The 115,343-nt window shown below is 46.7% G+C and carries 108 protein-coding genes and 2 riboswitches (2 of these 110 cut by a window edge); of the genes, 73 read left to right on the top strand and 35 right to left on the bottom strand.

Features of this window, described 5'->3' with window-relative positions:
* The 6 genes from BLT91_RS15470 to BLT91_RS15445 all read left to right on the top strand — a co-directional run.
* On the top strand, positions 1-28 hold the 3' portion of the coding sequence (locus BLT91_RS15470) for a glycosyltransferase family 2 protein (RefSeq protein ID WP_090822416.1). It extends 719 nt beyond the left edge of the window; 28 of the gene's 747 nt are visible here — the last part of the coding sequence; its start codon lies off the left edge, out of view; its stop codon occupies positions 26-28.
* Positions 25-1,557 carry a hypothetical protein gene (locus tag BLT91_RS15465; RefSeq protein WP_090822415.1) on the top strand — a complete coding sequence of 511 codons (1,533 nt, stop codon included), beginning with the start codon at positions 25-27 and terminating at the stop codon, positions 1,555-1,557. The genes BLT91_RS15470 and BLT91_RS15465 overlap by 4 nt, the downstream gene beginning before the upstream one ends.
* Before the next feature lie 112 nt (positions 1,558-1,669).
* Positions 1,670-2,701: a hypothetical protein gene (locus BLT91_RS15460; protein WP_090822412.1), complete on the top strand. Its 1,032-nt coding sequence runs from the start codon at positions 1,670-1,672 to the stop codon at positions 2,699-2,701.
* Positions 2,702-2,741: 40 nt separating this feature from the next.
* On the top strand, positions 2,742-4,223 hold the full coding sequence (locus BLT91_RS15455) for a copper amine oxidase N-terminal domain-containing protein (protein ID WP_090822410.1): 1,482 nt from the start codon (positions 2,742-2,744) through the stop codon (positions 4,221-4,223).
* A gap of 96 nt (positions 4,224-4,319) precedes the next feature.
* Entirely contained in the window at positions 4,320-5,243 is a 924-nt protein-coding gene (locus tag BLT91_RS15450) for an FTR1 family iron permease (RefSeq protein WP_090822409.1), read from the top strand.
* Between the two features lie 41 nt (positions 5,244-5,284).
* Positions 5,285-6,055: a Rossmann-fold NAD(P)-binding domain-containing protein gene (locus BLT91_RS15445; RefSeq protein ID WP_090822407.1), complete on the top strand. Its 771-nt coding sequence runs from the start codon at positions 5,285-5,287 to the stop codon at positions 6,053-6,055.
* 51 nt (positions 6,056-6,106) lie between these two features.
* Here the strand turns inward: BLT91_RS15445 and BLT91_RS15440 are convergent, their stop codons facing one another.
* Positions 6,107-7,165, bottom strand: coding sequence for a YncE family protein (locus BLT91_RS15440; RefSeq protein ID WP_175532316.1), 1,059 nt, complete (start codon positions 7,163-7,165; stop codon positions 6,107-6,109).
* Between the two features lie 221 nt (positions 7,166-7,386).
* Here BLT91_RS15440 and BLT91_RS15435 point away from each other — a divergent pair, with 221 nt between their 5' ends.
* The 9 genes from BLT91_RS15435 (at position 7,387) to BLT91_RS15395 (ending at position 18,121) form a co-directional block, all read left to right on the top strand.
* Positions 7,387-8,340, top strand: a complete 954-nt coding sequence (locus BLT91_RS15435; protein WP_090822403.1) for a carbohydrate ABC transporter permease — start codon at positions 7,387-7,389, stop codon at positions 8,338-8,340.
* The gene (locus BLT91_RS15430) at positions 8,340-9,185 is read left to right on the top strand and encodes a carbohydrate ABC transporter permease (protein ID WP_090822401.1); all 846 of its coding nucleotides are present in this window, start codon (positions 8,340-8,342) and stop codon (positions 9,183-9,185) included. The genes BLT91_RS15435 and BLT91_RS15430 overlap by 1 nt, the downstream gene beginning before the upstream one ends.
* A gap of 241 nt (positions 9,186-9,426) precedes the next feature.
* Entirely contained in the window at positions 9,427-11,034 is a 1,608-nt protein-coding gene (locus tag BLT91_RS15425) for a cache domain-containing sensor histidine kinase (RefSeq protein ID WP_090822399.1), read from the top strand.
* Positions 11,012-12,613 (top strand): response regulator transcription factor, encoded by a 1,602-nt coding sequence (locus BLT91_RS15420; RefSeq protein ID WP_090822397.1) that lies wholly within the window; start codon positions 11,012-11,014, stop codon positions 12,611-12,613. Before BLT91_RS15425 ends, BLT91_RS15420 begins: the two co-directional genes overlap by 23 nt.
* A gap of 99 nt (positions 12,614-12,712) precedes the next feature.
* The gene (locus tag BLT91_RS15415) at positions 12,713-14,026 is read left to right on the top strand and encodes an ABC transporter substrate-binding protein (protein WP_090822396.1); all 1,314 of its coding nucleotides are present in this window, start codon (positions 12,713-12,715) and stop codon (positions 14,024-14,026) included.
* 23 nt (positions 14,027-14,049) lie between these two features.
* Positions 14,050-14,877 carry a sugar phosphate isomerase/epimerase family protein gene (locus tag BLT91_RS15410; protein WP_090822394.1) on the top strand — a complete coding sequence of 276 codons (828 nt, stop codon included), beginning with the start codon at positions 14,050-14,052 and terminating at the stop codon, positions 14,875-14,877.
* A gap of 118 nt (positions 14,878-14,995) precedes the next feature.
* Complete coding sequence (locus BLT91_RS15405) at positions 14,996-16,294, top strand: ABC transporter substrate-binding protein (RefSeq protein WP_090822392.1); 1,299 nt, start codon at positions 14,996-14,998, stop codon at positions 16,292-16,294.
* Between the two features lie 96 nt (positions 16,295-16,390).
* The gene (locus BLT91_RS15400; RefSeq protein WP_254776968.1) at positions 16,391-17,281 is read left to right on the top strand and encodes a carbohydrate ABC transporter permease; all 891 of its coding nucleotides are present in this window, start codon (positions 16,391-16,393) and stop codon (positions 17,279-17,281) included.
* Positions 17,282-18,121: a carbohydrate ABC transporter permease gene (locus BLT91_RS15395; protein WP_090822388.1), complete on the top strand. Its 840-nt coding sequence runs from the start codon at positions 17,282-17,284 to the stop codon at positions 18,119-18,121.
* Positions 18,122-18,207: 86 nt separating this feature from the next.
* Here the strand turns inward: BLT91_RS15395 and BLT91_RS15390 are convergent, their stop codons facing one another.
* Entirely contained in the window at positions 18,208-19,542 is a 1,335-nt protein-coding gene (locus BLT91_RS15390; protein ID WP_090822385.1) for a 5'-deoxyadenosine deaminase, read from the bottom strand.
* Positions 19,543-19,614: 72 nt separating this feature from the next.
* Positions 19,615-19,714, bottom strand: a riboswitch (purine riboswitch).
* Between the two features lie 389 nt (positions 19,715-20,103).
* On the opposite strand from BLT91_RS15390, the gene BLT91_RS15385 reads away from it, so the two are divergent.
* The 5 genes from BLT91_RS15385 (at position 20,104) to BLT91_RS15365 (ending at position 25,221) form a co-directional block, all read left to right on the top strand.
* On the top strand, positions 20,104-20,304 hold the full coding sequence (locus tag BLT91_RS15385; protein WP_090822383.1) for a cold-shock protein: 201 nt from the start codon (positions 20,104-20,106) through the stop codon (positions 20,302-20,304).
* Positions 20,305-20,409: 105 nt separating this feature from the next.
* A complete protein-coding gene (locus BLT91_RS15380) occupies positions 20,410-20,637 on the top strand; it encodes a cold-shock protein (protein ID WP_079415429.1) in 228 nt (75 codons plus the stop codon).
* Between the two features lie 106 nt (positions 20,638-20,743).
* Positions 20,744-22,150, top strand: a complete 1,407-nt coding sequence (locus tag BLT91_RS15375; protein ID WP_254776967.1) for a M23 family metallopeptidase — start codon at positions 20,744-20,746, stop codon at positions 22,148-22,150.
* A gap of 220 nt (positions 22,151-22,370) precedes the next feature.
* Complete coding sequence (locus BLT91_RS15370) at positions 22,371-24,731, top strand: ATP-dependent DNA helicase (protein WP_090822379.1); 2,361 nt, start codon at positions 22,371-22,373, stop codon at positions 24,729-24,731.
* 115 nt (positions 24,732-24,846) lie between these two features.
* Positions 24,847-25,221: a VOC family protein gene (locus tag BLT91_RS15365; protein WP_090822377.1), complete on the top strand. Its 375-nt coding sequence runs from the start codon at positions 24,847-24,849 to the stop codon at positions 25,219-25,221.
* Between the two features lie 13 nt (positions 25,222-25,234).
* Here BLT91_RS15365 and BLT91_RS15360 read toward each other — a convergent pair whose 3' ends face one another.
* Both BLT91_RS15360 and BLT91_RS15355 read right to left on the bottom strand, forming a co-directional pair.
* Positions 25,235-25,606: a hypothetical protein gene (locus BLT91_RS15360; RefSeq protein ID WP_141224996.1), complete on the bottom strand. Its 372-nt coding sequence runs from the start codon at positions 25,604-25,606 to the stop codon at positions 25,235-25,237.
* Complete coding sequence (locus BLT91_RS15355) at positions 25,578-25,889, bottom strand: hypothetical protein (protein ID WP_090822373.1); 312 nt, start codon at positions 25,887-25,889, stop codon at positions 25,578-25,580. Before BLT91_RS15355 ends, BLT91_RS15360 begins: the two co-directional genes overlap by 29 nt.
* Positions 25,890-26,177: 288 nt before the next feature.
* Here BLT91_RS15355 and BLT91_RS15350 point away from each other — a divergent pair, with 288 nt between their 5' ends.
* The 5 genes from BLT91_RS15350 to BLT91_RS15330 all read left to right on the top strand — a co-directional run bounded on the left by BLT91_RS15350 (position 26,178) and on the right by BLT91_RS15330 (position 30,747).
* On the top strand, positions 26,178-27,077 hold the full coding sequence (locus BLT91_RS15350) for a branched-chain amino acid ABC transporter permease (protein WP_090822371.1): 900 nt from the start codon (positions 26,178-26,180) through the stop codon (positions 27,075-27,077).
* A 13-nt stretch (positions 27,078-27,090) separates the two neighbouring features.
* Positions 27,091-28,044: a branched-chain amino acid ABC transporter permease gene (locus BLT91_RS15345; protein WP_090822369.1), complete on the top strand. Its 954-nt coding sequence runs from the start codon at positions 27,091-27,093 to the stop codon at positions 28,042-28,044.
* Positions 28,031-28,807 carry an ABC transporter ATP-binding protein gene (locus tag BLT91_RS15340; RefSeq protein WP_090822367.1) on the top strand — a complete coding sequence of 259 codons (777 nt, stop codon included), beginning with the start codon at positions 28,031-28,033 and terminating at the stop codon, positions 28,805-28,807. The genes BLT91_RS15345 and BLT91_RS15340 overlap by 14 nt, the downstream gene beginning before the upstream one ends.
* A gap of 5 nt (positions 28,808-28,812) precedes the next feature.
* Positions 28,813-29,517 (top strand): ABC transporter ATP-binding protein, encoded by a 705-nt coding sequence (locus BLT91_RS15335; protein ID WP_090822365.1) that lies wholly within the window; start codon positions 28,813-28,815, stop codon positions 29,515-29,517.
* Positions 29,518-29,580: 63 nt separating this feature from the next.
* On the top strand, positions 29,581-30,747 hold the full coding sequence (locus BLT91_RS15330) for an ABC transporter substrate-binding protein (protein ID WP_090822363.1): 1,167 nt from the start codon (positions 29,581-29,583) through the stop codon (positions 30,745-30,747).
* A gap of 112 nt (positions 30,748-30,859) precedes the next feature.
* Here BLT91_RS15330 and BLT91_RS15325 read toward each other — a convergent pair whose 3' ends face one another.
* Positions 30,860-31,243: a VOC family protein gene (locus BLT91_RS15325; RefSeq protein ID WP_090822361.1), complete on the bottom strand. Its 384-nt coding sequence runs from the start codon at positions 31,241-31,243 to the stop codon at positions 30,860-30,862.
* 147 nt (positions 31,244-31,390) lie between these two features.
* Positions 31,391-32,554, bottom strand: a complete 1,164-nt coding sequence (locus BLT91_RS15320) for an iron-containing alcohol dehydrogenase (protein ID WP_090822359.1) — start codon at positions 32,552-32,554, stop codon at positions 31,391-31,393.
* 179 nt (positions 32,555-32,733) lie between these two features.
* On the opposite strand from BLT91_RS15320, the gene BLT91_RS15315 reads away from it, so the two are divergent.
* The 7 genes from BLT91_RS15315 to BLT91_RS15290 all read left to right on the top strand — a co-directional run bounded on the left by BLT91_RS15315 (position 32,734) and on the right by BLT91_RS15290 (position 39,582).
* The gene (locus BLT91_RS15315; protein ID WP_090822357.1) at positions 32,734-33,765 is read left to right on the top strand and encodes a GGDEF domain-containing protein; all 1,032 of its coding nucleotides are present in this window, start codon (positions 32,734-32,736) and stop codon (positions 33,763-33,765) included.
* A 77-nt stretch (positions 33,766-33,842) separates the two neighbouring features.
* Positions 33,843-34,070, top strand: a complete 228-nt coding sequence (locus tag BLT91_RS32890; RefSeq protein WP_254776966.1) for a hypothetical protein — start codon at positions 33,843-33,845, stop codon at positions 34,068-34,070.
* Positions 34,061-34,231 (top strand): VOC family protein, encoded by a 171-nt coding sequence (locus BLT91_RS32885; protein ID WP_254776965.1) that lies wholly within the window; start codon positions 34,061-34,063, stop codon positions 34,229-34,231. The genes BLT91_RS32890 and BLT91_RS32885 overlap by 10 nt, the downstream gene beginning before the upstream one ends.
* A gap of 214 nt (positions 34,232-34,445) precedes the next feature.
* Positions 34,446-36,248 (top strand): ABC transporter ATP-binding protein, encoded by a 1,803-nt coding sequence (locus tag BLT91_RS15305; protein ID WP_090822355.1) that lies wholly within the window; start codon positions 34,446-34,448, stop codon positions 36,246-36,248.
* Positions 36,249-36,654: 406 nt separating this feature from the next.
* Positions 36,655-37,707, top strand: coding sequence for an ABC transporter substrate-binding protein (locus tag BLT91_RS15300; RefSeq protein WP_175532315.1), 1,053 nt, complete (start codon positions 36,655-36,657; stop codon positions 37,705-37,707).
* A gap of 166 nt (positions 37,708-37,873) precedes the next feature.
* Complete coding sequence (locus tag BLT91_RS15295; RefSeq protein WP_090822354.1) at positions 37,874-38,788, top strand: ABC transporter permease; 915 nt, start codon at positions 37,874-37,876, stop codon at positions 38,786-38,788.
* On the top strand, positions 38,788-39,582 hold the full coding sequence (locus BLT91_RS15290; RefSeq protein ID WP_090822352.1) for an ABC transporter ATP-binding protein: 795 nt from the start codon (positions 38,788-38,790) through the stop codon (positions 39,580-39,582). The genes BLT91_RS15295 and BLT91_RS15290 overlap by 1 nt, the downstream gene beginning before the upstream one ends.
* Before the next feature lie 218 nt (positions 39,583-39,800).
* Here the strand turns inward: BLT91_RS15290 and BLT91_RS15285 are convergent, their stop codons facing one another.
* Positions 39,801-41,279, bottom strand: coding sequence for a DHA2 family efflux MFS transporter permease subunit (locus tag BLT91_RS15285; RefSeq protein ID WP_368086808.1), 1,479 nt, complete (start codon positions 41,277-41,279; stop codon positions 39,801-39,803).
* A gap of 117 nt (positions 41,280-41,396) precedes the next feature.
* Here BLT91_RS15285 and BLT91_RS15280 point away from each other — a divergent pair, with 117 nt between their 5' ends.
* Positions 41,397-41,936, top strand: coding sequence for a PadR family transcriptional regulator (locus BLT91_RS15280; RefSeq protein WP_090822351.1), 540 nt, complete (start codon positions 41,397-41,399; stop codon positions 41,934-41,936).
* Between the two features lie 99 nt (positions 41,937-42,035).
* On the top strand, positions 42,036-42,671 hold the full coding sequence (locus tag BLT91_RS15275; RefSeq protein WP_254776963.1) for a DUF2306 domain-containing protein: 636 nt from the start codon (positions 42,036-42,038) through the stop codon (positions 42,669-42,671).
* Between the two features lie 24 nt (positions 42,672-42,695).
* Here BLT91_RS15275 and BLT91_RS15270 read toward each other — a convergent pair whose 3' ends face one another.
* Genes BLT91_RS15270 through BLT91_RS15255 form a run of 4 tightly spaced genes read right to left on the bottom strand, consistent with a single transcriptional unit; the run spans position 42,696 to position 44,102 of the window.
* On the bottom strand, positions 42,696-42,878 hold the full coding sequence (locus BLT91_RS15270) for a hypothetical protein (protein ID WP_090822347.1): 183 nt from the start codon (positions 42,876-42,878) through the stop codon (positions 42,696-42,698).
* Positions 42,865-43,029 (bottom strand): AAA family ATPase, encoded by a 165-nt coding sequence (locus tag BLT91_RS15265; protein WP_217635230.1) that lies wholly within the window; start codon positions 43,027-43,029, stop codon positions 42,865-42,867. Before BLT91_RS15265 ends, BLT91_RS15270 begins: the two co-directional genes overlap by 14 nt.
* Entirely contained in the window at positions 43,013-43,591 is a 579-nt protein-coding gene (locus tag BLT91_RS15260; RefSeq protein WP_090822344.1) for an AAA family ATPase, read from the bottom strand. The genes BLT91_RS15265 and BLT91_RS15260 overlap by 17 nt, the downstream gene beginning before the upstream one ends.
* Positions 43,592-43,607: 16 nt before the next feature.
* Positions 43,608-44,102 carry a hypothetical protein gene (locus BLT91_RS15255; RefSeq protein WP_090822341.1) on the bottom strand — a complete coding sequence of 165 codons (495 nt, stop codon included), beginning with the start codon at positions 44,100-44,102 and terminating at the stop codon, positions 43,608-43,610.
* A gap of 250 nt (positions 44,103-44,352) precedes the next feature.
* Between BLT91_RS15255 and BLT91_RS15250 the strand changes: the two genes are divergently transcribed.
* Positions 44,353-45,030, top strand: a complete 678-nt coding sequence (locus BLT91_RS15250) for a response regulator transcription factor (RefSeq protein ID WP_090822340.1) — start codon at positions 44,353-44,355, stop codon at positions 45,028-45,030.
* Between the two features lie 2 nt (positions 45,031-45,032).
* On the top strand, positions 45,033-46,112 hold the full coding sequence (locus BLT91_RS15245; RefSeq protein ID WP_090822500.1) for a sensor histidine kinase: 1,080 nt from the start codon (positions 45,033-45,035) through the stop codon (positions 46,110-46,112).
* Between the two features lie 487 nt (positions 46,113-46,599).
* On the opposite strand, the gene BLT91_RS31630 is transcribed toward BLT91_RS15245, so the two are convergent.
* The 4 genes from BLT91_RS31630 to BLT91_RS15225 all read right to left on the bottom strand — a co-directional run bounded on the left by BLT91_RS31630 (position 46,600) and on the right by BLT91_RS15225 (position 48,894).
* Positions 46,600-46,797, bottom strand: coding sequence for an MmcQ/YjbR family DNA-binding protein (locus BLT91_RS31630; RefSeq protein WP_175532314.1), 198 nt, complete (start codon positions 46,795-46,797; stop codon positions 46,600-46,602).
* Positions 46,798-46,818: 21 nt separating this feature from the next.
* Positions 46,819-47,202, bottom strand: coding sequence for a DUF2500 domain-containing protein (locus BLT91_RS15235; protein WP_090822338.1), 384 nt, complete (start codon positions 47,200-47,202; stop codon positions 46,819-46,821).
* Between the two features lie 60 nt (positions 47,203-47,262).
* The gene (locus BLT91_RS15230; protein WP_090822336.1) at positions 47,263-47,700 is read right to left on the bottom strand and encodes a GNAT family N-acetyltransferase; all 438 of its coding nucleotides are present in this window, start codon (positions 47,698-47,700) and stop codon (positions 47,263-47,265) included.
* Between the two features lie 117 nt (positions 47,701-47,817).
* Complete coding sequence (locus tag BLT91_RS15225; protein ID WP_090822333.1) at positions 47,818-48,894, bottom strand: M42 family metallopeptidase; 1,077 nt, start codon at positions 48,892-48,894, stop codon at positions 47,818-47,820.
* Between the two features lie 165 nt (positions 48,895-49,059).
* Here BLT91_RS15225 and BLT91_RS15220 point away from each other — a divergent pair, with 165 nt between their 5' ends.
* Both BLT91_RS15220 and BLT91_RS15215 read left to right on the top strand, forming a co-directional pair.
* Positions 49,060-49,785, top strand: coding sequence for an MBL fold metallo-hydrolase (locus BLT91_RS15220; RefSeq protein ID WP_090822331.1), 726 nt, complete (start codon positions 49,060-49,062; stop codon positions 49,783-49,785).
* A gap of 15 nt (positions 49,786-49,800) precedes the next feature.
* Positions 49,801-50,370: a TetR/AcrR family transcriptional regulator gene (locus tag BLT91_RS15215; RefSeq protein ID WP_141224995.1), complete on the top strand. Its 570-nt coding sequence runs from the start codon at positions 49,801-49,803 to the stop codon at positions 50,368-50,370.
* A gap of 46 nt (positions 50,371-50,416) precedes the next feature.
* Here the strand turns inward: BLT91_RS15215 and BLT91_RS15210 are convergent, their stop codons facing one another.
* Positions 50,417-51,082, bottom strand: a complete 666-nt coding sequence (locus BLT91_RS15210; RefSeq protein WP_090822329.1) for a DNA-3-methyladenine glycosylase family protein — start codon at positions 51,080-51,082, stop codon at positions 50,417-50,419.
* 168 nt (positions 51,083-51,250) lie between these two features.
* Here BLT91_RS15210 and BLT91_RS15205 point away from each other — a divergent pair, with 168 nt between their 5' ends.
* The 5 genes from BLT91_RS15205 to BLT91_RS15185 all read left to right on the top strand — a co-directional run bounded on the left by BLT91_RS15205 (position 51,251) and on the right by BLT91_RS15185 (position 58,546).
* A complete protein-coding gene (locus BLT91_RS15205; RefSeq protein WP_090822327.1) occupies positions 51,251-53,260 on the top strand; it encodes a GTP-binding protein in 2,010 nt (669 codons plus the stop codon).
* Between the two features lie 608 nt (positions 53,261-53,868).
* Positions 53,869-54,423, top strand: coding sequence for a glycerol-3-phosphate responsive antiterminator (locus BLT91_RS15200; protein WP_090822494.1), 555 nt, complete (start codon positions 53,869-53,871; stop codon positions 54,421-54,423).
* Between the two features lie 27 nt (positions 54,424-54,450).
* Entirely contained in the window at positions 54,451-55,959 is a 1,509-nt protein-coding gene (gene glpK, locus BLT91_RS15195; RefSeq protein ID WP_090822324.1) for a glycerol kinase GlpK, read from the top strand.
* A gap of 206 nt (positions 55,960-56,165) precedes the next feature.
* Entirely contained in the window at positions 56,166-57,800 is a 1,635-nt protein-coding gene (locus tag BLT91_RS15190; protein ID WP_302847499.1) for a glycerol-3-phosphate dehydrogenase/oxidase, read from the top strand.
* 158 nt (positions 57,801-57,958) lie between these two features.
* Positions 57,959-58,546: a TVP38/TMEM64 family protein gene (locus tag BLT91_RS15185; protein WP_090822320.1), complete on the top strand. Its 588-nt coding sequence runs from the start codon at positions 57,959-57,961 to the stop codon at positions 58,544-58,546.
* A 107-nt stretch (positions 58,547-58,653) separates the two neighbouring features.
* Here BLT91_RS15185 and BLT91_RS15180 read toward each other — a convergent pair whose 3' ends face one another.
* From BLT91_RS15180 to BLT91_RS15160, 5 genes are all read right to left on the bottom strand, one after another.
* On the bottom strand, positions 58,654-59,439 hold the full coding sequence (locus tag BLT91_RS15180) for an ArsR/SmtB family transcription factor (RefSeq protein WP_368086807.1): 786 nt from the start codon (positions 59,437-59,439) through the stop codon (positions 58,654-58,656).
* Between the two features lie 140 nt (positions 59,440-59,579).
* Positions 59,580-60,314, bottom strand: coding sequence for a DUF421 domain-containing protein (locus tag BLT91_RS15175; protein WP_090822318.1), 735 nt, complete (start codon positions 60,312-60,314; stop codon positions 59,580-59,582).
* Between the two features lie 79 nt (positions 60,315-60,393).
* Entirely contained in the window at positions 60,394-61,251 is an 858-nt protein-coding gene (locus BLT91_RS15170; RefSeq protein WP_090822316.1) for an SDR family oxidoreductase, read from the bottom strand.
* A gap of 427 nt (positions 61,252-61,678) precedes the next feature.
* Positions 61,679-62,179 carry a DinB family protein gene (locus BLT91_RS15165; protein WP_090822314.1) on the bottom strand — a complete coding sequence of 167 codons (501 nt, stop codon included), beginning with the start codon at positions 62,177-62,179 and terminating at the stop codon, positions 61,679-61,681.
* Positions 62,180-62,333: 154 nt separating this feature from the next.
* Positions 62,334-63,278: a helix-turn-helix transcriptional regulator gene (locus tag BLT91_RS15160; protein WP_254776962.1), complete on the bottom strand. Its 945-nt coding sequence runs from the start codon at positions 63,276-63,278 to the stop codon at positions 62,334-62,336.
* 165 nt (positions 63,279-63,443) lie between these two features.
* On the opposite strand from BLT91_RS15160, the gene BLT91_RS15155 reads away from it, so the two are divergent.
* Both BLT91_RS15155 and BLT91_RS15150 read left to right on the top strand, forming a co-directional pair.
* Positions 63,444-64,886, top strand: coding sequence for an amidase family protein (locus tag BLT91_RS15155; protein WP_254776961.1), 1,443 nt, complete (start codon positions 63,444-63,446; stop codon positions 64,884-64,886).
* Between the two features lie 155 nt (positions 64,887-65,041).
* The gene (locus tag BLT91_RS15150) at positions 65,042-65,869 is read left to right on the top strand and encodes a hypothetical protein (protein WP_090822309.1); all 828 of its coding nucleotides are present in this window, start codon (positions 65,042-65,044) and stop codon (positions 65,867-65,869) included.
* 74 nt (positions 65,870-65,943) lie between these two features.
* On the opposite strand, the gene BLT91_RS15145 is transcribed toward BLT91_RS15150, so the two are convergent.
* A complete protein-coding gene (locus BLT91_RS15145; protein WP_090822308.1) occupies positions 65,944-67,173 on the bottom strand; it encodes an aminopeptidase in 1,230 nt (409 codons plus the stop codon).
* A gap of 88 nt (positions 67,174-67,261) precedes the next feature.
* Between BLT91_RS15145 and BLT91_RS15140 the strand changes: the two genes are divergently transcribed.
* The 6 genes from BLT91_RS15140 (at position 67,262) to BLT91_RS15115 (ending at position 73,649) form a co-directional block, all read left to right on the top strand.
* Complete coding sequence (locus tag BLT91_RS15140) at positions 67,262-68,923, top strand: glutamine--tRNA ligase/YqeY domain fusion protein (RefSeq protein ID WP_090822306.1); 1,662 nt, start codon at positions 67,262-67,264, stop codon at positions 68,921-68,923.
* Between the two features lie 196 nt (positions 68,924-69,119).
* Positions 69,120-69,824, top strand: coding sequence for a response regulator transcription factor (locus tag BLT91_RS15135; protein WP_090822304.1), 705 nt, complete (start codon positions 69,120-69,122; stop codon positions 69,822-69,824).
* 32 nt (positions 69,825-69,856) lie between these two features.
* Positions 69,857-71,236, top strand: coding sequence for a sensor histidine kinase (locus tag BLT91_RS15130; RefSeq protein WP_217635229.1), 1,380 nt, complete (start codon positions 69,857-69,859; stop codon positions 71,234-71,236).
* A gap of 62 nt (positions 71,237-71,298) precedes the next feature.
* Entirely contained in the window at positions 71,299-71,946 is a 648-nt protein-coding gene (locus BLT91_RS15125; protein ID WP_090822300.1) for a hypothetical protein, read from the top strand.
* A gap of 308 nt (positions 71,947-72,254) precedes the next feature.
* On the top strand, positions 72,255-72,749 hold the full coding sequence (locus BLT91_RS15120) for a CBO0543 family protein (RefSeq protein WP_090822298.1): 495 nt from the start codon (positions 72,255-72,257) through the stop codon (positions 72,747-72,749).
* 66 nt (positions 72,750-72,815) lie between these two features.
* On the top strand, positions 72,816-73,649 hold the full coding sequence (locus tag BLT91_RS15115) for a DUF72 domain-containing protein (protein ID WP_090822296.1): 834 nt from the start codon (positions 72,816-72,818) through the stop codon (positions 73,647-73,649).
* 113 nt (positions 73,650-73,762) lie between these two features.
* Here BLT91_RS15115 and dgoD read toward each other — a convergent pair whose 3' ends face one another.
* The 9 genes from dgoD to BLT91_RS15070 all read right to left on the bottom strand — a co-directional run bounded on the left by dgoD (position 73,763) and on the right by BLT91_RS15070 (position 84,581).
* The gene (gene dgoD / locus BLT91_RS15110) at positions 73,763-74,911 is read right to left on the bottom strand and encodes a galactonate dehydratase (protein WP_090822294.1); all 1,149 of its coding nucleotides are present in this window, start codon (positions 74,909-74,911) and stop codon (positions 73,763-73,765) included.
* A gap of 40 nt (positions 74,912-74,951) precedes the next feature.
* On the bottom strand, positions 74,952-75,581 hold the full coding sequence (locus tag BLT91_RS15105; RefSeq protein WP_090822292.1) for a bifunctional 4-hydroxy-2-oxoglutarate aldolase/2-dehydro-3-deoxy-phosphogluconate aldolase: 630 nt from the start codon (positions 75,579-75,581) through the stop codon (positions 74,952-74,954).
* A gap of 24 nt (positions 75,582-75,605) precedes the next feature.
* Complete coding sequence (locus BLT91_RS15100; RefSeq protein ID WP_090822291.1) at positions 75,606-77,222, bottom strand: response regulator; 1,617 nt, start codon at positions 77,220-77,222, stop codon at positions 75,606-75,608.
* Positions 77,219-78,973, bottom strand: a complete 1,755-nt coding sequence (locus BLT91_RS15095) for a sensor histidine kinase (protein WP_254776960.1) — start codon at positions 78,971-78,973, stop codon at positions 77,219-77,221. The genes BLT91_RS15100 and BLT91_RS15095 overlap by 4 nt, the downstream gene beginning before the upstream one ends.
* A gap of 105 nt (positions 78,974-79,078) precedes the next feature.
* Positions 79,079-79,894 (bottom strand): carbohydrate ABC transporter permease, encoded by an 816-nt coding sequence (locus BLT91_RS15090; protein WP_090822289.1) that lies wholly within the window; start codon positions 79,892-79,894, stop codon positions 79,079-79,081.
* Positions 79,891-80,775 (bottom strand): carbohydrate ABC transporter permease, encoded by an 885-nt coding sequence (locus BLT91_RS15085; RefSeq protein WP_090822287.1) that lies wholly within the window; start codon positions 80,773-80,775, stop codon positions 79,891-79,893. Before BLT91_RS15085 ends, BLT91_RS15090 begins: the two co-directional genes overlap by 4 nt.
* 90 nt (positions 80,776-80,865) lie before the next feature.
* The gene (locus tag BLT91_RS15080; protein WP_090822285.1) at positions 80,866-82,209 is read right to left on the bottom strand and encodes an ABC transporter substrate-binding protein; all 1,344 of its coding nucleotides are present in this window, start codon (positions 82,207-82,209) and stop codon (positions 80,866-80,868) included.
* Between the two features lie 232 nt (positions 82,210-82,441).
* Positions 82,442-84,118, bottom strand: coding sequence for a SulP family inorganic anion transporter (locus BLT91_RS15075; RefSeq protein WP_090822283.1), 1,677 nt, complete (start codon positions 84,116-84,118; stop codon positions 82,442-82,444).
* Positions 84,119-84,254: 136 nt separating this feature from the next.
* Positions 84,255-84,581 carry an ArsR/SmtB family transcription factor gene (locus BLT91_RS15070; protein WP_090822281.1) on the bottom strand — a complete coding sequence of 109 codons (327 nt, stop codon included), beginning with the start codon at positions 84,579-84,581 and terminating at the stop codon, positions 84,255-84,257.
* Between the two features lie 475 nt (positions 84,582-85,056).
* Between BLT91_RS15070 and BLT91_RS15065 the strand changes: the two genes are divergently transcribed.
* The 5 genes from BLT91_RS15065 to BLT91_RS15045 all read left to right on the top strand — a co-directional run bounded on the left by BLT91_RS15065 (position 85,057) and on the right by BLT91_RS15045 (position 91,869).
* A complete protein-coding gene (locus BLT91_RS15065; protein WP_090822279.1) occupies positions 85,057-85,416 on the top strand; it encodes a Na-translocating system protein MpsC family protein in 360 nt (119 codons plus the stop codon).
* Positions 85,417-85,663: 247 nt separating this feature from the next.
* A complete protein-coding gene (locus BLT91_RS15060) occupies positions 85,664-88,018 on the top strand; it encodes an FdhF/YdeP family oxidoreductase (protein ID WP_090822277.1) in 2,355 nt (784 codons plus the stop codon).
* Between the two features lie 5 nt (positions 88,019-88,023).
* Positions 88,024-88,851 carry a formate dehydrogenase accessory sulfurtransferase FdhD gene (fdhD, locus tag BLT91_RS15055; RefSeq protein WP_090822489.1) on the top strand — a complete coding sequence of 276 codons (828 nt, stop codon included), beginning with the start codon at positions 88,024-88,026 and terminating at the stop codon, positions 88,849-88,851.
* A gap of 95 nt (positions 88,852-88,946) precedes the next feature.
* Positions 88,947-91,460 carry a trypsin-like peptidase domain-containing protein gene (locus BLT91_RS15050; protein ID WP_090822275.1) on the top strand — a complete coding sequence of 838 codons (2,514 nt, stop codon included), beginning with the start codon at positions 88,947-88,949 and terminating at the stop codon, positions 91,458-91,460.
* A 154-nt stretch (positions 91,461-91,614) separates the two neighbouring features.
* Positions 91,615-91,869 (top strand): hypothetical protein, encoded by a 255-nt coding sequence (locus tag BLT91_RS15045; protein ID WP_090822273.1) that lies wholly within the window; start codon positions 91,615-91,617, stop codon positions 91,867-91,869.
* 53 nt (positions 91,870-91,922) lie between these two features.
* Here BLT91_RS15045 and BLT91_RS15040 read toward each other — a convergent pair whose 3' ends face one another.
* Complete coding sequence (locus tag BLT91_RS15040) at positions 91,923-92,174, bottom strand: hypothetical protein (RefSeq protein WP_217635228.1); 252 nt, start codon at positions 92,172-92,174, stop codon at positions 91,923-91,925.
* A gap of 31 nt (positions 92,175-92,205) precedes the next feature.
* Here BLT91_RS15040 and BLT91_RS15035 point away from each other — a divergent pair, with 31 nt between their 5' ends.
* From BLT91_RS15035 to BLT91_RS15025, 3 genes are all read left to right on the top strand, one after another.
* Entirely contained in the window at positions 92,206-92,622 is a 417-nt protein-coding gene (locus tag BLT91_RS15035; protein ID WP_090822270.1) for a BlaI/MecI/CopY family transcriptional regulator, read from the top strand.
* A gap of 2 nt (positions 92,623-92,624) precedes the next feature.
* The gene (locus BLT91_RS15030; protein ID WP_175532313.1) at positions 92,625-93,464 is read left to right on the top strand and encodes a M56 family metallopeptidase; all 840 of its coding nucleotides are present in this window, start codon (positions 92,625-92,627) and stop codon (positions 93,462-93,464) included.
* Between the two features lie 161 nt (positions 93,465-93,625).
* Positions 93,626-94,132, top strand: coding sequence for a DUF2231 domain-containing protein (locus BLT91_RS15025; RefSeq protein WP_090822266.1), 507 nt, complete (start codon positions 93,626-93,628; stop codon positions 94,130-94,132).
* A gap of 69 nt (positions 94,133-94,201) precedes the next feature.
* Here BLT91_RS15025 and BLT91_RS31625 read toward each other — a convergent pair whose 3' ends face one another.
* Positions 94,202-94,378 carry a hypothetical protein gene (locus BLT91_RS31625; protein WP_175532312.1) on the bottom strand — a complete coding sequence of 59 codons (177 nt, stop codon included), beginning with the start codon at positions 94,376-94,378 and terminating at the stop codon, positions 94,202-94,204.
* Between the two features lie 533 nt (positions 94,379-94,911).
* Between BLT91_RS31625 and BLT91_RS15020 the strand changes: the two genes are divergently transcribed.
* From BLT91_RS15020 to BLT91_RS15010, 3 genes are all read left to right on the top strand, one after another.
* A complete protein-coding gene (locus BLT91_RS15020) occupies positions 94,912-96,657 on the top strand; it encodes an ABC transporter ATP-binding protein (protein ID WP_090822264.1) in 1,746 nt (581 codons plus the stop codon).
* A 54-nt stretch (positions 96,658-96,711) separates the two neighbouring features.
* A complete protein-coding gene (locus BLT91_RS15015; protein ID WP_090822262.1) occupies positions 96,712-98,799 on the top strand; it encodes an ABC transporter ATP-binding protein in 2,088 nt (695 codons plus the stop codon).
* A 63-nt stretch (positions 98,800-98,862) separates the two neighbouring features.
* Positions 98,863-99,177 (top strand): hypothetical protein, encoded by a 315-nt coding sequence (locus tag BLT91_RS15010; protein WP_090822260.1) that lies wholly within the window; start codon positions 98,863-98,865, stop codon positions 99,175-99,177.
* Between the two features lie 74 nt (positions 99,178-99,251).
* Here the strand turns inward: BLT91_RS15010 and BLT91_RS15005 are convergent, their stop codons facing one another.
* Complete coding sequence (locus tag BLT91_RS15005) at positions 99,252-99,872, bottom strand: NAD(P)-dependent oxidoreductase (RefSeq protein WP_090822258.1); 621 nt, start codon at positions 99,870-99,872, stop codon at positions 99,252-99,254.
* 325 nt (positions 99,873-100,197) lie between these two features.
* Here BLT91_RS15005 and rluF point away from each other — a divergent pair, with 325 nt between their 5' ends.
* From rluF to BLT91_RS14965, 8 genes are all read left to right on the top strand, one after another.
* Positions 100,198-100,911, top strand: a complete 714-nt coding sequence (rluF, locus tag BLT91_RS15000) for a 23S rRNA pseudouridine(2604) synthase RluF (RefSeq protein ID WP_090822256.1) — start codon at positions 100,198-100,200, stop codon at positions 100,909-100,911.
* A gap of 217 nt (positions 100,912-101,128) precedes the next feature.
* The gene (locus tag BLT91_RS14995; RefSeq protein WP_175532311.1) at positions 101,129-103,492 is read left to right on the top strand and encodes a YcdB/YcdC domain-containing protein; all 2,364 of its coding nucleotides are present in this window, start codon (positions 101,129-101,131) and stop codon (positions 103,490-103,492) included.
* A 231-nt stretch (positions 103,493-103,723) separates the two neighbouring features.
* Positions 103,724-104,980 carry a threonine ammonia-lyase IlvA gene (gene ilvA, locus BLT91_RS14990; protein ID WP_090822252.1) on the top strand — a complete coding sequence of 419 codons (1,257 nt, stop codon included), beginning with the start codon at positions 103,724-103,726 and terminating at the stop codon, positions 104,978-104,980.
* Positions 104,981-105,042: 62 nt separating this feature from the next.
* A riboswitch (cyclic di-GMP riboswitch) is annotated at positions 105,043-105,131 on the top strand.
* Between the two features lie 85 nt (positions 105,132-105,216).
* Complete coding sequence (locus tag BLT91_RS14985) at positions 105,217-106,755, top strand: putative bifunctional diguanylate cyclase/phosphodiesterase (protein ID WP_090822250.1); 1,539 nt, start codon at positions 105,217-105,219, stop codon at positions 106,753-106,755.
* A gap of 255 nt (positions 106,756-107,010) precedes the next feature.
* Positions 107,011-108,078: a BMP family lipoprotein gene (locus tag BLT91_RS14980; RefSeq protein ID WP_090822248.1), complete on the top strand. Its 1,068-nt coding sequence runs from the start codon at positions 107,011-107,013 to the stop codon at positions 108,076-108,078.
* Positions 108,079-108,205: 127 nt separating this feature from the next.
* Entirely contained in the window at positions 108,206-109,747 is a 1,542-nt protein-coding gene (locus BLT91_RS14975) for an ABC transporter ATP-binding protein (protein ID WP_090822246.1), read from the top strand.
* Positions 109,740-110,819 carry an ABC transporter permease gene (locus tag BLT91_RS14970; protein ID WP_090822244.1) on the top strand — a complete coding sequence of 360 codons (1,080 nt, stop codon included), beginning with the start codon at positions 109,740-109,742 and terminating at the stop codon, positions 110,817-110,819. Before BLT91_RS14975 ends, BLT91_RS14970 begins: the two co-directional genes overlap by 8 nt.
* A gap of 1 nt (position 110,820) precedes the next feature.
* Positions 110,821-111,804, top strand: coding sequence for an ABC transporter permease (locus BLT91_RS14965; RefSeq protein WP_090822242.1), 984 nt, complete (start codon positions 110,821-110,823; stop codon positions 111,802-111,804).
* A 137-nt stretch (positions 111,805-111,941) separates the two neighbouring features.
* Here the strand turns inward: BLT91_RS14965 and BLT91_RS14960 are convergent, their stop codons facing one another.
* Positions 111,942-112,799, bottom strand: coding sequence for an AraC family transcriptional regulator (locus BLT91_RS14960; protein WP_090822240.1), 858 nt, complete (start codon positions 112,797-112,799; stop codon positions 111,942-111,944).
* Between the two features lie 197 nt (positions 112,800-112,996).
* On the opposite strand from BLT91_RS14960, the gene BLT91_RS14955 reads away from it, so the two are divergent.
* The 3 genes in view from BLT91_RS14955 to BLT91_RS14945 are tightly spaced (at most 25 nt apart) and all read left to right on the top strand, a layout consistent with a single transcriptional unit that may run on beyond the window.
* Positions 112,997-114,178, top strand: a complete 1,182-nt coding sequence (locus BLT91_RS14955) for a galactokinase (protein WP_090822238.1) — start codon at positions 112,997-112,999, stop codon at positions 114,176-114,178.
* Positions 114,179-115,165, top strand: a complete 987-nt coding sequence (galE, locus tag BLT91_RS14950) for a UDP-glucose 4-epimerase GalE (RefSeq protein ID WP_090822236.1) — start codon at positions 114,179-114,181, stop codon at positions 115,163-115,165.
* Positions 115,166-115,190: 25 nt separating this feature from the next.
* Positions 115,191-115,343 carry the 5' portion of a UDP-glucose--hexose-1-phosphate uridylyltransferase gene (locus tag BLT91_RS14945; RefSeq protein WP_090822234.1) on the top strand. The gene runs 1,425 nt beyond the window's last position, so the window shows 153 of its 1,578 coding nt (coding positions 1-153); it begins with the start codon at positions 115,191-115,193; its stop codon lies off the right edge, out of view.

Genomic DNA, 115,343 nt, shown 5'->3' with positions numbered 1-115,343 from the left:
GATGAAACGAAATGAAGCGGGCGTATGAGGCGTAACGCTTTCAGCCTGTTTTTGATGCTGTTCGCAGCTGCCGTTATTGCGAGGGTAACATGCCTTAGTTTGCTTTACGCCAGTCCCTACGTACGGACGTGGGACGAGGTCGACTTCACGCTGGCTTTGAATCGTTATGATCTACTCGCCATGCAGCCTCATTTTCCGGGTTATCCGTATTTCATTCTAGGAGGATGGTTTATTAACCAGTGGATGAATAATCCCGTAAAAGCTTTGTCCGTCTTCAATACCTTAGCGGCTTTAAGCTCCGCTCTGCCGATGTTTTTACTAGCACATCGCCTGACAGGCAGCGGCATGAGGAGTCTTTTGCTGCCAGCGCTCGTATTAACAAGCCCCTACATTTGGCTCATGTCCTCGCGTCCCATGTCGGAGTGCGCGGGTATGGCCTTGCTGTGGTGGTTTCTTTGGAGTATCCGTTATGCGATGGAGCGCCAGGGTTCTCTACTTCGCCATGGGCTAGCGCTGTTGATGTTCGGGTTTCTAATGGGCACACGATTATCTTTTTTCCCGTTCGGGCTTGCGCTGCTGTCACTCTGGTATGCGATATGGCAGCAGGGAGCAGGAGGATGGAGGAGATGGCTGAGACTGGGGTACTCCGCTTTGGCTGCGCTGCTGTTTCAGCTGCTTTGGGTAGCGGGTCTGGTACTTTCAGAAGGAACACTAACTGGTTTCTGGAAGCTATCATTAGCCTTCGTAGAAGGCCACTTCTCCGAATGGGGCGGTGGAGTTATCTCTACCCCAATGCCGCTTGGAGAACGAATCTACCAGCTCATAGGACATAATTTATTAGGATCAGCCCTGCTGGGAGGCTCCATTCTCATTGGCTTATGGCTTGCATTGATTGTTGCAGCAGCGTTGGTAGGTCGGAGATTCATGGCTCTTAGCGGGTATGGGAATGCGAATCGGCGTTATATCTTCTGGCTTAGTGGCTGTGCCGTTTTGTACATTCTATGGGCTTTATTTGGTCAAAATATTGAGAAACCGCGCCATATTGTTCCGATAGTCGCGCCGATATTGCTTCTTATGTTTGTTTTTATCATTCGCACGGCAGAAGGGATGAAGGCATCAGCGTATCGGTCGTGTCTGCTGAGAATAGCACCGAAGATCATATATGCCCTGCTTATTGGCCTCATATCCGTACAAGTCGTCTATGGGGCTGAGCTGTTGAAAAGGCAGGCCGTGGAAGAGCCGGCAGTTTATCAGCTACATGACTATGTAAGCCGTTTGCAAGAACCTCGCCTGCTGTTTACGTGGGAAGAAACGAGGGTCCTGCACTACTTGCAGGCCGACTACGATCATGAGCGCATCTATACGTACGGGTACTTTCAAGCGTTGGCTGGGGCGAACCCCGATCGGCGAGTGCTGCTCACCGATCATGTTGTTGAAGGGTTTGTGCAGCAGGGAAAACCGATTCAGGAGCATGTGAAGCAGATCGCCGAATTTAAGTCGGACACTCTTTTTGATCCCGCTTATGCTCACATCATTTTATATGAGTGGGTGCGTTAAGTCGGGGTTTATCTTTTCAACAGTGTAAAATAATGGTTGACACAAATACAGATAATGATTATCATTATCAATGAATTGCATGGTTCCAAACATTCGTAACTGAGGTGAAGAGATGAAACGATGGCTACTAGCCGGTTTGACTTTTATTCTAGTGGCATTGATGATCCTGCCGTCCTCCGCACTGGCCTACTCGTATGGTGACGCCAATACAGAAGCAGTCGCAGAAACCTTTAAGCTGATTCAAACCAGTGTTGGCGATGGAGCGAACAATTGGGGCGCTGCGGAAAGTGCTTACAAGGAGATAAGAGCAGAACTCGTATCGCACTTCGGCGAGGGTATAGCTGTCACACTTGATGCTAATTTCCAGGCCAAAGATAGTAAAGCGGTCATTGCTAATTTCAAAGCTGTCCTCGTGATGAACTTAGATCGAAGGTTCACCTATGCATCTAAAGGTCTTGATGATTATGCGGAGTCTAAACTCTTGCTAGCCAAGGCTAAGGCGACCTTTGAAACACTGGAGCCTTATGTGGGGGCGGGTTCAAGTGAAATTAATAAAGCTTTCGAAGCCGCGCTTGAAGCGTTAGGGAATCCTGGATTGTTCGGAGTAGGAAAAAAGGATGTACAGCCAGAGGTATTCAAGGAAAAGGTCAACTTTATTTATAGTAAAGTGAAACCACTATTCCCTTATAAGGCTTATGTCAAGCCAGCTTCTACCATTGAGCCGACGCCTACCCCTACTCCTAAACCGCAGGAACCGCCTAAGGCGGAAGTTCCCAAAAGTGAGCCTACCGCTAAGCCGGAACAACCTGCTGAAGGGAAAGACGCCAAGCCAGCCGAGACGAAAGCACCCGATGCTGCTGCAGCGGTGGAGACGAAATCCCCTGAGCCATCTCCAACGGCAAGCGCTAGTCCAGGACCAACCGCTGATGCAGCTAAGCCTACAGCGTCTGTAGACGCGCCTGCTAAAGCAGCAACTAGCTCAGAAGTGAAACAAGCTGAACCGGCGAAAGAAGCGTCATCAGTACATGCACCGATGCAGCGCACAGATAAAACGAATCCTATCGTCAGCGTAGCCGTTATCGGAGGAGTCATTGTCCTACTAGGCGGATCCATATGGTTCGCCCGCAAAAGAAAGTGGATTTAATCGTATATTAAACTAATACATACTTAAAGGAGAAATTACTATGCGTAAATTTTTAGCTGTTGCATTAAGCGTTTCATTGGCCTTATCTAGCGTTGTTACTGTTAGCTCTGTGGCTTTTGCAGAAAGTAAATTTCAAATCACAGAAGATCAAACAATCGCTGCCAGAATCCAATCTTACACGGATATTAAAGCTCTTTTTACAGATAAAACAGTTCTTACCGATGTAAAGAAATTATATGTAGATAAATTCCAAACCGATGTTAAGCGTCTTGATGTGAACATCAAAGCAGACGATCCTAAGATCGATACGAACATCATGCTTGTGTTGGACGGTGCCATTAAAGGCGATTTGAATGTCGGCCAAGCGGATGAAGCGATTGACAAAGGCTTACAATGGTATTTCTTCTTCGCACTTCGTGATCTGATGAGCAACCAAGTACGTCCTGCTTTGACCAAAGGTGATGTTGCCGGAGCAAAAGCTGCTTTTGACAAAGTTGTTCAAATCTATGAAGGTACGCTGCAACCTAACGTTGTTAAACGCGATGCCAAATATAACTTGAACATGGTTTCATTATTAAAAACAACCATCGAACTCATTCAAAAAGATATTAAGGATAATAATCTGAATGACTTTAACTTCCACCGTCAAATTCTTGACAAAACGTTAATCAAAAATTACGCGCTTGCGGCGTATACATATGCTGAAAAAGTGGGATTAGCAGCACCAGCTGATCAACCGAAAGCAATTACAGAAGGTTACTTCCTGTACATGCCTGTTTATACGTACCTGAGAGGCGGAAGTATCGCTGACGGTAATTTCGTTAAAGATGCTTTTGGATCAGGCGATGCAAGCAAAATTAAAAAAGATGAAATTGGTAACGCGCTCCAACGTACTATGATCGGTAAAGTATCCGAATACATTAACCAAGTTTTCATCAAGCTTGAAGCTGGAGACCTGCAAGGCGCTCGCGGTTATGTGGCCGAAGGTACGATGTTCCTAGCTAGCCAAGAAGTTTTCTTAGGTAAAGAGAAATATGCGGCTGCAAGTGTAGCGGCAACGAAATTCACAGAAGCCGTTAATAATTCCGATCTTGCTGCTACCAAAGAGTACGGTTTCCAAATTTTTAAGTTCCTCGTTGACAAAGATGGTTCCAGCTTGAAAATTGGCGACAAAGCGTATCAAGTAAACGGTGCTGCTTTCACAGCGGAGAATGCTCCTTTCATCAACGCAGAAAGCAGTCGCACATTGGTGCCGGTTCGTGTTATTGCACAAGCGATTAATGCTCAAGTCGAATGGGTAGACGCAACGAAAACAGTTGTCATCACAAAAGAGGGTAAGAAAACGGAAATTACATTAGGATCCGATCAAGTGGTAGAGAATGGTAAAGTGAATGAGAAAGTCAAACTGGATCAACCGGTCATTATCGAAAACGGCAGCTCCTTCATTCCATTGCGTGCTGTAGCAGAGTTGTTCGGCAAACGCGTATTTTTCCAAAATGGTGAAATCATCATTCTTCGTTAATCATTTTTCGTTCATAGCGAAGACACTTGCGTCTGAATGGCGCAAGTGTCTTTCAACGTTGATGCAGGAGCAAAGGAAGAGGACAGGGGGCAGATCATGGATTTACAGGCATTTCTCATTACGTTTCGTGAAGCGCTTGAGGCTATTCTCATCGTTGGTGTTATTGTTACGTACTTAACTCGTATAGATGCCGTTCACTGGCATAAATGGGTGTGGGTTGGTGTGATTTTGGCTTTAATCGTTAGTTACGGCCTGGCCCTAGCCTTCCAAGTCTTGTTGACCGGATTTGCCAGCATGGGCAGTCAGAATTACTTGAAAATCGGGATTATGCTCGTCTCATCCGGCCTGTTGACGCATATGCTCATGTTCATGGGCAAACAAAACAGCGAGCTTCAGGGGAAGGTTCAGAGTAAGGTTGCACATATTCTGACCATTGGCGGCGCCATTAATATGGTTGTCCACTCTTTCTTAGTCGTTGTGCGCGAAGGGGTGGAGACGGTCTTCTTCTTCGCCGCAATTACGGGAGGAAACATACAGAAAGCACTCGAAAGCTGGGGAGCACTAGGTGGACTTGTTCTGGCCATAGTGATCGGTCTTCTTTTTTTCAAAGGAACGAAGAAAATTCGGCTGGGCACGTTCTTCCGCATCACGAGTGTGTTTCTGATGATGATTTCGGCAGGTCTGTTTGTGCAAGCAATTGGCATTATGCAGGATTTGGGGATTATCGGCAGTTTGTATCGGACAGCAGGTCACCAAATTGGTGAAATTTACAATATTACGGCTATCATGCCGGAACACCCCATTGACGGTGTGCAATATCTCCGTGATACGGGCAATGCGCCGCTCATTAATGGGCAGGTCGGCATTTTCTTCAAAGCATTCCTCGGCTATACGCAGAATCCATCACTGGAGGAATTCGTCGGTTATTGGGGATACTACTTCTTGGTATTCATCCTGCTTTCCGTTCAGAGGAAGCGCCATGAACAAGAGCAGGATCAGGAAGAGAAAGTGGCTGCGTAACAGCCGCAGCACGGATTTCGAACAACAAGGAGCGAAGACTAATGATGAAAATAGGTATTGTTGGCTACGGACATGTTGGCAAGGCCATACATGCCTTATTTCCGAACGCTGCGGTGTATGACGCACCTATGCAGATAGGCAGCCAAGTTGAGGTAAACGTATGTGACGTGGTTTTCATCTGTGTTCCTACCCCCTCGCTCCCAGGCGGTAAATGCGATACGTCAATCGTAGAAGAAGTTATTTCGTGGCTGACGGCCAAAGTTATCGTGATTCGCTCGACGGTTCCTGTTGGGTTCACTGACGCTATGAAGGAACGAACGGGGAAAAGAATCGTTTTCCAGCCCGAATATTATGGGGAAACCGTTGATCACCCCTTTTCGGATTTACGTCATCGAACGTGGCTCACCTTTGGAGGGCTATCTGCAGATGTCAGCCCTGTGATCCGCGCTTATCAGCAGGTGTATAACGCTGAAGTGAGAATCCGGCAGACAGATGCCCGAACAGCAGAGATGGCGAAATACATGGAAAATTGCTTTCTGGCGCTTAAAGTGTCCTTTTGCAATGAATTTTATGATATTGCTGGAGCTCATGGGATTGATTACAATGAGCTGCGGGAAGTTTGGCTGGAAGACCCTAGAATCGGTCGCAGTCATACCTTCGTGTATGAGGAAAATCGCGGGTATGGGGGGAAATGCTTGCCGAAGGATGTCCATGCGCTCATTAGTATGGCGGATGATAAGGAAGTTAATGCCGATTTAATGAAATCTGTTCAACGTAAAAATAATGGCCTTCGAGCTTCCATCGAGGGATAGCATAGTGAAAGCCTCCATGGTCACGGATCGTTCGTGGATTTGGAGGCTTTTTCAAAAGTGGTCTTGAACAACCGTAATAGTCCCCATATTCCCCACATAAATTCGGTTCGTTCGTGTGTTCAGGGCCATATTTCCTGCGGATTTTCCCGTACGAAGCGTGATCAAGCGCGTATTTGTTCTTCCGCTGAACACAAACAAGTTTCTTCCATCAGAATCCCCGACAAAATAGTGGTTCGTGAGCGGATTGACGAGGATCGAGGAGAAAGTCGGGATCTGTAGGGTCTTCACGATTGTATTCGTTTGTCCGTTCAGGATGAAGAGCTTGCCGCTCCCTGCTTGCTGAGCACTAGTGATATAAATGCGATTCGTCAGAGGGTTCACAGCGACCTCGCTTTGTCTGCTTCCTAGCTGGAGGGGGATGCTTTTCCCGAGGGTACGGCCTAATATCAAAGAGGCGAAGCGGCTCAGGTTGTTGGCCACGAAGATGCGGTTGGTCACGCTATTAATGGCTGGCTTAATAATGGGATTTCGCCCTACCTTGATCGTCGACAGTATTTTAAGCGTCTTCCCATCAATGACATGAACTGAATTCGTGCTTACATTCGTAACATAAACTCGGTTCATCCGCTCATTAATGGATACAAACGCCGGCGAACCGCCAACCCTTAACGTTTGGATAATGCGGTTGGAACTGCCGTCGATGACACTAATCGTCCCGCTTAAGTTGGCGACATAGACACGGTTGCTTCCTTGGTGAATATTGATGCCAAAAGGGCGCTGTCCGACGGGTACGGCCGTCAGCATGCTGTTTGTTTTTCCACTAATCACGGAAACGGTTGCTTCCCGGAAGTTCGTGGTATAAATACGATTGATCCGGGGATTCACCGCGAGAAAAGTAGTGCCATCACCCACCTTCACATTTCGGATGACCCGATTGGTATTCCCATCAAGGACGCCTACTTGATTTTCACTATGAACAAAATAAACGCGGCCTGTCACGGAATTGGTTTGGATATCACCTACATCCCCAGCCGCCTTAACGATAGCAATGACTTTAGGCAGCGTTTGTGACACTTGGGCAAAGACGAGGGAATCTCGTTCTCGATCCATGGAAGTTCCCCTTTCGATGAACATATTAGTACTAATATATGAGCAATCGTCAGAGGGGGGAACCTTTCCCTCCCTGTCATTCATACATCTCTCCAAGGTAACTTCAAATGCACCCCAAAGTGTTCAATTGTGAAAAAGATGCGTTCAATCCTCTCATTTTATAGTAGAGTGCACTCTTTTATAATAAAGGTGCAAGTAATATTGAATGTGAGGTAATCATGATGAAAACAACATCGAGTTCACTTACAGAAAAATCCTATGTTTCACGACGTGTCCCATTCTTCAAAGGACGATGGGAATCACCTCTTGCAGGTTATTTGTTTGTATCCCCGTGGCTCTTAGGTTTTTTACTTTTAACTATGTGGCCAATGATTCAGTCATTTCATTACTCTTTTACCAAGTATACTTTGCTTGATGATCCGGAGTGGATTGGTTTAAGAAACTATGTGCGTATTTTCTCGGATGACGATGTATTCCGCCAATCTCTCAAGGTAACGATTCTCTTCGTTATTCTTTCTGTGCCGCTAAAACTGGTTAGCGCATTAATGGTAGCTATGCTGCTCAATAAGAAAATAAAAGGAATTTCGTTTTATAGGACTTTTATTTATTTGCCTTCTTTAATCGGAAGCAGTATTGCCGTAGCGATTTTGTGGAAAAATATTTTCGGTTCCGACGGTTTTATTAATAAAGTTTTGGGCATCTTTGGTATCGAGGGAATCAGTTGGATCAGCAATCCTAGTACTGCGCTCGGAACGTTAGTTTTGCTTGTTGCTTGGCAGTTTGGCTCATCAATGGTTATTTTCCTTGCCGGTTTGAAGCAAATTTCGCCTGAATTATATGAAGCTTCTTCTGTGGACGGCGCCTCGAAAATTAGACAGTTTTTCAGTATTACTTTACCTATGCTTTCTCCGGTAATTCTTTTTAACCTTGTGCTGCAGGTGATCGGTTCCTTTCAAATGTTTACGCAAGCCTTTATCATAACAAAAGGCGGTCCGGTTAATTCCACTTATATGTATGCTTTATATTTGTACGAGCGCGCATTTTCCCGATATGAGATGGGCTATGCTTCAGCGTTGGCCTGGATTCTGCTTGTGATTATCGGGTTGGTTACGGCATTAATCTTTGCCTCATCCAAGTACTGGGTATTCTACGAAGCTGAAGGGAGCAAAAAATAATGAATGCATCATTACGTCAATCACTTCGTTCTCATCTATTTTTATCCTTGTTCAGTCTTGTCATGATATATCCCATACTATGGTGGGTAGGGGCAGCGTTTAAATCCAACGCGGAAATGAGCTCGCCGGCTCTTTTTCCGAAACAGTGGTTATGGAGTAACTTTACTGAAGGGTGGGTTGCGCTTCCCAAATATTCATTCACCCACTTTTATATCAATTCGTTCGAGCTTATTCTTGGCGTATTAATCACTTCGGTGCTGTCCTGCAGTTTGGTCGCTTTTGGCTTCGCCCGACTGGATTTCCCGTTTAAGAAATTTTGGTTTTCCATTCTCATGATTACATTAATGCTTCCTAGCCAAGTTACACTTGTTCCGCAGTATATTATGTTTAATGCTTTTGGATGGGTGAATTCCTACCTGCCCTTCTATGTTCCGCATGCTTTGGCGGGGGGAATTGGCGGTCCGTTTTTTATCTTTCTGCTTGTTCAGTTTATTCGGGGAATTCCGAAGGAACTTGATGAATCGGCTAAAATAGACGGCTGCAGCTGGTTCGGCATTTATTGGAGGATCATTTTGCCACTGACCAAGCCGGCGTTAGTATCGGTCGCGATCTACTGTTTCTTATGGAATTGGGATGATTTCTTTGGACACTTGCTGTATATCAATTCCGTAGATAAATATACCGTTGGGCTTGCATTGAAATTGTTCGTTGACAGCACGTCAAAGCTGCCTTGGGGAGAATTGCTTGCCATGTCCTTGATATCTATTATTCCTTCTATGGTCATCTTTTTTATGGCTCAGCGCCATTTTGTGGATGGCATCTCATCGGGTGCGGTGAAAGGATAAATTATGATAAAATATAACTAGAATAATATAAACAAAGGAAAAGCTGCATACAGAAGCAGCTTTTTTCTATTAGAAAGAGGCGGTCCTAATTAACCTTTTTAAGCGATTAAGAATCGATCGGCTATTTTTTTGGAGTTTTGCCTCCTTCATTACCGTATTACTGCTTATTTTCACATGGGTCAGCTACAGCTTATCTTCTAGAGAACTTGCGGACATCACGTCATATTATCAGCAGGATGTATTGAATGAACTTAATAAGCAAATTGATATCCAATTGAAATCCATCGAGCAAATGTCGCTTACAGCGGCCATTAATGTGGACAGGATTGGCTTTGATCCTATGGAAAAAGACTCATTTGAACGTCTTCGCCGTAAAACCAATTTGGAAAAAATGCTATCCAGCTTTAGTTACAGTACGACGATGGTGCAGTCCGTTTATTTATATATGGATAATCCCATTTCGGCATCGTCGCAAGGTCCGGTTCAATTTATCGATATACAGCGGGCGAAGGTAGAGGGCTGGTATTCGGATATTCAAAATAATGATTTTGCATGGATTGGAGCGCATCAGATCCAAACGAATAAAGGCGCGATGAGTGTGAATAGCTTTGCAAGAAAATTATATAGCAATTCAGGAAAGTATTACGGACTGCTTTTGTTGAATGTGAAGGGAACCGAAATTGAGAATCTGATGCGCGGTGAAACAGAAGGCAGGAACAGGATACTCCTTGATGCGAGAGGCAAAACGGTTGCTTCCATTGGAGATCCGGCGTTAATTGAGTTCGCGAAGGGCAGAATCAAAAAAGACGAAAATAAAAAATTGGAAAGCGTTCCTGTGCCCTCAACCGGTGGCAAGGAAGCTATGCTGGTCTGGAGCAAACCCCATTCCGATTGGATGTTGGTTGAAGTAACTCCGTGGAAAAACATCGTTCACGGCAGTGTGCGATTGGCGCTAATTTTAGTATCTGTAGGTTTATCAGCTATTTTTATTGCGTCTATATTTACGCTGTTTTTGTCGAGACAATTCACAAAACCGATCAGGTTGTTGTTAACGAATATGGGCAGGATTCCTTCAAAAGGAGCAATTATCGATTTGCCAACGGATTACAAGAACGAGTTCGGCAATTTGTTTAATGGCTACCGCAAGCAAATGGAAAGAATTGAAGAACTGCTGCTTACTTTGAAAGATAAGCATAAGCGGCAGCGGGAAGCTGAAATTCAAGCGCTGCAGGCAATGATCAACCCACATTTTCTCTACAACACGTTGGATCAAATCAACTGGCTGGCCATTGAGTCAGGACAGGAGAAGATCAGTAAAATTCTTTCGCTCGTGGGCAAAATGTTTCGTATCGGTCTTTCAAACGGGGAAACGATCATATCGATTCCGGATGAAATGACTCATGTAGAAAGTTATTTGCAAATTCAACAAATACGTTGGGGAGATCGATTGTCATTTTCCATTTCAATGGATGAGAAATTAAAGGATCTTTACATTCCCAGACTAACCATACAGCCTTTTGTAGAAAACGCTATAATACATGGTTTTCATGGCAAAAAATCAGGGAAAATAACAATTGCAGCGATGATCCGAGACCAGGAAGTCGAATTTCAAATTTATGATAATGGCGTGGGGCTCAAGCAGAATTGGAATGAAAAAAAGGAGAGGAAAACAGGCGGTTATGGGATACGTAACGTAACGGAGCGAATAGAGGCTTTTTTTGGGGCTCCTTATGGGTTGGAACTGTGTAACGCGGAAGGTGGGGGGACTCTAGTTATCCTAAGATTACCGATAATAGAAAATAAATACGAGGCGGAGGAGAAGTTCCATGTGGAAAGTTCTCATTATTGATGACGATTTTCAAGTGCTTGAAGGTATGAAAAAGTCCATTGATTGGGCAGGACTCGATGCGGAGTGGGCGGGGGAGGCAATGGATGGGCAGGAAGGTTTGGAAAAGATACGAGAAATCCAACCAGATATTGTCATCACCGATATTTATATGCCTGTCATGAATGGTCTTGAAATGATTGAACAGCTGAGAGAAGAAAACTTTCCCGGCGAGATCATCATATTAAGCGGCTATTCCGATTTTCATTACGCGCGTCAAGCTTTACGGCTTCAAGTAAGTGATTACCTCAGTAAACCGTTGACCATGGAAGAGCTTAGAATTGTCTTGGAACGAACCATTAAAGAACTGGAAGCCAAAGAATTGAAAAAGCTTGAGCAAGAAGAAGTAAAGATCAGACTTATGAAGTACGAGCCTTTTGTCCAGAAGGAATGGATGAAGGCTGTCGTTACAGGCACTATCGATCAAACTTTGTTGAATGAAAACATTCCGCTATCCGAATATAATACCTGGACGCAAAAAGGCCACCTCGTTATGGGGATCGAGTTAGTACGTACAGATCGAATCTCCAATCTTTCACTGATGGATTGGAACTTATTTCGGTTTGCACTCGCAAACATTACCCTCGAAATTTTAGCCAAGGATTGGCCAGAATCAGAATTTATCGAACTGCACAGCCACCATGCGGCTATCATCTTCCATATAGAGATGCTTACCTCGAAGGAAGAAGCTCTGAACAGGGTGCGATTGATCGGAGAACGCATTACGGAATGTGTCTTCACCTATCTCCATTTAGTATTACGGATTGGTGTGGGTGACGTGAAAGACTTGCGGGAACTTTCGGATTCGACCGAAGAAGCTTTTCTTGATTTATTGCAGCAGACGATTGTTCCGGAGCAGACAGAGAAGCTCCTAGTTTCGGCAGAGAAAGAAATTACGATTCGTCCGATCAAATTTTACCAAGAACTGGCGGAAGCCATTGTCTACTCCAAAGAAGAGACCATCCATCAAATTATTGACGAATATATACTTCAGCTGCAGCAGTTGCCGACGATACTACCTGCATACCTACAGTATTTATGTACGGAGCTTTGGGCAATATTTGCCTATACGTTATATAATGTCGGCACTGTTTTGGAAGAGCTGTTTCCAGATCGTATATTAAGTCAGGAGATCGAAAAAATCCATACGCCGGAAGATCTGCAGCATTGGTTGAAGGATAAGACGCATGTCATTATCTCCAGCCGCGGATGGAGTGAAAATTCAAGACATAAAGAAGCAATCGATTTTATGATTGATTATGTGCATAATCATTACGCGGAAGAGATAACTTTGGAAAGTTTGTCCAAGCTTCTTTATTTATCCCGCAACTATTTAAATCAGATCTTTAAGAAAGCGACTGGAGAAACGTTTACAAATTACTTGATCCGAATACGGATGGAAAAGGCCAAAGCTCTCTTAATCGAAGGCAAATTTATGATTTATGAGATTGCGGAGAAGGTAGGATACAAGAATGTGCCTTATTTCAGCTCTATTTTCAAAAAATACAACGGCATTAGTCCAAGTGAAATAGGAAAGAAATAGATTTTGATCAATAATGAAAGAAATGTGTTCATTACTCTTATTTTTCTTGATTCCCACAATTCATATAATAAGATCATACAACTAGGGAGGGGAATAAAAGTGAAAAAGGAGATACAGATAAAAAAATGGTGTTTGCTTTTGATGACTGCGGTTTTAGCAACGAGTCTGACAGCCTGCGGTTCAGGTAATAAATCAGGCGGAACAAGCACTTCGGATACAGCTGCTAACTCTGCAAGTAATAAACCGATAAAGCTGCGTATCATGTGGTGGGGTTCGCAAGCCAGGCATGACGCTACATTAAAAGCGTTAAATGCATATACCCAAAAACATCCGAATATTACCTTTGAACCTGAATTTTCCGGCATTGACGGATATGCTGATAAATTAGCCACCCAAGCGTCGGCTAAAAATGCGCCCGATATTATCCAAATGGACGCCAAATGGTTAGCGGAATATGCAGGTAGAAATCAACTGGCAGATCTGTCCAAAGGCATTCGAACCGAAGATATCGATAAATCTCTAGTAGATTCAGGAAAGTATAAAGATAAACTGTACGCAATCCCTCTCGGAAATAACGCTAACGGCATGATTTATAACAAAAATACGGTAGATAAGCTAGGGGTCACGCCTCCGAACAATAATTGGACATGGGATCAGTACTTCCAGTTTGGGAAGGATGCTAAAGCTAAGCTTGATAAAGGCAAATATGCGTTGATGGATGCAACTGCAGATTATGACACCTATACTTCGTATCAAGTTAGCCAAGGTAAAGGCTATCCGGTTACTGCCGATGGAAAATTCAATATCGATAAAGAAACTTGGTTAGGTTTTATTAAAAAGTATGCAGAATTGAGAAAAGACGGCATCGTTCCTACTCCTGAAATAACAACGACTGATATCGAATATGATGCAAAAATGGATTTAATGAACAACGAAACGGTGCTGGTAAGACGGACATTAGCTGCAATATTCCCCGGCTATGAGAGTTTGAAACCCGGTGCTTACATGTTAGTGAAAACGCCTAAAGGCACACAAGCCGGCGGATGGTTAAAGCCTTCTATGTTTTGGTCGGTAAGTGCGGATTCTAAATATGCTGAAGAATCCAAGAAATTCATCGATTGGTTTGTAAATGAAAACGAAGCGTCGGATATTCTGACGACTACAAGGGGTATTCCAGTCTCTAATAAGATTCTTGCCTATATGGCACCTAAATTTACTGCCGCAGATAAACAGCAAGGCGAACTGATTAAGAGTGTAGCGCCTGATGCTCAACCTTTCAATCCGGGAGCCAAAGGATGGAGCAATTATACATCCAAAGACTACAAGGACGTCGGTGAAAAGGTATTATTCGGGAAATTAACCCCAGAAGCGGGTTACGACGAGCTTGTGAAAAAAGCAAAAGACTATCAATAAAGGATAGGAAAGGAGTGGAGTAAATGATTACATTAACGGGCTTTGCTGACGAAATTTCGCCCGATTTAGAAGTTCAATTGGATGTATTGGCTTCCGAGGGCATCTCTCATATCGAATTTAGAGGGGTATGGGACAAGAATGTGTTAAAACTGACGGACGACGAACTCGCTCGAGTTAAAGAGCGTCTTGATGCCCGCGGCTTCAAAGTATCTTCAATTGGATCCCCGATCGGGAAAATAAAAATTACGGATTCCTTTGAGCCACATATGGAAGATTTCAAGAGAGCCATCTATGTAGCCAAATATTTTAGCGCCCCGTTTATACGCATCTTCTCTTTTTTTATACCAGAGGGAGATGATCCCACTGTATACCGTGAAGAAGTCTTGAGCCGCATGAAGCAGCTAACGAGATTGGCGGAACAAGAAGGCGTTCAATTATTGCATGAAAATGAGAAAGATATATATGGAGATACCGGTGAGCGCTGTCAGGAAATCTTCCTTGCATGCGATTCATCGAATCTGCGTGGAGCATTTGATCCGGCTAACTACGTTCAATGTGGAGTAAGCCCCATGACGGAGGCTTATCCATTGGTTGCGCCTTATATTGCTTACTATCACATTAAGGATGCGCTGACTGAAAGCAGAAAGGTTGTTCCTGCCGGCGAGGGCGACGGGCAATTACAGCAGCTTGTTCAGGTATTGAGAGAACAAAATTTTAACGGCTTCCTATCTCTGGAGCCGCATTTATCAGCGGCAGGCCCCTTTCAAGGCTTCAGCGGACCCGAATTATTTGTTGTAGCTGTGAAAGCATTGAAGAAGCTTTTAGTGGAAGCTCATTTAGAATGGAATTAAAGATTGTATTTTCCGAAATAGTCACAGCGGCTCGCGCGAAATGAAGAAATGCGAAAAGCTGTGACTTTTCGCAAAATAAAAATGAAATCGCTTTCAGTAAGCGAGGGAGGAAAATCAAATGAAAAAAAATGCGATTATCAAGATTGGGGCTTTCCTGCTCACAGCAACATTATCGTTAGGGGCTGTCGGATGCAGCAGTTCAAAAGAAGCAGCGGTCAAAGAGGGTCCCCAAACACTCAAAATTGCTTGGTGGGGTGGACAAGACCGGCATGACCGAACCTTGAAAGTAATCAAAATGTTTGAAGAGCAGAATCCGAATATTAAGATCGAGACCGAATATGCAAGCTTTGGTGATTACTGGACCAAGATGGCAACCGAAGCGGCAGGGAAAAACTTACCCGATGTATTCCAGATGGACTACGGCTATCTCGGTGAGTATACGACGCGCAAGCTTCTGGAACCTCTTGACTCCTACGTTAAAACCGGAAAGCTTGATTTGAAAGATGTCAATGACTTGTTCATCAACGGCGGGAAAATGAATAATAACCTGTATGCAGTTAATCTGGGAGCAAATGCGCCTGCCATGCTGATTGATCCGGAAGTATTCCAAAAAACAGGTGTTTCTCCACCTAAAGAGGGTTACACTTTTGACGATATAACTCAAATTGCCAAAGATCTGAAGAAAAAGGTAGGCAAAGAGGACTTTTATCCGATCGATACGACATTTGACTTTGGGTACTATTTAAGAGATCGAGGTATGTCATTATACAATAAAGAAGGAAATGGGCTTGGATATGACAACGACCAATATTTAACTGACTTTTTCTCGATGGAAAGCAATTTGGTTAAAGACGGTTTAATGGCTCCTCCACAAATTCTCAATGCGATCAAGAGCGACCCGGATACTTTAATTGTGAAGGGGAATTCCGCTGTACGTCCTTTTACAAGCAACCTGGTTGTTGCCTTTACCAATTACGCTAAACATCCACTGAAATTGATTCCACTTCCGGGTATTGCCGGCGGCCAGGAAGGTAATTATTTGAAGCCTGCGTTATTTTTCTCGGTAGCGTCGGACTCCAAACATAAAGAAGCGGCTGTAAAATTTGTAGATTATTTCACGAATGACTTAAAAGCGAATGATGTTTTGTTCGGCGAACGCGGAGTTCCGATTTCCTCCAAAGTGCGTGAGTATTTGCTGCCGAAACTGGACGGCGGAGCGAAAGAACATTTCAATTATATTGATTATGTCCAAAAACACTCGCGCCAGATTGACCCGCCGGCTCCCAAAGGAGGAAGTAAGGTTTCAGATTTGTTAAAGCGCCTTCAAGACGAGGTGCTCTATGGAAAAACACCCCCTCAAGATGCGGCAAAGCAATTCCGGAGCGAGGCCGTTACCATACTAAGTGCAAATAAGTAAGTGATTCCTGTGAATCAAATAATCTGAACCAATGAATTTGTGGAACAAGCCATCTTCTACATCAGGATGGCTTGTATTCTTAAGGGAGTGATGGGATTGAATAGACAAATCAAAAGAGAAATAGTCGGACTTAGCTTTATTTCACCTTGGTTGTTGGGATTCTTGGTGTTCACACTTGGCCCTATCTTGGCTTCACTTTATTTGTCCTTCACGGATTATGATATGCTGTCAAGCCCAAATTGGGTTGGCTCGGATAATTACATTCACATGTTTACGAAAGATTCGCGCTTCTGGACTTCTGTTAAAGTAACTTTTTTATTCGTTTTTATATCCGTTCCTTTGAAATTGATATTTGCCCTTTTTGTAGCAACTCTGTTTACGAGGAATTACCGCGGTGTTAGATTTTATCGAACAGTCTACTATATTCCGTCGATTATTGGCGGCAGTGTGGCTGTTTCGGTGATGTGGAAGCAGTTGTTTGGCTTGCATGGAGCTCTAAATAGCGGACTCTCGCTGTTGGGCATAAAAGGCATAGATTGGATTACAGAGCCAAATACGGCATTATGGTCACTTATCCTGCTCGTGCTGTGGCAATTCGGTTCTCCGATGCTGATTTTTATGGCAGGCCTTAAACAAATCCCAAAAGAATTGTACGAAGCGGCAGCGGTCGATGGAGCGAGTAAAGCATCTAATTTCTTTAGAATTACGCTGCCCATGCTAACCCCAGTCATTTTCTTTAATTTAGTGATGCAAATGATCGGCGGGTTTATGTCCTTTACGCAAAGCTTTCTGATAACAGCAGGAGGACCGCTTGACCGAACTTTATTTTACGCCGTCTATTTATATCAAAACGCTTTCACCCACTTTCAAATGGGATATGCCTCGGCGATGGCTTGGGTACTGCTTTTGATCATCGGTTTATTGACTGCACTCGTCTTTAAATCTTCCTCGGCCTGGGTGTATTACGAGTCTGAAGGAGGCAAATAGATGACATTGTCTGTTCGACGCATATGCTTTCATACATTTGTAATCGGGTTTGGGCTTTTGATGATTTACCCGATATTATGGACACTAGCGAGTTCCTTGAAGCCGGAATCGGAGATATTTAAGTATGCGGGATCTTTAATTCCATCCACAATAGAATGGAAAAACTACATCAATGGCTGGAACGGCTTTGGGACGACAAGTTTTTCCACTTTCTTTCGAAACTCCACAACAATTACTTTGGCAGGTTTGATTGGAACCCTGTTTTCATCAAGTGTAGTTGCGTTCGGGTTCGCAAGATTGAAATTTCGAACACGTTCGTTTTTTTTCGCCTGTTTGATGATCACCATGATGCTTCCTGGTCAGGTTACAATGATTCCGCAGTATATTATGTTCCAAAAGTTAGGCTGGGTAAATACGTTTTTGCCCCTTATTGTTCCCCATTATATCGGCGGAACCCCATTCTTTATTTTTCTGATGATTCAATTTTTTCGTGGTATTCCTCGTGAGCTGGACGAGGCAGCGGTAATTGACGGATGCAATACGTACAATATTTTTTGGAGGGTTATTTTGCCTCTTGCGAAACCGGCTTTAATGACTGTCGCTATCTTTTCATTTATGTGGACATGGGACGATTTTTTGGGACCGTTAATTTACTTGAACGATCCGAAATTATTTACGGTTTCCATGGGATTGCGCATGTTTTCGGATCCGTCTTCTGTATCGAATTGGGGCTATATGTTCGCTATGTCCGTACTGTCGCTCATTCCGCAATTTTTGATATTCTTTATGTTCCAAAAGTATATCGTGGAAGGAATCGCAACGACAGGGCTGAAAGGCTAATAAAATGACTTGCATAAAAAAAAGCCCGCAGACCAATTAGCATTCATGCTAATTGGTCTGCGGGCTTTGGCGCGTTAGATGCTGCTTTAGCGTAGATTGGCGCGCTTCAACAGACGCTGAATGGAGCGGTTCGCTTCAGGCAGGACGATATCCTTGTCGATCGTCCGCATGATGCGGTTTTCCATGACAATACGACCGTTAATGATCGTCGTTTCCACATCAGCTCGTGTCGCCGAGTAAACGATGCGCGAGATCGGATCCACATCGAAGGACGGATACGTGTGGAAATTGTTCAGATCGAGAATCGCTAGGTCGGCCTTCTTGCCGACTTCGAGGCTGCCGATCTCCTTCTCCATGCCGACCGCACGGGCGCCCCCAATGGTTGCCATGCGGAAAACCGTATGTGCATCCATCGCCGTCGGACCATGTTTTGGCTTCTGGATAAGCGCAGCCAAACGCATCTCGTTAAACATATCGAGATTGTTGTTGCACGGCGCGCCATCGGCTCCCAGGCTGACGGAGATATCGAGCTTCAGCATGTCAGGTGTATCGGCGATGCCGGAAGCCAGCTTCAGGTTAGAGCCGGGACAATGGCTCACATGCACGCCGCGTTCATGGATGATGCGCTTCTCTTGATCGTCGAGCCAAATGCAGTGTGCCAGAATCAGGCGCTCATTCGCCAAGCCGAGATGATCGAGGTAGACGACATTACGCATGCCGGTCTCTGCCTGCACAATCTCGATCTCGCCGAGATTCTCGGAAGCGTGCGTGTGTACCTTCACTTGGTAGTGCTCCGACAAGCTGCGAACCTCACGAAGCAGCTCCTCCGTACACGAGATAACGAATCGTGGAGAGAATGCATATTGGATGCGTCCGCCGTCGTGGCCGTTCCATTTCTCCAGCAAATCGACGCTTTGTTGGAGTGATTCGGAGGTCTTCTCCTGTAAGGCGAAAGGCACCTCGTCCCCTTTGTCCATCATCACCTTGCCGGACAGGGCTCGGATTCCGCTTGCGGCAATGGCCTGAAAAGCAAAGTCGGTATGGTGAACCGTCTCCATATCGACGATGGTCGTCGTGCCGCTTTGAATCAACTCTCCGATGCCGAGCATAGCTGAATAATAGATCGAATCCTCATCATGCGAAGCTTCAAGCGGCCATATCCGATGTTTCAGCCAATCCATTAACTCCAGATCGTCACCCTTGCCGCGGAATAACGTTTGGCATAAATGAATGTGCGTTTGAACAAAGCCTGGAATGATCGTCCGATGTTTAGCGTCAATGATTGTATCCGCTTGTACGGGGTTCAAGTCCGGGCCAATCGCGGTTATTCGGTCATTTTCGATCAAAATATCCCCTGTTAGTATATCTCCGTCGCGGTTCATCGTCACAATTTCTGCGTGTTTAATTAGAATGTTCGCCATCGTTATTAACCTCCTACTTCTGCTTATTGTATGAAGCTATGAACACAAAAAAACTAGCCACGAAAAATATGCTAAAATGCGCACATTTTTCGTAGCTAGAAATTTACGGTTTCTAAGTAGAGACCCTTAATCCAATTATTAAGGTTATACGAAATGGGTAGTATTCAGTTCCTGCTTTCCTCTAGAGTAAACCGATAAGGATCAATTTGTCAAGTTAATGTCACATAATCTCACACAACCGTACTTCCCCCGCTCACTCCGGATGATTTTGAGTTCCGCTGACGGTCCAGGGACTAAGTGAATACCTAGACTTAAGTAGGGGTTAACCAACTTGTACGCTATAGCCCATTTCGTGAGGTAAGCGATTACATACTTGTAAATCAACTGGAAATAGTTTGCGTTTTCAAAAGGAATATGGTATGATGAAACCAATCGACAAAAAGAACCTGAATTCACATATTGTAAAGGGTTTTCATTTTTGTTAGTGAACCTTTTGCAATGTGTGAATTTTTTCTCTTTGAAGAATAAAAAACATGTTAATAATTTTTGGAGGTATTTCTCATGGCTACTGGTACAGTAAAATGGTTTAACGCAGAAAAAGGTTTCGGTTTCATCGAAGTTGAAGGCGGCAACGATGTATTCGTTCACTTCTCCGCAATCCAAGGCGAAGGTTTCAAAACTTTGGATGAAGGCCAACACGTTGAGTTCAGCGTTGTTCAAGGCAACCGCGGACCACAAGCAGAAAACGTTGTAAAACTGTAATATAATTAAAAAGACTGCCTTTACTTTGTAATGGCAGTCTTTTTCAATTTAACCCATGCTTATGAAGAAGGTTTTGCAAACGGCAAAACTCTAAGGAGGTTTATCATGTATTCCAGAAAAAAGTCGCTTGAAGAGATGCCTCTAGAAAATGTGACGATATGGTCTTGTGAAAAAGAAGGCTGTAAAGGCTGGATGCGAGATAATTTTGCATTCGATCACGTACCGACTTGTCATTTATGTCAGTCCACCATGGTTCGAAGTGTCAAGTTGCTTCCTTTAGTTAATAACACGAATAGTGATCAGAAAACGCTAAAAAAAGGCGTGCAAATTTAACATAACGAAACCCGAAGACACTGATGTCTTCGGGTTTTTTGTGTTATTATGGACGCATATGAACAGGAAGAGACAACCCATCGCAAGTGAGGGAGGTATAGTGTCTGTGAAATCAAAAAAACGTCGTCAATGGCCGCTATTAGCAGGAGCCTGCCTACTTGCGGCATGTGCCGTTATTGTTATTGGCAAATCGTCATTCAGCGCGTCCTCTTTATTGAGCCATAAAGCGGATATAACAGCAGCAGTAGCCACACCAATGCCGACGCCACAACCCCGAGAGGCTGTGGAATTTCGCATGCTCGACTTTGATCGAGGCTGGGTGAAATACGCAGATGGGATCGTGAGAACCGAGGATGGCGGGGCGCAGTGGCATGACGCAGTCAGAACTGACTTCACGACCGAGGAGGCAGCGAGCACCTTACCTACAGACGGAACGATAGCAGAGCTGCTTAGCATAGAGGCAGGTTCGCCGAGTCAGCAGGATATCCCTAAACCGCTTACTGTAGCGTTAGGTGCCAGCACTTTTCCGGTGAAGCAATCACAATTCCTGACGCCTCGCATTGGATGGGCGCTTCTCGCTAGTAGCAAGGATAGCAAAAATCCACTGCTCATCACAGCAGATGGGGGACAAACCTGGGTGGATGGAATGACGGAGGAGCTCAAAGCAGCCATTCTTAAAGAGAAGAAACATCTGCAGCAATTGAAGAAGGAATCAGCGCTCTATGCAACCAAGGATGCAGCCAAAGCGATTATGGGTTCAAAGTGGAAGCTCGTGCCGGAAAGCGCAGCCCCCGGCGATGTAGTGCTGGTGCGTCACGACGAACCTGGGAGTATAACTTGGTTGAATAAAACGTATAGTCTCCAACCTTATGGAGCGGGGTACTTCACTTACTTACCTATCACGATGAATGCAAAGCCGGGAAAATATCCAATTGGTGATCAGACACTCACGATTCGGCCGAAGAAGTTCGAAACACAGTATCTGAATGTAACAGCTCAGATGGAAAGCATGAAGCAAGATACGGGGCGCATTGCGGCCGACCAGAAGAAGATTGATCTGGCGCGAAGTCAATCCGAGCCGGAGTTTCTATTCAGCGGGCCGTTCGTACAGCCCGTCGAGGGGATTTTGACAACACCGTATGGGTACACCCGTTATGTGAACGGGAAATACGACAGCTCTCATCTGGCCATTGATCTGGCCGCGAAGGAAGGCACCCCGATCAAAGCTACCAACGATGGGGTCGTCGCGTTGGCCGACAGCCTGTACTTGACCGGCAATTCCATCTACATCGACCATGGAATGGGGCTTTTCTCGCAGTACGCCCATCTCTCAGAGCTGCGCGTGAAACCAGGCGAACGGGTCAAGCAGGGCGATATCATTGGACTGGTCGGCACGACCGGATTCTCAACCGGACCGCATCTGCACTTTACCTTTTGGGCGCATAATGTGCAGGTCAATCCGGATTTGTTTTTTAATACGACGCCGTTTCGTTGGGTTCAGCCCAAAGGGTAAATATGTTTGAAAAAGACACCGGCCCTCTGCAGCTGCAGAGAGTTTGGTGTCCTTTTTTTGATCTATTTGTGTGCAGCAGTTTAAGAAAGAACTTACTGAAAAAGAACATGTAGGAGGCCCTATCACGAGTCTATATGGTAAAAAATGACCGCATTAAGTAGCTATTACGTATTCGTACATGCTACAATAAAGAACAAATGTTCTAGGACGGAGAAAAAGGATGGCCGATATCGTCAACATTTCCGTGCGCTCTCTGGTGGAATATGTGTATCGCAGCGGGAGTATAGAGTCTGGTTTTCGGACAAGTCGTGCGCTGACGGAAGGGACCAAAGCGCATCAAAAATTGCAGAAGCAATACGGTGAGTCGGATCAGCATGAGGTGTATGTTTCGGCTGATATTGAGTATGAAGAGCTTTTATTTGTCATTGATGGACGTTGTGATGGTCTTTTACTTGATGCAGATGGCGTGACGGTTACGGTGGATGAAATTAAATCAACCTCATCCGACATTGGCCTAATTGAGGAGGATTCCTATCCGGTTCATTGGGCGCAAGCGAAGTGCTATGCCTATATGGTGGCCAAAGACCGAGGGCTGAGCCGTATACGTATTCAACTCACGTATATGCAGGTTGAAACAGAAAATACCCGGCGTTTTGTTGTGGAAGCATCAATGGACGAGCTTGAGCAGTTCGTGCACGACGTGGTGCAGGCGTATTTTCCTTATGCACAGGCGAGACATGATCATGAACAGCGCAGGAATCAGAGCATCAAGGAGCTGCTCTTTCCGTTCCCAAATTACCGTGAAGGACAGCGTAAGCTTGCCAGTGCGGTATACAAAACAATAAACGAAGGGCGTAAGCTGTTCGCCAAAGCCCCAACAGGCATCGGGAAGACGATGTCGACCCTTTTTCCATCCGTCAAAGCGATCGGGGAGGGGCTTTTGCAGCGGATTTTTTATCTGACGGCGAAGACGATTACCCGAACGGCCGCGGAGGAAGCCTATTTGCTTCTGCAGGCCAGTGGTCTTCAGCTGCACGTCGTCACGATTACGGCGAAGGAGAAGGTGTGTTTTAAGGAGGAAGTACGGTGCTCGAAGGAGCATTGTGAGTTTGCTGATGGCTACTATGACCGTATTAACGAGGCGGTACTCGATCTGCTGAGACAGGAGACCATCATAACACGCCCTGTTATCGAGTCGTATGCGCACAAGCATCGGGTGTGTCCATTTGAGTTTTCACTTGATGTCGCTTATGCAGCCGATGCTGTCATTTGCGATTACAATTATATTTTCGATCCTCGTGTGAACTTGAAAAGACTGTTCGAAGAACAGAAGCGGCAAACAGCCCTGCTTGTAGATGAGGCGCATAATCTCGTTGATCGTGCGAGGGAGATGTATTCTAGCGCTTTAATTAAATCCGATTTCCTTGCGCTGCAGCGTGAATTTAAAGGTGTTCGAGCTGATCTGCATGATGCGGCAAAGGCTATAAACAACTATTTTATTGCGCTTCGCAAACAGATAGGGGATCGTAAGATGTTGGTGGAGCCAGAACTGCCGGAACCACTGCTTGCACTGTTGGAGGTGTTTATTGCAGGAGCGGAAAAAGTGCTGGTCACAAATGACGGAAGCCCAGCAAGCCCGCTGCTGCTGGAGGCTTACTTTGGCGCGCAAAATTTTGTGCGCATAGCCAAGCTGTACGATGAGCGGTATGTGACGTTCACCGAGTGTGACAGGAATGAGGTCAACGTGAAGTTGTTCTGCCTTGATCCCTCTCATCTGCTCAGGCAGATGGGGAAAGGGTACCGGTCGCATGTGTTTTTCTCTGCGACGCTTTCGCCATTGTCCTACTTCATGGACGGGCTAGGGGCTGGGGAAGATGACTACTCTGTGACGGTGCCGTCTCCTTTTTCCAAAGAGCAGCTGGAGGTCTTCGTGCAGCCGTTGTCGACACGCTATCAGGATCGAGAGCGCAGCCGAGAGCCGATTGCCCGTTCGTTGTATAAGCTGGTAGCGGAGCACTCAGGTAATTATTTGGTATTTTTCCCTTCGTATGCGTATATGAGCAGTATTTATGAGGCTTTCACCGACCTCGTTGGTGAACAGGGTGAGAATGAAGGTGAGCGGCCAGAGGAAGCGGGAAGCAAGCTGCGAGTTCTCGTTCAACAGACTCAGATGTCTGAGGAGGAGCGTGAGCACTTTTTGGAGGAGTTTCAAGCAGGTACGGAGAAGACGCTTGTGGGCTTCGCTGTCATGGGAGGCATCTTCTCAGAGGGCATCGATTTGGTGGGAGACCGACTGACAGGTGTGGCTGTAATCGGTGTTGGCTTGCCGCAGCTGGGGCCGGAACGCAATCTGATCAAGGCGTACATGGATGGCGCCGGTAAAAACGGCTACGAATATGCCTACGTCTTCCCCGGCATGAACAAAGTACAGCAGGCCGGAGGCCGCTTGATCCGCTCCGAAACGGATCGCGGCGTGCTGCTGCTCATCGACGACCGCTACCTGCAGCCGCTGTATCAGCGATTGCTGCCGGAGGAGTGGCGTGGCTACACGGTGCTGCCAAACTGGCATACAAGTGGATAGAGACAAGGGTTTGTTGGTTATTAATACGCAAAAAATAGTGGAATTTATAGGATACAATTGATAAAATTAATGAAACTAAGTTTCACTATATGAAATTATGTTTGGAGGGTTATGTATGAATTTTTCATTTGTGGGGATTGACCATATTCAATTAGCGGCTCCTGAAAATTGTGAAGATGAGGCAAGAACATTTTTTTCAGAATTATTAGGCTGGACAGAAATCCCGAAACCTGAAAACTTAAGAAAACGCGGCGGTGTTTGGTTTAAATGCGGTACTCATCAGGTTCATATCGGTGTTCAAAAGGATTTTATTCCAGCTACAAAAGCACATCCAGCATTTCATGTACATCATTTAGATGAGTTGAGAAACTATTTGGAGAGTAATAACCTACCAGTCATTCATGATGATGCACGAGTCGAGGAAGGAGTAAAACGATTCTATTTGAATGATCCGTTCGGCAATCGCCTTGAATTTCTTGAATGGTGTTAACAAAAATATGTTCTTATTGCTCGTATTCTTGTTTCCATTTTTGTATGGCTAAAATGAATTCATTTCGTTGGTTGCCTGGAAAATGGCTTAAAACCTTAGGATTAGGGTTAACTGCTTCCATTATTGAAACAGGAACCACACGCAAAATTTCTACGATATCATTGGTAATCCTAAAAACAATCCGGATTCCGGCTTCGTTCAGGATAACTTCTTTACAATTCGCAAGTTTCGGATTTGAATGAAGGTTAAGCTCTTTACTGACCTCATCCGCCCGGTAACTCAATTCATCGATTGCTTTATTGACTTCATCTAATATGGAAATATCTAACTGCCCATACTCCTTAGCTGCATCTGCATCAAAATGAATATCCAATCGCTCCTTCATGTGGTTCTCTGCGGATTTCCTTCCAAATTAAAATGGTGTTCGGTTCTTGATTGATGCGATCGATACGTTCATTCAGAATGCGTTCCTCCTCTTTTTCCTCCAGCTCAGTCAGACGTTCAAACATTTGCTCGAAGTAAGGATACCCAACTAAAACCGTATCGACGGCACCATTCTCTGTTATAAACTGTGGGAGATCCTTGGCTTTCTTACGCAGCTCACCAAATTTTTTAGAAGCGATGGTGGAACTGACCAATTGATCGGCTGTAAAAGTTAGTTTTGTCATGGATATAGTATGATCCTCGCCGCTTTAAGTATTCAGAACGAATTACGCCAAGTGTGAAGACCTGTATTAATTTAGTGTGATATTCATTGTCAAATGTATGATAGGTTTTCTGACAAGATTTGCAACAATTTTTGCAAAAGGATATTACATAATTGACCGATGTATGATAATATACTGATTAATAGATTTGCAATCTTTTAAATAATCAAAGAAATTAGTGTTTTTGCGCTCAATACTTTAATAATTGAATGCGGTTACAATACAACGAGAAGAGGTGCGAAATTTTTTATGGATTACATCATCCAACAAGTCATTAATGGAATTTCCGTTGGAAGTATTTACGCGCTAATTGCGCTTGGGTATACAATGGTTTACGGAATTATTAAGCTTATTAACTTTGCACATGGCGATGTATTTATGGTCGGTTCCTTCATTGGATTGGGTACGGCCCATGTATTGATCGCTCAAGGTGTTTCTCCGATTTGGGTCTTCCTCCTCTCTTTATTCGTATCCATGCTGCTCAGCGCACTTCTTGGGGTTGCTATTGAACGATTAGCGTACAAGCCTTTACGAAATGTTTCTAGGATAGCTGTGTTGATTACAGCAGTAGGTGTGTCTTTTTTGCTTGAAAATGGCGGAATATTCTTTCTAGGGCCTCAAGCTAAAGCATTTCCTGAAATCCTTCCTAAGCAGCAGTATGACGTAATGGGCATTCAGATTGATTCCCATCAAATTATGATTCTGCTGATGACAATTATTTTAATGATAGTTTTACAATATATCGTTCACCGTACAAAGATCGGGAAAGCTATGCGTGCCGTATCGTATGATATGGACGCCGCACGTCTTATGGGGATTAATGTTAACACGACGATTTCTATTACGTTCGCCATCGGTTCCTCTTTAGCGGCTGCAGCTGGGGTAATATTTGGAATGACTTATAGTTCTATTGATCCGCTAATGGGGATTCTTCCAGGTTTAAAAGCATTCATCGCTGCTGTCTTTGGCGGAATTGGAAGCATTCCAGGTGCGCTTGTTGGCGGACTTCTGCTTGGAGTCATTGAGACAGGGGTTACATCCATTGGTTTTTCTTTATGGCGCGATGGTGTTGCCTTTGCTGTGCTTATTCTCATTCTGCTCTTCAAACCTTCAGGATTATTTGGCAAAAATAGCAGAGAGAAAGTGTAGGTGTTAATAAAATATGAGGTTTCAAAATAAAAATTTTTGGTATGGGATCGGGGTAAGCGTTGTCATTTATGGCCTGTTTCAGATACTGCTGACTAGAGGTATAATGAATGACGTTGCGGAATCTACGCTCATCCTGATCTGTATCAACATTGTTTTGGGCGTGTCTTTGAACTTGATTAACGGTTTTGCAGGTCAATTTTCATTAGGGCATGCTGGGTTTATGGCGGTAGGCGCCTATGTTTCAGCGATTCTCACGTTGGACTTTCAATTTCCGTTCCCGCTCGCTCTCCTTGTAGGAGGACTGATCGCAGCCGTATTCGGGCTTATGATCGGTATACCGACGCTGCGGCTAAAAGGCGACTACCTGGCTATAGCAACATTGGGTTTTGGTGAGATTATCCGTATCGTCTTGTTAAATACGGACTATGTTGGCGGTGCATCCGGTCTAAGTGGAATTCCTGCGTTAACGACTTGGACATGGACGTTTATTTTTACACTATTTACGGTTGTAGTGATCAATAACTTTATTAACTCCACCCATGGACGCGCTGTAATATCGATACGCGAGAACGAGATCGCGGCGGAAGCTATGGGAATCAATACGACGAAGTACAAAGTAATTGCGTTTGCAATCGGCGCTTTTTTTGCCGGTATAGCCGGGGGCATGATCGCTCATAAGTTTTATGTCATTAGTCCTAACAGCTTTAACTTCATGAAGTCATTCGAAATATTGGTCATCGTTGTACTCGGAGGTCTCGGAAGTACATCTGGTGCTATCGTAGGGGCTATCGTACTCACTTTGTTATTTACGTTCCTGCAGGATTTCCCTGAATTAAGAATGATGATCTATTCGATCATTTTGATTGGCATGATGATTTTCCGTCCAAAAGGACTCCTAGGAACGAAAGAGTTTTCATTCAACTTCTTGAATAAGAAGAAGGAGGGTGAGCAGCGTGGAACAAAATAATCTTCTGCTTAATGTTCAGAATGTTAGCCGTTCCTTCGGGGGTTTAAAGGCAGTTTCTGATGTGAACATACAGGTTGGGCAAGGTGAGCTTATTGGCTTGATAGGTCCTAACGGAGCGGGAAAAACGACTTTGTTCAACTTGCTGACAGGCGTATACGAGCCTTCGCAAGGCAAAATAATTTTGAATGACGAGTCAATTGGCGGATTGAAACCTTATCAGATTACTCAAAAAGGTGCCGCTAGAACGTTCCAGAACATCCGTCTCTTTAGCGAACTTTCGGTCATAGAAAATGTGAAAATTGCGTACCATCAGCACGCCAAGCATTCCATATTTTCATCTATATTGCGGTTGCCGAAGCATTTTGCTAGCGAGAAAGAGATGACTGAAAAAGCGTTGGAGTTTCTTTCGATATTCAAGCTGCAAGAAAAAAAAGATGAACTTGCCAAAAACTTGCCATACGGCGAACAGCGCCGACTCGAAATCGCAAGGGCGCTTGCCGCACGTCCGAAGCTGCTTTTGCTGGATGAGCCAGCTGCCGGTATGAACCCGCAAGAAACGCAAGATTTAATGAATTTGATCCATTGGATACGGCGTGAATTTGATCTTACGATTGTATTAATTGAGCACGATATGCCTTTGGTTATGGGCGTGTGTGAACGAATTTACGTATTGGATCGCGGAAAGCTAATTGCAGAGGGAGCACCAAGCGAGATTAAGAAAAACCCCAAAGTGATAGAAGCTTACTTGGGTCAGGAGGCGTAAAGCGAATGCTTAAAATAAATAACATCGATGTCTATTATGGAGCTATACACGCCCTGAAAGATGTAAGCATCACAGTAAATCAAGGTGAAATCGTTACATTGATCGGAAGCAACGGTGCAGGGAAGTCAACATTGTTGAAGACGCTGTCCGGTCTGCTAAAGCCGAAAAATGGGGAGATCGTGTTCTTAGGCAAGACGATCACAGGGATTTCCGCCCAGTCGATCGTATCGGAAGGTCTAATCCATTGTCCTGAAGGTAGACGTGTATTCGCGAATATGTCCGTCGAAGAGAACTTAGAACTCGGTGCATATATTCGAAAAGATAAAGAAATTAAAGCAGATATAGGCAAAGTGTATGAGCGATTTCCCCGACTTCTTGAACGACGGAATCAGCAATCGGGTACGTTATCCGGAGGCGAGCAGCAAATGCTTGCCATTGGCCGTGCCTTAATGGCGCGTCCCAAGCTCCTGCTTCTTGACGAACCTTCAATGGGCCTTGCTCCTTTGTTGGTACAGGAAATTTTCGCAATTATTGAAGAAATCAACTGCCTTGGCACAACGGTACTGCTTGTTGAACAGAATGCCAATCAGGCGTTGAAAATCGCCCATCGGGCATACGTGTTGGAAACAGGGAAAATTGCCCTTACTGGAGATGCAAAGGAACTGGCCGGATCTGAAGAAGTGAAAAAGAGTTATTTGGGCGGCCATTAATTGTGAAACTAAAGTATTTACACATATAAATCTTTAGTTAATTTGAGAAAAAGGGGAATTTCAATGAAAAAGAAATGGATTACAGCAACAGCCGTCATGACACTTGCTTTCAGTTCTATCGTAGGTTGCAGCAATGCCGGAAGTTCAAGCGGAACGATTAAAATCGGCGCAAACTTTGAGTTATCTGGAGGTGTAGCTGCTTTCGGAAACTCCTCTATGAAGGGGATTAATCTTGCAGTAAAAGAAATTAATGCTGCGGGCGGCGTTTTGGGTAAGAAAATTGAAATTGTTCAGGCAGATAATGCTTCGAAGCCGGAAGAATCTACACGCGTTGCACAGAAATTGATTTCTAATGATAAAGTAGTTGCTTTAGTCGGACCTGTAACGTCTACCAATGTCCTTGCAGCTGTACCTGTTGCCATGGAGAAGAAAATTCCGTTACTAACGGCCTCAGGCACGAATCCAAAAGTTACGGTCGACGAGAGAACCAACAAAGTAAATGATTGGGTTTTCCGTGCTTGCTTTATTGATCCTTTCCAAGGTAAAGTGATGGCCGATTTTGCTGCGAAAAGTTTGAGTGCGAAGACAGCAGTTGTGTACTCAGACGCTTCAAGCGACTATGCGAAAGGGCTGGCCAAGTTCTTTACTGAAACCTTCACTGCTAGTGGCGGGAAAGTTGTAGCAGCAGAGTCCTACCAACAAAAAGATGCAGACTTTAAAGCTGTACTTACACGTATTAAAGAAAAAAATCCCGATGTTGTGTTCATTCCAGGGTATTATGAAGAAGTAGGTAAAATTGTTAAGCAAGCTCGTGAACTTGGCATCAAGGTTCCTTTGTTGGGCGGCGATGGCTGGGATGCTCCGCAGCTTGCAGAAATTGCAGGTGCTGAAGCATTGAATAACACATTCATATCCAATCACTATTCAGCGGATGATACTTCACCGGAAGTACAGCAATTCGTAACAGCATTCAAAAAAGAATATAACAATGAAGTGCCTGATGCTATGGCAGTTTTGTACTATGACGGTTTGAAATTGATCGCAGACGGACTTAAGCGGGCAGGCAGCACAGATGCAGAAAAGCTGAAAAATGCTTTAGCTGCTACAAAAGACTTGAAGTTAACAACAGGGGTCATTACATTGGATAAAAACCACGATCCTGTCAAATCTGCTGCTGTTATCGAGTTTAAAGGTGGAAAACAAGTATTTAAGACAAAAGTAAATCCATAAATCATACACAAACCCGAGGAGCTATTGCACCTCGGGTTTCTTTACAATTTTCAACTTGCAACAGATTGGAAGGGAAGGAAGCCTTTTTGGAGCTCATTTTATTCCTACCCTTTTACTTACACACCATAAGCAAATTACCGTCCAGGTCTCTAAAAGCAAACCACTGTTCATTCTGAATTTCCGTAACAAGCTCCACGTTGTTATCTTTCATAAATTGATAAGAAGCTTGAATGTTTTCTGTCTGAAACATAAAAGCGGGTGTTTGATACGTAGGTGGACCACCGGGCTCGTTGCCGCCCCACATGGGCATTTGGTCGAGTACGAGGGATGTTCCTTCCATCGGTAGGACGTAGAGATGACCAAATAAGATATCGCCATCCGGTGCAATACCAAGTAACTTACAGTACCAATCTCGTGCGTTCTCAATGTTTCGAACGGGAACGAAGACGTTGCTAATTCGGTTCTTAATCGGACTTTGTACATGAAGCTCGCTCATATGTGCCAACCTCCATGAAAGGGATATATTCCCTTTAAGTATTTCATAGGAATTCGGTTCTGTAAATGATTTCTTCACCGTTTCATAATAGTGAAAAAGGAGTACTCCCGACGATTACGCGTCAGCGAGTACTCCTTTTATTAAATCCTATAGCGACATCCGGTAAATGTTCACCGCATCATCGCGAGTAAGCTTCTTAAAGTTGCCAAAATCGCCGTACACCATAGCTTTATCGGCCATCAGCTCAATAGTGGAGTCATCGATATTGTAATCGGCCAGCCGGCTTGGTGCGCCTATGGAGGTCAAGAATTGACGAAGGGCTGCGATGCCTTCTTCAGCAACTTGGCGGTCCGTCTTGCCTGCTGTATCAATGCCGAAGACACGCAGTGCGAACTGCTTGAACCGCGCTACATTGGCGTCGAGTGTGTAAGTCATCCAGTTCGGGAAGATGATCGCTAGGCCGCCGCCGTGCGGAATATCATGAACGGCAGAAACCGCGTGCTCGAGATTATGGGACGCCCAATCGCCGCGAACACCCATGCTCAGGACTCCGTTAAGTGCCATTGTACCGCTATAAAGAATCGTTGCGCGGTCTTCCAGATTGTTCAGATCTTGCAGTAAGCGAGGCGCTGTGTCAATCACTGTGCGAAGAATCGTTTCACAGAAACCATCTTGAACAGGTGTATTCGTGACATGATGGAAATATTGCTCAAACACATGAGACATGATATCCACGATGCCGTAAACGGTTTGATTTTCAGGCAAGGAAGTCGTATGTGCAGGATCTAAAACCGAAAATTTCGGGAATGAGTACAGACTTCCCCAACCGAGTTTTTCTTTGGTTTCCCAGTTCGTAATGACCGAACCTGAGTTCATTTCAGAGCCTGTTGCCGCGATCGTGAGAACAGTCCCTAACGGCAATGCACCTGTCGCTGCTGCTTTACGCGTAGCGATTTCCCAGAAATCGCCCTCGTACTTCGCCCCAACAGCAATAGCTTTGGCACAGTCGATAACGCTGCCACCACCGACAGCAAGGATGAGATCAATGTTCTGACTGCGGCACAATTCAACACCGCGATGAACGGTAGTCAATCTTGGGTTAGGCTCAACACCGCTAAGCTCAACAACATGAGCATCCACGCCTTTGAGCAGCTTCATGACATTCTCATAGATGCCGTTTTGCTTTATGCTCCCGCCACCATAGACGAGTAGGACGTTCTTGCCGTATTTAGGTACCTCAGCTGTTAATTTCTCCAGTTGCCCCTGACCGAAATGAAGCGTGGTGGGATTGTAAAATGTAAAAGTATTCATCTACTTACCTCCTAAACGGATCTGATCTGTTTGCGTACCTATTCATTGTATAGAAAGAGGGCTTCAAAAACAAAACCAGGCTATAAAGTTGTAAAAAACTTGAATGAGGCAGGAGTTCGTCATGAGATCATAGAATTTCTGATTAGGTATAATTCCATTTTCAGGGAAGTGAATGCAACATGTTTACGACTAGAAGATCCGACCATGTTTTGGAAATTGCTTATAGTTGTGTGCGATGGTTTTTTGTGCCGGCGTCTACCATTTTATTTTTGACATCTTATCATCAAACGACGTTGGATTTGATCATTTTTTTCACGCTATTCGTCTTTGCTGTTATTTATATGGGTATAACGGAATTTGCCTTACATCGCAGCCCTATTGATTCTGCCTTCTATCGCTGCATGACGAGAATTGGTGTGGTGATGGATTATGTGGCTTTCATTATGATTGTTTCGCTAACTGGAGGTACACAGAGTCCATTGTACCCGATCGCTTATCTCATTCTCTTACATGCGTCATTGTACTGGAGTTTCATTGGTGCGATGGTGGCTACCAACATGGTGATACTCGGATATGTCGGCATAGTCTTACTGGTGGATGGGGGTTTTTCTGTAGAAGATATGCCGCGTCATTTGTTTAACTTTGCTTTTTTGATCATGATCGGCGTGATTGGCGGCATCATCGTGGCACGGGAGCGGAAGCATTTTGTAGAGAAGGGCATTTTCGAGAACTTATCTAAAAAAGATTACCTCACGGGACTCTATAATCACCGCAGTTTTCAAGAGCAAATCAAGGAAATTATTGCGAAGAAGCATCCTTTTTCCCTCGTCATGGGAGATATTGATTATTTCAAACAAATTAACGATCAGTATGGTCATCAGATCGGGGATGCGGTTCTAAGAGCAATCGGGAATTTGTTGGATTCCATCATTCCTACTGCGCAAGGCAGTGCCTTCCGCTATGGCGGTGAGGAGTTCGCCATTATTTTTTATACAGAAGATAAGCATCTAGCAAATGATTTACTGCATCAATTCAGAGATAAGCTGCGCGCGCTTGAGTTCAGTTCGGGTGAGGACAAGTTCCATATCACGATGAGCTTCGGGGCAACGGTTCGTTCCAAGGAGCAGATGACGACGGAGCTGGTGGCTTCAACGGATGCGCTTTTGTATGAAGCTAAGGAACAAGGAAGAGACCGTTTAGTGTGGGGATAGCATGATCTTCACTAGGAAGAAATGGTATACTCAATCTGGATCTAACAAGGAACAAAACCAATTAGGAGGGAATCAGCATGGCAACACTAACGCCATATTTTTACAGCAGTGATGCAAGGAAACAAGCTGACTTTTACGTGAAGGCATTAGGTGGGGAAATTGTCAGCCTTCGTACGTTTGCGGATATGCCGGATGCAGATGAATCGCTCAAAAATCGCGTGATGCACTTCATGCTCTTGGCCTCCGATTCTTCATGGCTGATTCGGGTACGGAAACGGTCGATAGAGGCCGAGGTATGGATTTGACGCTGGAATTTAAGAGCGAAGAAGAAGGCCGTCGTATTTTCGAAGCGTTGTCGGAAGGCGGCATAGTGAAAATGCCTTTCGATCGCATGTTCTGGGGGACGATGTTTGGTCGACTGGAAGATCCGTTCGGTGTGGTCTGGCAGATATCGACAGAATCTTAAGTAACCAATGAAAGCTCCTTTATGAGAAACGGTGCAGCTGAAAGCCGTGCTCGTAAGAGAGCTTTTTTCTATTGACACTTGAGCCCCGCCTGAAGACCGATTGGATCCCGTTTATATTCCGTTTAAAATAGAAGTGTATGATTCTTAGGTAAAGATGAATAGATCATTCACTAGAGATGTATGAACATCCGATCGGGTAAAGGAGTAGGGATAAATGGCTGTTACAAGGAAAGAAGAGCCTAAGGGCAAGAGCAATTGGCGCGGCTTCACACGCTTGCTCGTTCAGGCGAATCCACCCAAGCTTGTACTTAGCATAGCATTAGGGTTAAGTATTATATCAACATTAGTGGGATTGGTGATTCCGCTATTTACGAAGAATGTCGTCGATAGCTTCTCCGTCAGTTCCCTGAACTGGACGCAGATTAGCGGCATGGCGATTGCTTTCGTGGCGTCAGCTATAGCCTCCGGGGTTTCGGTTTACTTGCTGAATTATGCGGGACAGCGCGTTGTGGCAGGCATTCGGGATCGCTTATGGAAGAAGCTGCTTGTGCTGCCGGTCAGTTATTATGATAACCACCAGACGGGGGATACGATCTCTCGGATGACGAACGATACGGGGGTCATTAAAGGACTTATTGCGGAACATATGGCGGGATTCGTCACGGGCTCTATATCGATTGTCGGCTCTATTGTGGTTCTTCTATATATGGATTGGAAAATGACGCTCATCATGTTCAGCGTATTCCCGCTTGCCTTCATCATCCTTTTTCCGCTGGGGCGGCAAATGTACAAAATATCCAAAGGCATGCAAGCCGAGACCGCAAGCTTCACTTCAGTGCTGAATCGGGTACTATCGGAAATCCGACTGGTGAAGGCGGCTAATGCGGAGCCGGTTGAGTATGTGGAAGGAACCACGGGGATTCAGAAGCTTTTCAAATTCGGGCTCAAAGAAGGTCGGGTTCAAGCGTTAATGACGCCATTAATCACTTTTGTCATGCTCATGCTGTTTGTCGTGCTCTTCGGCTATGGAGGCATGAGAGTTGCCTCTGGTGCGATATCTGCCGGTCAGCTGGTTGCCTTCATGCTGTATTTGTTCCAAATTGTAATGCCGATTACGCAAATCTCGCAGTTTTTTAATCAGGTGCAGAAAACAATGGGAGCGACCGACACGATCCTCAAGGTTCTGGATTATGAAGAGGAGCATCCGAACAACGGAGCGTCCGTCACGAACGCATCGCAATCGATTCACTTCGATCAGGTGACGTTCAGCTACAAAGAAGGAGAGCCTGTTCTGAAAAATGTCAGCTTCGCCATGGAAGCGGGTAAGGTAACGGCGATCGTAGGTCCTAGCGGCAGCGGAAAGACTACGTTGTTCTCGCTTTTGGAAAGGTTTTATGCGCAGCAAAATGGTTCAATCACGTTGGGTCCTGATGGAATTAGTCAATTCTCACTCGTCTCCTGGAGGAGCCAGATCGGTTATGTTTCACAGGAAAGTCCGCTTATTGCAGGTACAATTCGGGATAATATCTGCTATGGTCTGCAGCATGAAGTGACGATGGAGGAACTGAAGCGGGCTTCGCAGATGGCGTACGCTGACGCCTTTATTGAGGAGCTGCCGCAGAAGTATGATACCGAAGTGGGTGAACGCGGCATCAAGCTGTCCGGCGGACAACGGCAGCGGATCGCAATTGCGCGAGCTTTGCTGCGGGATCCGAAAATTTTGATGCTTGACGAAGCGACCTCAAGTCTGGACAGTAAGTCGGAGGTCGTTGTCCAGCAAGCACTGCAAAATTTGATGCGGGGACGCACAACGCTCGTCATTGCGCATCGACTATCAACGGTGGTTGATGCCGATCAAATTATTTTTCTGGATAAAGGCGTCGTGACGGGAAGTGGTACGCATCAGCAATTGCTGGAGTACCATGAGATGTACCGTGAATTTGCTGCTCAGCAGCTCCAGCTTCAAGATCAATTGTCTTCCGATCCATCGGAATCGCTGACAGAGGTTCATTCCTAGATGACCAACCTCATAAAAGATTAATGCAAAAGCGTTTCAACCTTGGATTCTCGGGGTCTTGAAACGCTTTTTATCATGTAAAGTCACAGAAGTCTTGCTTCGAATAAGTAAGCAGTACCGGACTGACTGCTGCCCGAACGAATCGGGTGATGGATGAGCTGCTTCGCGACTTTTATCGCCAGTAATAGCACACAGCATTCTTCTCCAATGTTTACAGAAATCACACAAATGCGGATAAAACAATTGACGGAAACTCGAGAGCCAATTAAACTATGGTTAATTAGTATCAAAGCTGAGGAACTTCGCAGCTCTTATCCTCATACTTTGACCCGCAAAAGCGTTAAAGTGGTGAGTGGGCGATAAGTCCAAGCCAACCAAAAAGGGATCGTAGAGAGGGGTAATTAAGTTGAAAAAGAAAGCACTCGTATCACTCGTATTATCAGCAGCTCTTATGGTTGTAGCAGGTTGTGGACAGAAGGCTGAAACGACTTCTGCGGCAGGCGGTTCTCCGTCAGCAACTCCAGCATCTACGGCAGCCCCGCAAAAAACTTACAAAGTAGCCATTTCACAAATTGTGGAACATCCTTCTCTGGATGCAACTCGTCAAGGCTTCCTAGCAGCGCTTAAAGATGCGGGTATCGTAGAAGGTACCAACCTGAAGGTTGATTTCAACAATGCGCAAGGCGATCCTGCAAACAATCTATCCATTGCACAAAAAATTGCTTCCGCTGACGCTGATTTGGTGCTCGGTATCGCAACACCATCCGCACTAGCTGTTGTACAGCAAGTGAAGAAAGCTCCAATTCTGTTCGCAGCAGTTACAGATCCGCTTGCAGCCAAAATCGTTAACAATGTGGATAAGCCGGGCGGTAATGTTTCCGGAGCTTCGGATACGAACCCTATGGCCGTTGCACAATTAATGGATTTCGTCGCAACCAACATGCCGAAAGTGAAAACAGTTGGTCTTGTCATCAACGAAGGGGAACCGAACGCTGTTATCATGGCTAAAAATGCGGAGCAATCCTTAACGAAGCATGGCATTAAACTCATTAAAGCGCCGGTAACGAATACATCTGAAGTAAAGCAAGCGGCACAATCCCTGGTTGGCCGTGCGGATGCTTTCTTGATCACGCTGGATAACACCGTCGTAAGTGGCGTAGACGGCATCATTCAAATCGCAAATGAAAAGCACATTCCGTTCTTCTCCAGTGACCGCGATACCGTGGAAAAAGGAGCTTTTGCAACGGTTGGCTTCAAATACTATGATCATGGCTATCAGGTTGGCCAAATGGCTGTCGACATTCTCAAGAACGGTAAAAAACCAGCAGACATGAAAGTAACTGTTCCTGAAAAGCTCGATCTGATCTTAAACCTGAAAGCAGCGAAAGCGCAAGGCATTGATGTAACAGACGCAATGAAAAACGGAGTGAAAGATAAAGAGAAAAACATAATTCAGTAAGGGCTAGGAACACAAAAGGGGTGAACGTCACTTTCGTTCACCTCTTTTTTTCAAGTTGATAATAAAGTATTAGCCATGTGCTTTTCTTGCTTCGCATCAACCTTGACAAACGCTCTCGTCCATAAGGACGGGATAGTCGTTTATCTTTGAGTAGGAGGTTGTCCAAATGATGGATTCAATGAGTGGTGCCGTCGAACTAGGTCTTCTCTATGCGCTGATGGCGCTTGGTGTTTATATCACATTTCGTATTCTCGATTTTCCCGATTTAACGGTGGATGGGAGTTTTACGACAGGTGGTGCTATCGCAGCAATCCTGATCTCTCACGGATATTCGCCACTGCTGGCGTGTGTGGCTGCTTTTGCAGGGGGACTCGCTGCAGGAGCTTGTACGGGATTGCTCCATACGAAGGGGAAAATAAATGGGCTTTTATCAGGAATTCTGATGATGATTGCCTTGTATTCCATCAATATGCGCATTATGGGTAAGCCGAACATTTCGCTTCTTGGAGCAGACACCTTGTTCGCTTCAATGTCGCCGATCGTGGTTGTGCTTACCATTGTTATTGTGTTCAAATTACTGCTAGATGCGTTTCTGCACACCGATCTGGGGCTATCCCTCCGGGCAACAGGGGACAATGCACGAATGATCCGCAGCTTCGGCGCGAACACGGACAAAACTACGATTCTAGGCGTGAGCTTGTCGAACGGGTTAGTGGCTCTATCCGGAGCGTTGATCGCACAGCAGTCGGGTTTTGCCGACATCTCGATGGGGATTGGGATGATCGTGATTGGACTGGCTTCTGTGATTATTGGGGAAGCGATCTTCGGAGCGAGAACGGTTTTTCAAGCGACACTGGCGGCTGTGCTCGGTTCCATCGTGTACCGCATTGTGGTAGCGCTGGCGCTGCGCGTCGAGTGGCTTAATGCTTCTGATTTGAAACTGATCACGGCCATTATCGTTATCATCGCACTCGTGCTGCCGTCTGTGCAGCGAGCCATTAAGCAAAAGGCAACAGCTAAACGGCGCTCGGCTGAACTGATCGCTCTCGCTGTGCAATTGAATAAGGGAGGTGATCGCTGATGCTTCAGCTCTCGAACGTTTCCAAGCTATTTAACCCCGGTTCAGCTGATGAGAAAATCGCGCTAATCGGCATTAACTTGACCCTGAAGCCCGGCGACTTTGTCACGGTCATAGGCAGCAACGGCGCCGGTAAATCAACGCTGATGAACATCATCTCCGGCGTCATGACGCCGGATGCCGGCGAAGTGGCTATCAGCGGCGAGGTCATCCACCACCTGCCGGAATATGAACGTAGCCGTTGGATCGGCCGCGTCTTTCAAGACCCCATGGCGGGGACCGCTCCTCGAATGACCATCGAGGAGAATCTCGCCATGGCTTATGCCCGCGGTAAGAAACGCGGGCTAAGCTTCGGCGTCACCGCGCGCAAGCGCGCGCTGTTCCTGGAACAGCTGCAGCGCCTAGGCATCGGCCTGGAGGGCCGTCTGCGCGCGAAGGTGGGTCTGCTCTCCGGCGGAGAGCGTCAAGCCCTCAGCTTGCTGATGGCGACGTTCACCAAGCCGCAGATTCTGCTGCTTGATGAGCACACTGCCGCGCTAGATCCCTCACGCGCGGAGCTCATCACACGATTGACCGAGGAGATCGTGCGCGAAATGAAGCTGACCACGCTCATGGTCACGCATAACATGGAGCAGGCGATTCGTCTAGGCAATCGCCTGATCATGATGGATAAGGGCCGCATCATCCTTGATGTGAGCGAGGAACGGAAGAAAGACCTTACCGTGGAGCAGCTGCTCGGTGAGTTCGAGCACATCAGCGGCAACAAGCTGTCGGATGACCGCGTGGTGCTGGGTTAAAACATAGAAAGCCTTCGGCATGGGGAAGTGTTCCTTTGCCGAAGGCTTTTTCTGAATTTTTTTTGGAATTCTTAAATAGGTCTAGCTGAGGATCTGCTGAGTGTATACGAGCAGTGGGAGAAGGAGGATGGAAACAAGAGAAAAAGTCCCTACCATGCTGCTGATGCGCAACCACAGTAAAGACTTTTATATGGAAAATTTCTAGTAAGCTTTATTTCTTAATACTTAGCTGCTTTTGGTCGAACGGCAGCTATCGCTGCTGGAGATTCTTTCTCTATCGACCGCTTGCCAACGAACAAGCTAAGCGGCAGCGCAGCTAGCACGATGAACGTGGCCAGCAAGTACACATCATTCACACTCATAGTAAATGACTGCATCCCAATCTGTACCTTGTCCTTCAAGCCACTGCTGACCAAATCCTTGGAATGTGCAGCAGTTTGAGACGACAGGACAGAGGTGAAAAGAGCAATTGCAAAGGAGCCGAACACATTGCGAACCCAGTTGCTGATCGACGTGGCATGACCGGACAACGTTCTCGGAATTTGCTCCATCCCTGCATTGCTCGATGGCATGGTGGCAAAGGCGATGCCGAGGTTCCGAACGATCATCCAGAACACGATATAACCACGCGATACATCGACACTTAACCAGCTAAGCGTTAAGGTCCCTATAGCAATTAAGGAAATACCGATGAATATAAGAACACGCGGACCAACAATGCTATATAGTTTGCCCACAATTGGCATGCTCAGTGCCATCACTAATGAGGCAGGAAGTAGGATCAAGCCCGTATCAAGCGGTGTGACGTGCTGAATATTTTGCAGAAAGATAGGTGTCAAAAAAGTTCCTGAATACAAACTAATCGTGACGATACTAGAAATAATTAGCGTTAATGTATAACGCGGATTAGATAATACACGAATATTCAGCAGCGGCGTTTCCACCCGCAGTTCTCTCCAGACGAAGAGCAGAAGAACGAGAATACCTAGTGCGAACAGCCCGACAACTCGACCTGATGTCCATCCCCAAGCATGACCTTGAGAGAAAGCGACGAGTAAAGAAAGACTGCTGGCTACAACCGTTAATAAGCCGAGAAGATCAAACTTTTTAGGTACAGAAAGTCGGTAGTAAGGAATCAATTTCAGTACCAGAAAAGTGGCAATGATACCAACAGGTACGTTCATGAGGAACAACCAATGCCAGCTCCAATTTTGTAAAAGCCATCCGCTCAAGGTAGGACCAATGGCAGGTGCCATCATCGCTGACAAGGACCACAGGGAGATCGCAATTGGCTGCTTATCCCTCGGTATCACTTGGTACACAATGGTCATGGTCGCGGGCATAATGAGTCCGCTAAAGGCCCCTTGCGCAATACGGAAGGCAATGAGTGATGAAGCGTCCCAAGCAATCGCACATAAAAGAGAAAAAACGGTAAAACCAATGAGTGCTAAAGCATATAGCCGTTTATAGCTGAATCGCTCACCAAAATAGCCCGTAATGGGAGCGATTGTACCGCTTGCGAGCATGAACCCTGTAATCGTCCATTGAATTTTGCTTAAATCGGTCTGGAAATGTTCACTTAAAATTGGTATAGCAATATTAATCGTGCTCATACTCAGGATCGCAACGAATGACCCGAAGAAGATCGCAATCATGATCGGCCAGAAACGCACTTGCTGTAACTCATCCTTACTCAAAATGGTGCCTCCACTCTATCCATTGATCTTATAAGTAGTATTCTCTATAATTTGAATGAAATCATCATACTACCCAAGCAAGATATATGTCAATTGTGACATAATAAAGGAGTTTTAATGAATACCCTTTCATATGGATTACTTAGCCTTTTAACTAGAAATTCTCGAACTGGCTATGAACTTATGCAGCACATTCAACCCTTTTGGCCAGCCAAGCATAGTCAAATCTACCCTCTCCTTGCTCAATTAGAACAGAAGGGGTACGTCGAATTTGTACATGTTCCACAGTCAGATAAACCGGATAAAAAGGTATATACGTTAACACATATTGGCAGGGAAGCACTAAGGCACTGGATTGCACAGCCTACGGATGAGCCGGTGACTCGAGATGAGTTGGCGCTGAAGGTATATTGCATAGGTCTTGTAGACAAAGAACAGGCGCGGAAAGTACTTCATGAGCGTGAGGTGTACTATCAGGAGAAGAAAGAGCGCTTCATGAAGTCCTATGAACGAATCGAACAGGAGAGTGTTAAGCCGCCCGAGGATTTGGAGATCGATGATCCGCTTTTCGGCATCTATGTACTGGTACAGAAAGCGACATTGAAAGTAGACGCGGACCTGTTTTGGTGCAAATGGATGAAGTCTAAGCTGAAGTGATTTTAGACACTTTAGATTTATTTAAGGAATTAGTAAGAAGGCTTTTAGATGAAGGAGTTAAAATAACAGAGGAGTGATGATCATAAACGGGGGTTGGATATGAGTAAAAAGCTAGGTATTTTCTTTGCAATAATCATTTTGGGCGTGGCGATTGCCGCGGTATTTCCCTATGTCACCTTAAATCCTGCCAATAGCCGAGTAACATTAAACACCGCCTTTTCTTTGCATTATACGGTTCTCGTTTTACATATTGGGTTCGCTCTGGTTGCTCTGGTCAGCGGCTTATTCCAATTTCATGAGCGCTTCCGTGCCAGTTATCCAGCATGGCATCGGGCTTTAGGGCGCATATATGTCATTAGCGTTATGCTGAGTGGGCTCTTAGGGCTTGTATTGACCTTTTACAGCGAAAGCTTTACGAAGGCCATGGCATTTCTAACGCTGAGTCTACTTTGGTTATTTACAAGCTGGAAAGGCTTTCGATTCGCTGTCAAAAGGCAATTTCATGAGCACCGCATATGGATGATTCGCAGCTATGCCATCACATTAGTCGCCACATCGGCAAGACTGATCGTCCCTGTCTGTATTTTGTTGTATTTGGGTATGCATGGGTTCCATCTTCCGGAAGGCGGTCGTGAGCAAATGATCGCTAACATTCTCGAAGTGAACATCTGGATCGGTTTACTTATTAATCTATTCATAGTGGAATGGTTCCTGTTAAAACCTCGGAAAGTTTAGTAGTTTAGCCTTATCTTTTACTTTTTAAGATGATGCAAGGATATTTTCTTGCTGAAATTGCCATCCCCCGGGCTCATCTCCACGTTTGGTTAAACGTCTATGCAGCGTTTCCGCTGAAGCTGTGAGGCAGAAATGAAAGACATCCTCATCCACACTTTTGAATTCATCATAGAAATAGTCGAAATTTTGACGTTTATAAATCGTCATGGGCGAAACGGTCTTCTACAGCCACTAGTTTTCTAAACATATAACCGATTTCTTCCGGATCAAAAATTATGCTGTTTGGCATGAGGGGCAGAAGCCTATTTGCGGCTGTCGTCTTTCCTGCTCCAAAAGCGCCATTAATGATTATTATCATGGTATCCCTCCTTCAACTTCTGCCGTAACCAGTCGAGAAGCATTTGACTCCCTTTTTCCGTCCTTTGAGAACCATTGATAATCAAATTCGCATGCCACCGAGTAGGTTCAACAAACTCATCGTGCCGGTGACGGACCAAATCTAGATATTCTGTGATGACTTCTTCTTGTGTGTATCGTTCTACGGAGAATTTATCTATTCGCCTGACAAGCCTGTCGTCCGATTGGCAATCAACAAATACCTTGTAGTCGATAAGCTCGTGTAATTCAGGAAAATGAAACAATAAAAATCCTTCAATAAGGACAAGGTCATACTCCTTACTATGTAAAGCTTGATTAAATTGATTGATGACCTGATCTATATCGATTGCAGTCGGGTGATTAAAATCTTCGTACTCCTTGCCTGAGAATGGTGCGATGGCAATGGGTCTTTTCTTCTTGTAATACTTGTCCATGTGTATAACTTTTATTTTATAGTTTGTAAGTGCGTGAGCTAAATAGTTGCTTATAGTGGTTTTACCACTGCCAGATCCTCCGGCAATACCTATCGAAATGGGCAGCATGACAGTTCTCCATGTATCATTTATTTAAATTGCCAATTTCCTGAATGACCGTTTGGATCTTCTGCAGTCGGATATACTCGGATTTTTCCAACTGGGGTCGGAAATAAGCGTATAGGTAGGCGGCGTCATGGAAATCCAGTCCGGGATAGCAAACAACTTCTTGTACGACTTGTGGGTTATCCATAATGACTTGCCATTCGCCTGTGCGATCCGAGTGCGAAATGGAAGATAAGACATGTTTCTTCGCTGCTACTGTAGCTTCGAGTTCTGACCAGATGCATGCCCACGAGGGGCTGAAATTGACCGGTTCAGGGAACAGGCGGCTTGCTTTGGCAATGCTGTGCTCAATGCCTGCGATGTCCGCATCCGCAGCGGTTTTGATCGCCTCTGTAATACCGTCCAGAAGGCGGCGGAACGCGGAGTAACCCTCGGATAGGACATCACTTTGAAACGCTGCTTCTGCTTCGGCGTTGGGAAGCATTTTAAAATCGGCATACGTGTTATTTACCATACAGTTATGTACCCCCAAACGGTTCCTTTCTCAAAATGTATCACAAATTATTTTCCAATAAAAGCCCTTACATGTTGCATTGCCCGCTTTGGTTTAAATTCAGTTTATAAATGTCGCTTATGCTAATTTCATTCCATGGCGATCGAATAAGGAATCGGTACTGCAGCAATCCGGATTCGTCTAAACAAGCTTGCTGTTGTATGCTAGAAAAAATAAAGTAGAAGATTTAAAAAAGCGAGGCTGGATGCAAATGGCTCCAATTCTGATCGTAGATGATGATCCTTATATACGTGAGCTGGTCCGTGTCTTCATGCTGAACGAAGGCTTTGATGTCATCGAAGCCTCGGATGGCGCGGAAGCGCTCAAACTGCTCGAAACCGTCCAAGTTGACATGGTAATCATGGATATTATGATGCCGAATATGGACGGGTGGGAGCTGTGCAAAGAGCTGCGGGAGCATTATGATATCCCGCTGCTCATGCTCACCGCCAAAGGCGAGACCTCGCAGAAGGTCAAAGGCTTCGAGCTGGGCACGGACGATTACCTCGTCAAGCCCTTCGAGCCTGTGGAGCTTGCGATGAGGGTGAAGGCGCTGCTGAAGCGTTACAAGATCGCTTCATCCCAAATCGTCCAGGTCGGAGACCTCAGCATGAATCGTAAAACTTATGAAGTAACTGTCGGTTCCGAGAGCGTCACCCTGCCTCTCAAAGAATTTGAACTGCTCTACAAGCTGGCTAGTTACCCGAGTAAAACCTTTTCGCGCGACCAGCTTATTGAACAGATTTGGGGCTTCGATTATGAAGGCAACGAGCGTACGGTGGATGTGCATATTAATCGGCTCCGGGAGCGGTTTCCGGAGGAGCGGCATACTTTTCGGATCGCGACAATTCGGGGGCTCGGCTATCGGATGGAGGTGATGCGGTCATGAGTATGAAGAAGCGAGTGAAGTTTGTGAAGAGTAAGATGACGCGAGCTCAGCGGGTGCGTGGCAGTTTATTTGCAATTAGCGTTTTTATACTTATTATTGTGTACTGGTTGGCAGCCTTCTACGGAACAGAGTGGCTGTACACGCATTTCAACAAGCGTCCCTCTGAGGTCATCGTCCAACTCATTAACTGTGTTAGCGGCATATTTCTTTGGGGGATGACGATGGCTTTTTTGGGCAGGTTTTTCCGCAGTCAGCAAATGAAATTTTTTCAAACGATGATTCATGCGATTCGAAGTATGTCCAGAGGGGATTTCAACGTGTCTGTCGATAATAACCCGCATAACGGTCCTTTCGTGGAACTGGTCGATTCGATCAACAACATGGCGGTTGAATTAGGGCAGTTAGAGAAAATGAGGCAGGAGTTCATCTCCAACGTATCCCACGAAATACAGTCGCCTCTAACCTCGATTAGCGGTTTCTCGCGTGCTCTGCAGAATGAGCAGATAACCCCTGAGGAACGTAAGCATTACTTAGAAATTATTGAAGCCGAGAGTACACGGCTATCCAAACTTAGTGACAATTTACTGAAACTGTCATCATTAGAATCGCAGCATCACCCTTTTGAGCCGAAAAGTTACCGGCTGGATAAGCAAATACGCAATCATATTCTAGCTTGTGAACCGCAGTGGGTTGAGAAAAACATCGAGATGGATATTGAGCTGGAGGCGGTTACGCTAACAGCTGACGAGGACCTGATGAGCCAGGTATGGACGAATTTGATTCATAACGCGATAAAATTTACGCCCAGTGGCGGTACGATTGGCGTCCATGTCACCAGCAGCGGGGAAGAAGTCGTCATTCGAATATCGAATAACGGAGCTTGCATATTGGAGGAAGATCTACCGCATATCTTCGAGCGGTTTTATAAAGCGGATAAATCCAGAAATCGGACGTCAGGCGGCAATGGACTTGGCCTGTCTATTGTGAAGAAGATCATCGATATGCATCAAGGTTTTATTTCCATAGACAGCGGACCTGATGAAAAGACAACGTTTACGGTTCGGTTTTCTTTACCAAAATAAGAACGTGAACGCAAATAGGGCCCCCGCTTATCTATGATAACCGGAGGTCCCTAAGGTTCACTTATGGTATTCAATTGTACCTATACACACTCCAATCAAACAACTGACGTTGCAAATTACGACTTTACCTACTTGCGGATCCTTTCCTCGAATAAACGCTATTCACATTTACCGCTGCTGGGTTCCCACATGCCCGATGAACGTAGACCGTTCCCGCACCTTTTCTTCTGTCGTTTGAAGTAAAAGTGGGCATGTTTCGCTAACATGGTCCATTGGACTATCCCCTTTCAGAATCTAGAATATCCTGCGCTCCTATTAGGGTGTCGTACCGTCTGTGCGACTTGTCCTTCAAGTGAGCCTGATCTCACTATAGCCCATTGTTATAATATTGTAAATATTCAGATTATTTGCTAAGAATCAATTTTTGCTGACTACTTCAGGGTATTCTTTGAATTCCTCGCGTATGCGTTGTTTTTGGATGATATTCTCATTTTGTTTTTGATTGCTGCTGGTTGAGCAGTTGACCATCCGTCTCTCCCATCATCACGAAGGGCTTATCCTTCACACGGAAAGTGGTATGACCGAAGCCATCCACCTTTTCTTCTACTTCCGGCAGCTCGCTGCAGAAAGTCCTAACTTTGGAGAGTAATTCTAATCCTTTGACGGTTACAAACTGATGTGTCATACGACGCACTCCTTACGAATTTTATGAAAGAGGACGGACGAATTCTTTGAACCTTGTGCCTTGATAAGTAAGTATTCCCTGATCGCTCTCTACGATATAACCAAACTGCTGCTGCCCCACCCGTAACTCCAACCGGCTCCGATCCTCGAATTCAAAGGTCGCATAATAACTCGTACTCGCACTGGAAGCGCCGGAGCCTCCGCTGACCTGCATTTTTTTGGCTACGACCTTGCATTTGCGGCTTTGGATAGGGGAGGCATTGTTGGATGACCACAACATAAATCCTTTGATAAGGATAAACAAAATAAAGCCGATTATAAGAACAGCGAAGATTGTAAAGAGAAGTAAAAAAAGATTACCGTGACTTTCAATAGGAAAAGGTCCTGTGCTAAGCCCAGTTGACATGGCATTCACTCCTTAGCGTTTTCGTAGACTGGCATCATAACGATATACCCTGTCAATTAACTATAGAAATCGCTTGACGAACCGATAACCCGTTTCATGAAAACCTAACGGTTCATTGGCGGCCCGTGTTTCGTCGTTCTTCTCTGACCCTGTGATCCACCACATACCGGAGCAATCGTGCTCACTGGTAAGCTGCTCAGCATAGCTTTTTAATTTATCGGCTGCTGCTTGGCGGCTCTTCGTTTCATCCACAGAAATGACGGAGATTTCACTGAATTTCAAAACGGTATCGGTGCTATGGCGAATGCGAAAGCCTAATGTACCAAGAATTTGATTCTTCTCCTCGTACACATAGAGCAATTCATCAGGGTTCTCACGCATAAAATGCAACCTATTTTCAATGTGTAAAGGGGAAATGGCCTTGCCGGTGCGCTGGGAAACAAAAGTACTGATTTCTTTAGTATCCTGGGAGGTAGCTTCACGAATGATATACGTCATAATCGTCCTTCTTTCTATTAATCCAATGAGTTCTGTTAATTATACCATATATTGGAACATCAGTTCTACATTTGTATGAGAAAAAGCCCGCCATGGAGGCGGGCTAAAGGGAAGTGATCACGCTTGCGAATGGATCGTATTCAGCGTAGAGCGATCGCTCGCTTGCACGAGCTTAATGAGCAGTTCCTTCGCGGCGGCATAGTCTTCCACGTGAAGAATCGAAGCGGATGTATGAATGTAGCGCGCGCAGACACCGATGACGGCAGAGGGAATGCCGGTGCCCTGTACATGCACCTGTCCGGCGTCTGTCCCGCCAGCCGAAATAAAATACTGATACGGGATCTTATGCGTCTCCGCCGTATCAAGAATGAATTCGACCATCCCACGGTGGGTGATCATCGTGGGATCGAAGACACGCAGCAGCGCGCCGCGCCCCAGCTGCCCAAAGGCATTGCGGTCGCCGGTCATATCACCGGCGGCGCTGGCATCCAGCGCGTAGAACAAGTCCGGCTGGATGAGATTCGCAGCCGTGCGTCCGCCGCGCACGCCAACCTCTTCCTGTACGGTAGCACCGGCGTACAGGACATTAGGGAGCTTCGGCCCACCGTGAAGCTCCTTCAAGAGCTCAATCGCCAGGCCGACGCCGTAGCGATTGTCCCAAGCCTTGGCCATAATCCGCTTCGGATTGGCCAGGGGAGTGAACGGGCAGATGGGGACAATCTGCTGCCCGAGACGAACGCCGATGCGCTGTGCATCGGCTTTATCTTCCGCGCCGATGTCGATGTACATCGTCTTGATGTCGGCAGGCTTGCTGCGTGACGCTTCGTCCAGCAAGTGCACAGGCACCGAGCCGATCACGCCGATGATCGGCCCTTGCTCTGTCATGATCTGCACACGCTGTGCGGGCAGTACTTGACTGAACCAGCCGCCGAGCGGCTGGAACTTGATCGTACCGTGATCGGTGATGCCGCTCACGATGAAGCCGACCTCGTCGAAATGGCCGGCCACCATAATTCGCGGGCCTGTCTCATCGCCACGCACGACGCCGAACAAGCTGCCGAGTCCATCCTGGACGAACTCACTCGTATACTTTTCCAACTCGCCGCGTACAAATTTGCGAATTTCTCGTTCAAAACCGGGTGCTGCTTGCAGTTCAGTCAGCGTCCGGAAAAGCTCCAACGTTTCGGTATTCATAAGTAGGATCCTCACCTTATCAAAAAATAGGTTCAAGCTATGGGCAGCATAAGATTTATTTTACCATAAGGAGATAAAAAATGATTGTTAGGCGGCTACCCTCTTTACAAAACTAATAATATTAGTTATTATACTAATATAATTAGTAAATGGGAGGCGTTTTTCATGAAGATTACGCGTATCGGTGCTTTGTATCAACTGGCTTTTATGCCGAGATTTTTTCCGGTGAATTGTTATTTGGTGGAGGAAGAGAAGGAATTAACGCTCATTGATGCGGCGCTGCCGTTCAGTGTCAAAGGCATTCTTCAAGCAGCTGAACAGATTGGAAAACCAATCACTCGCATCGTCCTTACGCATGCACACGGAGACCATATTGGAGCACTCGACGGTTTGAAAAAGGTGCTGCCAGATGTTACGGTCTACATTTCGAGAAGAGATGCCAAGCTGTTGGCGGGCAATAAGGAACTAGAAGCTGGCGAACCGAATTCACCGATTAAGGGAGACGTTCCGAAGTCTGTACAGACGAAGCCGGATGTGCTGCTGGAGGATGGTGACCGCGTAGGCTCGCTGCAAGCTGTAGCTGCTCCTGGACATACGCCAGGGATGATGGCCCTTCTGGATGTGCGTAGTCGGGCGTTGATTGCCGGAGATGCTTTTCAAGTTCGTGGCGGTGTTGCGGTTTCGGGTCTAATGAAGTTCTGGTTTCCGTTCCCGGCTATGGCGACGTGGAATAAAGAAGTGGCCCTGGAGAGTGCGCGTAAGCTGAGACAACTAGAGCCTAGTGTTCTCGCAGTAGGACATGGGCGGATGATTGAACAGCCGCTGACTATAATCGATCGCGCCCTGGAAGAAGCGGCGAAGAAATTTCACTTAGAAGCAGCAAATATTTAGAGACGAGGGACTCCCGTGGCATACCGACAAGGATTAGACGCAGAAACGGTACTTCAGGCGGCTATTGAAATGGCTGACGTACAGGGTGTTGAGCAGCTGACATTAGCGGCATTAGCAGCCAAATTGAACGTAAAAACACCGTCACTCTACAATCATATTAAAGGCTTGCCTGACCTCAGGAAGCAGCTTTCTCGGCGGGGACTAATGCTCATTAAAGAGGCAATGGTCGAGGCCGCTATTGGCAAAGCGGAAGATGAAGCGCTGCTAGCGGCAGGCTTCGCTTATGTCATTTTCGCTAGGAAGCAGCCGGGACTCTACGAGGCAATCTCCTCATTGCCCGACTACGAGGATCCCGAGTTGAAGGAAGCAGGCAGCCAAGTTGTACTCTTTTTACTGCGCATTTTAGCACCCTATGGACTCAGCGAGGAAGATGCGCTGCACGTGGTACGCGGCTTTCGGAGCATGGTGCATGGGTTTGCCTCCCTCGAACACAGAAACGGCTTCCGCATGGAGCTGGAACGAGATGAGAGCTTGCATCGAATGCTAAAGACGTATTTACGAGGATTGCGAACAGCAGCTGAATGAGAAAAAGCGCGAGAGGCCGACCCTGCTTCTTGCGCTTTTTTGTACCTCAAACGATGCCTGATTTCGTGCATGCTTCCACCTGTAGACCTGAATCCACATAGCCACTATCAATAGCACGCCATAAATACAATGAGGCAAAGCTGCGATAGGGTGTCCAGTTCGGGGCAATTTCGCCTAAATAGTTACCGTCCTTGCGATCAGCAAGGGTATGCAGCCACTTAGCTGCACGCTGAAGGCCGGCATCGCCAATTGACATGACATCGGGTCTGCCCAGTGTGAAAATGAGAAACATTTCGGCGGTCCAAGCTCCAATGCCTTTGACACTTGTGAGCTGTTTCAGCAGCTCTGCGTTATCTAATTCATGAAGATTATCGAGGATAACCTCGCCGTTCATCACCTTACTGCTGAGATCGCGGATGTAGCGGATTTTGGGATAGGAGACTCCGCATTGCCGAATGGCTTCTTCTTCTGCGGCGAGTACGAGCTCAGGTGAGATGATCGGCAAGATGACCTTCACTCTTGATTTGATTGTCGCAGCAGCTTTTGCGGAGAGCTGCTGGGAAATAATCGACATCACGAGTGACTCAAAGGGTACATGGCTAGGTGTAAGTGTAAGATCACCAATGAGTTCAATGAGACTAGCTAACTTGCTGTCTGATTGGGATAAGGCTGTGATCGCTGGATGGTGTTTATTCAGCAGAATCGTTTCCATAGTGTGGGATGCCTCCTTAGATTCAGTATATCCATCATAATGCTCATAACGCTATTCAGACTAGCAGAATTTGTAAAAAGACATTCTATGACAGACAAGCTTATCCTTTTTGTACGCACTTTTAGTATAATGACAGTAAGATAGTGATAGAAAGGGATCCGAGCTTTGATGAGGGATGAAAATCGAGCAATATCTAGAAGAAATGTGGGCATTTTTGCGCACGTGGATGCAGGTAAGACGACAACGACAGAGCATATTCTTTATCATAGCGGGCGAATTCGCGCGCTTGGTAGTGTAGATAACGGAACTGCGCAGACGGATTCCATGGATGTGGAAAGAGAGCGGGGGATTTCGGTTCGCAGCGCAACGACCTCTTTTTCATGGAAGGATACGTTGATTAATCTTGTAGATACGCCGGGGCACGTCGATTTCTTATCGGAGGTGGAGCGTTCGCTTCGGGTGATGGACGGGGCTATTCTCATTGTTTCTGCGGTAGAAGGTGTGCAGTCACAGACGGAAATGATCTGGCACACGCTGCAATCACTCCAGATACCAACCTTGCTATATATGAATAAAATGGACCGTGTCGGCGCGGATCCTGAGCGCGTGCTGCGTGATATTCACAAGCAGCTCACGGAGATGGCGGTGCCGATCTATGCACCGCTGGGCAGGGAAGACACGTTCCGCGGCGCGGTGAACGTGTTGGTGGATGGGGCGGCGGAGGCTGACTCCGCAGATGGTGTGCGCGGATTTGACTTCGCATCCGCGGTGGAGAAGCTATCGGAGCTCGACGAGCGGATGCTCACGAGCTACATTGAAGGCGCGCCAGTTGAAGCGCGCGAGGTGAAGGCAACCCTGCAGCGGTATGCGCGGCAGGGGGCGGCTTTTCCTTTGCTGGTGGGCGCCTCCAGCAAAGGGTTGGGTATCAAGGAGCTGATGGAAGCGATCCTTGATTATTTGCCTGGGCCGAGCGGCTCTGCGGAGCAGCCGCTTTCGGCCGTGGTGTTCAAGGTCGAGCGGGACAAGACCATGGGGAGAATGGCGTACGTCCGCCTCTACGAGGGGACAATTCGTAACCGGGACACCATTGTCAATGCCACGCAGGGCGTGGAAGAGAAGGTGACCCAGATCCGCAAAATCGACGGCCGCAGAGCCGAGGATATCGGTTTTGTTGCTGCGGGCGATATTGCTGCCGTTTGCGGCCTGACGCAGGTGCGGATCGGCGATGTGCTGGGCCGGGCGGATAGCGTGCCGCCAGCGCCGCGGATGGCGGTCCCGCTCTTGACCGTGCAGGTGCATGCCGAGAGCGAGGCGCAGTATCCGGCGCTTGTCGCAGCGCTGCAGGAGCTTACGGACGAAGATCCGCTGCTTGATCTGCAGTGGCTGCAGGAGGAGCGTGAGCTGCATGTGAAAGTCATGGGCGCGATTCAGCTTGAGATTCTCACGAGTCTCTTGCGTTCGCGTTTTAATCTCCAAGCAAGGTTCGATCAACCTTCCGTTATCTACAAAGAGACGCCTTCGCAAGTGGGAGAAGGCTACATTGCCTATACGATGCCCAAGCCGTGCTGGGCCATCTTACGTTTTCGCATCGAGCCTGGTGCGCTGGGCAGCGGGCTCGTGTATGAGTCGCTGGTACGAGGCGAGCATCTGCTCGTGCAGTACCAGAACGAGGTGGAGCGCCGCGTGCCGGAGGCGCTCCAGCAAGGGCTGCTCGGTTGGGAAGTCACCGATTTGAAGGTGACGCTCGTCGAGGGCGAACATCACGTGTGGCACACTCACCCGCTCGACTTCGCAGTTGCTACGCCGATGGGCATCATGAAAGGCCTTGCGCAGACGGGTACGACGCTGCTCGAACCGATGCTGCAGGTGCGCATCACCGTGCCAGAAGAGTTCGGCGGCAAGGTGCTCAGTGACCTTGTGCAGATGAGAGCGGCTTTTGATCCTCCGCACATTGCAGGAGGCAGATTCGTAGTTGAAGGGCGTCTCCCTGTCGCTACGTCACTGGAATATCCAGTGAAGCTGAGTGCGATGTCCGGCGGAAGAGGTGTGATTACCTCCTCTTTCGCAGGCTATCAGCCTAGTCCGCCGGACGTTCATGCGGAACGTAAGCGGCGCGGGGTCAATCCGCTCGATCAGTCAAAGTATATTTTGGCTGTGCGTAAGGCGTTGTCGACTTAAGTTAATTGGCTTTCATCATTGACAGGCTGTAAGCGCCTCAGTACAATGAAGGTAAGTTAATAATATGTGACGGAGAACAGGAGACTCACTTGGATTGCCCATTGAATATCATCGGCAATACTTGGTGAGTTTTTTTGTAATTTCCGCTCATTCTGGGGCAAGCAGGAGCAGAAAATAACAAGCAGGAACAGCGGTGGCAGTCAGCAGGATCAAACTTTGATGTAAAAAGTACAGCGAATTTCCCCAATATTGAGGTTTTTACGCGAAATCATGCAAAAAGTGCATCAAATTCGTGGAATACTCCCCGCTTTCGTTAAAAATGGGGATATTTGATGTAGAAAATACATCATTGCTGCTCAGAATCGAAAATACGTTCTGATTTGCCGTACTTTTTGCATGATGTTGTTGCAGCTGAAAGATCGTCCACTGTTAAGCGCATCTAGGCGTCTGTTTCGATTACTTGGAGTAGCTAACTCTGGGCCCGTGGACCACGGGAGTAGGGCCACCGGGAGGATTTTTTGAAGCCGTTGGACGAGTAGGCGGTGGCACGCAATAAATTTGCCTGGGGAGGCAACGGGTTCATTATCCAAGAAACGGAGGCGATGGTCATGGATTTGCAAGAGCAGCGTATTTTACCGGCCATTCGCAAAATGAGAGACTTAGAGAAATTATTTAAGTCTAATTATTCATATATTGTCCTGCTCGACAGTCACATTGGGCAGCTGAAAAGCATCGTGGATCTAGGCAGAGCTAACGGAAAAAAGCTGCTTCTGCACGCTGACTTGATTGAAGGGCTGAAAAACGACGAGTATGCGGCTGAATTTCTATGTCAGAGTATTCGTCCTGCCGGTATCATTTCGACCCGGGGAAATGTGATCACGAAGACGAAACAGAATGGTTTGATTGCCATTCAGCGGCTTTTTCTCCTAGATAGCAGTGCCTTGGATAAAAGCTACACCCTCTTGGAGAGGACGAAGCCCGATTTCATTGAGGTGCTTCCCGGTATCATTCCGCACATTATTACTGAAGTGAAGGAACGTTCGGGCATTCCTATTTTTGCGGGTGGACTCATTCGTTCTGTGGAGGATGTGGAGCTTGCGCTAGGAGCCGGGGCAATAGCGGTGACTACGTCAAATACTGAGCTGTGGCAGCACTATCATTAATGATCCTGAACATTTGGAGGCATAGCAATGGCAACTACGGGGACAAAACCTTCTTATATCCTTTCCCTCGATCAGGGAACAACAAGCTCGAGAGCTATTTTATTTAATCAAAAAGGGAGTATTGTGCATATAGCCCAGCAGGAGTTTAAACAGTATTTTCCGAAGCCGGGCTGGGTGGAGCATGATGCGAATGAAATTTGGCTGTCAATTCAGGGTGTCATGGCAACGGTTTTATCGGAATCTGGGGTACAGCCTGTGGAGATCGCGGGAATTGGCATCACAAACCAACGGGAAACAGCAGTTGTATGGGATCGGAACACGGGGATGCCCGTGTATCATGCGGTTGTTTGGCAGTCACGGCAGACAGCTGAGATTTGTGAGGCGTTGAAGGGGCAGGGGCTTAGCGACCTGTTTCGGGAGCGTACAGGGCTGCTGATTGACGCTTATTTCTCAGGAACCAAAATCAAATGGATTCTCGATCACGTGGAAGGTGCCAGAGTGAAGGCGGAGCGTGGAGATTTGCTTTTTGGGACGATGGATACGTGGCTGATCTGGAAGCTGACAGGCGGCAAGGCGCATGTGACGGACTATTCGAACGCCTCGCGTACGCTCATTTATAACATCCACGAGCTGAAGTGGGATGAAGATCTGCTAGGGTATTTGGACATTCCAGCTACTATGCTGCCGGAAGTTCGCTCCTCGTCTGAGGTGTATGGCTATACGCAGGAAAGCCTCTTTTTTGGTTCCGCAATCCCAATTGCGGGTGCGGCGGGGGATCAGCAGGCAGCTTTGTTCGGGCAAGCCTGTTTTGAAAAGGGGATGGCCAAAAACACGTATGGCACAGGCTGTTTCATGTTGATGAATACGGGCAATCACATCATTCCATCGCGCAGCGGATTGTTAACTACCATTGCTTGGGGATTGAACGGAAAAGTGGAGTACGCGCTCGAAGGCAGTATATTTGTGGCAGGATCAGCCATTCAGTGGCTGCGTGATGGGCTGAGGATGATTAAATCTGCTAAAGACAGTGAAGATTACGCGAAACGTGTTACTTCGACGGACGGTGTGTACGTGGTCCCGGCCTTTGTCGGGCTGGGTACTCCTTATTGGGACAGCGATGTTCGCGGCGCGATATTCGGGCTGACGCGGGGCACGTCGAAGGAGCATTTCATTCGGGCAACGCTCGAATCACTTGCTTATCAGACCAAGGATGTGCTTCAAGCGATGGAGGACGATTCCGGCATTCAGCTTACGAAGCTTCGGGTCGATGGGGGTGCTGTGATGAACAATTTCCTCATGCAGTTCCAAAGTGACATGCTGGGCGTAACGGTAGAGCGTCCGGTAATTAGTGAGACAACGGCACTTGGCGCGGCCTACTTGGCGGGTCTGGCTGTTGGTTTTTGGAAGGATCAAGCAGAAATTGCGGCGCAGTGGCAGGTGGATGAGGCTTTTGAACAGGCAATGGAAGCTGAGCTGCAAGCGAAGTTATATGGCGGCTGGAAAAAAGCAGTAAATGCCGCAATGGCTTTTAAATAAGCGTATGCAATGATATACTGATAACAAGTTAATATTTGGTTGGAGACTAGGAGAAGCCACAGCGGCCTATACGTGTAAACGTGTTAGGTATGTTGTGGTTTTTATTTTTTTATTTACGCGAGGAGAGATTAGGGATGACAGTGGAGCAAAAACATACCAATGAAACTGGGCAAATACAGGGGTTTAGTGGGCTGAAAAGAACGGAAATGCTGCTAGCCATGTCGAAACAAACGTTTGATTTAATCGTGATTGGCGGGGGAATTACGGGAGCAGGCATTGCTTTGGATGCACAAAGCAGAGGACTCCGTACGGCGCTGATTGATATGCAGGATTTCGCTGCGGGGACGTCGAGCCGTTCGACAAAACTGGTTCATGGAGGGCTGCGCTATCTGAAGCAGCTGGATGTGAAGGTCGTTGCTGAGGTCGGTAAAGAGCGTGCGATTGTGTATGAAAATGGGCCGCATGTGACGACGCCGGAGTGGATGCTGCTGCCTTTCTATAAAGGGGGCACGTTCGGGAAGCTATCCACCTCGCTGGGTCTGAGGGTTTATGATTTCTTGGCAGGTGTCAAAAAATCGGAGCGCCGCAAGATGTTTCGTCCAGAGGAAACCCTCGCCCAGGAGCCGCTGCTAAAGAAAAAGGATCTTAAAGGCGGCGGTTATTATGTGGAATACCGCACGGATGATGCGCGTTTAACCATTGAGGTTATGAAAAAGGCCGTTGAGCTGGGTGTTTTGGCGGTGAATTACGCTAAGGTTGAAGAGCTGCTGATGGAGAATGGCAAGCTGGTTGGTGTGCGGATTACCGATCAGATTGCTGGCGAAGAGACTTCTTATTCGCTCTACGCGAGTAAGATTGTTAATGCGGCAGGGCCTTGGGTCGATACGCTGCGCGAGATGGACCGCTCGAAGCACGGCAAGACGCTGCACCTGACCAAAGGGGTGCATCTGGTGTTTGATCAGGGCAAGTTTCCGCTGCGGCAGGCGATTTATTTTGATACGCCGGATGGGCGGATGTTGTTTGCCATCCCTCGGGACGGTAAAACCTACATCGGGACAACGGACACGAATTACAAAGGGGATATCGCGAATCCCCGTATTACAGAAGCGGATCGCGCCTATGTGCTGCGCGCCGCGAACGAGATGTTTCCGTCCCTCGGGTTGACGGAGGCTGACGTCGAATCGAGCTGGACCGGGCTGCGCCCTCTGATCCATCAAGAGGGCAAAGATCCTTCTGAGATTTCGCGGCGCGACGAAATCTTCGTGTCGGACTCCGGCCTCATTTCGATGGCCGGGGGCAAGCTGACCGGCTATCGCAAGATGGCGGAATCGGTCGTGGATAAGATCGCCGCCATGCTGCTGGCGGAGGGCAAGGTCTCGGCGGCGCTGCCGCCGAGCCGCACCCGGTCGCTGCCGATATCCGGCGGCGATGTGGGCGGCTCCGCGAAGCTGGCGCCGTTCTTGCAGGGCAAGGTCAGCCAAGGCCTGCGGCTGGGGCTGACCGAGGCAGAGGCTGCGCTGCTCGCTCGTAGATACGGCTCCAACGTGGACGCCGTATTCGAGCTGCTGGAGCAGCACCGGGCTGAAGCGGCGCAGCGGGGCATGCCCGCTGCCGTGCTCGCTGCGCTCGTGTACGCGTTCGAGCGCGAGATGGTCGTGAAGCCGGCGGATTTCTTCATCCGCCGCACGGGTGCCCTCTTCTTCGACATCGCGTGGGCAAAGCAGTGGAAGGCGCCGGCGATCGCCTTCATGGCTGAGCGCTTCGGCTGGGACGAAGCGCAAACCGCAGCCTACACCGCTGAGCTGGAGCAGCTGCTCCATGAAGCGGTGAACCCGCTGTAGTTTTTGCTTGATTTAGCCTCCACCACGTCCAAAGTGGTTTAGGAGGCTTTTTCACAATACGAGTTGTGTGCTCCAACCCTGAAAAGTATGCTATCATGCCTATAGATGGCGCTATTTTCCGCCTCTAACAATTGCTAGCGGAGTAGGTGTGCGCACGTATGGGAATTACAGAACTTTTGTCTTACCTCACCGAAGAAAATTTGGTGATGTTCTTGGACAAGTACCGTTCACTAGGCCCTTTACCCGGTCTTCTTCTACCTTTTATGAAATCGTTCGTTCCGCCGCTTCCAACGCTTGTCATTATCAGCGTAAATGCTGCTGTATATGGGCTGTGGCTCGGTTTTCTTTACTCATGGATCGGGATTGTATGCGGATGCTTAGTGACTTTTCTCATTGTGAAAAAAGTGGCCGGTCATCCCTATTTAGAGCGCTGGTCACAGAAGCCCAAGGTGCAGAAGAGTCTTGTCTGGGCACGCCGTCAAGCTTTTAACTATGTGTTTTTACTCAGCCTCTTTCCAGTAGGTCCGTTCGTTGTCATTAATATGGCTGCTGGGTTGGTAGGGATGAGATTTCGCTCGTTTCTGGTTGCAGTTGCCGCTGGTAAAGCGGCCATGGTACTGTCAGTTAGCTTTATCGGCCACGACCTCAAGGGGTTTATTGAGAATCCGTACCGGATTCTATATGTTGTTTTTTTCGTAGCTATTTCCATAGTGATTAGCAAAAGAATTGAGAAACGCTTCATGTAAATGAACGGGTGGATGGCTAACGAATGAGTTAATCACTTAACACGTGAAGGTGCAGGTTCGGATACAAAGCTGAAATTTCGGCAGCTTGCTTCTCTAATACGCTTAGATCAAATGCTTTGTTGAAAATTTCCCGATCCGGTAAGAACGTCACACTGGTTCCGGTTTCTTTGGTTATACCGACCGTTTGTAACTCGCTTTGCGGGATGCCATGCTTGTAATGTTGTTGAAAGACTCTGCCCTCTCTTCGAATCTCGACAGAAAGCTTGAGGGACAGCGCATTGACGATGGGCATGCAGATGCTCCAAAATGCTATTCTCGACGACGGCCCACAGCAGCAAATGGGGATCGTAATGTTCATCGGCAGCACCTAAGTAGGAACGCGCGTCATTTCTTACCTCGGACATATCCATGTAGTCACTGGTATCTATTAAATCTGCGGTAGCAGCTAGCAGTAAAAGTAATGGCAGCGCACGATGGCCTGGAATCGTGTATTTTTCGCCTCTTTCTTCCTGAACGAGCAGATCGGCTCCGGCCAATGCTTTCATGTGATGATAAAGCTGTCCCGTTGTTCCCATGTTCAAACGTCCAACGAGCTCTGGACCGGTATGCGGCTCCTGTAAGACAGATCGCAAAATATCTAGACGCTGTTTATGACCCAGGGCGGCAAGAATTTTGGCTGTTCTATCACCATCCAAGTCTAAAAGCTGACCTACAGCTCTCTCCTGGGGCTCCCATCGATAATGGGAAAGCTCATTCTGGTATTGTCCCGAGTAATAGACCCCGCCGCGCTCCATATCTGAGCGCTGTTTTTGTGCGTTCATTTTGTTCGGATTGTTCTGTATATGCACGAATTCTTGGATGAGTTGTTGAAGCTTGTTCACTTGAGCTTGCATCGCATCCAGTTCGGATCCATAATCATTTATACTGATGTTAGTAAATATTTCCCCAAAAAAGAAGCATATCCTAAGCCGCAGACGAACTGCGGGAGTAGATTCAACGCTTTCTCATCTAAACGAAAAAGACGAACATACGCTCAAGAAAGCGTTTGTTCGTCTTTTTCGTTAACGTCCAAATCGGTATAAACACGTACCTGATCTTGATCATCGATAGTAGCAAGCGCCACATCTTCCATATCCACATGTGCAGCGTGTATCTGGGCTTCTAGCCATGCGGGGTCTTTCCCCTGCTGAGCGAGTATTTTGTCATCAGCGTTACCTTGAACAATAATCGGTCTCACTAGAGAGAAGGACGAAGTGGGTATGTACATATCTTTAGCTGTCACGGTCTGGTGCTGAGGCTCAAGGAACACGGAAATCGTGCCACCGGGCTCCCATAGCGCAAGAGCGACTTTGTTGATATCCTCAATTCGCTGTTTGCGCAGCTCAGAGAATAGGTGGTCAACAGAAATTTTGGCTTTACGCAAACTTCTCATTTGAATCAGCCCATTTTTAATTAATTTAAGAGGTGGCGGGTCTAAGAAGTGCTTAAGAAATGTCCATTTGAGACTTAGCCAAGAGGTTATGAGATAAAGGAACACGATGACGATCGTTGTGACCATAGAGCCGGTCAAGGCTAAATGCTCATCCGAAAGCGGATGGGCGATAATGTTACCCAGAATAAGAGCGATGATGAAATCAAGAAACCTTAGCTGGGAAATGGAGCGTTGTCCGAGCAATTTAGCTGCGATCAGCAGAAAAAGGTAGCCTAAGGCCGCTCTCATCCCCCATTGGAGAATGGTAAGGGATTCCTGACTATGAAAGAAGTCCATTCAACGTCACACTCCCGTAATCAGAATAAAGAACCCCGTATAACCTTCCCTTATTTACTTTCTGTTATTTATAAAAGTTTTAGTTATCACGGTGCGCGCGTAACCCAACTTCACGTTCACTCCAAGCCCAGAATTGGCTTGCAATATCTTCATCCTTGGCTCTATCAGAGATTGGGGCTTCCTTCTTCCTGTAAAAATATTCTCCGCTAACCGTACTTACATCCGGACTGGATGCCAAATAAATGGCGGTCTCCGCGCCTTGCGCCGGCGTTAGGAAGAAGGGCCGCAGCACTCGGTGCATGGCTTTGCCGAAACCGGTGTCCCGATCGACACCGATGCTCGTGCCGACCGCTCCTGGATGCAGCGCGTTGGCCGTGGCTGTTGTGCCAGCTAGTCGCTTGGCCAGCTCACGCGTGAACCAAATGTTCGCAATCTTCGACTGAGCATAGCCTTTCCACATACTGAACCCTTGGGTCAGGTAGGGGTTGTCGAAGTCGAAGCGACCGATTTTGTGGGCGCCGGAGGAGACATTCACGATCCGCCCTTGTGGAGCGCGGACGATAGCTTCCAACAGCAGGTTCGTCAGCAGGAAGTGGCCGAGATGATTGACGCCAGTCATGGCCTCAAAGCCGTCGGCTGTGGTTTGCCGCTTCACGGTGAAGACGCCAGCGTTATTCACAAGCACGTCGAGCACATTGTGCTTGGCTAGGAACGTTGTTCCGAACGCGCGAATGCTCGCCAGTGACCCCAAGTCGCAAAGCATAAGCTCGATACGATCGGAGCCGCTCTGTTGGCGCGCTTCGGAGAGCGCTTGCTCGCCTCTTTGTTGGCTGCGGCACAGCATGATGACATGGGCGCCTTTACGGGCTAGTTCCACGGTTGTGGCCAATCCCATTCCGGAATTAGCGCCGGTTACGATAACGGTTTGACTCTGCATGTGACCACTCCTTGGGTTTTAATTCCATTATAGCTTAAGGATGGACGCAAGGCTTGCATTGTCTATTACTTGATAGCGAATATGAATACCTGCTGGCACTTTAAGCTACGGCAGAATGTGCTCATGGACGTCCATTAATCCGTTGCACTTCGTACAATGGATGACGCCGAAATGGAAGCTGAAGGAGTTTCCATTGTAATTTATACAGTAGAATCCACGATTTTAACTTCTAAACTGGTCTGTAGGGCAGATCCATTGTATGAAATGCAATAGAATGCTTACAGCGCAGCTTATGAGCCCATTCTGTTGTATGCAATGCAGTGCAACGCAAGAAGCAACCGTAATGCGGGGCATTCCGAAAGAGCCATATCTCCCGAAAATAAAAAGAAAAAGAGCACATTTCTGTGCTCTTTTTCTCTACAATTCCTTATACCAAAGGCACCATACCGCGTTCCAACCAGTCCTCGCGAGTCGGACCGTAGATATCCGGAACACGCAATCCGGCTTGACGCATCAAGACGATCATTTCCCCCCGATGGTGAATCTCATGCGAAATGAAGATGCGCAGCGTTGTGGCATTGAGCCACTGCTCCCCATACATGTCACTGCTTTCAGCAAGCTTGGCATCCGTCCACTGGGACTGGATAGCGCTAGTCAGTCCAGCAGCTGAGGTACGATAAGTGTCAGCGATCGTCTTCGCCGAAGAAGGCGCATGCTCCTCGCCCTCTGGTGCTGCAAACTCAAGGCCTGTTCGAGAAAGCATTTCGTGAACGGTCGTTGCGATGTGCCAGCCGAGCTGCCCGAGCGAGCGGAAGTCCGGTGCTATTCTTTGGTTGAGTGAAGCATCCGTAAGTGTATCGAGTACACGCTGCGTAGCTGTTGACTCCTTTTTCCATTCATCAACAAAAGCTTGAATGGTCGTAAACATAAGTAATTCCTCCCTAGAGTTTTTCGCCAGAAAAACTGGCGTCGTAAGCATAAGCTTGACCTTATCGTATTAAAGCTGGCATCCATAAACATGCATGTATGGGTTTAGCCTACTTATATCCTCATTATAAAGAAGCATAGCTGACAACATGATGTCAGTGTTCACTTGCGTAGAGCTGAACAATTTTTTTGGCTTTTTCTTTGATAATGGCTGCAAGATGGGCTGGCTCAAGAATACGCAGGCTGGGACCAAAGCTGAGCAGCATGCCATGAAGCCACGGTTCGTCCGGTTGCGTGGCGGTAATTATCATGGAGCCATCGGCCTGAAAGGCGATCTGCTTGGATTGGAAGTAATCCTCCACCTGAGCCTGAACGTTAGGCTGCGCATGCAGTACGAGTTGGATAAGGGAGGAGGGGTCTCTTTTGCCCCAACCGTGACCGAGCTTCTCTATGGATTCTGTTTTGCGTTCGAACGTTTGGGAAAGCACATCTATTTCTTTCATGCGGGACAATCGAAAGATGCGAAAATCCTCACGAAGCAGGCAGTAGCCGTACAGATACCAGCCAAAGCCCTTGGCTACGATGCTCAAAGGTTCCGCTGTTCGTACGGATTGCTCACTTTGTGAAGAAATATATTGAAAGGAAATTTGTTTCGATTCCCGAATCGCGTTGCGAAGGGTATTCAGCTTTTCTTTGTCCTCATTACCTCCGCGCCATGGATTCATATCAATGATGAGTTGATCGTTCAAATTGGCGATGGTGTTTTGCTCAGATTTGGCGACAAGCGCTCCGACTTTATCAAGTAAATTGCCGATTTCCTGATCGCCGACAGTGGAACGTATCCCTTTTAGGCCAACAATAATCGATTGAAGCTCTTCCAGTGATAGAAATTGGCGATCCAGCCGATATTGGTCCATAATCTCATAGCCACCGCTCATCCCTGCATAAGAAACGACAGGTATGCCAGCCTGGTTAATGGCCTCAACGTCACGATAAACCGTTCTCAAAGACACTTCAAAGCGTTCCGACAGCTCCTTTGCGCTAATTCTTTTGCGGTTTAGCAGCAGCATGGTAATGGCAAGCAGACGATCAATTTTCAAAAAAAAGCACCTCATCGATTCATTTTCATTCTAGAAACATTCGATTTAGGAGGAGGAATTCCTCTCTGGGGAAAATGATTATACAGGTAAAATCACCAAACAAGTAAAGGGAAAACGAGAGAAAAAGGGAATTAGATAGGGATAATGAATGGAGGCGATCAAACTTTGACAATCAAGCCAGATGAGTGGATTGTGGAAGCCGATATTAGCACCCTACAAAGGGCTATGGAAATGAGTGAAATCAGCGCAGTCGAGCTAGTTACCCTGTATGTGAAACGCATAGAGACTCATAACAGCCGTATCAATGCGGTACTTGAAATCAACCCAGACGTGTTAGAAATTGCGCAGCAGCTCGATGAGGAGCGTCGAGAGCGTGGAAGTCGCGGGCCACTGCATGGAATTCCAATCCTCCTTAAAGATAACATTGATACGGGCGACCGCATGCATACGAGTGCGGGATCTCTAGCTCTAGCGCAGTCTGTTGCCGCTGAGGATGCTTTCATAGCTGCCAAGCTGCGGGAGGCTGGGGCGGTGCTGATTGGGAAAGTGAATATGACGGAATGGGCTAACTTCATGGCCTTTTCGATGCCTTCGGGGTATAGCTCTAGAGGTGGACAGGTCTTGAATCCTTACGGGCCTGGCAAGTTTGAAGTTGGCGGATCCAGCTCAGGGTCCGGTGCAGCAGTTGCAGCCAGTTTCGCAGCTGCCGCTATAGGTACGGAAACGTCCGGTTCCATTGTTAACCCGGCACATCATAACAGCTTAGTTGGCTTGAAGCCGACAGTGGGATTACTCAGCCGTTCGGGCATCATTCCGATCTCCCACAGCCAGGATACACCGGGGCCGATGACACGGACAGTAACCGATGCAGCAGTGCTGCTGGGTATTCTGACAGGCGTTGATAAACGTGATCCACTGAGCTTAGTTAGTGAAGGGCAATACCACCGGGACTACACGCCATTTCTCGATGCGAAAGGACTCCAAGGTGCGAGAATCGGCATCCCTCGTTGGTTCTACAAGGACTTGAATGACGAGGCACGCATTATTGCGGAAAATGCTATAAACGTCCTCCGACAGCAGGGCGCGATTGTTATCGATCCTGTTTCGCTGCCCTGTGAGCAAGCGGAATGGAACTTCGATGTGCTGCGCTACGAGTTCAAAAAAGATCTGAACGATTACCTAGCGAAGCTGGATTCATCCGCGCCTGTGCATGCTTTACAGGAGGTCATCGCGTTCAATCTTGAGCACTCAGAAAAGGCGCTAGTCTATGGACAGGATACCTTGGTTTGGTCGGAGGAGACGAGCGGTACGCTGACCGAAGAAAGCTACCTCGAAAGTCTCCGCAAATACCGTGAGCTTACCCGTACTCAGGGCATCGACCATGTGCTCTTGGAGCATCAACTGGATGCACTTTTCTTCCCGGGCGATGAAGGATATGACATTGCAGCGAGAGCCGGCTATCCGCTGCTTATTGTTCCGGCTGGGTTTACAGCTCATGGCCCTATGGGAGTCATGTTCGCCGCAGGAGCATTCAGTGAACCAACGTTAATTAAGTTGGCGTACGCTTTTGAGCAGGCAACTCACTATCGTCGACCTCCTATTTTATAAGTAAAAGCGACCTTCCAATCCAACCAAAACTGGATGAAAGGTCGTTTTTTTATAAGCATAGGAAAATTTTAGTGAAATAAGATCTCCGCATACATCATGGAAGAATTTGAAATAATAAGCCGAATTCAAATATAAGAAAAGGGAGTCTGATTAACTTGTTTAAAAAAAGCGCCAAAATAGCCCTGCACACAGCGGCGATCAGTCTGTTTTTGGGCTGCCTTTCCTTATCGGGACCAGGCCTAACCAGAGCTGCAAATAATGAAGAAATGCCGCCACCGGCACAACAGCCGGCAGCACAGCAAAATCAACTTATACAAACTCGAGAAATTGATGTCACAGGCGATCGTAAACCTGATACTGTGTCGCTAGTCGGCATGAAGATGGATAATAATAGTCCGTACTATGACAAATTGTTTATCGTAGTTTCGGGTCCAGCGCAGACGCAAGTTGTAATCCCGCTGCAAGGTGGGTATAACCCTCAAATGCAGTTCTGCGATTTCATCAGTGACAAACTGCCTCAAATTTATGTATCCGCCGAAACAGGAGGCAGCGGGGGACTATCTAACTACTATATTTACTCGCTGAAAAATAATGTTCCGACTGCGATACCTCTGCCTGCTCCGCTTCACGTCAAAGCTACCTTTAAGAAGAATTATGTGGTAAAGATGAAAATCGAAGAGACAGGAAAATCCTTCAAAGTTGATATCAAAGATCGGAAGGATGATTATGAGAAATTTGGTGTGTACAAAAATGGTAAAGTTGCAAAACCCATCATTGTGAATGTCAATGATTACGGTCTCTTGAAGCCGATTGATGAGGACCGGGATGGGATCTGTGAGCTGATGGGTGCTCAGCGAATTAGCGGCATTTCGAATGCGGATACGCTCGGATACGCCACCTCCGTATGGAAATGGCAAAAAGGCAAATGGATATTAAAACATTCTTCTATCGTCAAAACGCTGCATCCTAGCCACTCTCATTAAAAAAAGACCGCCATGTCACGGAGTACACTGCTCCATGTCGTGGCGGTTTTCATTTTAGAAGCAGCTTGCCGTTCTTATACCCAGTTGCCTTCGCGGAACAAAGGCTCACGGGTTCCATCCTCAAATAGGCCATCGATCGCCATGTCGGCAGAGCCAATCATGAAGTCAACGTGGATTAAGCTTTTATTATAGCCATTTCGGGCTAGCTCCTCGGGATTCATCGTTGTTCCACCCTCAATCGTGAATGGATAGGAATTGCCGAGTGCTATGTGACAGGAAGCATTTTCGTCGAATAAAGTGTTGTAGTAGATGAGTCCTGACTGTGAAATGGGCGAATCATAAGGCACGAGTGCCACTTCACCCAAGTAACGAGCGCCCTCATCCATATCCAGCATTTTGTTCAGCACTTCTTGACCCACCTCAGCGGTCGCTTCGACGACTTGTCCATTATCGAATTTCAGCGTGAAGCCTTCGATCAGGGAACCTTGATAGCTTAGCGGCAAGGTGCTGCGAACGGTTCCGTTTGTACCCGTTTTGGAAGGCATTGTGAACACTTCTTCGGTTGGGATGTTTGGTATGAAGAAAATGCCTCGCTCTGATTCGCTCCCAGCGGCAACCCATTGATGCTTAGGTGCCAGCTCTATGTAAAGATCAGTACCCGGAGCTTTGAAATGCAGCTGCTTGTACTTTTTGTTGTTCAGTAAATTTTGTTTATCGGTCAACAAAGCGACATGTTGGTTCCAAGCTTCGACCGGATCTTCTTTATCCACGCGTGTTAGTTTGAAAATCTGTTCCCACAGCTTATCAACGCGCTCAGCTTCATTCAAATTCGGGAATACCTTAGCGGACCATTCGGCCGTCGGGAAGGAGACCATCAGCCAGTTCACCTGATTGCTGCGCAAATATTTTAGGAACCCTTCACGCGCGGCAGCTGTCGTTTTGCTGGAGATGGCGACACGTTCAGGGTCTACATCTTTGAGTAAATCAGAGTTAGGCGCGTAAATTTGTAGGAAGGCCGCGCCATCCCTGGCCATCTCTTCCATGCCGTTGGCTCGCCACAACGGGTACTCGCGGAGCGTGGACTCCGGTGCATGCTTTAAGCGCAGTGCCTTCACTTCATCGTCGTCCCAGTCGATTACAACATCCTTGGCACCTGCTTCATAAGCTTTTTTCGTTAGCTTACGTACGAAGTCAGCACAGGCAATCGGCGTCATGATGACAACCGTTTGATCCTTTTGTACATTTAGTCCTACGCGTATCGCAAGTTCTGCATATTTATCTAAATAATGTTCGAATGTCTCCATCTCACTCACAGGCTCCTTTATATTTTAGTAACAATTAGTGTATGATAGAAAATAAAACTTTAACCAGTGGGAGAAAGGCTGGCAGCATATGGAAACGAAGAGCCCAACAAGCACTCCATCTAATTTCATTAAGAACATTGTAATCGAAGATTTGAAAACAGGCAAAGTCAGCCAGGTCGTTACCCGATTTCCCCCCGAGCCGAACGGATACCTTCATATAGGTCATGCGAAGTCGATTTGTCTTAATTTCGAGTTGGCGGATGAGTTCAAAGGATTAACGAACCTTCGCTTCGATGATACGAATCCCGTTAAGGAAGATACAGAGTATGTGGAATCCATTAAAGCAGACGTGGCTTGGTTAGGATTCCAGTGGGATGGCTTGTTCTTTGCATCGGATTATTTCGAGGAAATGTACAACCGCGCTCTGGTCTTGATTCGCAAAGGCTTGGCATATGTGGATGACCAAACGGCGGATGAAATTCGTGAAACCCGTGGTACATTAACACAGCCCGGCACAAATAGCCCATACCGCGACCGCAGTGTGGATGAGAATCTAAGCTTGTTCGAGCGCATGCGCGCAGGGGAATTCAAAGACGGTGAACGCGTACTCCGCGCCAAGATCGATATGTCTTCGCCGAATATCAACTTCCGCGATCCGATTCTGTACCGTGTAGTTCACGCGCACCACCACAATACCGGCGATACATGGTGCATTTACCCGATGTATGCTTTCGCTCATCCGCTTGAGGATGCGATTGAAGGCGTCACGCATTCCATCTGTACGCTCGAGTTCGAAGATCAACGCCCATTCTATGATTGGGTGATCCGCGAGTGTGAGATGCCGAATGTGCCTAGACAGTATGAATTTGCACGCCTAAACCTAACGAATACAGTAATGAGCAAAAGAAAACTGAAACAGCTCGTCGACGAGAAAGCGGTAGACGGTTGGGACGATCCGCGGATGCCGACCATCTCTGGGCTGCGCCGTAGAGGCTTTACAGCGGAAGCGATTCGCAATTTCGCTCGTGAAATCGGCGTTGCACGCAGCAACAGCATAGTAGATGCGAAGATGCTGGATCATTTTATCCGCGAGGATTTGAAATTGAAGGCGCTGCGCACGATGGGTGTTCTCAATCCGCTCAAAGTGGTGATTACCAACTACCCTGAGAATCAAGTCGAGATGCTGGATATGGAGAACAACTCCGAGAATGCGGAAATGGGCATTCGCCAAATTCCATTCTCACGTGAGATTTATATCGAGCAAGACGATTTCATGGAAAATCCACCGAATAAATATTTCCGGTTATTTCCTGGAAACGAAGTGCGTCTGAAAAACGCCTATTTCATCAAGTGCAATGACTTCATCAAGGACGAGAATGGCAAAGTTGTTGAGCTTCACTGCACGTATGACGTGGAGACGAAGAGCGGCAGCGGCTTCACCGGCCGTAAAGTCAAAGGAACGATTCACTGGGTGGATGCGAAGAGCGCTGTACCTGCGGAGTTCCGTCTGTATGAGCCGTTAATTCTGGATGACGAAGAGGACGAGGGTGCTTCTTTCTTAGAAAACCTGAACCCGAATTCGCTGCAAATCGTGAAAGGTTTCGTGGAAGACAATATGAAACAAGCGAAGCCGCATGATAAATTCCAATTTTTCCGCCATGGTTATTTCAATGTAGACCCCAAACATACAACTAGCGACCAACTGGTGTTTAACCTGATTGTCTCGCTGAAAAGTTCGTTTGAGGTATAGGTTGGAATCACCGCCGAATCTATACAAAAAGCAGTCAGGAAATCCTAGTGAAAACTAGGGTTTTTTGTTGTGAGTCCGAAAAGGACGGCTCGACCGTTCTCTCAGCAGCATCTCGGCAGCTTTTTTAAAAAAATAAATTTTTTGTTCACAATTTTCCAGTAATATGAAAGTAACTATTTTTTAAGGAGAGTGCCGCTTGAAAACCGTTTTGGTGGTAGATGATGATCTTAATATTTGCCGGATTACGAAGCTATATTTGGAGAAGAGTGGCTATACAGTGGTGACCGCAAATGACGGTGAGCAGGCGCTCATGCAGTTCGAACAGCTGCACCCGGACTTCATTGTGCTGGATATTATGATGCCAAAGCGCGATGGCTGGTCAGTTTGCCAGAAAATTCGTGCGAAGAGCGATGTGCCGATCCTTATGCTGACCGCAAGAGGTCATGTGGATGAACGGATCGAAGGTTTGCAGATGGGCGCTGACGATTACTTGGTGAAGCCTTTTGACCCGAATGAACTGGTTGCTCGTGTGACGACGATTCTCCGCAGAACGCTCCTTCGGACAGAGGCAGCTGCACCCTCCCATATTTACGAAGTCGGCAGCTTGCGCGTAGATGTCCTGTCGCACGACGTGACCGTAGAAGGACAGTTGGTGTCTTTGCCCAAGAAAGAGTACGAGCTGCTGCTGTTTTTCGTGCGAAATCCGAATCAAGTTTTCACCCGTGAGGACCTCATCGCTAAGATTTGGGGCTGGGATTTTGATGGCGAGGACCGTGTCGTAGATCTGTATATTAAACGATTGAGACAAAAGCTATCCGCTTTGACGGAAAGGAAAGTGGATTGGAGCATCCGTACTGTCTGGGGTGTCGGGTATAAGTTTGAGGGACCTGATGCATGCTGAACTCCTTTTACCGAAAGCTATTATTTATCTATATGTCAATAACGGTTGTGTCGATTCTTGCGATTTCAGGAACGATTGGCTATTCAATGAAACAGAAGACTTATGACCGCAGTGAAAAGCTTTTGTTGGAAAAGGTGGAGCAAGTCGATGAATTAGCAAAGGATCTATTTGATGGCTCGACACAACTGAAGGATTTCCGTAAGCAAATAAGTGCTATGGAGAAAGCTTCAAATGTTCGTGTTTCCGTCATTAAGCATCCTAGAGCGAATCCGGATAAAATCCAGTCGGTTGGCGAGGCCCCAGCACGTAAGGAATGGGTTGATAAGGTGCTATCGGGCAATCAAGTGACAGTGCGAAGCAATTTTGCACAGAACAGTACAGTAGAGATGCTTATTGTCGGGCGTCCTGTGCTTCAGGAGAATCACGTGGTTGGCGGAATTTTCCTATATACGCCGATTATGAATATTCAAGGGACCATCAACGGGATTAATCGAGCGATCTTTGTATCGGCGATATCGGTTGCTTTGCTCGCGATGGCTGTTCTGTACTTTGTTTCTAGGCATTTTGTAAAGCCGATTCAACTCATGAGTAAGACGGCGGAGGCGTTGGCCTTAGGTGATTTTAGCGGAAGGGTGCCTGTCAGAGGCAAGGACGAGATCGCATCGCTATCGGGCTCTCTTAATCATATGGCGGGTAAACTGCAAAAGGTTGAAGAAGGTCGTAAGCGATTCCTCTCTGAAATTTCCCATGAGCTCCGGACACCTCTGACGACGATTCGAGCCTCACTGCAGGGGATAACGGATGGCGTCGTTGAACCGGAGGATGCAAAGGAATTCATTCAAGTTTCTCTGCAGGAGACACTTCGGCTGAGCAGTTTAGTTGATGACTTAATGGAGCTTTCGTCTTTTGAGGAAAAGCAGGTGAAGCTGGATTTCCAAAACTTTGATGTATCTGACGTCGTAGGGCTCGTAGTCACCCAACTCAAGATGAAAGCCAAAGCTAAGCAGATTGAACTGAGCTCGGAGGCAGAGGGACCGTACGTGGTCTATGCGGATGCTGATCGGCTAAGGCAGGTATTCATCAATTTGCTGGACAATGCCATCAACCATATTACGGAGTGTTCAGAAGCGGGTATTCGGGTAAAAGTGGTCAAAAATGAGCGGTGGATCGAAGTATGGGACAACGGTCCCGGTATTGCGCCTGAGAAACTGCCGCATCTATTCGATCGTTTCTATAAAGCGGATGAAAGCCGCAACCGCTCTGGTGCAGGTCTTGGTTTGACGATCTGTAAACATATTATTGAAGCACACGGTGGTTCGATTCGGGTAGAATCCAAGCTCCATGTGGGGACGGTCTTCAAAATTTATCTGCCGGTTACGAATGTTTCGTCTCATGACAAACTTATGACATAATTATTCGGTAATATAGGGATCGTGAGGTAAACATAACCATGAACGAATCGAGGAGGATACTTATGTTGAAAAAATTAACAGGACTAGCGTTATTAGGTGCGATTGCTTTATCCGTTCCGGTTGCGGCTTTTGCCGAGAATGCTCAGGGGAATACACCGGCTCCGGCGGCGAGTACCTTTCATCCACTTAAACAGCTGCTGCAAGATAAAGCGCAAGCTCTTGGTATCTCAACGACAGGTAAAACGAATGCACAAATCAAAGCGGAGATCAAAGCTGCGCTTTCAGCCAAACACACGGAGCAATTGAATAAAGCGGCGGCCAAACTGGGTATTAGTACAGATGGTAAAACAGCGGAGCAGCTGAAAGCTGAAATCAAAGCAGCTGTACAAGTGAAGTTGCAAGCAAAAGCAGCCAAGCTGGGTGTTAGTACGGATGGTAAAACGAACAAAGAGCTGAGAACAGAGATGCAAGCAGCAGCTTTGACAAAATTGAAAGAAAAAGCGACTAAAGCAGGAATTGCTACGGATGGCAAAACGGCTAAAGAGATTCGCACAGCTTTGAAGGCTGGGAAAGACGCAAAAAGAACAGCAGCAGTGAATAAAAGAGCAGCTAAATTGGGTATCTCTACGAAAGGTAAAACGACTGAACAGGTATTTGCTGAAGTTGAAAGTGCATTGAAAGCGAAATGGGAGAAAAAAGCAGCGAAATAGTATAGAAACAGATAAAGAAATAGGTATGGACAGGAACAAACCTCGAGGGTTCTCGGGGTTTGTTTTTTTGTATATAGTGAATGTCCCGTGTAACGGCCTCAGAATATGGCTTGAATAAGTTGACGGACCAACTACCGCGGACAACCCCATCGATAAGCTCAGCTATGGTGTATGCGGCCTGCCCGCTAGCGTCCTGATGCCGCGTGGAGGCACTTGGACAAGCGGTAGGCGACAGCGCACTGATTTATGTATAATATTGTAAATTATCTGTATAATATATGCAACACGATTAGGAGACAAGCCTTACTATGCACATATTTCTAGCTATTTTTGTTATTTGGGCGGCATATCGATGGGGGGATTGGCGAAATTGGCAGAAATACCACCCGACCATGATGTACTTTGCTTTAGGCAATTTACTGTATAACTTTCTTTGTGCCAACCATATGTTATGGACGCTGACTCCGGATATCTTATCAAATGCTGGCCTTACAGAAATGGTTTATACTTTTATTATATTCCCAGCTACTGCGCTATTGTTTCTGACCAATTATCCGCAAGGTAGGAAGAAAGTTTTCTTTCACTATGTCCAATGGGTGCTCATTTATGGCAGTGCCGAGTACATCTTCTACCTATTCGGCCGCATTTACTATCAATACGGCTGGTCATTAGCGTGGTCGATTGGTTTCAATATCATCATGTTTCCAATGCTCAAGTTATTTTCCGTCAAACCGTCCATCGCTTATATCCTGTCGGCGTGTTTTACTGTGTTTTGGATGAAAATGTTTCATGTTCCATTGTAGGACAAGTTGTTTCCATTGCCCGCAGCAAGCTACAATGTAATTAATGAGTAGCGCGAGGTGAGTACTATGATCAACATCGGCCTAGCCGGTTGGGGCGACCATGAATTAGGAGGAAGCAAAGGGAAGCTGCGGGAGTACGGGGCACACTTTCCTATTGTAGAGCTGGATGCTTCTTTTTACGCGATCCAACCAGAGCGTAATTATATGAAATGGAACCAAGAGACGCCGGAAGGCTTTGGTTTCATTATGAAGGCCTACCAAGGAATGACGGGTCACCTGCGAGGTGAGAATCCTTTTGCCGGTGGGGTGGAGCAAATGTACGAGGTTTTCCTGCAGTCTATCCAACCTGTTCAAGAAGCGGGAAAGCTTAGAGCCGTGCTGTTTCAATACCCGCCATGGTTTGATTGCAACAAGGCAAATGTGGATGTGCTCCGTGAGGCTAAAGCGAGAATGGGAGATGTCCCCATAGCGCTAGAATTCCGCCATCAAAGCTGGTTCACGGAGGAAATGCGTGAAAAGACGCTCTCTTTTATGGAGAGAGAGGGTTGGATACATAGCATTTGCGACGAGCCGCAGGCGGGGATTGGTTCTGTGCCGACGGTGCTGCAGGTGACACACCCGGATTTGACAATTGTTCGTTTTCACGGACGGAATGTCGGTGGCTGGGTGCAAAATAATGAGGCGAATTGGCGCGACGTAAGGTACTTGTACCATTACAATCAGCAAGAATTGCTGGAGTGGAAGGAGTGGCTGCTCCAACTGCAGGAACAGACGCGAGAAGTATGTGTGGTGTTCAACAATAACTCGGGAGGACATGCTGCTGGAAATGCCAAGGTATTAATGGGGCTGCTTGATTTGGACTACGAGGGACTGTCGCCGAGACAGCTGGATTTATTTTAGACAGGATTTTGTCCATTTTCTTGTGATGAGAACATCTTCGCAGGAACTACCTTATGCGCTCACCACAAGAAGTTATGGACAGCTTCCTTATAGATCGAAAATAAGTGCCTTGTTTACCACTCGGCTACAGTGCCATCCGCTTGACGCCAAATTGGATTTTTCCAATTGTGCCCAATAGCGGCCATCTCGCGGACCTTCTCTTCATTGATTTCGATCCCGAGACCTGGAGCGGTTAAATTCTTAACGAAACCTTCTTCATATTGGAACACAGAAGGATCCTTCAAATAGTCAAGCAAATCGCTGCCCTGATTGTAGTGAATACCCAGACTTTGCTCTTGGATGAACGCATTCGGGGAGCAAATATCAAGCTGTAAACAAGACGCCAGAGCGATAGGTCCTAGTGGACAATGCGGCGCAACAGCAATATCGTATGCTTCCGCCATCGCGGCGATCTTCCGAGTCTCTAAGATACCTCCTGCATGAGAAAGATCCGGTTGAATAATGTCCACGATCCCTTGGGCCAACAGTTCTTTAAAACCCCAACGCGTGTACATACGCTCTCCCGTAGCAATCGGACACGAGGTATAGCGTGCGATCTCTTTCAGCGCTTCATTATTTTCTGGCAATACAGGTTCTTCAATGAACATCGGCCGGTACGGCTCCAGTTCCTTAACCATGATTTTTGCCATCGACTTATGAACACGTCCGTGGAAATCGATGCCAATCCCGACTTCTTTACCAACAGCTTCACGTACAGCAGCGATCCGAGCAATCGCCTCATCCACTTTACTGATGGAATCGATATAATGCATCTCCTCGGTAGCGTTCATCTTCACCGCCGTGAAGCCGGCCTCTACTTGCTGCTTGGCAGCCTGCCCTACGTCACTCGGACGGTCGCCGCCAATCCAAGAATAAACCCGCGTGCGGTCACGGCATGCGCCACCTAATAAATCATAGACTGGGGCATTGTAAAACTTGCCCTTAATGTCCCACAGCGCCTGCTCAATGCCGGAGATCGCACTCGACAGGATCGGTCCTCCGCGATAAAATCCTCCGCGGTACAGCACCTGAAACATATCTTCGATTCGCATCGGATCCTTGCCGATAATATGATCGCTCATTTCCATCACGGCCGCTGCAACCGTATCTGCTTTGCCCTCTACGACAGGCTCTCCCCATCCAGTGATGCCTTCATCCGTCTCTATTTTCAAAAACAACCATCTCGGCGGCACTTTAAACAGTTCTAACTTCGTAATTTTCACGGTATTCTTCCTCTCCTATACCTTAGAATGGTTTACATGTTTACTGGTTTACAGCCGCCATGAGTTGTTCGGCGTATTTGGTAATCGAGGTATAATTCCCTTGTTGAATTTCGCTAAGCGAAACCAAACTTCCTCCTATGCCTATCGAAGAGGCGCCAGCTTCTAAATAAGAAGCAGCATTGTCCTTCGTCATACCTCCAACTGCGAGAATTTCGACTTCGCTTAATGGCCCTTTCAGCTCTTTCAAATACGAAGGACCAAAGCTGGAACAAGGAAATAGCTTGACGATAGGAGCTCCGAAGTTCATGGCCTGCACAATTTCAGTTGGCGTTAATGCGCCAGGAATCGGAAGTACCTGATGAGCTAATGCCGTTGCAATCATCCCTTGATCTACATTAGGGGAAATAAGAAACTGCGCACCTGCTCGTAATGCTTCATCTGCATGATTTGCGTTAAGCACTGTCCCTGCTCCGACCGCCATACGGCCTTCATATTTTCCACGCATCTCATGGATGATTTGAAGTGCATTTGGCGTATTAAGTGTCACTTCTGCCAGCTTGATTCCACCCTCGGCAAGCGCTTCGAAAAGAGGCTGCGCCTGAAGCGGTTCAATTCCCCGAATGATGGCAACGACTTTTGACTGTTTCAATCTGTGCAAGATGTCATGCATAGCGCTTCAAACCTCCATTTCTGATTACGAATATTGGTCACGATATTCCTGCGGGGTCATTCCATAATGCTTCTTGAAGGCATGGTTAAAAGAGTGCGGCCGCTGGTATCCGAGCTGTGTGGCGATTTCATAAATTTTATCGTGACCGTTCTTCAGCAAATACGCTGCTTTATCCATCCGTACACGATTGACGTAATCGCTTAAGTTTTCGCTGGTCTCCAGTTTATAAATTTTCGACACATAAACAGGGTGTAAATACACATGGTCCGCAATCGATTGCAAAGAGACATCACTGGCTAGATGCTGATCGATAAAGGATCGGATGTCATTAATAAGTGTGACCCTGCTGTCCATCCTCTCCTGATCCATGTCTTCTCTCATTCGATGTAAGGATCGAATTGACCATTCACGCAGTTGGTTTACTGTGCGAAAAGGAATCCCTTCGGTCATTCGGTCATAATCACTGCCAATGAGCTGATGAAGCTGCCTTCCATTTTTATGAGCAATATATGCAAAAGCAGATGCAACTGAGAAATAGACCTCCAGCAGATGTTCCTGTGACTCAGAGAACTTCGCTTCCATTTCGTCGAAGATCAGTGACAGCTTTTCCTCCGTATCTTCCCAGCGAGCAGCCTCCAATAGATGATTGAGCGTAGGTGGCTCATACAGTCTCTGCAAAGCCGAAAGCTCGGTTTGAACAGATTCATCACCAAGTCGCATGAACAACTCATGTTCGCTTCCAATCCTCTTGCGAAAGGCACTTAATGAGGAGTTGTAAAGGGTAGTGATATCACTGGGGAACTCTCCCCAACTGCTCAGCAGAATGGAGATCTTCCCTTTTAAGTAATTGTTTACGGCGGATTGAAGCACGGAAGCAGTCCGTTCAAGCCAAGCAGGGTCTTCGTTGTCAGAGATCAGTTGCTTCCGTTTCATAACAAATACCAAATAATCATGAGCATCCTTCGTATGCCAACTATCGAATTTCTCCGCGAATAATTCCTCGACCATATTGCTGATCGCATATTCCATTAAGGATAGATGGCTTATATCGTATTCCAGAAAATCGGATTCGAGTCGAATCATCATAAGTACACATGTCCGTTCATGGAAATCCGGGAGTTCAAGCATTTGCATTTTTTCTCGAAGTGATTGCTCGGTTAGTTTGCGCCCTTGAAGGAGGTCGTTCAGCAAGTTCCCCCGAAGCAGAGGGAGGTTTTCCTTGACCGTGTACGTAAGCCTCTGCTTAGAAAAGACTTCTTGCCATTCCTTCTGCAGCTTGTCCATCACCCGTTTGACTGTAGCTAACAAATCCTTCTCAGTGACGGGCTTTAGCAAATAATCTTCCGTACCCTGAAGGATCGCTTCTTTGGCATAGTTAAAGTCTGAGTAACCCGACAAAAGAATGCATTTGGTCTTCTGCCACCTGAGATTGATCTCCGCAATCAGCTGCAAGCCGGAAATTCCCGGCATTTGAATGTCCGTAATGACAATATCAATGGAGAATTGTTCAAGCAGATCCAGAGCTTCTTTACCCGAATAGGCCTTGAAAACCTGTTCAATTCCTAGGGAAGCCCAGTCAATCGTGGCATGAAATCGATCCACCACATGCGCTTCATCATCAACAATTAAGAGTTGAATCATAGCGTTCTCTCCTTAACAGCTGAAGGGCCATCCTGCAATTCGCGCTTCCAAGTCAACACAGCCTTCAAGCCTCCTTTATCACCGGCTTGGAAAGTAAGCCCCGATCCTTCCCCAAACTGATAATACAACCGATGATGAACATTCCATGTTCCACACCCAATGTCATCCGACATCGGTAGTTGCAGCTGCTTGAGCAGCTGCTCCAGTCCTACTTCATCTAGACCGCCGCCATTATCTTCGACAATGACGCGGTTCCAGCTGGCATCCTGCTCGCCTGTTATCGTAATTCGGTCACCTTCTGTACTTCGCTCGATTCCGTGGATTATCGCATTCTCCACTAAAGGCTGAAGGATAAGCCGGGGAACCCATTCGTCCAACATTTCATCCGGAACAGATATGTCATATTTCAGTCGATGAATACGCAGATGTTGAATGTTTAAGTAGTGGCCGACCAAATTAAGCTCTTCTTTCAGCCTTACCACCTGTTTCTCTACTCTCGTTGTATAACGGTAAAATTCGGCCAAATTTTGTGCCATCGCTACGACCGATTCTTTGTCTTCCATCTCTGCCGAATTGATAATGAAGAACAAGGAGTTATATAGAAAGTGCGGATGAATTTGCGACTGCAGCTGCTTTAAGGTTGCCTCACGAGAACGTATTTTCTCGGCATAGACATCCTCTACGAGCACTTGAATTTGCGCCGCCATTTCATTAAATCGCTGAATGAGGAAATCAAATTCATTCTTGGCTTTGTAGTCGATTCGCGCCGACAAGTCGCCTCTTTTCACTTTTTGCACACTTTGAATCATCTTGCCAATCGGTATTTGCACGTTTCGGTACAACAAGAAAGAAGCTAGCACACTCATCGCGAGCAGAAGACCAATCGATACGTAAAACAATTTACGGGTCATAGTGATGGGAGACAATATTTTCTGAACAGGCACATAGTCCACCAAATACCAACCCAACTGCGTTGATTTTACATAGCTGATCAAATATTGCTGTTGATTGATTTCGAATTGAACTTGACCGAAATTCGGCAAGTTTTGGCCAGCCAATTGCTCTCTAATGGCTTTGGTAATCGACGGATTAGACGAGCTGTTTACAATCGAGCCCTGTTGACCGTTTACTAAAAAAGGATCACTTCGTTTATCTTGCTTGTACACATCCAGCAGCTGAACCATATTCTGAACACTAAATCTGACTTGATAAAGCACATTAGCCTGATCCACGATCTGGGCACGAATCGGTTCACTAATTTCCCTTATGAACGAGCCCACACCTTTGTCGCCTTCACGTTCTTCATACGTCCAGGTTCGCTGAATAGGTCTATGCCAAGGCCATACATCGGTTCCATTCACGAAAATACTGGAGGACAATACCTGCTTCCCTTTCGGAATGGCCACCGTGAGTTCATTGACCCACCCGCTGGAGACGCTTTGCAGGCTTAGCTTTTGGATGATCCGCGATTGCTCTTTCAACACGTCATAATCCGGTGAATCGTTCCGATCGATAAACTCTCTCATATAGGGATCGCTTCCGAGTATAACGGGAGACATCGCTAATCGCTCAACATCCGAATCCAGTTGGTGCATAAAAAAAGACAGTTGGTTCAAATTCGACGATTGAATCTGATCCTGAACAACGTTATTCGTAATCCGATTCGTATAGCTGTAGAGCAGTACAATTGGGATAAGGAGTAAAACCAACATAATCAGGATTTTGCTAAAAATATTTAATTTATAGGGCACGCTAATTCACCTTCCACGTATCTGCAAGATCAACATAGAATTTACTATACGAAAGAAGTCATCCAATTGAAAGGAGACTTCTCTCATACTCGCAATTCTTGGTTGTTAACCTTTAACAGCACCTGCGGAAAGTCCGCTTACCACATAACGTTGAGAGACTAAAGCAATGAGCAGTACCGGAAGCGTAATGATGCAGGCAGCTGCCATCAAAGCACCCCAATTGATTTCGGAATAGGACATGAAGTTAAATACCGCAATCGGAAGTGTCTTTGTTTTGTCTCCGGCCAAAATAACCGAAAACATGAAGTTGTTCCACGAGAAGATGAAGGAAAGAAGGGATGCCGTAATGACGCCCGGTCCAGAGATAGGCAAAATAATACGCAAGAAAACTTGATGGTGTGTACAGCCATCGATTAGGCCGGACTCCTCAATTTCCGTAGGTAAAGCCTCAAAAAAGGAAATCATAATCCAGATAATAAAAGGCAGTCCGACAAGCATATGGCTTAATATTAGTGCTGTATACGTGTCCACCAAATGGATTTTGGAGAACAAGATAAACCAAGGAATCAAGAAGGTAATTCCCGGGATAATTCTCGCAACTAAGATGAGAAGACCCAATTTCTGGAGGTGATGCCTTGCAATCGCATAGGCCGCAGGAAGACCTAATATAAGGGACAATAGCGTCGAGCCAAAAGCAACGAGGAAACTATTCCAGATAAATTTCAGGAAATCATATTCCTTGAACACGCTGACATAGTTATGAAACGTCGGTTTGAAGATAAACAGTTGGCCGGTCGACAAGATCTGTGACTGCGTCTTAAAAGAAGCGAGCAGCATCCATACAAATGGAAAAGCAAACACGATAAGGACAATGAAGGTGAGTAGGGTTTGTAGAATTCTTGGACCTTTCTTTTTCTTCATGACGTGGCTCCCTCCAATCGTTTACGCATCCAAATCATGAATAAGGTTAGTCCCATTACAAGAGCGAAGAAAATAACAAGCAGCGATGAAGCCATACCCAGTTTAAAGTACTGGAAGCCAAGCACATAACCATATAGATTAAGCGTCTCAGAAGCGAAGTTCGGTCCACCTTGCGTAGTCGCATAGATGATGTCGAATGTCTTCAATACATCGATTAATCGCAGCATGGCTGCTACAATAATGGTAGGTCTTAACAGCGGAAGTGTAATCGAAGCAAACTTTCTCCAAGTACTTGCACCATCAACATCCGCAGCCTCATAGGGGTCTGAAGGGAGTGTTGCTAATCCTGCCATAATAATGAGCGCAATCATCGGCGTCCATTCCCAGACGTCTACGATGACTAACGATGGAATGACCTGATTAGGTGAGGCTAACCACAGCAGCGGCTGCAAGCCCATCGATTTGAGCATCATATTGGCGACTCCTATGGTCGGCTCATAGATCAGCATCCATACCAAGCCCATGGCTACTGGTGTTGCTACCATCGGAAGCAAGAATACCGTTTTCACCAGATTTTTTCCTCGGAACTCTCTGGAAAGCAGCAAGGCAATGGCGATGCCAAGGATAACTTCAAGGGCAAGAGCTAAGAATGTGAAATAAAAAGTAGAACCCGCAGCATGCCAGAAGCGAGGATCTTTGAATAAGGCTATATAATTAGACAATCCTACCCACAGGGGCGGCGTTGTCGCGGACATGCTCCACTCGTAGAAGCTGATCCGAACGGTGTAGATGATAGGAAACAGCATCATGAGCATTACGAAGATGACCGCTGGGAGTGTATAAATCCATTTTAAGTTGCGGTTAAACCAACTGTATTGCACGCTGCATTCACCCTTCCTGATGTAAGTAATTTCCCTTATGAAAGATGAAAAGGGCCATAAGATGACCCTTTTCACCCTTGCAACACTTATTTATCTCGTTTTATCTTTATCCATGATTGTTTGCAGCGCTTGGTTAGCTTTATCTGCCACTGGTTGGATATTGCTTTCGCCTGTCATCAACTTCTGAACAATTTCACCAACAGCATCACGAGCTTCGCCAACACTAATAACGGTTGGACGGTCGTGGTCAACGCCTGTTTTGGCACTTTCCTTGATGATCGGAACGAGCTCAGCAGGGAATCCTGTTATGCCTTCCGGTTTATCCCATACCGAAACACGGGCACCCGGATTACCTTTTTGCTGTGTTTTTAGAACTACATCTTTGCTTGTTGCCCATTGGATGAACGCCCAAGTCGCATCTTTATTGCCGGATTTGGCGTTCATAGCAAGACCCCAAGACGTAATGCTATAAGGTTTGGATCCTGATTTGCCCCCTGGGAATACAGCAAAACCAACTTGATCGGAGATTTTGGACTTAGCAGGGTCCGTCGCGTTCTGGTAGAGCGAGTTCGCATCTGTTAAGAAAGCGACCTTCCCTTGAGCGAAGATACCGAATGCTTGCGGCCAAGACATATTCAATACACCTGGAGGCGCATAATCTTTAAGTAGTGTACCGTAAGTGGTAAAAGCTTTTACTGCTTCCGGTGTATTGATGCTAGCTTTATCGTTAGTCGTGAAGTCCGCACCTTCGGAATACAAGAAGGAAGATACTTGCGTTACGAGAGGTGAGCGTTGGCCCCGAGCGACAAAGCCGTACATTTCATTCTTCGGATCGTGCAGTTTCTTAACAGCCGCTGCAAGCTCATCTAACGTTTTCGGTACAGAAATGCCTGCCTTTTGCAGCAAGTCTTTACGGTAGTACAAAATTTCTTGTTCTGTAATAATCGGGATACCCGCTAGTTTTGCATCAACCGTTGTTGAGCCGATTGAAGATTTTGAGAAATCGTTGAAGTCATAATCCTTCGCTTTTTGAGCGTAATCATCAAGAGGTTGAACCCAACCATTTTTGTAGAAAAGCTTCCCTTCTTGAAGGGGACGATACATGAAGACATCTGGTGTTGCGGAACCGGATGTGAATTGTACCGTCAGCTTTTGGGTTAGTTGATCCTCGAAAAAGCTTTCGACATTCACCTTGATACCCGTTTCTTTCTCGAAGTCAGGAAGCAAAGGCTTAATTGCATCTGCCCAAGGATGATTGGCTGTCACTAACGAGATCGTTTTTCCTGCGAATGGTTTCGCGTTAGCGGTTGCTGCAGCACTTGGCTGCGTTGTTTGTTGTGGTGTTGTGTTAGTTGTGCCGCATCCTGCAACCACAGTTGCAGCAATGACAACTGTCGAACCTGCACCGACCCATTGTTTGAATGATTTCTTCATCTGATATGTGACCTCCCAAGTACTTTGAAATGAATGTGTTTACATCTCTTAGAGTACCTGATTCCTATATTCTGTTGATATAACTAAGATTCAACATGCATAACTATGCATGAAGGTAATCGAAGTTGTTGGTATTATTCCCATGCCATTGTCCCTATTCATCGAAGGGGCAAGTCGTCTTCGTCACTTAAAGTATTTTATTGGAAAAAACCCCTTGTTCATCCAAAGAATGCTAGGGGGTTTGATAGGAAGAATGATTAAGTTTGGTTATAGCATAACGAACGGCTTCACCTGTTTTTTCAAAAAAATGCTCCTGGCCAATGAAGATATCTAATCTTGTGTTTTGAAGCATTTGGCGTGGTTGGTCTTGTATTTCCGAAATAAATACAGTGCCACCCTGCTTTTTAACGTGCTTGATGACACTTGATAAAAGGGATTCTCCTGTTATGTCCATATAGGGAACACTGCCCATTTTCAATATGAGTACCTTGGGTTCGTTTTGGATTTCGTCCATAATAGTTTTCTCAAACTTATTGGCAGCCCCGAAAAATAAAGCTCCTTGAACGGTGAAAATACTGATTTGAGAAGCGTTAAGCTGCTCATTAACCATAGGTGCGGAACCTTTCTCGTTTTTGTCGGAAGAAGGGTTAGTCAAAACCATTGCAGTTTTAAGAAGGCCGCTCATATTTTTCACAAATATGATACCAGACAAGACTAATCCAACTTCAACAGCCGTTGTTAAGTCTATGAAAACCGTAAGAACAAAGGTGACAAGTAAAACCAATGACTCCGCTGATTTGGTTTTTAATGTGTGAGCGAACTCTTTACGTTCACTCATATTCCAAGCCACAACCATTAAAATGGGGGCCAAACTTGCAAGAGGAATGTTGGAAGCATAAGGAGCAAAGAAGAACAGGACGAACAGAACGATAATGCCGTGAATAACGCCAGAGAAGGGAGACACCGCACCGCTTTTAATGTTTGTTGCTGTCCGGGCAATAGCCCCCGTTGCAGGAATACCTCCGAATAGCGGAGTTATCAGATTGGCAATACCTTGACCTATCAACTCGCGGTTGCTGTTATGTCGGGTTCCTGACATTCCGTCAGCTACTACGGCTGAAAGTAAGGATTCAATACCGCCTAACATGGCGATGATAAAAGCGGGTTTTATTAAATTGACAATGTGTTCAATTGAAAATGCAGGAAAATGTAGGCCAGGCAAGCTATTGGGAATTGCACCGTAGGTAGAACCAATGGTTGCAACATGGTTGGGATAGAAAAGGGATGCAACAACAGTAGAAACCAATAATCCCACTAGTGAACCGGGTATCTTAGGAAACAGCCTTGGTGATAGAACGATTAATACCAGACAAATCGTCGCAGTTAAAACGCTGTAAATCGCGGTTGTAGAAAGGTGAACACCTAATTCCTTCATATTGGAAAGAAAATCTGGATGCTTTTGAAGATCCCGCAATCCAAGGAAATTGGCAATTTGTCCTGTAAATATGGTAACGGCAATCCCTGTGGTAAAACCAATTGTGACAGGACGCGGAATAAATTTGATGACATCACCTAATTTAAATATCCCCAGTAATAACAAAATGACCCCAGCCATAAAACCGGCAATAAGCAAGTTCTCATATCCATATTGCATAACAATAGCAAATAGAATGGGTACGAACGCTCCAGTTGGACCACCGATTTGAAATTTGGACCCGCCAAATAAGGAGATGAGGATTCCAGCTACGATCGTTGTGTATAAGCCATATTCAGGCTTTACGCCAGATGCAATTGCAAAAGCCATTCCGAGTGGAATGGCAACAATCCCAACAATCAATCCTGATGTTAAGTCCTTCTGAAAAGACTTCTTGCTGTAGCCCTGAAATCTGCCGCTAAAAGAGAACTTCATATCCAACTTCACCGCCATAAATATTTGATTATTTGAATATATATAAAATCATAAATCCAATAATGTCAGGTGTCAATACAAACAAAAAGGAGTAAATCGAGAATAACAACCCGATTTACTCCTTTTTCGAAGTGAATTACTGATTTTTTATATTTTCTAACATGGAGATCGCATTAATCAGGTGATTGTCAAAAATTTGTTTGGTAACAACAAGCAAGTCCTTAATAAGAGGGTCAGTTAGAGAATAAACCACAGAGGTTCCATCCTTAATCCCGCGAACTACGTTTTTATTTCTCAATACGGCTAACTGCTGTGAAACGGCTGAACCTTCGCTGCCCAATATCGTTTGTATCTCATTTACGTTTTTGTTACCCTCAATTAAAATCTCAAGGATTCGTATCCGCAATGGGTGTGCTAACGCTTTGAAAAAATCGGCTTTAAAATGCTGTATTTCTTGAATCATAGCGTTCTCCCTTAAAGTTCGAATATTTGAATATATTGAATATAGTATCACAAATGGGGAAGCACCGATGCAAACATTAAAAGACCTTTGCGTGTGTAAATACTTTTAAGTTATAGTATAGTATAAACATTCAAAAAATCAAATATTTCGTTATTTACAAATAGAAGAATTTGAGTTCCGGCATATCAAAGAGGAGAGTGTCAGGTAATGGTTGGTGCAATCATCTTAGGGGTTATTGCCCTTGTCATCATATTGGGCTTAACATTTTGGGTAACGAGGAAAGCTTACTCCCGCAAATGGGATGAAGAGAATAATGATTGAGGACCGAAGGAGATGCGGATTTACAGCGTTTTAGGGAAGTGAGAGCGGACGGCTATGACTGCTCTTTTTTCATAAAGGAGCCCATCGTTTCGATTGTCAGGTATACGCTTTCTTGCTATGATTGAAGCAGTAAAAACATAAAGGTGGCTGGCCGATGAATCGAATGGAGGCCGAATTTAGTAACCTAGTGAAGGCTTATCGCAAAAAGCATATGGGCAAGGGGCCGGAGCGCGTAATGACGACCTTTTGTAAATGTTGGGCGATCTGTGAAATGTCAGGAAACTTATCTCCAGTGGAAAAGTTTATGGCGAAGACGGGCGATGGCAGACAAATGCTCCGTACGGCTCGTACGGAAATGGTCAAAGAAATTTATAAGGACCACCCCCCTGTCGAGATGGAGGAACTGCTTGGCGCGAAGTTCGTTCAGCTGTTCGTCGATATCGATATTGAGCAGGACGTGGGGATGTCGGTGTTTGTTTTTGATCAAGATTTGGAAAAGAAGTTTTGTAAGTAGGAGTTGTTAGCTTCGAAAGTTTCAGTCTAAAAACGGGATATTCGGTTTGGAATGAAAAATATGATCATATACATAGGTAAAGGTGCTTGGCACTTGGTAGCGAACCTGCCGGAGACTAACCACTGTAAAACATAACTTGAGGCGTCCTTTGATGTGAGGAGGTCTGGGGATTGTTTTGCGGTGGTTTTTTGTTTGCTGGGCAAGGGATAGAGATTGAAGAACATTGCCCATGAAGGAGCTGTTTAAGATGGGGAAAACGAAACATACTGGGCCAATCAAGCTGCCTTCTAAACCAGATCCGAAGCTGTGGGTCAGCAAGGTGCCGTTCGGGCTCGGGAAAATTAAGCCGAAACATATTCGGGAAACGGCGAAAATCGCCTGGCAGAATCGGGATAATCTGCCCTATGCGTATCGAATTCTGACACAAGGCGTGTGCGATGGCTGCGCGCTAGGGGTGTCAGGGCTCTATGATCAAACGCTGGCGGGGCCTCATCTCTGTACAACGCGGCTGAATGTGCTGAGATTAAACACGATGCCAGCAATTCGCGAGGAGCTGCTGCATGCGGACATTGACAAGCTGAGCCGCTTGAGCAGCACCGAACTAAGGCAGCTCGGGCGTATTCCGTATCCACTCATTCGCCGCAAAGGGGAGCGGAAATTTAGCAGAGCCACGTGGGACGAGGCGCTGGATTGGGTCGCCGCGAAGATGAAAGTGATCGATCCGAAGCAAATGGCTTTTTACTTGACGGCTCGGGGGATCACGAACGAGTCCTACTATGCGGCAGCAAAGGTAACGAGGTTGCTCGGTACGAATAACATCGACAACGCCTCGCGCATCTGCCACTCACCGTCGAAGACGGCACTCAAGCGCTCTGTTGGCGTGGGCGCTTCAACGTGCAATTACAAGGACTGGATCGGCACTGACGTCCTTGTGTTCTGGGGCAGTGTGGCCGCGAATAATCAGCCGGTCTCGACGAAGTATATGTACGCGGCCAAGCGCAAAGGGACGAAGATCATTGTCATTAATCCGTACTACGAGCCTTCGATGGAGCAGTACTGGATTCCTTCGATTCCCGAATCGGCGTTATTCGGGACGAAGCTGGCCGACGATGTGTACCAAGTGAACATCGGCGGGGACATTGCCTTCATGAACGGCGTCATGAAGGTTTGGTTCGAGATGGAGGAGCGCGAGCCTGGCTCCGCGATTGACCTTGCGTTCGTGCAGGCGCACACGAACGGGCTAGAGCAGCTGCGCGCCCACGTGGCGCAGCAGGAATGGACGACGCTGGAGCAGTCGTCCGGCCTCACCCGCGAACGCATGCGCGAGTTCGCGGAGCTGCTGGCGCGTGCCTCAAGCGCGGTCTTCGTGTGGAGCATGGGGCTCACACAACACCGCTTCGGCACGGACAACATCTCGCAGGTGGCGAATCTCGCCCTCCTGCGGGGCTTCCTCGGCCGCGAGCACTGTGGGCTGATGCCCATCCGCGGCCACAGCGGCGTGCAGGGATCCGGCGAAATGGGCGCCGATCCCTTCAGCCTGCCCGGCGGCGACATCAGCAGCGCCGCTGACCGCAACCGCATCGAGCAGCTCTGGGGCTTCGAGCTGCCGAGCTGGCAGGGTGACATCGTCGGTGTCACCCTCGAGAACGCGCTCCTGCCTGAGGAGCAGGAGCGAAAGCTCCGGCTGTTCTACACATCCGGCGGCAACTTCCTCGAGACGATGCCAGACCCGGCATTCGTGCGCGAAGCCCTTACAAGCATCGATGTCCGGGTTCACCAGGACATCATCCTGAATACCTCCACGCTGTTGGACGCGCGGGAGGCCGTGGTGGTGCTGCCCGCGATGACGCGCTACGAGCAGCCCGGTGGTGGCACGTCCACCTCGACGGAGCGGATGGTGTACTTCTCGCCCGAGATCGCCGGTCCTCGGATCGGCGAAGCCCGCGCGGAGTGGGCGATTTACGTCGATCTCGCCCGCCGCGTAAAGCCGGAAGCCGCTGAGCAGCTTGGCTGCGTCAGCGCTGAAGCCATTCGCGCGGAGATCGCTTTAGCCGCGCCAAGCTACAACGGCATTCAGCACCTGCGTGGGCGCGGTGATGTGTTTCAGTACGGCGGCGCGTGGCTGTGCGAGGACGGCGTCTGTCCGACGCCGGATGGCCGCGGAGCGCTGCTGCCGATCGAGCTTCCGGAGCTGCGGAAGCCGGAAGGGCATTTCGCGGTGACGACTCGCCGTGGCAAGCAATTCAATTCGATGATCTATAGCGACATCGATCCATTCAATAAAGCGGATCGCTATGATGTGCTTATCCATAACGACGACGCTGCCGCTCTCTCTTTGAAGGAAGGCGAGGCGATCGTCGTCTACAACAGCTGCGGCAGCATGCACGGCAGAGTGAAGCATGCCGATGTAAAACCCGGCAATATCGAGGTACATTGGCCCGAAGGCAATTCCCTTATTCCAAAGGGTGTTTATGAGCAGTATGCGGGTATCCCAGAGTATAACACGGCCGTCATTGTGGAGAAGGCAGAAACCTACCACGCTCATAAAGATACACGTTACGTGGAGAAACGTATCCAAGAGCTGGAGACAGAAGTGGAGTGAAGACGATGGATAACGAACAGGATAATCCTCACGCGGGGCCATCTCTTTCTTCAACCGCAACTTGGGCCATATACCGCTATAACGGAACGGAAGTACTCCCGCAAGAGGATACTATCGCCACAGAGGCACCTCTCACCATCAAGATTGATGGCGAGGAATTTGCAACGCTCGTCTACACGCCAACCGACACCATCGATCTGGTCACGGGCTTTCTCGCTTCCGAAGGCTTGATTCGTTTCGTGGATCAGATGGAGTCGCTGACAGTGGAAGAGGAGCGGGGCTTCGTTCATGTAAAGCTGCGCCATCTCCACCAGTTAAGCCAGAAGATGGTGTCCAAGCGGTTCATCGGTTCCTGCTGCGGGAAAAGCCGCCAGTTTTATTTTCACAACGACGCTCGTACAGCTAAAACCGTTCGCACAACGCTTCAGTTGTCGATCCAGCAGTGCTTTCATCTTATGAACCAGCTGCAGGAGCAATCAGAAGATTTTCGGGCTACCGGTGGACTGCATAATGCAGCGCTTTGTACGGCTAACGAACTTCTCTTGAGCAGGGCGGATATCGGCCGGCATAATGCACTCGATAAAATTTACGGCCACCTATTAAGGCAGCAAATTCCTGTCCGTGATAAGGTTATTGCCTTTAGCGGAAGAGTATCTTCCGAGGTCGCCCTTAAAGCCGCCAAAATCGGTGTGGGCATCCTTTTGTCGAAATCTGCCCCCACAGATCTGACGCTTCGGTTGGCTCATGATCTAGGGATTACGGTGGTTGGCTTCATCCGAAGGGACCAATTAACGGTGTACACGCACCCCGAACGTATAAGGGAATGTCGATAAAGCCTCCTTTTTGTGGAAAAATTTGTATTGTCTCTCTATCTTAAATATGCTAGATTCTAGCTACTGCCATATTTTGTTAAGAGGGGAAGACCACAATGGGGAATTGGAATGCTTTTACGAAAAAAGGGATCATAGCGCTGTTAGCAGCCTTCTTACTTGTCTCCTTGCAGGGACCTGCGCCATCTTATGCCTCTGAGTTGAGTATTGAGGTTCCGAAGGTCATTGAGAAGGCATCGCCTTCAGTTGTAGCTATTATTGGCAAGCCTTCATCCGATTCGGATAAAACCGTAGAGAAGAATCGCTTTAATCTCGCGCACGGCACGGGAGTGATTGTTGAATCGAATGGTGTCATCGTGACGAATGCGCACGTTGTCAAAAATATGAAGAATATCGTCGTCGTTACGTCGAACGGTACAACCTATAATGGACACGCAACGAATATTGACGAGGAGAGCGATTTGGCTTTGGTCAAAATCGAGGCATCAGGCTTATCGCCCGCGACATTCGCTACTTCTTCCGATATTAAAGTGGGTGAAACCGTAGCCGCAATCGGGACTCCGATTTCTTTTGCTTTAAGAAACTCCGTCACGGTTGGGATTGTCAGCGGGCTTGACCGCTCCGTGAACTCGCAATATCAGCTCATTCAAACGGATGCAGCGATTAACCCCGGCAACAGCGGGGGGGCTTTGATTAACATGAAAGGTGAAGTCATTGGTATTAATACGATGAAATATGCCGATTTTGGCGTCGAAAATCTCGGATTTGCCATACCCGTGGATACCGTCAAATATGTATTGAAGCATTTTCAGCTGTACGGTAAAGTAAAACGCCCTTATCTGGGTCTGGAACTGGAAGAAAGCTGGGAAGCGGTGGTTGGGTTACCAAGCTCAACGGGTTTAAGAGTCGCTTATGTTGATCCAGACTCACCGGCGGCCGGGGTGGGCATTCAGCAAGATGATTTGATCATATCCATCGGCACAAGTAAAGTGAAGACGTTGGTGGATTACAATGAGGCGATTAAGAAGTATTTGCCGAGCGAAACAGTTGATATCACCATTCAGTCAGGTAGTTCAACAATAACGAAGCCGGTTACACTCGGAGAAGTGCAGCATCAGGAAACGAAGTGGACGCAAGAGGCTGAGGGCACTTACCTAGATGCGGACCATGGCAAAACGAAGATTGGAGACAGCCACTACGGATGGTCCATGAAATATCCGGCAGGTCTAGTGAAGGGGCAGCAATCCGATGATGGCGACGCCGTTAGTTTCGTGGATGCGAAAGGGGAATTCTCCCTGTCCATAAAGGTAGAACGCAATCAAAGCGACGATTTATCTCCTTCAGCGCTTCTAAATAGATTGGCTAGCGATGAGGAGGGTGACTATAGTGATGGGTCCTCAGCAACTATTTTAGAACGTCAGTATGTGAAGCGCGAAGACAGTCCCTATGCCAAAATTGTCGGTCGTTCCGGGGATAGAGGCTATACCCAGACCCGTGGATTCCTTCACCAAGGCAGCTTGTATAAGGTGCAATTATTTGTATCGAAAGAGCATTATAACAATAATTTTAAACAAAATAGCTATAACGATCTGCTGGACAGCTTTAAGCTTTCCTTTAACGATAAGGATGAGTCACTGAAAGACATTTCGGTTTATTCCGGTGGGAATACAACCTATACGAATGAGTATGGTTTGTCCTTTGCCCTGCCCTCTAATTGGCAGACAGGCGGTTACACAGGGAGTTCCTCCTTCTTTAATAATGACTATTCACAAACGCTTCATGTGCGCGTAACCTCAGCCTCTTCCGGCGATACGCTCAAAGCGTGGGTGGATCGTCAACGGAAACAGTTTGAAGCTTTATATGCACCTAAGTACCGCAGCGTTGAACAACCCGAGGAGCTGACCTTAGCAGGCGTGCCAGCTTTGAAAGTAGCTTATGCAGTTACATTAGGCAGTAAGTGGAACGCGGGCTTATCCCTCTTTTTCATCAAGGATAAGTATAAATACGAGGTGGAATTGACCTATCCGCAAGAGGAGAAGGGAACTGAGCTTGAGGATCTCCTGAAAACATTAACCGCTACGATCAAAGTGGACAAAGACAGCATGGACCAAGAGCTTGGCTTCATTCAAGATCTGGATGAGCTCATGGATCCTAATCGTACAGTGACTTACAAAAATGAGAAATTCAAATACGCGCTGCAAATTCCTGAGGCTTGGACCAGCAGCAAATCATACAATAACAAAGATCAGGTGAATAAGACGTTCCTATTCACAGGCGGGTACTTAATCGTTGGCGCAGATACGAAAACATCGTATGAAGATAGGGTCAAAGACGAAGATGCTGCTCAGAAGAAGAGTCACGATAACGATAATGAATATGTATACACGGATGCGGAAGTCACGTTATTCGGCGATGTGAAAGCGAAAAAGTATGAAATCAGCTATGCAAACGCCAAGGTTCCTTACAAGGAAACGGTCTACATTTTCAACCAGAATCATATTTCCTACACGGCAACGCTCCGTATTGATGAAGCAGTCCGTACCGAAGCCAACGAGGCTCGGTTAAATAAAGCTTTTGAGTCCTTTACATTTTTGGATGGCGCGAAAAAATAGAGCTATTTAGTGCCTGCCAGCATTTCCTTTGTCTTATTCGGGCTTTTATACAAAGGTTAAAAGGAAGAAAATCAAATAGAGGGTATAAAATAGGGCAAATTGCCTCAACATAGCGGTTGTAACGAATTCAACCCTGAGGAGGTTTTCAACAACCATGACACAGCCTGATTCAAGTTTACAATCCCAAAACCCGATTTCATCCGCGCAAAACTCGGTAGATAATGTCCATTCAGCCGTTTCTCGTGCGATGTCTCATCCCACGTCTCAAACGATCGATGAGGCTCATAATTCAATAACACATGCGGAAAGAGCACTGGAACAGGCGACGGATCAATCTGATTCGCCAGCTGTGCAGCAAGCGGTTCAATCATTAAGCGATGAAAAGGCTAGGCTCCAGAGTACCGAATAAACACAAACAGCCCCGATCCTTTCCAAGGATTAGGGCTGTTTTGTTTCTTCAGCTTATTTCCGATAAAGCGCGTAGCCCGGATCTTTCGATACTTCAATTGAAATGATGCGCGGGCCTTGTTCGCTATCCGCTCTTAGGTGAAGAACATCACCTTCCTTAGCGGCTTGGACAAGCACGAAGTCCTTATGGGACAATGCTTGAAGCTCATTGCTGTCCGCCGCGGTTTCACTAAAGCCCTGCCCTCGAATTAACAAAGAGTATCGCTTGCCTAGTCGGCTAGAACTTGACTTCGTATCTACCCCCAACTACAATTTGTAGTGTAAGGAGTGTGCCTATATGAAAATGCAAAACTTTAAATATGAAGGAAGCGGACTTAACCGCTTTTTCGGTCCCTTAGAAGCAAAAATAATGGAGATTCTCTGGACCACCCCCCTTGAAATGACCATTAAAGATGTGCAGCAGAAGCTGGACAAAGCCAAAGTCATCAATTTTAATACGGTCATGACCGTTATGAACCGCTTGGTGGACAAAGGAATTCTTCAAAAAAAATTGGTTGTCAGATCATTTATGTACAAACCCGTTGTTACGAGAGATGAATTTATGGAAACCCAATCGAAAGAGCTTACGTTCGACCTCATCGAAGAATTCGGCTCTTTGGCGGTTACCCACATGGTTGATGCGCTAGATAAGGTAGACCCTGAACTGCTGGATAAGCTGGAGCAGCAAATTAAACAACTCAAAAAGGATAGATGACGATGAATGAATCCCGGCTCAAATGGTTGTACCATGCTACACTCGTCATGTCGGGGGTCCTTGTAGGGCAAATGCTTATTTACGGGATCCAACATCTATATAGGTTGAAGCCTATATTTAATGTTTTTGACTTGTGCGTGGTGTTATTCAAAGGTTTGCATGTGCCAGCACCGATTGCTTGGAATGTGGTGAATGCAATTATCCTGTATACGTTTGGCGCCTTAGTATGGATGGCCGCTGAACATGCGCTCAATTCCATTAAAGCAAAGAAGCTGGTCTCCTTGTTCGAAGATCCTCTATTAACGTTACAATACCGTGCGCACTATCAGCTTCGTGACCGTCAAATACATGTTATCTCCTATCCAGATCCCATTGCCATGACGATTGGTTTATGGAAGCCGCGGGTTATTTTATCGACTGGTTTGATTCGCATGTTGGAAGCAAACGAGCTTCATGCCGTCATCGAACATGAAAAGTGTCATTTGGAACATAGAGATCCACTAGCCATCTTCATGCTGTCAATGATCTCGAATGCGATGTGGTATATCCCCATATTCAATTGGGTGGCTGATAAATACCCTATTATGATTGAGATTAAGGCAGACAAGTATGCCATTACACAAATGGAACAATCCGTAGATTTAGGCAGCGCGCTCCTCAAATTACTCAAACAAGTACCAACGCCTCGTATAACCTTATCGCATGCTTCTTTTGCAGAGTCTTCAATGAATGTCCGAATCATGCATATTCTCGATCCACAGATGAAGCTTTCATTCAAATGGCCTCTCGCAAGGATAATCATTTCCCTGTTAACAATTATTCTACTCGTCGGACTTATCTGAGATGGGGGTACCCTCATTTGTAAAGGTATGAATGAAACAGACGGAGCCCTAACCATCTAGGTAGGGGCTTCGACATCATTTGCGAATATGGCTTGACATTTTTCGTCCTGAAAACTACACTGTGTAGTGTTAATTATTATGTTTTATTAGGGAGTGGTAAAATGGATTATATACTGCAGAATTTACACTTCATCGTCACGCATGTACCAATTGCACTTTTAATTTTCAGCTTCGTTTTTGATCTGGTTGCCATCGTCGTTAAGAAACGGGAATGGCACTCTGCTGGAATGCTTTGTCTCGTCGTAGGTGCTCTTGGAGCTATTGCGGCTGTCCTTACAGGTCCATCGCCAAGGCGTAATCCGTTAGTCGTACCGCATGAGTTTTATGCGAAATTAACGATGGTTTTGGCAATCATATTGGCCGTTGTACGAGTTGGCTTGCTTATTTGGAAAAAGAAAGAATTGGGTCGCAATCCCATCTATCTGCTTGGCTCCCTTGCGGCCGTCATTCTTGTAAGCTATACAGGGCATCTTGGAGGTCAAATGGTTCATAGACCTATGACTGGTGCCCCTGGAATGCAAGCTCCAGGTGGTGGAGCAGGCGCAAAGTCATCCGATGCATCAACTAAAGTAATCACACCTACGACAACAAAAGCGCCTGAGAAATAATCAAAAGGGTTATCCCAAGGCCGAAAGGCCTAAAGGATAGCCCTTTTTTGTGTGGAAATTCAAGATTAGTTAGGGGTGCTCGTCCAGCTCCAGCTCCTCAAGAGTGAAACGATGCTCCCACAAAAAAATCATATCGTACTTAGTCGAATCACGTCTTATGAAGCGCGCAATGAGTGCGATAACGCCTCCGATCACTACTCCGAATGCAGCAATCCAACCTAACAAAGCAAACACTTGATCGACCATGCACATCCACTCCCCCTATGCGCTATGAACCCATATGCTATGGATATGCCGGAATATTTTGAAACATGTGTGACAATTGAAAGGGTGCGAAAGGCGAGTAAATTCATTCGAAATGTCGAGGTAAGAGAGTTCGATTATAGTCTTTTTCTCCGATTGACACAGGCTTGCGAAGGGTGATAAGATCACCTCTGTAAGCACAAATATACAATTTTTTGGAAAAGAGGGGTTTCAAGATGATTGTTATGGTTATAGATCGAATTGCACATCACAGACGGGCAGATAACAACCATACAATTTCATATTTGGTAACCCGCTTGTTAGCTGGAGCGCATTAATTGTGTTTCTTCGGCTGCTGCCACCCCTTCACATACGCTAATTAAAGCGCGGGTTACGAAGAAGTTCGTAACGAGCGCTTTTCTATTTCATAGAAGAGGCATATCGCTGCGTGCGGTGTGCCTTTTTGTGCTTTTGGCCATGTAAGGCAGAGACAACAAACTTTGAACAGCACCATTTGAGAGGAGTGACATGATTGCATGTTTACTGTATTAAAGAAATTAGCCTGGTTTTTCCGAATGAACTGGAAACGATACACGATAGCTATTGGACTGCTCATTATCGTTGGGTTCATTGATGTAATTCCTCCGAAACTGATTGGCTACGCGATTGATGGCATACACATGGGAACTTTAACAGGCACTAAGCTGTTCCAATTGCTCGCATTCTGGGGGGCATTAATTGCAGTTGGCTATGGATTAACCTACATCTGGCTGTATCAGCTGTTTGGGGGAGCCTTCGCTCTAGAACGTGTTCTTCGTTCCCGATTAATGAAGCAGCTGCTGCGTATGACACCTACCTTTTATGAGCGTAATCGTACAGGTGACCTCATGGCTAGAGCGACGAACGACCTGCAGGCGGTGTCTACGACAGCGGGCTTTGGAATTCTAACCTTCGTAGACTCGACGCTATTCATGCTTACCATTCTGAGTATGATGGGTTTCTTCATAAGCTGGAAGCTGACGCTTGCTTCGATCCTTCCGCTGCCCATCATGGCTGTTGCGATTACGATCTATGGGGGGCGCATCCACGAGAGGTTCATACGCGCTCAGGATGCCTTCGGACAAATGAATGACCGAGTGCTGGAGACGATTGCCGGCGTTCGTGTCATACGTGCATTTGTACAAGAGAAAGCTAGTGAACAAAACTTCAAAACGATGACAGACGATGTATTTCGTAAAAATATCGCGGTTGCTGTGATCGATGCTCTTTTCGAACCAACGGTCAAAATTCTTGTAGGCATCTCCTATTTAATTGGATTATGCTACGGCGGTTATATGGTGTTCCGCAGTGAATTAACGCTCGGAGAGCTTGTGTCCTTCAATACATTCCTGGGGATGCTAATTTGGCCGATGTTTGCCATCGGCGAGCTCATGAACATCATGCAGCGCGGGAATGCTTCACTCGATCGCGTGAATGAGACGCTGGGTTACAAGCCGGATGTGAAAGAGGATCCGAATGCAGCGACGCTCTTGCTGCCGAATTCGATAAGCTTTAAAGGAGTAACCTTCCGTTATCCGTCATCTTCTATCGATAATTTGGTGAATGTTTCTTTCCACCTGCAGCGTGGACAGACGCTCGGGATTGTAGGCCGCACGGGAAGCGGAAAAACAACGCTGCTAAAGCAGCTTCTGAGGGAGTATCCGTTAGGTCAAGGTACGATTGCAATATCGAATACGCCGATTGAACAGTTGACCATTGGCACGGTTCATGGGTGGATTGGTTATGTGCCGCAGGAGCCGATTCTTTTCTCCAAAACGGTGAAAGAGAACATTATGTTCGGCCGGAGCCAAGGAACGAATGAAGAGCTGCTGCAAGCGCTTGAGCTTGCTGCGTTTCGTAAGGACGTTGAATACTTACCGGACGGCTTAGAGACTTTGGTCGGTGAGAAAGGTGTCGCCTTATCCGGCGGACAAAAGCAGCGGGTTTCCATTGCGCGTGCGCTTTATGTAGACCCAGAAATACTCATGCTGGATGATGCGCTCTCCGCGGTGGACGCTAAGACAGAGGCGGAGATCCTACGTGGAATTCGTTCGGAACGTGCCGGCAAAACGACACTCATCACGACGCACCGTCTTTCCGCTGTGCAGCATGCGGATTGGATTATCGTGCTGGATGAGGGTTATATCGTTGAAGAAGGCACACATGAGCAGCTAGTTGCGCTCGGAGGCTGGTATAAAGAGCAGTACGACCGTCAACAGTTAGAGGAGCAGACACAGGTCTAGCGGAACGGAAGATACAGAAAATAAATATCAGATGAAAAGAAGGTGAGAACCCTGATGAAACAAACAGGTAAGCGATTATTTCAATATGCAGCGATGTTCAAAAAAAACTTGCTTATCGCGCTGCTATTCTTATCGGTCGCGGTTGCAACCGAGCTAGCTGGACCCTTCATCGCGAAGCAGATGATTGACACGAACATTCTCGGCATTGAGAAGCCTTGGTATGAGACGACTTCTGCAACGCAAACTGGCAAGGCTGTTCCTTACGAAGATACGTTTTACCAAAGGGGCGATAACTTTGCGGTTGGCGAGGCGAAGGGGAGGGAAGTGCGCATTTTGCAGGTGGGCAGCCAGTTTGTATGGGTTGATCAACCGATTGCCTTTGATGGTGTACGCAAGCTTACAGACGAGGGTAAACTTACAATTACGCAGGGGACTGAAAAGGCGGAATATGCGGCAAAGAAGCTGGGGATTCAAGAACTTTACACGTTCTATGAGCCGGAATTTATTAGTTTAATGAAGCTGGCTGGCTTGTACTTCGTGCTGATCCTAATTGGAGCAGGCTTTACCTATGGTCAAAAGTACCTACTTCAGGCGGCAGCGAATCGAATTATCCAGCGCATGCGAAGTGATGTGTTTGCACAGATACAACGGCTGCCAATCAATTATTTCGATAATCAGCCGGCGGGTAAAATAGTGTCGAGGATTACAAATGATACGGAGTCAGTCAGAGACCTGTACGTACAGGTGCTTGCTAACTTTTTTACAGGTACGATCTATATCGTTGGTATTATCACGGCTCTGTTCGCGTTGGATTATAGGTTGGCTTTATTCACACTTCCGGTTATTCCTTTGCTCTACGTATGGATTATTGTTTATCGTAAATTTGCTTCCTACTATAATCATGAGATTCGCGAACGGATTAGTTCCATTAACGGGATGATTAATGAGGCGATTCAAGGAATGACGATCATTCGAGCTTTTCGTCGGCAAAAGGAAACGATCCAAGAATTCGATCAATTAAATGATGAATATACGAGATATCAGAACAAACTGCTCAGTTTAAATTCCATGACCTCGCATAATTTGATGAATGTGGTTCGAAATCTGTTTTTCTTCGGTCTCATCTGGTATGTTGGCGGCAGTTCGCTCAGCACGCTGATCACCGTTGGAGTGCTGTACGCTTTCGTCGATTACTTGAACCGAATGTTTCATCCGATGGTCGGGATTGTGAACCAGCTGCCGAATTTGGAACGCGCTATAGTATCTGCTGATCGTGTCTTCGAGCTGTTGGATGAGCAAGGCATCGATGTGGCAGCGGAGAAGGCCGATCGCTATCTCGGCAACGTAAAGTTCGAGCACGTTCGTTTTGCCTATAAAGAAGGGGAAGATGTCCTGAAGGATATCACATTCGAGGCCAAACAAGGGCAAACGGTAGCGCTTGTGGGCCATACCGGATCAGGCAAAAGCTCGATCTTGAATCTGCTCTTCCGCTTCTACGATGTAAACGAAGGCCGAATCACGGTAGACGGCCGTGATATTAGGGAAATGCCCAAACAGCTGCTGCGTCAGCATATGGGCATCGTACTGCAAGATCCGTTCCTGTTCACAGGGACGATTGCGTCCAATGTATCCTTGGACGATCCGTCCATCACCCGGGAACGGGTAGAAGCTGCGTTGCGCGAGGTTGGTGCAGCGGAGATGTTCAAGAGCCTGCCGCACGGCATCGATGAGCCCGTGATCGAGAAGGGCAGCACGCTGTCTGCCGGGCAGCGGCAGCTAATCTCTTTTGCCCGGGCGCTGGCGTTCGACCCGGCGATCTTGATCCTCGATGAGGCCACGGCCTCCATCGACACGGAAACCGAGGCCGTCATTCAGGCCGCGCTGGAAGTGCTTTCGAAGGGGCGGACCACCTTCATCATTGCTCACCGCCTGTCGACGATTAAGAGCGCCGACCAGATTCTTGTGCTCGACCACGGTGAGATCGTCGAGCGAGGCAGCCACGAGGAGCTGATGGGGCTCCTCGGCCGGTACTATCAGATGTACCAGCTGCAGCAGGGACATCCAGAAACAGCCGACGGTAAGGACGAAGTGCGGAGCGGTCATAACGGACGAAGCTCATTAACAGGACTAAAGACTATCTGAAAAGGCTATGCTACAATGTAAATTGTAAATATTCCCTTAATTTGAAATGGAGGAGCGAGCATCATGCGTTCTGATACCGTTCGACTGTTAAACTTGCTGCAGCTGCTATCCGAAATTGCTATTGCAGTCGGGTATTTGATTGGTCTTATTCCGTTTGTTTATCTGTGGTCATGTTCGTGGGTCATCCCGCTTGTATTCGTTAACTTAGTCTTTGCTATACTCACCAGCAATGGGACTACGACAAAGACGATTATCAACATCATTATGGCATTTTTGAGTTTTATTCCAATCGCTGGTTATCTGTTCCGTGGGATTGGTATCGTTATTTCGTGGATGAATGTCGTGGCTTTGTCGAAAGAAAGAGGAAGACGCTACTAATTGTTTGTACAACAAGAAGGATGGACGCCGAATTGGCTTCCATCCTTCTTTCATTATTCATTTGCTCCAAAGCTCTAATAAGCAATCCCCGCACGACAACCCACATACTCGTCCTCGTGTGCGACCTGGTACGTGAAAGCCGCGGTGTCGCCCACAGAGATGGACATCCCGCCTTCGGGTAAGTAGTCCCGCTCGACGCGGTACTGCCCTTGCGGCTCACCGTCGGGTAAATAGGTTGGACAGACGACCGTCCAACTTAAGCCCGAATCGGCGAGCTGCTCCCACGCCCGCCGATGCTCCTCGGCTGCTCGTGTAGAGGAGCGCCGAGAGTCCGGCGCCTCGTAGCGAAGCAGGCCGGGATGCTCCCTGCTTTGCAGGATGCCGGCTGTGCCAACGGTGACGATACGGCTCACGCCGTGCGCCTCCATTGCCCCTATCAGTAAATGTGTAAAATCGGTCAGTACCGTGCCGCCATCGGTACCAAGGCAGCTTATCACGACATCCACACCGCTTAAGGCGGTATGAAGATCTTCTGCGTTACGAGCGTCTCCCTTCAGCAAAGTAAGCTGTTCGGATTGCAACGTCACCTTTTCTAGGCTGCGAACTAGGGCAGTCACCTCATGTTTATCCGCTAAAGCTTGTACCAAAATTCTATTGCCTACTCTTCCCGTAGCTCCTAGTAAGAGAATGTGCATGAGAGAACCTCCCTGTTTCGTTAATGGTTTTCATTATTATACGCTCATCACAACCAGCGAGGGAAATTCCCAGCACGGAAGGAGCAGCTCGCGCTCGCATTGTCGAGGCAGCCGTCCTGACACCTTTTTCAGACCGTCAGGGCGGCCAAGATCGCCCCCGTTCACAGGAGGAATGATCGGAGTGAGGAGCGATCTTCTTTTTGTTAGATGCTTGTCCTCTGCATCGTTTCCTTCTGACGCGACTTGAACCGAGTGGGCGAATCCAGCATAATAGGGCTATAGGTAAATAGCGGCACTATTTGGCATAGAAGGGAATTTCCCAAGAATGAGAATTAATAAGTTTATTAGCGAAACTGGTGTTTGCTCCAGACGGGAAGCGGACAAGTGGGTAGAAGCGAAGCGCGTTACGATAAATGGTGAGATAGCCGGACTGGGGAGTGTTGTGGGTCCTGGAGATGAGGTTCGGATCGATGGTCGACCGATCGGCGAGAAGAAGGAGCATGTCTATATTGCTCTCAATAAGCCTGTGGGGATCACGAGTACAACCGAAGCGCATATAAAAGGCAACATTGTTGATTTTGTTGGGCATTCGGAGCGCATTTTCCCGATAGGCAGGCTCGATAAAGACTCCGAAGGGCTCATCCTTTTGACCAATAACGGAGATATCGTGAACCAAATCCTGCGAGCGGAGAATAATCATGATAAAGAGTACATCGTGACGGTAAATCGACCGGTTACACCGATGTTTTTACAAGGAATGTCGAGCGGGGTCCGAATTCTGGGGACGATGACGAAGCCTTGTGACATTTATCAAGTCGGCGACCGTGTTTTCCGAATCATTCTCACGCAAGGGCTTAATCGGCAAATTCGCCGGATGTGCGAAGCGTTTGGGTATCGGGTGGTGCGCTTGCAGCGTGTTCGTATTATGCATATCCATCTGGGTAATTTGAAAGTGGGAAAATGGCGGAATTTGACGCAAGGAGAAATGCAGGATTTGATGCATACCCTCAGTAAAGAAGCCTCCAAATCAAGTAAATAAATGCACATCCTATAAAGAAATCGGCACTTGTCTGTACATCCGCTAGAAGGGTGCCTGACATGTGCTTTTTTGTGCGAAAATAAGTTTATTCCAAATGCCATTTAATGGGGGTTCTTATGCAACTTTTTTCCAGTTGAATGCGTCAAGGATTATAATGGATATCTCGATGCTTCAGAGCAGGATTTTCGCACGTAAAATGCTAAGGAGGAAGATGACTTTGAGATTAGTCAAACAAGCTGGAACGCTAGTCCTTGCTTCGACACTGTTGCTCACCGCTGCTCCAGGAGTATGGGCTAATGAGACCAATGTTGAGGGTAAGGCCGTTTCAATCCCTGTATTTCCTGGAAACGACGGCAAGCTGTTGGATGCTAAAATCACCAAAGAGCAAGCTCTGGAACGGGCTAAGACCTACATAACGCTGCCTGAAGGCTTTACATTTGAATCTATCAGTCTTAACGCTTACTACGGCATGAATGGCCGAAATTTCCCGACGTGGAACATTAATTATTCGAGGAAGGTGAAGGATCAGAGTTACGGATATTTGAACGTGTCCATTAATGGCTTGGACGGAACGCTGACCGCCTTTTCCATGAATGACAATGACCCCGATCATAAACCAAGCTATCCGCCGAAGGTAGATTTTAAAGCAGCCAAAGAAATCGCTTCTGCCTTCATTGCCAAAGTGAGCCCTGAAAAGCAGAAAGAACTTATTTATAATGATTCGGAAGAGAAGGCATTCCGCACGCCGCTGAATGGGAATTATCTCTACAATATTCGGTTTGATCGTTCGGTAGATGGTATTCCTTTTGCAATGAATGGTATCAATGTGAGTGTCAATGGGTCAGGTCAGGTCACGAATTATAACTACAATTGGGCTGATAGCGTCACGTTCCCGCAGAATGTAACGCCGATTTCCAAGGAGAAAGCCGCCCAGTTGTTCCACGACAAGGCCAGTCTTTCTTTGCTTTACCAAATTCCTTATGGTGCCAAAGGCAAGAAAATACCCATTATTTCTTACATGTTAAGCGCCTTCTCCTTGCATGCTGAAACGGGTGAGATTTGGAACCCAGTCAAAGGTATGGATGGTACCGAGGGAATTAAGCCGTTATCCGACAAACCACTCGCTGCTAAGCCGGAGGCTACCTTGGACCTGACGAAGGAAGAGGCTGTGAAGAAGGTGGTAACGGTTTTCAACCTCTCATCGGACTACAAAATCCAAGATGCTTCCTATCATGAAACCACCAATCCTGAAACAGGGGAAGCAATTTCCAATTGGAATTTGAGCTGGAATGTGGCTTCTGAGAATAATCTTAAAGGTAAACTTGGCGGTAAAGGTGCTTGGGCCAGCGTGAATAGTAAAACGGGAGAGATTACGAATTTCAATAGCTACACACCCTACGGCCCCGACGCCAATAAGGATGTAGAAGGTAAAATTGCCTTGGAAGATGCGATAACAACCGGTGTAGATTTTGTGAAAAAACAGCTTCCAGCTTATACAGATCAGTTGGTACTTCGCGTACAAGCGGCTAAAGATTATCCGGATGAGCAGTTGAAGCATATGCGCAATTGGGATATTCGCTTTAACCGCATCATAGATGGCGTAATCGCAGGTAATGAAGAAGTGACTGTCAGTGTTGACCGTGTAACCGGCCAAATTGTGAACTATCAATACTCGATCAGTAACCTGCCGTATCCAAAGCAAAAGCCAGAGGTGCTGGCAGTTGATAAAGCCAAGGACTTATGGCTCGCTCAGTTCGACATGAAGTTAAATTATGTGCTCGACGGTAACGGGTTCATCGGCGGCATTCCAATAGAGAAATACAAAGTAATGGTGGCAGCCGGAGATATCCCGCAGTCAACGGCCACGAATAAGGCAGATGAGAAATTAGAAGCAAAACTGGTGTATTCCCTCATTCCAAAATATAATCGCGAAGCGTTCCTGTTGGATGCGCAAACCGGTCAATGGCGGAATATTCAAACAGGTGAAGTGACTGCCTTAGATAAAGTGAACGTAAGCGATATTGATGGCCACTGGGCTAAGAATGAACTTCAGCTTATGCTGGATTATCAAGCGCTAGATGTAAAGGATGGCAAGGTGAACCCTGATCAACTGATTAAGCGCGGTGAGTTGGTCAAAATGCTTGTCATCGCCATGAATGGCGGTAATGGCGGCATTTATTACGGAGCGGAACGAAAGGCTTCATTTGTCGATGTGAGCAACTCTTCGCCATATTTTGCTTATGTAGAAAATGCGGTTGATCGTGGATTGTTAGATGCTGGAGCTGATTTTAGCCCAGATGCAACGCTGGATCGGGAAGAAATGGCGCAGCTGATCGTGAAGGCGCTTGGCTACAAAACCCTTACGAAATTCGATGGTGTCTTCAACAGCCAGTTCACGGATGCTGCTAAACTTGAGCATGTAGGTGTCGCAGCCATTGTTGTTGGGCTGGATATCATGTCTCTCACGGATGGGCAATTCGTACCACAGCAAGAAGTGACTAAGGCGCAGGCGGCCAGTGCCTTCAACCGCTTCCTGCAAAGACGCTCAGAGCTGCAGAAGCAGTCTCGTTATGATTACTAAATAACGTGGTTGGTTGCCCTTCTGGCAGGCAGTAAAAGAAGCCTTTAATTCCACTCTATTTAGTGGGATTAAAGGCCTTTTCTCCAAGTGGCCTTCTTAGATGTCAATGTTACATGGCTCCAAGGACATTTAGACGCTTCCAAACATTATTTTCTCACAGGCGGCCAGAGTTATGCTACAATAGGCTTTAAAACTTTATAAGCACATTGTAGTGAAAGGAAGTAAGAGAAAATGGTTGTAACCGGAAAAGTAGGTTTGGAAGATATTATTAGGGCCAATCATGTACTCAGCAAGGTGATCGAACCATCGCCATTGCAACGCAATGAGCTGCTCTCTAACTTGTATGAATGCAACGTTTATCTCAAACGTGAAGATATGCAAATCGTTCGTTCCTTCAAAATTCGCGGAGCGTATAATGTGATCCAAAGCTTAACTCCTGAGGAACGTGAAGCGGGTGTCGTGTGTGCGAGCGCCGGCAATCACGCACAAGGAGTGGCCTACTCTTGTAAGCAGCTCGGTATTGAAGGCAAAATCTTCATGCCTACGACGACCCCTAGACAAAAGATTTCCCAAGTAAAGCTTTTTGGCGGGTCCTTTGTTGAAGTTATTCTTACGGGTGATTCGTTCGACGATTCCTCTGCCCACGCCAAAGCCTATTGCGAACAAGAGAATAAAGTGTTCATCCACCCTTTCGATGATGTTCGTACGATTGCCGGACAAGGTACTGTTGGTCTTGAGATCATGAATCAAATGTCCGAATCGCCTGACTTTATCTTCGCAACCATAGGCGGAGGCGGGCTTGTTGCCGGGGTCGCAACTTATGTGGCTAGTGTATCTCCGCGAACTCGAATCATCGGTGTTGAGCCGGAGGGAGCAGCCAGTATGACGGAGTCACTGCGTCAGGGGAAGGTCGTAACTTTGTCCACGATCGAGAAATTTGTAGACGGTGCAGCCGTGAAGAAGGTTGGCGAGCTTACATTTGACATTTGCAAAGAAAATCTGGAGGATATCGTCATTATTCCTTCCGGCAAAGAGTGCACAACGATTCTAGAGCTTTACAACAACAATGCAATTGTTATTGAGCCGGCAGGCGCGCTCCCCGTTGCAGCACTTGATGCTTATCGGGAGCAGATACGCGGTAAAAATGTAGTCTGCATCATCAGTGGCGGCAATAATGACATCGATCGCATGCAGCTGATAAAAGAAAGATCACTCGTGTATGAGGGTCTGAAGCACTACTTTATTCTTAATTTCCCGCAACGTGCAGGGGCTTTGCGCGAATTTCTAGAAGAAGTCCTTGGACCGACCGATGATATTACCCGATTCGAATATACGAAAAAAAATAACCGAGATGATGCTCCGGCGCTGGTCGGCATTGAACTCAAAAATAAAGATGATTACGAGGGGCTTATTGAACGCCTTTCCCGGAAGGATTATGGCTACATTGAAATAAATAAGGACCCTAAGCTATTTAACTTGCTTATTTGAGGAAAATTAGCCAAATACAGAATGAATATGATATAGTGAATTAGACCCATTTATGATCTAAATATTGCAAAAGGCAAACTTATCGAAAGGTAAGGACGCAAAGCTCCAGGTCTAAGGTTGCACTCGCAACGATGATGGCTGTGCTGCCGAAAGGTTCCAGTTTACCTATACAGGTACACCTACGGCTATTCCAATGTGGAATAGCCTTTTCTCATATCAGAACGGAGGTAACCCGTATGAGAAGCACCCTTTTAAAGTGGAAACAGCATATGAAAACACAAGCATTGGCCTATCTATGCGTGCTGGGCTTCTTTTTGATGACGTTAAATCTACTTTCAGCTGCTTCTTTCTCATTTGCACCTCATATTCTTATTAGTGTCCTTATTCAAGCGCTAATCTCTTTGTTTTTTGTTATGTGTATCCGTAACTTGCGTCTGTCTAGAAAAGAGCAGGCAGAAAAGAGTAAAGAGCTAGCTTATTTGGCTTACCACGATACATTAACGGGATTACCCAATCGCCGATTGTTTGATGATCGGTTGGAGCGGGCGCTCCTGCACGCGCAGCGAAGTGAACAGCTTGCGGCTGTTATGTTCTTGGACATGGACAGATTCAAGGACGTCAACGATTCATTAGGACATGTGTATGGGGATCGTTTGATTCGTCTTGCCGCAGAGCGATTGCTAGGCTGCTTGCGAGGATCGGATACAGTATACCGGCAAGGCGGCGACGAGTTTACTATTTTGCTCGAATCCTTTACAAAGCCTGAGGATGTAAGAGTGGTAGCTTCCCGAATTCAAAGTGCTCTGGAAGAGCCTTTTATCTTAGATGGGAAACCCATTGGCATTACAGCAAGTATGGGGATAGCCTTGTATCCGTTAGATGGTACATTGCCTGAGCAGCTTCTGCAGCATGCGGACGAAGCGATGTATGCAGCTAAAAACCGGGGGAATAACCAGTTCCAATTCTATGCTTCTGACATCGATGCGATGGTGAAGAGCAAAGCTCATATGGAGATGGAACTTCGTTTTGCTTTAGAAAATAACCGATTTGAATTACTGTATCAGCCGCAATATGAGATTACAAACCGAAAATTAATAGGCATGGAAGCAATCCTATATTGGAGCAAGGGAAACGCCCTCCTTTTAACGAACATGGACTGGAAAAAAGCAGCCGAGGAGATGGGCTTTATGGTACCCATCGGGAAATGGGCCATTCGAACGGCATGCAGACAAATGAGAACCTGGCAGGATGAGGGCTACCCACCTCTGAGATTGACAATAGCTATTACAGCTTCACAGTTTAAAGATGAGCATTTTATTGAGGAGATCGCCGTTGTTCTGAAAGAAACAGGGATTGATCCGATGCTGGTTGAGCTAGACCTTACAGAGAGCATTACGTCTTCAAATGTACAAGAGGCAAGCGAGAAACTGGTCATGCTGAAGAAATTCGGTGTGCGCATCGCGATGGATGATTTGTGTACAGGCCTATTTACGCGAAGTGGGCTCGAAGGTATGCCGCTAGATAGTGTTAAACTGGACAGCACCTTGATTCGGGATTTAGTGGATGACGACGAAAATCAATTGTTGGCTGCCGCCATTATTCGCATGGCTCACCGCTTAGGACTGAATTTAATCGCTAAGGGTGTTGAAACAGAAGAACAGTTGGAATACTTGAGGTTTTTGCAGTGTACAGAGGTACAAGGAAAGCTGTTTAGCAGCCCGGTCGGTCCCGACCAATTTCTAAGACTTATGAACGATAAAATTATAAATGCATGATCTGGATTTTATTAACCAGTGGTAGTATAATAAATAATTGGGGCTTGGAACCTATATTGTGGGGGTTTACAAAAAGGCCGTGTCAACTTGTTTGACATTACGAATTATGTTAATTTGCTAGTGTATCGCTTTTCTCTTAGGTGTCAAAATGATACACTCGTGCTATAGCCAGCCTTACATAATTTAACTGGTTCTGGTCATACTACAATGTGGGATTCAAGGTAGGAATTTAAATTTATTTTGGGGGTAAAAATGATGAAAAAAGTACTATCAACAGCGCTTATGGCAGTAACCGTTTCCGCGCTGGCTCTATCCGGTTGTGCCAAAAAAGAAGAAACAAAACCGGCAGCTTCCGCAACTCCAGCAGCTAGTGCAGCAGCATCAGCAGCACCAAGCAACAACAGCGGTAAAGATTTCAAAATCGGTATGGTTACTGACATCGGTGGCGTAAACGATAAATCATTTAACCAAAGCGCATGGGAAGGCCTTAGTCAGCTGAAGAAACAAACAGGCGTTAACGTGAAAAATCTTGAAAGTAAAAGCGATGCTGATTACACGCCTAACTTAAACCAATTCGTGAAAGACGGCTATAACCTGACTTGGGGTATTGGCTTCTTGATGGGTGATTCACTCAAAACGGTAGCAACACAAAACCCTAATGCGAAATTAGCGATCATTGATAATGTTGTTGAAGCGCCGAACGTTGAGTCTGTTACATTCTCTGAGCAAGAAGGTTCTTACCTCGTAGGTGTGGTTGCAGGTCTAACGACAAAATCGAACAAAATCGGTTTCGTTGGCGGTATCGATATCCCGGTTATCAAACGCTTTGAAGCTGGCTTCGTAGCTGGTGTTAAAGCTGTTAATCCAAATGCAAAAGTTCAAATTAACTATACAGGCGCTTTCGACAAGCCTGACCTTGGTAAAGCAGCGGCAGCAACGATCTACAACGACGGCGCTGATATCATTTTCCACGCAGCCGGTTCCACAGGTAACGGTGTGTTCAACGAAGCGAAAGACCGTACGAAAAATGGTAAAAAGGTTTGGGTTATCGGTGTAGATAAAGACCAATCCCTCGAGTTCGGCGATGAAGTGACACTGACTTCCATGTTGAAACGTGTTGATAACGCGGTTACTCGTGTTTCCAAAGATGTGATCGACAACAAATTCCAAGGCGGCAAAGTTGTTACACTTGGTCTGAAAGACGATGGCGTAGGCCTTCCTGAAACTTCCAAGAAAAACGTTTCTGCGGATATCATGAAAAAAGTAGACGAGTACAAAGCAAAAATCATCAGCGGCGAAATCAAAGTTCCTGAAAAACCTTAATAGGTATAAAAGGTGCAGCAGTTACGAACGATAAGTTTGTTTTTGTTCAAACAAGGCTAGTTATACAAACTAGCCTTGTTCTTTAGTTTTTTAGAGGTAATAAAAAATTGATCCTTAGGGTGATCTGATGAGTGAAGTAGTGCCAGTTGTTGAACTTAGCAACATTACGAAGCGATTTCCAGGAATAGTAGCTAATGATGCCATTAGCATGAAGCTGAAAAAGGGTGAAATTCATGCCTTGCTTGGCGAAAATGGTGCGGGTAAATCAACACTAATGAATATTTTGTTCGGTCTGTATCAGCCGGACGAAGGTTATATTAAAGTACAAGGCAAGGAAGTTTTTATTGATAGCCCGAATCGTGCTATTGAGCTTGGCATTGGTATGGTGCATCAGCACTTCAAGCTGGTTCAGCCATTCACCGTGACGGAAAACATTATTTTGGGTATGGAGCCCAAACAAGGCTTAAATATCGATTACAAAACAGCGCAAGACAAAGTGCACAAACTATCGGAACAATATGGATTGCGAGTGGATCCAAGAGCGAAAATAGAAGATATATCTGTCGGTATGCAGCAGCGTGTCGAAATATTGAAAACGCTATATCGCGGTGCTGATATACTTATTTTTGATGAACCTACAGCTGTACTAACGCCGCAAGAGATTAGTGAATTGATGGTCATTATGCGCAATCTTGTTAAAGAGGGCAAATCCATCATTCTCATTACACATAAGTTGAAAGAAATTATGGAGATAGCGGATACCGTGACGATCATTCGTCGCGGAAAAGTAATTGATTCATTGGAACGCTCGAAGACGAATCCACAGATTCTGGCGGAGAAGATGGTCGGACGTGATGTCTCCTTTAAGTTGGACAAGCAGGAAGTAAATCTTGGACAGCCTGTTCTCCAGGTGCAGGAATTAGTCTCGCGTAATCAACAGGGTTTGCCTGCTCTGAAGGGGCTTAACTTTGAGGTGAGGGCCGGAGAAATTCTTGGTATCGCCGGTGTTGATGGCAACGGACAAAGTGAATTGATCGAGGCCTTAACCGGACTGCGGTCCATTGATAGCGGACGTGTGCTGTTGATGGGCAGCGACATTACGAACCACTCTCCGAGAGAGATCTCGGAAGCTGGCTTGTCGCATATTCCAGAGGATCGGCATAAACACGGTCTCGTACTCGATTTTACAATGAGCGAAAACATGGTGTTGGAAACGTATTTTCACTCTGCCTATAACAAAGCTGGCTTCTTAAATTATGAAGCTATCGATCGTCATGCGGAAGCGCTTATTAAGCAATTCGACGTTAGAACGCCAAGCATCTATAATAAGGCGCGTTCCTTGTCTGGAGGCAATCAACAAAAAGCGATTATTGCCAGAGAAATATACAAGAATCCTAACCTCTTAATTGCCGCTCAACCAACACGGGGGTTGGATGTGGGAGCGATCGAATTCGTTCATCGTCAACTGATCGAGCAGCGGAACAAGGGAAAAGCTGTTTTGCTGATTTCTTTTGAGCTGGATGAAATTATGAATGTATCGGATCGCATTGCCGTCATCTACGAAGGGCAGATTGTTGGAGAAGTGCTGCCGCAGGAGACGAACGATCAAGAGATTGGTTTGCTTATGGCTGGCAGTAAGCGCACAGAGAAAGGAGCTGCTCATGAATAAGGTTGCACGTATTTTTACAAGTGAATCAGCGGTGAATCCAATCGTGGCGATTGTGCTTGGGCTGTTATTCGGAGCGCTCGTTATGCTGGCAGGAGGATATAATCCGATTGCTGCCTATGGAGCGTTGTTTTCACGTATTTTCGGTAATTCGTATGATATCGGTGAAGCGATTCGTGCCATTACACCTCTGATTTTAACGGGATTATCCGTCGCATTTGCATTCCGTACGGGCTTGTTTAACATCGGTGCCGAAGGGCAATTCGTAATGGGCATGACGGGTGCCACATTCATTGGTGTTAAATTACATGGACTTCCGTGGATAGTTCACGCTCCGTTAGCTGTTATTGTCGGTGCACTCATTGGCGGACTCTGGGGAGCTATTGCAGGTTATTTAAAAGCAAAGCGCGGGGTTAACGAAGTAATTACAACGATAATGTTGAACTGGATCTCTTTGTTCCTATCGAATTATTTCATAAATCAATTTCTTCTGGAGCCGAAACAACAGCGCTCTTACATGATTCAGGACTCGGCATCTCTTAGTATCACTTGGTTATCGGATATGATGAATCACGCTAGGATTCACTGGGGTACACTGATTGCGATACTCGCAGCGGTTGTATTTTATGTGATCCTTTGGAAAACGAAACAAGGTTACGAGCTTCGCGCCGTTGGTCATAATATCGACGCTGCGAAATATGCAGGAATGAATGTGAATCGGAACATCATTAAAGCAATGTTTATCTCCGGTATTTTTGCCGGACTTGCCGGCGTGTTTGAGATCCTAGGTGTATTCCACTATCAGGTGGTTTCAGCTGGCTTCCCAGGCTATGGATTTGATGGGATTGCGGTTTCCTTGCTTGGCGCTAACAATCCGATAGGGATTGTCTTAGGAGCTGTGCTGTTCGGAGGATTATCTTACGGTTCGGCAGGGATGAGCTTTGGTGCTGATGTGCCGCCTGAGATTATCCGAATTGTCATCGGTTCAGTCATCTTCTTTGTAGCCACGCAAGGGATTGTTAAATGGGTTCTCATTCCATTCTATGGTAAACGCAAGAAAGAGAGGGCGTCGTAACATGGACCTGCTCACAATGCTTAACGCGTTTTTTACGAAATTTAGTGAACTTATCAACACGACACTCGTCTACTCGACGGCGCTTATTTTTGGTGCTTTGGGTGGTATCTTCTCTGAACGATCCGGGATCGTCAATATCGGTATCGAAGGCCTCATGGTATCGGGGGCATTTGCTTCAGCGGTTGGCGCTTACTATGCGGAAGAAGCGAACATGGGGATCTGGTCCCCGTGGATTGGTTTGCTGACGGCTATGCTGTTTGCGCTGATTTTCGCTCTCATTCATGCTGTAGCAACGATTTCATTCAAAGCCAATCAAGTTATCAGCGGTGTTGTGATTAACTTCTTGGCAGCAGGTGTAACGTTGTTTCTGGTAAAAGTGCTGTTCCATGGCGCTGGTCAAACAGAAACGTTAAACAACGTGTTTTCCAAATGGGAGTTTCCTCTTCTGTCCCAAATCCCGTATATCGGATATGCCCTATTCAACGCCTATCCGACAACGTATATCGCATTAATTCTAGTAGCCGTTACCTACTATGTGCTGTTCAAAACGCCATTCGGTTTGCGTCTTCGTTCCGTTGGTGAGCACCCAAGTGCCGCGGATACGGTAGGGATTAAAGTGAAGCGTATTCGTTACATCGCCGTTCTAATTAGCGGTCTGATGGGCGGACTTGGCGGGGCGACAATTACATTGACGACAACAAGTGCCTTCTCACATAACACAATCTCAGGTCAAGGCTTTATTGCGATGGCAGCGATGATTTTCGGTAAATGGCATCCTGTTGGCGCTCTGGGCGCAGCTGTCTTCTTTGGGATGGCGCAGGCGCTCAACAACTTCATGCGGTTGTTTGAATTTTCCAAAAGCATTCCACAGGAATTCCTCTACATGCTGCCTTACATACTAACAATCTTAGTACTGGCAGGGGCAGTAGGTCGAGCCAAAGCACCATCGGCTCTCGGTGAGCCTTACGATCCGAGTAAACGTTAAATAAAAACATGCACAGCTAAGGGATTGTTCCCGCGGCAGTGCATGTTTTTTGTTTTGTTTGTTCTTTCCTTCATCGACTATCGGCGAGGTACTATTTATATGGATTTGGATCTATTGGGAACTTATAGTAGATTGAATTAAAGCGATTTGATTTGATTGCGGTACTCGCTTGGCGAAACACCGTACCAACGCCGGAATTGCTTGGAGAAGTACAACGGATCGTAGAATCCGACGGATGATGCGATTTGTTCGATGGTGAGTTCTAGCCGCTCACGAAGCAGCAGACGAGCTTTATCCACGCGCAGCTTCTGCAGGAAAGTGACGGGTGTTACCTTAGTGTGGCGCTTGAACATGCGCGATAAGTACGCGCGGTTATAGCCCAAGCTCTCTGCCATCAGCTCGATGGTAATAGGCTCGGCGTATTGGGTGGACAAGTAGTGAATCGCTTGCTGCACGATACGATCGCTTTCAGCTTCCGTGACGATACCGGCTGCTATAGAAGCTGATAATGTTTCACAGTACTCACCCAGCAGCAAGTGTAAGTACCCGATTGATTTTAACTGTGCGTTGGCCATCTTGGATCGCAAAGCTTGTTGGATATGGCGGAATAGGACAGGGATGTGGCGGTTGCGTGTGGTGTGAATAATAGGCTGCTGGGGATTGATCCCTGTTGAAGCTACCAATGACGCGGCTTGCTCGCCCGTAAAAGCAATCCAGCAATAATGCCACGGATCCGTCTCATCGGAGAGATAGCTGATAAGCTGTTCAGGGTTGATCACGAAGCTGTCTCCGGCGCCAAGCTCGTACTCTTCACCTTGATAAGAGAACACACCTTTACCCGATATCACATAGTGGATTAAATAGTAGTCGTATACTTTGGGGCCTAACCGATGTAAGGGTTTCGTCTGGCTCTCCCCCGCAAACAGCACGGTCAAAGCACTTTCACCAGAAGGCAATGGATTTGAAACAACGTAGTAGCTATCCGACTTTGGCATGACTTCCTCATCTCCGATCGATGCTTCCTCATGTACCTTCACTTTATCACAAATTGAACAAAAGAAGAAAGATTGAAATCACATTTTTCCATGTGGAAATAACATGCCTCCATAGCCAATCACACGTTAATCTCTTATACTGAAGTTACAAACTTGCGTATAAAAACAATCCCAAAACCACTAAAGGCGGTGCCAGCATGGCAGATTTGCAAGCTTTAAAAGACACGTTTATCGAAATTTACGGAAATTCGGCGACGGCAATTTCAGCGTTTCATGCTCCAGGACGGGTGAATTTGATCGGCGAGCACACGGATTACAATGGCGGTTATGTTTTTCCGGCAGCATTAACGTTCGGAACGGCCATGCTCATTCGTCCAAGACAAGATCGTGTTATCGGATTTGCATCTACCAACCTGGCACTTCGCAAACAAATTTCCATAGATGACTTGTCCTACCAAGAAGAGGACGATTGGATCAATTATCCGAAAGGGATCTTCGTTCACTTGGCCAAAGAAGGATTTCCTGTCACTCAAGGCTACGATCTTTTGTTCCACGGTGAAATCCCGAATGGTGCCGGCCTCTCGTCATCGGCTTCCATCGAAGTTGTAACAGCCTACGGCTTATTAACACTTGAGAAATATCCAATCGATACGGTGAAAATCGCCCTGCTCGCACAAAAAACGGAGAACCAATTCGTTGGCGTTAACTGTGGGATCATGGACCAATTTGCTGTAGCGAATGGTAAAAAAGATCATGCAATCCTGCTGATGTGCGACACGCTTGAGTATCGCCATGTGCCATTTCAAAGCGGCAGCTATAAGCTGGTCATCGGAAATACAAACAAACGCAGAGGTCTCGTAGACTCCGCTTACAATGAAAGAAGAAGCCAATGCGAGCAGGCTGTGGCCTACTTGCAAAAGCAGTTTCCTTCCATCACACTGCTGGGGCAATTGAACCTTGCGCAGTTTAACGAATTCAAGCATCTAATTCCGGATGAAACGGTTCGTCGCAGAGCGCAGCATGTTGTCGAAGAGATAGACCGTGTTCTTAAGTCCATCGAGGTGCTGGAAGCGAACGATCTTGAATCCTTTGGCAAGCTGATGGTCGGTTCCCATGACTCCCTTCGTGATCTTTATGAAGTAACAGGCTTAGAGCTGGATACGATGGTTGCAGCAGCGCTGAAAGTTCCAGGTGTGCTGGGGTCGCGTATGACAGGCGCTGGTTTCGGCGGATGCACAGTTTCCTTAGTACATCAGGACAGCGTACAAACGTTCATCGATCAAGTCGGTAAAGAATATACAGACAAAACAGGTCTGACACCGAGCTTCTACGTTTGTGAAATCGGAAATGGTGTCGAGCAAGTCGGGGAGGCGTTGTAAATGGCAATTCTAGTAACAGGAGGAGCTGGCTATATCGGATCCCATGCGGTAGCGGAGCTGCTGGCCAAAGGTGAAGAAGTTGTTATCGTTGACAATTTGCAGCAAGGTCACAGAAATGCGGTGCTTGGGGGTAAGCTTTATGAAGGGGATCTGCGTGACGGTAAGTTTATGGATACGGTTTTCACAGAAAACAGCATTGATGCGATCATTCATTTTGCAGCTAATTCTTTAGTCGGCGAGAGCATGACCAATCCGGCTAAATACTATCACAATAACGTGTACGGAACGCTTTGCTTGCTTGAAAAAATGAACCTCTACGGCGTGAAGAAAATCGTCTTCTCCTCTACGGCTGCCACGTATGGCGAGCCTGAAAATATTCCGATCCTAGAAAGCGATCGCACCCTGCCGACAAATACGTATGGCGAGACGAAGCTGGCTATGGAAAAAATGATGAAATGGTTCGATACGGCCCATGGCATCAAATATGTATCGCTTCGCTACTTTAATGCGGCTGGGGCGCATGCCGGAGGCAAAATTGGTGAGGATCATAGCCCTGAGACACATCTGATTCCGATCATTCTTCAAGTGGCACTTGGTCAAAGAGCGCATATTTCGATCTTTGGAGAAGACTACGCAACGGAAGACGGCACATGTGTGCGTGACTACATCCATGTTAGCGACTTGGCTAGCGCCCATGTGCTTGCGGTAGAGAAACTGCGCGGCGGTGCGGAAAGCAATATTTATAACTTAGGCAATGGCACGGGCTTCTCGGTAAAAGAAGTTATTGATATCGCCCGCCAAGTAACCGGGCATGCGATTCCTGCCGTCATCGAACCGCGCAGAGCTGGTGACCCAGCAACGCTGATCGCATCCTCCGAGCGTGCGAGAGCGGAGCTCGGCTGGAAACCGACACGTGATTCCTTGGAATCCATCATCGAGAGCGCATGGAACTGGCACCAAAATCACCCGAACGGTTACGAAAAGTAGTCTTGTTTAGAAAGGAGCTTGGCACATGGAACGGATAGAGAAAGCGTCGCAGCATGCAGCATTGATCATAGAAAGGCTCCTCCAGTTCGCTAAGCAAAATGGGCTGGTTGAGCACCTTGATGTCTATACTTCACGAAATGCTTTGCTTGATTTATTTGGTCTTGCTGAACCTTATCAA

The sequence above is a fragment of the Paenibacillus sp. yr247 genome (assembly GCF_900103825.1).
GTDB lineage: Bacteria > Bacillota > Bacilli > Paenibacillales > NBRC-103111 > Paenibacillus_E.
Note: the sequence above shows the minus strand (reverse complement) of the source record. Positions and strands in the feature narration are given on the sequence as shown.

Excerpts from the sequence above, each read along its gene's own strand:
- BLT91_RS15395 (WP_090822388.1), top strand. The coding sequence starts at position 17,282 with ATGACATTGTCTGTTCGACGCATATGCTTTCATACATTTGTAATCGGG.
- BLT91_RS31625 (WP_175532312.1), bottom strand. The coding sequence starts at position 94,378 with ATGGTCGATCAAGTGTTTGCTTTGTTAGGTTGGATTGCTGCATTCGGA.
- BLT91_RS14970 (WP_090822244.1), top strand. The coding sequence starts at position 109,740 with ATGAATAAGGTTGCACGTATTTTTACAAGTGAATCAGCGGTGAATCCA.
- BLT91_RS14965 (WP_090822242.1), top strand. The coding sequence starts at position 110,821 with ATGGACCTGCTCACAATGCTTAACGCGTTTTTTACGAAATTTAGTGAA.
- BLT91_RS15350 (WP_090822371.1), top strand. The coding sequence starts at position 26,178 with ATGGATTACATCATCCAACAAGTCATTAATGGAATTTCCGTTGGAAGT.
- BLT91_RS15025 (WP_090822266.1), top strand. The coding sequence starts at position 93,626 with ATGGATTATATACTGCAGAATTTACACTTCATCGTCACGCATGTACCA.
- BLT91_RS15190 (WP_302847499.1), top strand. The coding sequence starts at position 56,166 with ATGCTGCTAGCCATGTCGAAACAAACGTTTGATTTAATCGTGATTGGC.
- BLT91_RS15445 (WP_090822407.1), top strand. The coding sequence starts at position 5,285 with ATGATGAAAATAGGTATTGTTGGCTACGGACATGTTGGCAAGGCCATA.
- glpK (WP_090822324.1), top strand. The coding sequence starts at position 54,451 with ATGGCAACTACGGGGACAAAACCTTCTTATATCCTTTCCCTCGATCAG.
- BLT91_RS15385 (WP_090822383.1), top strand. The coding sequence starts at position 20,104 with ATGGCTACTGGTACAGTAAAATGGTTTAACGCAGAAAAAGGTTTCGGT.
- BLT91_RS15245 (WP_090822500.1), top strand. The coding sequence starts at position 45,033 with ATGAAGAAGCGAGTGAAGTTTGTGAAGAGTAAGATGACGCGAGCTCAG.
- BLT91_RS15090 (WP_090822289.1), bottom strand. The coding sequence starts at position 79,894 with ATGAAGAAAAAGAAAGGTCCAAGAATTCTACAAACCCTACTCACCTTC.
- BLT91_RS14975 (WP_090822246.1), top strand. The coding sequence starts at position 108,206 with ATGAGTGAAGTAGTGCCAGTTGTTGAACTTAGCAACATTACGAAGCGA.
- fdhD (WP_090822489.1), top strand. The coding sequence starts at position 88,024 with ATGGATAACGAACAGGATAATCCTCACGCGGGGCCATCTCTTTCTTCA.
- BLT91_RS15015 (WP_090822262.1), top strand. The coding sequence starts at position 96,712 with ATGAAACAAACAGGTAAGCGATTATTTCAATATGCAGCGATGTTCAAA.
- BLT91_RS32890 (WP_254776966.1), top strand. The coding sequence starts at position 33,843 with ATGGCAACACTAACGCCATATTTTTACAGCAGTGATGCAAGGAAACAA.
- BLT91_RS15180 (WP_368086807.1), bottom strand. The coding sequence starts at position 59,439 with ATGCAAGCTCAAGTGAACAAGCTTCAACAACTCATCCAAGAATTCGTG.
- BLT91_RS15165 (WP_090822314.1), bottom strand. The coding sequence starts at position 62,179 with ATGTTTACGACCATTCAAGCTTTTGTTGATGAATGGAAAAAGGAGTCA.
- BLT91_RS15235 (WP_090822338.1), bottom strand. The coding sequence starts at position 47,202 with ATGTCAACTGGGCTTAGCACAGGACCTTTTCCTATTGAAAGTCACGGT.
- BLT91_RS15440 (WP_175532316.1), bottom strand. The coding sequence starts at position 7,165 with ATGGATCGAGAACGAGATTCCCTCGTCTTTGCCCAAGTGTCACAAACG.
- BLT91_RS15360 (WP_141224996.1), bottom strand. The coding sequence starts at position 25,606 with ATGAAGGAGCGATTGGATATTCATTTTGATGCAGATGCAGCTAAGGAG.
- BLT91_RS15305 (WP_090822355.1), top strand. The coding sequence starts at position 34,446 with ATGGCTGTTACAAGGAAAGAAGAGCCTAAGGGCAAGAGCAATTGGCGC.
- BLT91_RS15370 (WP_090822379.1), top strand. The coding sequence starts at position 22,371 with ATGGCCGATATCGTCAACATTTCCGTGCGCTCTCTGGTGGAATATGTG.
- BLT91_RS15100 (WP_090822291.1), bottom strand. The coding sequence starts at position 77,222 with ATGATTCAACTCTTAATTGTTGATGATGAAGCGCATGTGGTGGATCGA.
- BLT91_RS31630 (WP_175532314.1), bottom strand. The coding sequence starts at position 46,797 with ATGACACATCAGTTTGTAACCGTCAAAGGATTAGAATTACTCTCCAAA.
- BLT91_RS15460 (WP_090822412.1), top strand. The coding sequence starts at position 1,670 with ATGAAACGATGGCTACTAGCCGGTTTGACTTTTATTCTAGTGGCATTG.
- BLT91_RS15050 (WP_090822275.1), top strand. The coding sequence starts at position 88,947 with ATGGGGAATTGGAATGCTTTTACGAAAAAAGGGATCATAGCGCTGTTA.
- BLT91_RS15130 (WP_217635229.1), top strand. The coding sequence starts at position 69,857 with ATGTCAATAACGGTTGTGTCGATTCTTGCGATTTCAGGAACGATTGGC.
- BLT91_RS14955 (WP_090822238.1), top strand. The coding sequence starts at position 112,997 with ATGGCAGATTTGCAAGCTTTAAAAGACACGTTTATCGAAATTTACGGA.
- BLT91_RS15010 (WP_090822260.1), top strand. The coding sequence starts at position 98,863 with ATGCGTTCTGATACCGTTCGACTGTTAAACTTGCTGCAGCTGCTATCC.
- BLT91_RS15200 (WP_090822494.1), top strand. The coding sequence starts at position 53,869 with ATGGATTTGCAAGAGCAGCGTATTTTACCGGCCATTCGCAAAATGAGA.
- BLT91_RS15435 (WP_090822403.1), top strand. The coding sequence starts at position 7,387 with ATGAAAACAACATCGAGTTCACTTACAGAAAAATCCTATGTTTCACGA.
- BLT91_RS15075 (WP_090822283.1), bottom strand. The coding sequence starts at position 84,118 with ATGAAGTTCTCTTTTAGCGGCAGATTTCAGGGCTACAGCAAGAAGTCT.
- BLT91_RS15175 (WP_090822318.1), bottom strand. The coding sequence starts at position 60,314 with ATGGACTTCTTTCATAGTCAGGAATCCCTTACCATTCTCCAATGGGGG.
- BLT91_RS15170 (WP_090822316.1), bottom strand. The coding sequence starts at position 61,251 with ATGCAGAGTCAAACCGTTATCGTAACCGGCGCTAATTCCGGAATGGGA.
- BLT91_RS15450 (WP_090822409.1), top strand. The coding sequence starts at position 4,320 with ATGGATTTACAGGCATTTCTCATTACGTTTCGTGAAGCGCTTGAGGCT.
- BLT91_RS15105 (WP_090822292.1), bottom strand. The coding sequence starts at position 75,581 with ATGCATGACATCTTGCACAGATTGAAACAGTCAAAAGTCGTTGCCATC.
- BLT91_RS15345 (WP_090822369.1), top strand. The coding sequence starts at position 27,091 with ATGAGGTTTCAAAATAAAAATTTTTGGTATGGGATCGGGGTAAGCGTT.
- BLT91_RS15280 (WP_090822351.1), top strand. The coding sequence starts at position 41,397 with ATGAATACCCTTTCATATGGATTACTTAGCCTTTTAACTAGAAATTCT.
- BLT91_RS14980 (WP_090822248.1), top strand. The coding sequence starts at position 107,011 with ATGAAAAAAGTACTATCAACAGCGCTTATGGCAGTAACCGTTTCCGCG.
- BLT91_RS32885 (WP_254776965.1), top strand. The coding sequence starts at position 34,061 with ATGGATTTGACGCTGGAATTTAAGAGCGAAGAAGAAGGCCGTCGTATT.
- BLT91_RS15250 (WP_090822340.1), top strand. The coding sequence starts at position 44,353 with ATGGCTCCAATTCTGATCGTAGATGATGATCCTTATATACGTGAGCTG.
- BLT91_RS15210 (WP_090822329.1), bottom strand. The coding sequence starts at position 51,082 with ATGGAAACGATTCTGCTGAATAAACACCATCCAGCGATCACAGCCTTA.
- BLT91_RS15295 (WP_090822354.1), top strand. The coding sequence starts at position 37,874 with ATGATGGATTCAATGAGTGGTGCCGTCGAACTAGGTCTTCTCTATGCG.
- BLT91_RS15005 (WP_090822258.1), bottom strand. The coding sequence starts at position 99,872 with ATGCACATTCTCTTACTAGGAGCTACGGGAAGAGTAGGCAATAGAATT.
- BLT91_RS15355 (WP_090822373.1), bottom strand. The coding sequence starts at position 25,889 with ATGACAAAACTAACTTTTACAGCCGATCAATTGGTCAGTTCCACCATC.
- BLT91_RS15465 (WP_090822415.1), top strand. The coding sequence starts at position 25 with ATGAGGCGTAACGCTTTCAGCCTGTTTTTGATGCTGTTCGCAGCTGCC.
- BLT91_RS15035 (WP_090822270.1), top strand. The coding sequence starts at position 92,206 with ATGAAAATGCAAAACTTTAAATATGAAGGAAGCGGACTTAACCGCTTT.
- BLT91_RS15120 (WP_090822298.1), top strand. The coding sequence starts at position 72,255 with ATGCACATATTTCTAGCTATTTTTGTTATTTGGGCGGCATATCGATGG.
- BLT91_RS15455 (WP_090822410.1), top strand. The coding sequence starts at position 2,742 with ATGCGTAAATTTTTAGCTGTTGCATTAAGCGTTTCATTGGCCTTATCT.
- BLT91_RS15065 (WP_090822279.1), top strand. The coding sequence starts at position 85,057 with ATGAATCGAATGGAGGCCGAATTTAGTAACCTAGTGAAGGCTTATCGC.
- BLT91_RS15430 (WP_090822401.1), top strand. The coding sequence starts at position 8,340 with ATGAATGCATCATTACGTCAATCACTTCGTTCTCATCTATTTTTATCC.
- BLT91_RS15410 (WP_090822394.1), top strand. The coding sequence starts at position 14,050 with ATGATTACATTAACGGGCTTTGCTGACGAAATTTCGCCCGATTTAGAA.
- BLT91_RS15335 (WP_090822365.1), top strand. The coding sequence starts at position 28,813 with ATGCTTAAAATAAATAACATCGATGTCTATTATGGAGCTATACACGCC.
- BLT91_RS15420 (WP_090822397.1), top strand. The coding sequence starts at position 11,012 with ATGTGGAAAGTTCTCATTATTGATGACGATTTTCAAGTGCTTGAAGGT.
- BLT91_RS15070 (WP_090822281.1), bottom strand. The coding sequence starts at position 84,581 with ATGATTCAAGAAATACAGCATTTTAAAGCCGATTTTTTCAAAGCGTTA.
- BLT91_RS15260 (WP_090822344.1), bottom strand. The coding sequence starts at position 43,591 with ATGCTGCCCATTTCGATAGGTATTGCCGGAGGATCTGGCAGTGGTAAA.
- BLT91_RS15255 (WP_090822341.1), bottom strand. The coding sequence starts at position 44,102 with ATGGTAAATAACACGTATGCCGATTTTAAAATGCTTCCCAACGCCGAA.
- BLT91_RS15220 (WP_090822331.1), top strand. The coding sequence starts at position 49,060 with ATGAAGATTACGCGTATCGGTGCTTTGTATCAACTGGCTTTTATGCCG.
- BLT91_RS15125 (WP_090822300.1), top strand. The coding sequence starts at position 71,299 with ATGTTGAAAAAATTAACAGGACTAGCGTTATTAGGTGCGATTGCTTTA.
- BLT91_RS15315 (WP_090822357.1), top strand. The coding sequence starts at position 32,734 with ATGTTTACGACTAGAAGATCCGACCATGTTTTGGAAATTGCTTATAGT.
- BLT91_RS15405 (WP_090822392.1), top strand. The coding sequence starts at position 14,996 with ATGAAAAAAAATGCGATTATCAAGATTGGGGCTTTCCTGCTCACAGCA.
- BLT91_RS15145 (WP_090822308.1), bottom strand. The coding sequence starts at position 67,173 with ATGGAGACATTCGAACATTATTTAGATAAATATGCAGAACTTGCGATA.
- BLT91_RS15330 (WP_090822363.1), top strand. The coding sequence starts at position 29,581 with ATGAAAAAGAAATGGATTACAGCAACAGCCGTCATGACACTTGCTTTC.
- BLT91_RS15320 (WP_090822359.1), bottom strand. The coding sequence starts at position 32,554 with ATGAATACTTTTACATTTTACAATCCCACCACGCTTCATTTCGGTCAG.
- BLT91_RS15115 (WP_090822296.1), top strand. The coding sequence starts at position 72,816 with ATGATCAACATCGGCCTAGCCGGTTGGGGCGACCATGAATTAGGAGGA.
- BLT91_RS14960 (WP_090822240.1), bottom strand. The coding sequence starts at position 112,799 with ATGCCAAAGTCGGATAGCTACTACGTTGTTTCAAATCCATTGCCTTCT.
- BLT91_RS15185 (WP_090822320.1), top strand. The coding sequence starts at position 57,959 with ATGGGAATTACAGAACTTTTGTCTTACCTCACCGAAGAAAATTTGGTG.
- BLT91_RS15265 (WP_217635230.1), bottom strand. The coding sequence starts at position 43,029 with ATGATAATAATCATTAATGGCGCTTTTGGAGCAGGAAAGACGACAGCC.
- BLT91_RS15080 (WP_090822285.1), bottom strand. The coding sequence starts at position 82,209 with ATGAAGAAATCATTCAAACAATGGGTCGGTGCAGGTTCGACAGTTGTC.
- rluF (WP_090822256.1), top strand. The coding sequence starts at position 100,198 with ATGAGAATTAATAAGTTTATTAGCGAAACTGGTGTTTGCTCCAGACGG.
- BLT91_RS15365 (WP_090822377.1), top strand. The coding sequence starts at position 24,847 with ATGAATTTTTCATTTGTGGGGATTGACCATATTCAATTAGCGGCTCCT.
- galE (WP_090822236.1), top strand. The coding sequence starts at position 114,179 with ATGGCAATTCTAGTAACAGGAGGAGCTGGCTATATCGGATCCCATGCG.
- BLT91_RS15380 (WP_079415429.1), top strand. The coding sequence starts at position 20,410 with ATGTATTCCAGAAAAAAGTCGCTTGAAGAGATGCCTCTAGAAAATGTG.
- BLT91_RS15030 (WP_175532313.1), top strand. The coding sequence starts at position 92,625 with ATGAATGAATCCCGGCTCAAATGGTTGTACCATGCTACACTCGTCATG.
- BLT91_RS15230 (WP_090822336.1), bottom strand. The coding sequence starts at position 47,700 with ATGACGTATATCATTCGTGAAGCTACCTCCCAGGATACTAAAGAAATC.
- BLT91_RS15060 (WP_090822277.1), top strand. The coding sequence starts at position 85,664 with ATGGGGAAAACGAAACATACTGGGCCAATCAAGCTGCCTTCTAAACCA.
- BLT91_RS15270 (WP_090822347.1), bottom strand. The coding sequence starts at position 42,878 with ATGACGATTTATAAACGTCAAAATTTCGACTATTTCTATGATGAATTC.
- BLT91_RS15275 (WP_254776963.1), top strand. The coding sequence starts at position 42,036 with ATGAGTAAAAAGCTAGGTATTTTCTTTGCAATAATCATTTTGGGCGTG.
- BLT91_RS14985 (WP_090822250.1), top strand. The coding sequence starts at position 105,217 with ATGAGAAGCACCCTTTTAAAGTGGAAACAGCATATGAAAACACAAGCA.
- BLT91_RS15020 (WP_090822264.1), top strand. The coding sequence starts at position 94,912 with ATGTTTACTGTATTAAAGAAATTAGCCTGGTTTTTCCGAATGAACTGG.
- BLT91_RS15140 (WP_090822306.1), top strand. The coding sequence starts at position 67,262 with ATGGAAACGAAGAGCCCAACAAGCACTCCATCTAATTTCATTAAGAAC.
- BLT91_RS15045 (WP_090822273.1), top strand. The coding sequence starts at position 91,615 with ATGACACAGCCTGATTCAAGTTTACAATCCCAAAACCCGATTTCATCC.
- BLT91_RS15290 (WP_090822352.1), top strand. The coding sequence starts at position 38,788 with ATGCTTCAGCTCTCGAACGTTTCCAAGCTATTTAACCCCGGTTCAGCT.
- BLT91_RS15205 (WP_090822327.1), top strand. The coding sequence starts at position 51,251 with ATGAGGGATGAAAATCGAGCAATATCTAGAAGAAATGTGGGCATTTTT.
- BLT91_RS15225 (WP_090822333.1), bottom strand. The coding sequence starts at position 48,894 with ATGAATACCGAAACGTTGGAGCTTTTCCGGACGCTGACTGAACTGCAA.
- ilvA (WP_090822252.1), top strand. The coding sequence starts at position 103,724 with ATGGTTGTAACCGGAAAAGTAGGTTTGGAAGATATTATTAGGGCCAAT.
- BLT91_RS15390 (WP_090822385.1), bottom strand. The coding sequence starts at position 19,542 with ATGGCGAACATTCTAATTAAACACGCAGAAATTGTGACGATGAACCGC.
- BLT91_RS15325 (WP_090822361.1), bottom strand. The coding sequence starts at position 31,243 with ATGAGCGAGCTTCATGTACAAAGTCCGATTAAGAACCGAATTAGCAAC.